General features: G+C 60.1%; 102 protein-coding genes, 2 tRNA genes and 1 pseudogene (2 of these 105 running past the window's edge). 45 read left to right on the plus strand and 60 right to left on the minus strand.

All coding sequences use genetic code 11. The features are described from left to right. The 7 genes in view from SSARUM_RS15435 to citC are tightly spaced (at most 25 nt apart) and all read right to left on the minus strand, a layout consistent with a single transcriptional unit that may run on beyond the window. Positions 1-199, minus strand: the 5' end (the start) of a protein-coding gene (locus SSARUM_RS15435) for an anion permease (RefSeq protein WP_004940821.1). It extends 1,265 nt beyond the left edge of the window; only the first 199 of its 1,464 coding nucleotides appear in the window; the start codon lies at positions 197-199; the stop codon falls past the left edge of the window. 25 nt (positions 200-224) lie between these two features. After that, a complete protein-coding gene (gene citG / locus SSARUM_RS15440; RefSeq protein ID WP_060430289.1) occupies positions 225-1,109 on the minus strand; it encodes a triphosphoribosyl-dephospho-CoA synthase CitG in 885 nt (294 codons plus the stop codon). After that, positions 1,090-1,638 (minus strand): citrate lyase holo-[acyl-carrier protein] synthase, encoded by a 549-nt coding sequence (gene citX / locus SSARUM_RS15445; protein WP_033635185.1) that lies wholly within the window; start codon positions 1,636-1,638, stop codon positions 1,090-1,092. The genes citG and citX overlap by 20 nt, the downstream gene beginning before the upstream one ends. Positions 1,639-1,641: 3 nt before the next feature. After that, on the minus strand, positions 1,642-3,147 hold the full coding sequence (gene citF / locus SSARUM_RS15450; RefSeq protein ID WP_028130661.1) for a citrate lyase subunit alpha: 1,506 nt from the start codon (positions 3,145-3,147) through the stop codon (positions 1,642-1,644). Next, positions 3,147-4,067: a citrate (pro-3S)-lyase subunit beta gene (citE, locus tag SSARUM_RS15455; protein WP_016927085.1), complete on the minus strand. Its 921-nt coding sequence runs from the start codon at positions 4,065-4,067 to the stop codon at positions 3,147-3,149. Before citE ends, citF begins: the two co-directional genes overlap by 1 nt. Further along, positions 4,051-4,359, minus strand: a complete 309-nt coding sequence (gene citD, locus SSARUM_RS15460) for a citrate lyase acyl carrier protein (RefSeq protein WP_019452464.1) — start codon at positions 4,357-4,359, stop codon at positions 4,051-4,053. The genes citE and citD overlap by 17 nt, the downstream gene beginning before the upstream one ends. After that, entirely contained in the window at positions 4,359-5,429 is a 1,071-nt protein-coding gene (citC, locus tag SSARUM_RS15465; protein ID WP_004940809.1) for a [citrate (pro-3S)-lyase] ligase, read from the minus strand. Before citC ends, citD begins: the two co-directional genes overlap by 1 nt. 313 nt (positions 5,430-5,742) lie before the next feature. Here citC and dpiA point away from each other — a divergent pair, with 313 nt between their 5' ends. The 3 genes from dpiA to SSARUM_RS15480 all read left to right on the plus strand — a co-directional run bounded on the left by dpiA (position 5,743) and on the right by SSARUM_RS15480 (position 9,811). Next, positions 5,743-6,429 (plus strand): two-component response regulator DpiA, encoded by a 687-nt coding sequence (gene dpiA, locus SSARUM_RS15470; protein ID WP_021505854.1) that lies wholly within the window; start codon positions 5,743-5,745, stop codon positions 6,427-6,429. A 102-nt stretch (positions 6,430-6,531) separates the two neighbouring features. Continuing rightward, the gene (locus SSARUM_RS15475) at positions 6,532-9,621 is read left to right on the plus strand and encodes a beta-galactosidase (protein WP_060430291.1); all 3,090 of its coding nucleotides are present in this window, start codon (positions 6,532-6,534) and stop codon (positions 9,619-9,621) included. Between the two features lie 114 nt (positions 9,622-9,735). Next, a tRNA-Asn gene (locus tag SSARUM_RS15480) sits at positions 9,736-9,811 on the plus strand. 96 nt (positions 9,812-9,907) lie between these two features. Here SSARUM_RS15480 and SSARUM_RS15485 read toward each other — a convergent pair. Further along, positions 9,908-10,740: pseudogene (locus SSARUM_RS15485) on the minus strand (oxidoreductase). 105 nt (positions 10,741-10,845) lie between these two features. On the opposite strand from SSARUM_RS15485, the gene SSARUM_RS15490 reads away from it, so the two are divergent. Continuing rightward, positions 10,846-11,766, plus strand: a complete 921-nt coding sequence (locus tag SSARUM_RS15490; RefSeq protein WP_060430293.1) for an AraC family transcriptional regulator — start codon at positions 10,846-10,848, stop codon at positions 11,764-11,766. Between the two features lie 149 nt (positions 11,767-11,915). On the opposite strand, the gene SSARUM_RS15495 is transcribed toward SSARUM_RS15490, so the two are convergent. Beyond that, positions 11,916-12,488, minus strand: coding sequence for a hypothetical protein (locus SSARUM_RS15495; protein ID WP_049213658.1), 573 nt, complete (start codon positions 12,486-12,488; stop codon positions 11,916-11,918). A gap of 129 nt (positions 12,489-12,617) precedes the next feature. Here SSARUM_RS15495 and SSARUM_RS15500 point away from each other — a divergent pair, with 129 nt between their 5' ends. Then, positions 12,618-13,508 carry a LysR substrate-binding domain-containing protein gene (locus SSARUM_RS15500; protein ID WP_049214166.1) on the plus strand — a complete coding sequence of 297 codons (891 nt, stop codon included), beginning with the start codon at positions 12,618-12,620 and terminating at the stop codon, positions 13,506-13,508. On the opposite strand, the gene SSARUM_RS15505 is transcribed toward SSARUM_RS15500, so the two are convergent. The 7 genes from SSARUM_RS15505 to SSARUM_RS15535 form a co-directional block, all read right to left on the minus strand. Further along, a complete protein-coding gene (locus tag SSARUM_RS15505) occupies positions 13,505-14,233 on the minus strand; it encodes a PA1136 family autoinducer-binding transcriptional regulator (protein ID WP_049211342.1) in 729 nt (242 codons plus the stop codon). The two genes, SSARUM_RS15500 and SSARUM_RS15505, sit on opposite strands and share 4 nt — an antisense overlap. Continuing rightward, complete coding sequence (hchA, locus tag SSARUM_RS15510) at positions 14,230-15,105, minus strand: glyoxalase III HchA (RefSeq protein ID WP_049211345.1); 876 nt, start codon at positions 15,103-15,105, stop codon at positions 14,230-14,232. The genes SSARUM_RS15505 and hchA overlap by 4 nt, the downstream gene beginning before the upstream one ends. 101 nt (positions 15,106-15,206) lie before the next feature. Then, on the minus strand, positions 15,207-15,974 hold the full coding sequence (locus SSARUM_RS15515) for an ABC transporter ATP-binding protein (protein WP_049211347.1): 768 nt from the start codon (positions 15,972-15,974) through the stop codon (positions 15,207-15,209). Further along, positions 15,961-16,950: a FecCD family ABC transporter permease gene (locus tag SSARUM_RS15520; RefSeq protein ID WP_223181971.1), complete on the minus strand. Its 990-nt coding sequence runs from the start codon at positions 16,948-16,950 to the stop codon at positions 15,961-15,963. Before SSARUM_RS15520 ends, SSARUM_RS15515 begins: the two co-directional genes overlap by 14 nt. Before the next feature lie 63 nt (positions 16,951-17,013). Then, positions 17,014-18,090 carry an ABC transporter substrate-binding protein gene (locus SSARUM_RS15525; protein ID WP_209007986.1) on the minus strand — a complete coding sequence of 359 codons (1,077 nt, stop codon included), beginning with the start codon at positions 18,088-18,090 and terminating at the stop codon, positions 17,014-17,016. A 46-nt stretch (positions 18,091-18,136) separates the two neighbouring features. Beyond that, positions 18,137-18,535, minus strand: coding sequence for a hypothetical protein (locus SSARUM_RS15530; RefSeq protein ID WP_223181972.1), 399 nt, complete (start codon positions 18,533-18,535; stop codon positions 18,137-18,139). A 16-nt stretch (positions 18,536-18,551) separates the two neighbouring features. Continuing rightward, the gene (locus SSARUM_RS15535) at positions 18,552-19,922 is read right to left on the minus strand and encodes an MFS transporter (protein ID WP_041035867.1); all 1,371 of its coding nucleotides are present in this window, start codon (positions 19,920-19,922) and stop codon (positions 18,552-18,554) included. A 334-nt stretch (positions 19,923-20,256) separates the two neighbouring features. Between SSARUM_RS15535 and amiA the strand changes: the two genes are divergently transcribed. Both amiA and SSARUM_RS15545 read left to right on the plus strand, forming a co-directional pair. Next, positions 20,257-21,087, plus strand: a complete 831-nt coding sequence (gene amiA / locus SSARUM_RS15540; RefSeq protein ID WP_049211354.1) for an N-acetylmuramoyl-L-alanine amidase AmiA — start codon at positions 20,257-20,259, stop codon at positions 21,085-21,087. 54 nt (positions 21,088-21,141) lie between these two features. Continuing rightward, positions 21,142-22,194, plus strand: a complete 1,053-nt coding sequence (locus tag SSARUM_RS15545) for a porin (RefSeq protein ID WP_049211357.1) — start codon at positions 21,142-21,144, stop codon at positions 22,192-22,194. A gap of 67 nt (positions 22,195-22,261) precedes the next feature. Here the strand turns inward: SSARUM_RS15545 and SSARUM_RS15550 are convergent, their stop codons facing one another. Then, entirely contained in the window at positions 22,262-23,092 is an 831-nt protein-coding gene (locus SSARUM_RS15550; RefSeq protein ID WP_043147674.1) for an alpha/beta fold hydrolase, read from the minus strand. A 220-nt stretch (positions 23,093-23,312) separates the two neighbouring features. Between SSARUM_RS15550 and SSARUM_RS15555 the strand changes: the two genes are divergently transcribed. From SSARUM_RS15555 to SSARUM_RS15575, 5 genes are all read left to right on the plus strand, one after another. After that, positions 23,313-24,716 carry a coniferyl aldehyde dehydrogenase gene (locus SSARUM_RS15555; protein ID WP_048321780.1) on the plus strand — a complete coding sequence of 468 codons (1,404 nt, stop codon included), beginning with the start codon at positions 23,313-23,315 and terminating at the stop codon, positions 24,714-24,716. Between the two features lie 259 nt (positions 24,717-24,975). Next, positions 24,976-27,171 carry a catalase/peroxidase HPI gene (gene katG, locus SSARUM_RS15560; protein WP_060430296.1) on the plus strand — a complete coding sequence of 732 codons (2,196 nt, stop codon included), beginning with the start codon at positions 24,976-24,978 and terminating at the stop codon, positions 27,169-27,171. Positions 27,172-27,800: 629 nt separating this feature from the next. Continuing rightward, on the plus strand, positions 27,801-28,598 hold the full coding sequence (locus SSARUM_RS15565; protein WP_080430332.1) for a VOC family protein: 798 nt from the start codon (positions 27,801-27,803) through the stop codon (positions 28,596-28,598). Between the two features lie 41 nt (positions 28,599-28,639). Then, entirely contained in the window at positions 28,640-29,929 is a 1,290-nt protein-coding gene (locus SSARUM_RS15570; RefSeq protein ID WP_060430300.1) for an alginate export family protein, read from the plus strand. A 501-nt stretch (positions 29,930-30,430) separates the two neighbouring features. Beyond that, a complete protein-coding gene (locus tag SSARUM_RS15575; RefSeq protein WP_060430302.1) occupies positions 30,431-31,813 on the plus strand; it encodes a serralysin family metalloprotease in 1,383 nt (460 codons plus the stop codon). A 116-nt stretch (positions 31,814-31,929) separates the two neighbouring features. On the opposite strand, the gene SSARUM_RS15580 is transcribed toward SSARUM_RS15575, so the two are convergent. From SSARUM_RS15580 to SSARUM_RS15605, 6 genes are all read right to left on the minus strand, one after another. After that, positions 31,930-32,982 carry an NAD(P)H-dependent flavin oxidoreductase gene (locus SSARUM_RS15580; protein ID WP_060430304.1) on the minus strand — a complete coding sequence of 351 codons (1,053 nt, stop codon included), beginning with the start codon at positions 32,980-32,982 and terminating at the stop codon, positions 31,930-31,932. Between the two features lie 96 nt (positions 32,983-33,078). Then, positions 33,079-34,689: an MFS transporter gene (locus SSARUM_RS15585; protein WP_060431620.1), complete on the minus strand. Its 1,611-nt coding sequence runs from the start codon at positions 34,687-34,689 to the stop codon at positions 33,079-33,081. Beyond that, positions 34,682-35,107 carry a DoxX family protein gene (locus SSARUM_RS15590; RefSeq protein ID WP_041035882.1) on the minus strand — a complete coding sequence of 142 codons (426 nt, stop codon included), beginning with the start codon at positions 35,105-35,107 and terminating at the stop codon, positions 34,682-34,684. Before SSARUM_RS15590 ends, SSARUM_RS15585 begins: the two co-directional genes overlap by 8 nt. A gap of 9 nt (positions 35,108-35,116) precedes the next feature. Continuing rightward, positions 35,117-35,947, minus strand: coding sequence for an alpha/beta fold hydrolase (locus SSARUM_RS15595; RefSeq protein WP_060425994.1), 831 nt, complete (start codon positions 35,945-35,947; stop codon positions 35,117-35,119). A 142-nt stretch (positions 35,948-36,089) separates the two neighbouring features. Next, positions 36,090-37,484, minus strand: coding sequence for an MFS transporter (locus SSARUM_RS15600; protein WP_172448254.1), 1,395 nt, complete (start codon positions 37,482-37,484; stop codon positions 36,090-36,092). A 174-nt stretch (positions 37,485-37,658) separates the two neighbouring features. Next, positions 37,659-38,849: a sugar transporter gene (locus tag SSARUM_RS15605; RefSeq protein WP_060421811.1), complete on the minus strand. Its 1,191-nt coding sequence runs from the start codon at positions 38,847-38,849 to the stop codon at positions 37,659-37,661. 268 nt (positions 38,850-39,117) lie between these two features. Here SSARUM_RS15605 and SSARUM_RS15610 point away from each other — a divergent pair, with 268 nt between their 5' ends. Then, on the plus strand, positions 39,118-39,804 hold the full coding sequence (locus SSARUM_RS15610) for an aspartyl/asparaginyl beta-hydroxylase domain-containing protein (RefSeq protein ID WP_049211376.1): 687 nt from the start codon (positions 39,118-39,120) through the stop codon (positions 39,802-39,804). A gap of 17 nt (positions 39,805-39,821) precedes the next feature. On the opposite strand, the gene SSARUM_RS15615 is transcribed toward SSARUM_RS15610, so the two are convergent. Further along, a complete protein-coding gene (locus SSARUM_RS15615) occupies positions 39,822-40,769 on the minus strand; it encodes an aromatic alcohol reductase (protein WP_060427759.1) in 948 nt (315 codons plus the stop codon). An 86-nt stretch (positions 40,770-40,855) separates the two neighbouring features. Between SSARUM_RS15615 and SSARUM_RS15620 the strand changes: the two genes are divergently transcribed. Further along, on the plus strand, positions 40,856-41,278 hold the full coding sequence (locus SSARUM_RS15620; RefSeq protein WP_048321785.1) for a winged helix-turn-helix transcriptional regulator: 423 nt from the start codon (positions 40,856-40,858) through the stop codon (positions 41,276-41,278). A gap of 30 nt (positions 41,279-41,308) precedes the next feature. On the opposite strand, the gene SSARUM_RS15625 is transcribed toward SSARUM_RS15620, so the two are convergent. The 5 genes from SSARUM_RS15625 to SSARUM_RS15645 all read right to left on the minus strand — a co-directional run bounded on the left by SSARUM_RS15625 (position 41,309) and on the right by SSARUM_RS15645 (position 46,349). Next, the gene (locus SSARUM_RS15625; RefSeq protein WP_033647952.1) at positions 41,309-42,025 is read right to left on the minus strand and encodes an ABC transporter ATP-binding protein; all 717 of its coding nucleotides are present in this window, start codon (positions 42,023-42,025) and stop codon (positions 41,309-41,311) included. Continuing rightward, positions 42,022-42,897 carry an ABC transporter ATP-binding protein gene (locus tag SSARUM_RS15630; RefSeq protein WP_033635209.1) on the minus strand — a complete coding sequence of 292 codons (876 nt, stop codon included), beginning with the start codon at positions 42,895-42,897 and terminating at the stop codon, positions 42,022-42,024. Before SSARUM_RS15630 ends, SSARUM_RS15625 begins: the two co-directional genes overlap by 4 nt. Then, positions 42,894-44,180, minus strand: a complete 1,287-nt coding sequence (gene livM / locus SSARUM_RS15635) for a high-affinity branched-chain amino acid ABC transporter permease LivM (RefSeq protein ID WP_033647953.1) — start codon at positions 44,178-44,180, stop codon at positions 42,894-42,896. The genes SSARUM_RS15630 and livM overlap by 4 nt, the downstream gene beginning before the upstream one ends. Before the next feature lie 10 nt (positions 44,181-44,190). Continuing rightward, complete coding sequence (locus tag SSARUM_RS15640; RefSeq protein ID WP_004928592.1) at positions 44,191-45,105, minus strand: ABC transporter permease subunit; 915 nt, start codon at positions 45,103-45,105, stop codon at positions 44,191-44,193. Positions 45,106-45,230: 125 nt separating this feature from the next. Next, a complete protein-coding gene (locus tag SSARUM_RS15645) occupies positions 45,231-46,349 on the minus strand; it encodes a branched-chain amino acid ABC transporter substrate-binding protein (RefSeq protein ID WP_033647954.1) in 1,119 nt (372 codons plus the stop codon). 454 nt (positions 46,350-46,803) lie between these two features. On the opposite strand from SSARUM_RS15645, the gene SSARUM_RS15650 reads away from it, so the two are divergent. Then, positions 46,804-46,879: transfer RNA gene (locus SSARUM_RS15650), tRNA-Asn, on the plus strand. A 73-nt stretch (positions 46,880-46,952) separates the two neighbouring features. On the opposite strand, the gene SSARUM_RS15655 is transcribed toward SSARUM_RS15650, so the two are convergent. The 3 genes from SSARUM_RS15655 to SSARUM_RS15665 form a co-directional block, all read right to left on the minus strand. Continuing rightward, positions 46,953-48,161 (minus strand): aldose 1-epimerase family protein, encoded by a 1,209-nt coding sequence (locus SSARUM_RS15655; RefSeq protein WP_033647955.1) that lies wholly within the window; start codon positions 48,159-48,161, stop codon positions 46,953-46,955. A 399-nt stretch (positions 48,162-48,560) separates the two neighbouring features. Continuing rightward, complete coding sequence (locus tag SSARUM_RS15660) at positions 48,561-48,863, minus strand: helix-turn-helix domain-containing protein (protein WP_033635213.1); 303 nt, start codon at positions 48,861-48,863, stop codon at positions 48,561-48,563. A gap of 4 nt (positions 48,864-48,867) precedes the next feature. Then, positions 48,868-49,221 carry a type II toxin-antitoxin system RelE/ParE family toxin gene (locus SSARUM_RS15665; RefSeq protein WP_033647956.1) on the minus strand — a complete coding sequence of 118 codons (354 nt, stop codon included), beginning with the start codon at positions 49,219-49,221 and terminating at the stop codon, positions 48,868-48,870. 439 nt (positions 49,222-49,660) lie between these two features. On the opposite strand from SSARUM_RS15665, the gene tcuC reads away from it, so the two are divergent. Then, positions 49,661-50,956, plus strand: coding sequence for an MFS transporter (gene tcuC / locus SSARUM_RS15670; protein ID WP_060430308.1), 1,296 nt, complete (start codon positions 49,661-49,663; stop codon positions 50,954-50,956). 27 nt (positions 50,957-50,983) lie between these two features. After that, positions 50,984-51,790 (plus strand): substrate-binding domain-containing protein, encoded by an 807-nt coding sequence (locus tag SSARUM_RS15675; RefSeq protein WP_049213249.1) that lies wholly within the window; start codon positions 50,984-50,986, stop codon positions 51,788-51,790. Here SSARUM_RS15675 and psrA read toward each other — a convergent pair. From psrA to SSARUM_RS15690, 3 genes are all read right to left on the minus strand, one after another. Further along, positions 51,765-52,664, minus strand: coding sequence for an L-proline-binding transcription factor PsrA (psrA, locus tag SSARUM_RS15680; protein WP_033647959.1), 900 nt, complete (start codon positions 52,662-52,664; stop codon positions 51,765-51,767). The genes SSARUM_RS15675 and psrA overlap by 26 nt on opposite strands. A 92-nt stretch (positions 52,665-52,756) precedes the next feature. Further along, a complete protein-coding gene (locus SSARUM_RS15685; protein WP_230203728.1) occupies positions 52,757-53,242 on the minus strand; it encodes a diacylglycerol kinase in 486 nt (161 codons plus the stop codon). A gap of 99 nt (positions 53,243-53,341) precedes the next feature. Continuing rightward, positions 53,342-54,466, minus strand: coding sequence for a hypothetical protein (locus SSARUM_RS15690; protein WP_033655214.1), 1,125 nt, complete (start codon positions 54,464-54,466; stop codon positions 53,342-53,344). 737 nt (positions 54,467-55,203) lie between these two features. On the opposite strand from SSARUM_RS15690, the gene SSARUM_RS15695 reads away from it, so the two are divergent. Genes SSARUM_RS15695 through spt form a run of 4 tightly spaced genes read left to right on the plus strand, consistent with a single transcriptional unit; the run spans position 55,204 to position 59,305 of the window. Beyond that, positions 55,204-56,943 carry a fatty acyl-AMP ligase gene (locus SSARUM_RS15695; RefSeq protein WP_072264895.1) on the plus strand — a complete coding sequence of 580 codons (1,740 nt, stop codon included), beginning with the start codon at positions 55,204-55,206 and terminating at the stop codon, positions 56,941-56,943. Continuing rightward, positions 56,940-57,854, plus strand: coding sequence for an NAD-dependent epimerase/dehydratase family protein (locus tag SSARUM_RS15700; RefSeq protein WP_060430312.1), 915 nt, complete (start codon positions 56,940-56,942; stop codon positions 57,852-57,854). The genes SSARUM_RS15695 and SSARUM_RS15700 overlap by 4 nt, the downstream gene beginning before the upstream one ends. A gap of 31 nt (positions 57,855-57,885) precedes the next feature. Then, positions 57,886-58,146, plus strand: coding sequence for an acyl carrier protein (locus tag SSARUM_RS15705; protein ID WP_015378483.1), 261 nt, complete (start codon positions 57,886-57,888; stop codon positions 58,144-58,146). Next, complete coding sequence (gene spt, locus SSARUM_RS15710; RefSeq protein WP_060430314.1) at positions 58,133-59,305, plus strand: serine palmitoyltransferase; 1,173 nt, start codon at positions 58,133-58,135, stop codon at positions 59,303-59,305. Before SSARUM_RS15705 ends, spt begins: the two co-directional genes overlap by 14 nt. A gap of 69 nt (positions 59,306-59,374) precedes the next feature. Here the strand turns inward: spt and SSARUM_RS15715 are convergent, their stop codons facing one another. Further along, a complete protein-coding gene (locus SSARUM_RS15715) occupies positions 59,375-60,106 on the minus strand; it encodes a nucleoside/nucleotide kinase family protein (RefSeq protein WP_041035915.1) in 732 nt (243 codons plus the stop codon). 372 nt (positions 60,107-60,478) lie between these two features. Here SSARUM_RS15715 and SSARUM_RS15720 point away from each other — a divergent pair, with 372 nt between their 5' ends. The 8 genes from SSARUM_RS15720 to SSARUM_RS15755 all read left to right on the plus strand — a co-directional run bounded on the left by SSARUM_RS15720 (position 60,479) and on the right by SSARUM_RS15755 (position 68,758). Next, positions 60,479-61,204, plus strand: a complete 726-nt coding sequence (locus SSARUM_RS15720; protein ID WP_049213236.1) for a nucleoside/nucleotide kinase family protein — start codon at positions 60,479-60,481, stop codon at positions 61,202-61,204. A gap of 30 nt (positions 61,205-61,234) precedes the next feature. Beyond that, positions 61,235-62,029, plus strand: a complete 795-nt coding sequence (locus SSARUM_RS15725; RefSeq protein WP_060430316.1) for a nucleoside/nucleotide kinase family protein — start codon at positions 61,235-61,237, stop codon at positions 62,027-62,029. Positions 62,030-62,101: 72 nt separating this feature from the next. After that, the gene (locus SSARUM_RS15730; protein ID WP_004935553.1) at positions 62,102-63,439 is read left to right on the plus strand and encodes a lipopolysaccharide biosynthesis protein; all 1,338 of its coding nucleotides are present in this window, start codon (positions 62,102-62,104) and stop codon (positions 63,437-63,439) included. Further along, positions 63,436-64,305, plus strand: a complete 870-nt coding sequence (locus SSARUM_RS15735; protein ID WP_048321794.1) for a hypothetical protein — start codon at positions 63,436-63,438, stop codon at positions 64,303-64,305. Before SSARUM_RS15730 ends, SSARUM_RS15735 begins: the two co-directional genes overlap by 4 nt. A gap of 20 nt (positions 64,306-64,325) precedes the next feature. Next, positions 64,326-64,892, plus strand: coding sequence for a YtfJ family protein (locus tag SSARUM_RS15740; protein WP_060430318.1), 567 nt, complete (start codon positions 64,326-64,328; stop codon positions 64,890-64,892). A 28-nt stretch (positions 64,893-64,920) separates the two neighbouring features. Continuing rightward, positions 64,921-65,991, plus strand: a complete 1,071-nt coding sequence (gene lptF / locus SSARUM_RS15745; protein ID WP_049195339.1) for an LPS export ABC transporter permease LptF — start codon at positions 64,921-64,923, stop codon at positions 65,989-65,991. Then, positions 65,988-67,067 carry an LPS export ABC transporter permease LptG gene (lptG, locus tag SSARUM_RS15750; protein WP_060430319.1) on the plus strand — a complete coding sequence of 360 codons (1,080 nt, stop codon included), beginning with the start codon at positions 65,988-65,990 and terminating at the stop codon, positions 67,065-67,067. Before lptF ends, lptG begins: the two co-directional genes overlap by 4 nt. Positions 67,068-67,552: 485 nt before the next feature. Then, a complete protein-coding gene (locus SSARUM_RS15755; protein WP_072264894.1) occupies positions 67,553-68,758 on the plus strand; it encodes a DUF4236 domain-containing protein in 1,206 nt (401 codons plus the stop codon). Between the two features lie 247 nt (positions 68,759-69,005). Here the strand turns inward: SSARUM_RS15755 and SSARUM_RS15760 are convergent, their stop codons facing one another. Further along, the gene (locus SSARUM_RS15760; RefSeq protein WP_060430321.1) at positions 69,006-70,001 is read right to left on the minus strand and encodes a PDDEXK family nuclease; all 996 of its coding nucleotides are present in this window, start codon (positions 69,999-70,001) and stop codon (positions 69,006-69,008) included. Between the two features lie 508 nt (positions 70,002-70,509). Beyond that, the gene (locus SSARUM_RS15765; protein ID WP_060430323.1) at positions 70,510-71,826 is read right to left on the minus strand and encodes a serine hydrolase domain-containing protein; all 1,317 of its coding nucleotides are present in this window, start codon (positions 71,824-71,826) and stop codon (positions 70,510-70,512) included. 106 nt (positions 71,827-71,932) lie between these two features. Here SSARUM_RS15765 and SSARUM_RS15770 point away from each other — a divergent pair, with 106 nt between their 5' ends. Beyond that, the gene (locus SSARUM_RS15770; protein ID WP_060430325.1) at positions 71,933-72,841 is read left to right on the plus strand and encodes a LysR family transcriptional regulator; all 909 of its coding nucleotides are present in this window, start codon (positions 71,933-71,935) and stop codon (positions 72,839-72,841) included. A 445-nt stretch (positions 72,842-73,286) separates the two neighbouring features. On the opposite strand, the gene SSARUM_RS15775 is transcribed toward SSARUM_RS15770, so the two are convergent. The 3 genes from SSARUM_RS15775 to SSARUM_RS15785 all read right to left on the minus strand — a co-directional run bounded on the left by SSARUM_RS15775 (position 73,287) and on the right by SSARUM_RS15785 (position 77,309). Beyond that, complete coding sequence (locus SSARUM_RS15775) at positions 73,287-74,324, minus strand: restriction endonuclease (RefSeq protein ID WP_060430327.1); 1,038 nt, start codon at positions 74,322-74,324, stop codon at positions 73,287-73,289. A gap of 228 nt (positions 74,325-74,552) precedes the next feature. Further along, the gene (locus tag SSARUM_RS15780) at positions 74,553-76,286 is read right to left on the minus strand and encodes an ATP-binding protein (RefSeq protein ID WP_060437426.1); all 1,734 of its coding nucleotides are present in this window, start codon (positions 76,284-76,286) and stop codon (positions 74,553-74,555) included. Between the two features lie 9 nt (positions 76,287-76,295). Next, complete coding sequence (locus SSARUM_RS15785) at positions 76,296-77,309, minus strand: SIR2 family protein (RefSeq protein WP_072264893.1); 1,014 nt, start codon at positions 77,307-77,309, stop codon at positions 76,296-76,298. Positions 77,310-77,569: 260 nt separating this feature from the next. On the opposite strand from SSARUM_RS15785, the gene SSARUM_RS15790 reads away from it, so the two are divergent. Beyond that, positions 77,570-78,574 carry a LacI family DNA-binding transcriptional regulator gene (locus SSARUM_RS15790; RefSeq protein WP_060420277.1) on the plus strand — a complete coding sequence of 335 codons (1,005 nt, stop codon included), beginning with the start codon at positions 77,570-77,572 and terminating at the stop codon, positions 78,572-78,574. Between the two features lie 6 nt (positions 78,575-78,580). Here SSARUM_RS15790 and araD read toward each other — a convergent pair whose 3' ends face one another. The 8 genes from araD to SSARUM_RS15830 form a co-directional block, all read right to left on the minus strand. Beyond that, a complete protein-coding gene (gene araD / locus SSARUM_RS15795; protein ID WP_033632583.1) occupies positions 78,581-79,273 on the minus strand; it encodes an L-ribulose-5-phosphate 4-epimerase in 693 nt (230 codons plus the stop codon). After that, a complete protein-coding gene (locus SSARUM_RS15800; RefSeq protein WP_060430329.1) occupies positions 79,267-80,136 on the minus strand; it encodes an L-ribulose-5-phosphate 3-epimerase in 870 nt (289 codons plus the stop codon). Before SSARUM_RS15800 ends, araD begins: the two co-directional genes overlap by 7 nt. Further along, the gene (locus SSARUM_RS15805; protein WP_043147710.1) at positions 80,123-81,610 is read right to left on the minus strand and encodes an FGGY-family carbohydrate kinase; all 1,488 of its coding nucleotides are present in this window, start codon (positions 81,608-81,610) and stop codon (positions 80,123-80,125) included. Before SSARUM_RS15805 ends, SSARUM_RS15800 begins: the two co-directional genes overlap by 14 nt. 8 nt (positions 81,611-81,618) lie before the next feature. Continuing rightward, positions 81,619-82,608 (minus strand): ABC transporter permease, encoded by a 990-nt coding sequence (locus SSARUM_RS15810; RefSeq protein ID WP_033647979.1) that lies wholly within the window; start codon positions 82,606-82,608, stop codon positions 81,619-81,621. Beyond that, complete coding sequence (locus SSARUM_RS15815; protein WP_033655112.1) at positions 82,605-84,095, minus strand: sugar ABC transporter ATP-binding protein; 1,491 nt, start codon at positions 84,093-84,095, stop codon at positions 82,605-82,607. Before SSARUM_RS15815 ends, SSARUM_RS15810 begins: the two co-directional genes overlap by 4 nt. 54 nt (positions 84,096-84,149) lie before the next feature. Then, positions 84,150-85,067 carry an ABC transporter substrate-binding protein gene (locus SSARUM_RS15820; RefSeq protein ID WP_015378502.1) on the minus strand — a complete coding sequence of 306 codons (918 nt, stop codon included), beginning with the start codon at positions 85,065-85,067 and terminating at the stop codon, positions 84,150-84,152. A gap of 143 nt (positions 85,068-85,210) precedes the next feature. After that, complete coding sequence (locus SSARUM_RS15825; RefSeq protein WP_043147711.1) at positions 85,211-86,278, minus strand: zinc-binding dehydrogenase; 1,068 nt, start codon at positions 86,276-86,278, stop codon at positions 85,211-85,213. 285 nt (positions 86,279-86,563) lie between these two features. Beyond that, positions 86,564-87,517 carry a LysR family transcriptional regulator gene (locus SSARUM_RS15830; protein WP_043147713.1) on the minus strand — a complete coding sequence of 318 codons (954 nt, stop codon included), beginning with the start codon at positions 87,515-87,517 and terminating at the stop codon, positions 86,564-86,566. Positions 87,518-87,655: 138 nt separating this feature from the next. Here SSARUM_RS15830 and SSARUM_RS15835 point away from each other — a divergent pair, with 138 nt between their 5' ends. Further along, positions 87,656-88,837, plus strand: coding sequence for a M20 aminoacylase family protein (locus tag SSARUM_RS15835; RefSeq protein WP_043147714.1), 1,182 nt, complete (start codon positions 87,656-87,658; stop codon positions 88,835-88,837). Between the two features lie 22 nt (positions 88,838-88,859). Next, positions 88,860-89,648 carry an ABC transporter substrate-binding protein gene (locus SSARUM_RS15840; protein ID WP_039565109.1) on the plus strand — a complete coding sequence of 263 codons (789 nt, stop codon included), beginning with the start codon at positions 88,860-88,862 and terminating at the stop codon, positions 89,646-89,648. A gap of 158 nt (positions 89,649-89,806) precedes the next feature. On the opposite strand, the gene tmaR is transcribed toward SSARUM_RS15840, so the two are convergent. From tmaR to SSARUM_RS15855, 3 genes are all read right to left on the minus strand, one after another. Further along, complete coding sequence (gene tmaR / locus SSARUM_RS15845) at positions 89,807-90,124, minus strand: PTS system regulator TmaR (protein WP_004935612.1); 318 nt, start codon at positions 90,122-90,124, stop codon at positions 89,807-89,809. Positions 90,125-90,285: 161 nt separating this feature from the next. Beyond that, a complete protein-coding gene (locus SSARUM_RS15850; protein ID WP_060425899.1) occupies positions 90,286-91,353 on the minus strand; it encodes an FUSC family protein in 1,068 nt (355 codons plus the stop codon). Between the two features lie 94 nt (positions 91,354-91,447). After that, positions 91,448-92,215: an N-acetylmuramoyl-L-alanine amidase gene (locus tag SSARUM_RS15855; protein WP_060425898.1), complete on the minus strand. Its 768-nt coding sequence runs from the start codon at positions 92,213-92,215 to the stop codon at positions 91,448-91,450. 175 nt (positions 92,216-92,390) lie between these two features. On the opposite strand from SSARUM_RS15855, the gene SSARUM_RS15860 reads away from it, so the two are divergent. Next, the gene (locus tag SSARUM_RS15860; RefSeq protein ID WP_004935623.1) at positions 92,391-93,137 is read left to right on the plus strand and encodes a S24 family peptidase; all 747 of its coding nucleotides are present in this window, start codon (positions 92,391-92,393) and stop codon (positions 93,135-93,137) included. 34 nt (positions 93,138-93,171) lie between these two features. Here SSARUM_RS15860 and SSARUM_RS15865 read toward each other — a convergent pair whose 3' ends face one another. Beyond that, entirely contained in the window at positions 93,172-94,281 is a 1,110-nt protein-coding gene (locus SSARUM_RS15865; RefSeq protein WP_048321809.1) for an SDR family oxidoreductase, read from the minus strand. A gap of 519 nt (positions 94,282-94,800) precedes the next feature. Between SSARUM_RS15865 and SSARUM_RS15870 the strand changes: the two genes are divergently transcribed. Then, positions 94,801-94,989 (plus strand): DNA polymerase III subunit theta, encoded by a 189-nt coding sequence (locus SSARUM_RS15870; RefSeq protein WP_033635247.1) that lies wholly within the window; start codon positions 94,801-94,803, stop codon positions 94,987-94,989. Positions 94,990-95,079: 90 nt separating this feature from the next. Beyond that, entirely contained in the window at positions 95,080-96,507 is a 1,428-nt protein-coding gene (sbcB, locus tag SSARUM_RS15875; RefSeq protein ID WP_039565104.1) for an exodeoxyribonuclease I, read from the plus strand. A gap of 70 nt (positions 96,508-96,577) precedes the next feature. Here the strand turns inward: sbcB and SSARUM_RS15880 are convergent, their stop codons facing one another. Both SSARUM_RS15880 and SSARUM_RS15885 read right to left on the minus strand, forming a co-directional pair. Beyond that, positions 96,578-97,945, minus strand: a complete 1,368-nt coding sequence (locus tag SSARUM_RS15880) for an APC family permease (protein ID WP_033647989.1) — start codon at positions 97,943-97,945, stop codon at positions 96,578-96,580. Positions 97,946-98,479: 534 nt separating this feature from the next. Beyond that, complete coding sequence (locus tag SSARUM_RS15885; protein WP_033647990.1) at positions 98,480-99,898, minus strand: glutamine synthetase family protein; 1,419 nt, start codon at positions 99,896-99,898, stop codon at positions 98,480-98,482. Between SSARUM_RS15885 and SSARUM_RS15890 the strand changes: the two genes are divergently transcribed. From SSARUM_RS15890 to SSARUM_RS15915, 6 genes are all read left to right on the plus strand, one after another. Further along, entirely contained in the window at positions 99,812-100,096 is a 285-nt protein-coding gene (locus SSARUM_RS15890; RefSeq protein WP_162091417.1) for a hypothetical protein, read from the plus strand. The two genes, SSARUM_RS15885 and SSARUM_RS15890, sit on opposite strands and share 87 nt — an antisense overlap. Positions 100,097-100,293: 197 nt before the next feature. Further along, positions 100,294-100,851 (plus strand): HTH-type transcriptional regulator PuuR, encoded by a 558-nt coding sequence (gene puuR, locus SSARUM_RS15895; RefSeq protein ID WP_016927000.1) that lies wholly within the window; start codon positions 100,294-100,296, stop codon positions 100,849-100,851. Positions 100,852-101,008: 157 nt separating this feature from the next. Then, complete coding sequence (locus SSARUM_RS15900; RefSeq protein ID WP_033647991.1) at positions 101,009-102,520, plus strand: sugar ABC transporter ATP-binding protein; 1,512 nt, start codon at positions 101,009-101,011, stop codon at positions 102,518-102,520. Then, a complete protein-coding gene (locus SSARUM_RS15905) occupies positions 102,517-103,512 on the plus strand; it encodes an ABC transporter permease (protein ID WP_033648150.1) in 996 nt (331 codons plus the stop codon). Before SSARUM_RS15900 ends, SSARUM_RS15905 begins: the two co-directional genes overlap by 4 nt. Positions 103,513-103,756: 244 nt before the next feature. Further along, the gene (locus SSARUM_RS15910) at positions 103,757-105,745 is read left to right on the plus strand and encodes a ligand-gated channel protein (RefSeq protein ID WP_039565099.1); all 1,989 of its coding nucleotides are present in this window, start codon (positions 103,757-103,759) and stop codon (positions 105,743-105,745) included. Positions 105,746-105,800: 55 nt separating this feature from the next. Beyond that, the gene (locus tag SSARUM_RS15915) at positions 105,801-106,748 is read left to right on the plus strand and encodes a siderophore ABC transporter substrate-binding protein (RefSeq protein WP_039565097.1); all 948 of its coding nucleotides are present in this window, start codon (positions 105,801-105,803) and stop codon (positions 106,746-106,748) included. A 33-nt stretch (positions 106,749-106,781) separates the two neighbouring features. On the opposite strand, the gene SSARUM_RS15920 is transcribed toward SSARUM_RS15915, so the two are convergent. Together SSARUM_RS15920 and SSARUM_RS15925 are read right to left on the minus strand one after the other, a co-directional pair. Then, positions 106,782-107,570, minus strand: coding sequence for an ABC transporter ATP-binding protein (locus SSARUM_RS15920; protein ID WP_033647994.1), 789 nt, complete (start codon positions 107,568-107,570; stop codon positions 106,782-106,784). Further along, positions 107,567-108,649 carry a FecCD family ABC transporter permease gene (locus tag SSARUM_RS15925; RefSeq protein ID WP_039565094.1) on the minus strand — a complete coding sequence of 361 codons (1,083 nt, stop codon included), beginning with the start codon at positions 108,647-108,649 and terminating at the stop codon, positions 107,567-107,569. Before SSARUM_RS15925 ends, SSARUM_RS15920 begins: the two co-directional genes overlap by 4 nt. 355 nt (positions 108,650-109,004) lie before the next feature. On the opposite strand from SSARUM_RS15925, the gene SSARUM_RS15930 reads away from it, so the two are divergent. Beyond that, on the plus strand, positions 109,005-110,105 hold the full coding sequence (locus SSARUM_RS15930) for a GGDEF domain-containing protein (RefSeq protein WP_039565091.1): 1,101 nt from the start codon (positions 109,005-109,007) through the stop codon (positions 110,103-110,105). Positions 110,106-110,150: 45 nt separating this feature from the next. On the opposite strand, the gene SSARUM_RS15935 is transcribed toward SSARUM_RS15930, so the two are convergent. From SSARUM_RS15935 to SSARUM_RS15945, 3 genes are all read right to left on the minus strand, one after another. Continuing rightward, entirely contained in the window at positions 110,151-111,629 is a 1,479-nt protein-coding gene (locus SSARUM_RS15935; protein WP_033635259.1) for an amino acid permease, read from the minus strand. Between the two features lie 218 nt (positions 111,630-111,847). Further along, positions 111,848-112,714: a DNA-binding transcriptional regulator YeiE gene (gene yieE, locus SSARUM_RS15940; RefSeq protein ID WP_060431622.1), complete on the minus strand. Its 867-nt coding sequence runs from the start codon at positions 112,712-112,714 to the stop codon at positions 111,848-111,850. A 106-nt stretch (positions 112,715-112,820) separates the two neighbouring features. Next, positions 112,821-113,018, minus strand: a complete 198-nt coding sequence (locus SSARUM_RS15945) for a hypothetical protein (RefSeq protein ID WP_033647996.1) — start codon at positions 113,016-113,018, stop codon at positions 112,821-112,823. A gap of 193 nt (positions 113,019-113,211) precedes the next feature. On the opposite strand from SSARUM_RS15945, the gene SSARUM_RS15950 reads away from it, so the two are divergent. After that, positions 113,212-114,285: a YeiH family putative sulfate export transporter gene (locus tag SSARUM_RS15950; RefSeq protein ID WP_140926768.1), complete on the plus strand. Its 1,074-nt coding sequence runs from the start codon at positions 113,212-113,214 to the stop codon at positions 114,283-114,285. 99 nt (positions 114,286-114,384) lie between these two features. After that, positions 114,385-114,622, plus strand: the 5' portion of a protein-coding gene (nfo, locus tag SSARUM_RS15955; RefSeq protein WP_033635262.1) for a deoxyribonuclease IV. It continues 602 nt past the right edge of the window; only the first 238 of its 840 coding nucleotides appear in the window; its start codon is at positions 114,385-114,387; its stop codon lies off the right edge, out of view.

The raw sequence follows: 114,622 nt of genomic DNA on the forward strand, positions 1-114,622 counted from the left end.
CACTGACGGTCACTGCGATAAAGCTGATGGCGGTGGCCGGGATCGGCTCCAGAATCATGCCGACGATCATCGCCACGAAGATGGCGAAGTAGTGCCAGGCCTGCGGCGGCATGCCGTCGGGCACCGGTATCAATAACAGGATCGCGAGCACCGCCAGCGGCGCTATCGCTTTCCAGATCTTTTCCTGGGTTTGGGACATGGGGACTCTCCTGAAGGCTTGGTTATTATTCTTGGGCACCCAGCTGCGCCAGCAGCCAGGTCACTATCAACAGGTCGGCGCTGCCGCCGGGGCTGAGGTTGCGGGCGATGCAGTCGGCATCGAAGCGCCGCAGGCGCGCCAGGCCCGCTTCCCCCGCCGAGCCGCCCTGCGCCAGCAGCAATGCCGCCCGGCGCCGCAGCCAGCGCAGCCCGTGCAGGCCGCCGCGCGAGGCGACGTTGGTGTCGTCGTTGTGGGCCATCAGCCACAGCAGGCTGTCCAGCAGCGCCCGCTGTTCGTCGCCATCGGCGGCCAGCCGTTGCCGATACAGCGGCAGCGCGCCGTCAATGACCAGCCGGAAACCGGCCTCCGCCTCGCCGCGTGCGCCGCTCAACCCATGCGCGGCGAACAGCCGCTGGCCGGCGGTCTGCCCTGCGTTGTTGCGCCGCAGCTCGCGATCCACCAGCCCCCGGCACATCGCCGCCACCTCGGCGCACAGCGCTTCGGCGCCGATGGCGCGGCCCTGCTGCTGCAGGCGGCCGAAGGCGGTGCACAGCAACCCGAGCGAGAACACACTGCCCTTGTGGGTGTTAATGCCGCCGGTGGCGCGGAACATCTGGTTTTCGCAGGCCAGGCCGAGCGGCCGCAGCCGCGCCAGCTGCTGCTCTGCCGGCAAAGCGGCATCCTCGCGCCCGCGTTGGATAAAGCGCGGCAGCCACACGCCGATGGCGCGGGCGCTGCGATAGAAGTGCCCGAGATCCATGTCGCGGTGGGCGCCGGTATTATGGCGATCCACCAGCCCCGGCTTGGGTGTGAGGTTGACCTCCACCAGCAGCGCGCGGAAAGCGGCGCGGGCGAAGTCGCAGGCCGGTTCGGCACGGTGGGCGGGCAGGTTAATCGGCAGAGATCGCATCGTTGAACATCCTTTCCATTTCATGCAGCAGCTGCTCGCTGCTGTGCCGCCGCTGGCGGGCGCAGATCTTGGCCGGTTGGCCGCACAGCAGGCAGCGCCGTTCCGGCAGGCCGATGTCGCGGCGCGACAAAATGCGCCCCTGCGTATCCAGCACGTCGATATCCCACAGCCGGCCGATCGGGCGGCTCACCTCCAGCTGCATGGCGCAGTCCTTCACCCGCTGAGCATCGGCGCGCAGCGCGACAAACCCTTCGCAACCGGTGGCGAGCGCCAGCGCCTCGGCCTGCGGGCTGGGCCAACCCTGTTCGGCGCACAGTCGCAGCAACGCCGCCCACCCCAGGTTGAAGATGCCGCGCGTCAGCGCGCTGTCCTTCACCGGGCCGGGCACCACCAGCGTCAGCACCAGCAGCGTGCACTCGTGCTGCGCCAGCCACGCCTGCTGCCGCGCCTGGCGGCATTCGCGGCTGGTGAGCAACTCCGGCAGGCTGACCGCGCGTTCGGCGGCCAGTTGGGGATCGACGGCGGCCATCGGCTACTCCGCCACCTGATGCACCACGTCGATCACCGAGCCGTCGCGGTAGCGCACCACCGCCACCACCTTGTCGGTAAAGGCGATCGGCTGCGGTTCGCCGGTCAGCTGCAGCGCACGGGCGCGCAGCCAGTCGATGCTCACCACCTCGAGGCCGGCCTCCCGCAGGCGCTGCGCCAGCTCCGGCCGCGCCGGATTGACGGCGATGCCGTGGTCGGTCACCAGAATGTCGATGCTGGAGCCCGGCGTGACGCAGGTAGTCACCTGCTCTACCAGCGTCGGGATGCGCCCGCGCACCAACGGCGCAACGATGATCGCCAGCCGCGCGGCGGCGGCGGTGTCGCAGTGGCCGCCGGACGCGCCGCGCAGCACGCCGTCGGAGCCGGTCAGCACGTTAACGTTGAAGCCGGTGTCGATTTCCAGCGCGCTCAGCACCACCACGTCGAGCCGATCGACCGACGCGCCCTTGGAGCTGAAGTTGGCGTACTGGTTGGCGCTGATTTCGATATGGCGCGGGTTGCGCGCCAGCGAGGTCGCCGCCGCCCGATCGAAGCTCTGCACGTCCAGCAGTTTGCCGATCAGCCCTTTCTCGTGCAGATCCACCATGGTCGAGGTGATGCCGCCGAGGGCGAACGCGGCGCGAATGCCGCGGGCGCGCATCTTGTCCTCCAGGAACCGGGTCACCGCCAGCGAGGCGCCGCCGGTGCCGGTTTGCAGCGAAAAGCCTTCGGTGAAGTAGCCGGAACCGGCGATCACCTCGGCGGCGCGGCGGGCGATCAGCAGCTCGCGCGGGTTCGAGGTCATGCGCGTGGCGTCGGCGCCGATCTTGTCGGCGTCGCCCACCCGCTCCAGCTGCACGATCAGATCCACCCGATCCTGCGCCAGGCTGGCGGGATGATGCGGATACGGCACCAGCTGCTCGGTCAGCAGCACCACGGTGCCCGCCGCCTCGGCGTCCACCCGCGCATAGCCGAGCGAGCCGCAGCAGGCTTCACCGCTGTAACCGTTGGCGTTGCCGAACTCATCGCAGGCCGGCACGCCAAGGAAGGCCACGTCTATCTTCAGCTCGCCGGATTCGATCAGGTTGACCCGGCCGCCGTGCGAGTGAATTTGCACCGGCTCCGCCAGCAGGCCGCGCGAAACCGCGTCCGCCAGCGGGCCGCGCAGCCCGGAGGTGTAAATGCGGCTCACCACGCCGTGGCGGATATGCTCAACCAGCGGCGCATGGCAGTCGGTCAGCGAGCTGGACGCCAGCGTCAGGTTGCGGAACCCCATCGCCGCCAGCGTCTCCATCACCTGATTGAGCGCCAGATCGCCGCCGCGAAACGCATGGTGGAAGGAGATGGTCATGCCGTCCTGCAGCCCGCTGCGGCGCACCGCTTCCTGCAAGGAGTCGCACAGCTTGAGATCGCGCGGTTTGCGCGCCTGCAGGTTGGCTTTGGAGACGTCCTGATAGCCCGGCAGATCCGCCGGGTTGGCGAAGGTCATCAATCGTTGTTGGCGGTTCATCATGCTTCCTCCCCGTGCTGCGCCGGTTCTTCCCGTAAGCCGGACAGCGCGGCGCGCTCCAGCACCAGCCGGGCGCGTTCAATCACCGGGCTGTCGACCATTTTTCCGTTGAGCGACACCACGCCGCGCCCTTCCCGCTCCGCCGCTTCGGCGGCGTCCACCACCCGCTGCGCGTGCGCCACCTCTTTGGCGGTCGGCGCGTACAGGTTGTGCAGCAGCTCAATCTGGCGCGGGTTGATCAGCGATTTGCCGTCGAAGCCGAGCTGTTTGATCAGCGCCGCTTCCTGCAGGAAGCCGGCCTCGTTATTGGCGTCGGAATAGACGGTGTCGAACGCCTGAATGCCGGCGGCGCGCGCCGCCTGCAGCAGCGAACAACGAGCGAACAGCAGCTCGATGCCCTCCGGCGAGCGTTCGGTGCGCAGGTTGCGCACGTAGTCCTCCGCCCCCAGCGCGATGCCGATAAGCCGCGGCGAAGCGTGCGCGATCGCTACCGCGTTGGTGATGCCCTGCGCCGATTCGATCGCCGCCAGCAGCCCGGTGCTGCCGACCGGCCGGCCGCAGGCCGCTTCGATGGCGGCGATCTCGCGTTCCATGTCGACAACGTCCTGCGCGCTGTCGGTCTTCGGCAGGCGCACGATGTCCGCGCCACCGCGCACCACCGCCTGCAAGTCCGCCAGGCCGTAGGCTGAGTCGAGCGCATTGACGCGCACGATGGTTTCCACCTCCTGGTACAGCGGGTGCTGCAGCGCGTGGTACACCAGCCGGCGCGCCGCGTCTTTTTCACGCAGGATCACCGAGTCTTCCAGATCGAACATCAGCGCATCGGCCTGGTAGATAAAGGCGTTGCTGACCATCGCCGCGTTGGCGCCGGGGACGAACAGCATGCTGCGGCGCAGCCGGGTTTTATTCAGCGTTTTCATCTTTCGCCTCCCACGGCAGTTGGCCACCCTCGCAGGCGCGCATCAGCGCGGTTTCCAGCCGGGCGCGCAGCACGCAGTCCAGCGCGCCTTTGTCATCGACGATCACCTGCACCGGCTCCACCTCATAACGCTGCAGCACCTCCAGCAGGGTGTGGCGGATCGCCGCGCCGAACTGTTTTTCCACGCTGCTGGCGATCAACAGATCGTGCTGCGGCCCCTCGGCGGGCGCGATGCGCACCATGACATCGCTGGATTCCAGCGTGCCGGCCATTGCTTCTCGGATAATTTTCATCATTCACCTGATTGTGCGGACTCAAAAGGATGCGGGGCCGCCTTGGCCCGGCGCTGCGTTTGCAGATCCTGCAGGTAGTACAGGGTGTCCGGCGGCACCAGCGGCGCGGCGGCGTGGAAGTCCCCCGCCGCCAGCAGCTTGCGCACCCAGGAGGCGGAGATCGCCGTGCCCTGATATTGCAAACGCTCGATTTCCACCAGCGCGATCGGCGGGCTGGGCAGCGCCGGCGTTTCCAGCCAGTAGCGCATGTCGCGGTTGTATTTCGCGGTCACCGCGCAGAACGGCTCGTTGCCGACGAAGCGGTGGGTAATGCCCAGCGCGGGCGCCAGATACTGGCGGAAGATCTTCAGATCGATTTCGGTGTAACAGTCGTCGGCCACGCCCTGATCCTTGATGAAGTAACAGGGGAAGGTGGCGCGCGAGATCACGTACTGCGAGCCTTCGTGTACCGTAAGGTTGGGGATATCGGCGGTGCCGGCCAGCACCAGCCGGCGGCGGTCTTCATAGCTGAAGCGCGAGGTGTTTTCCTTCACTAAAAACAGGTGCAGCCAGTCGCAGCGTTTGGCCGCCTGACGCACCAGATACTGATGCCCGCGGGTGAAGGGGTTGGCGTTCATCACAATGCTGCCGATGGTGTCGCCCGGCCGGCGCTGGCTCGCCAGTTGGGCGGCGTAACGCTTCAGGCGGCACGGGCTGTTTTCCATCAGCACCACGATGCCCGGCACGGTGGCGATCGGATAGAAACCGCACTGGCGGAACAGCGGTTCGTTCTGCACCTTGGTGTAGATAAACAGCTGGGTGTGGTGGCGCTCGTAGGCCAGGTTCACCAGCTCGGTCGCCAGCGCCAGCGCCAACCCTTCGCCGCGCATCAGTGGGCTGATGGCGACGCATTTGATAATATTGTCGGCGATGCCGCCGCAGGCGACCAATTTGTCGTGCTGGGTAACGGTAATAAATATTTCAACCGTGGTGTCGATATTCAGATCGTTACTGCGCAAGAAGGCGCTTATTTCCGAAATCGCTTTATGATCCGATCGCTTTACCCGATTAAATACGGCATCGCCTAACATAACACGCTCTCTGGGTTAACTGGCAAACAACAAATTAAATACAAAAACGCATTTTAATTAACATTAAGCAAGATAATTAAAACCTTAAAAACCATGAAGATAAACGCCGTTTCGCGTTCGATAAATCAATGGTAAACAGAAAAAAAACGCCGATTATTGACCTATTTCACAAACCGATTCCGGTTAATAAGTTATTTAATGTTCTTTATTTGCTTAATTAATCTTATGGTGTTTATTATTGAGATAATCTTTATTTGGCGCCGCAATTTACTTACATTCATTTAGCATCTTGATTGCAATAGCAGGTTTCATTATGGAATGGCTGAACATCCTGATCGTTGAAGACGAAACGCCGCTGGCGGAAATGCACGCGGAGTTTATCCGCCAGAACGGCGGCTGCCGCCAGATTTGGCTGGCCGGCACCCTGGCGCAGGCGCGCGCCATGACCGAGCGCTTCAAGCCGGACCTGATCCTGCTGGACAACTTTCTGCCCGACGGCCAGGGCATCACCCTACTGCGCGAACTGACGCTGAGCGGGTATCGCGGCGGCATCGTGTTCATCACCGCCGCCAGCGACATGGCCACCGTGGCCGAGGCGTTGCGTTACGGCGTATTCGACTACCTGATCAAACCGCTGGCCTATGACCGGCTGAGCCAGACCCTGCAGCGCTTCAGCCAGCGCCGCGAAGCGCTGAAAGACAAAGCGCGCCTCAACCAGCGCCGCATCGACGAGATGTTCAACACCTACGCCCGCGGCGAACAGCAGGCGGCGCTGCCCGCCGGCATCGACGAGCTGACGCTGGGCAAGGTCCGCGCGCTGTTTGCCGAACCCGCCGCGCGCCACACCGCTGAAAGCGTTGCGCAAAAAATGGGGCTCAGCCGCACCACCGCGCGCCGTTATCTGGAGTTTTGCACCGCCGCGCAGCAACTGCGCGCCGAGATCATTTACGGCAAGGTCGGCCGCCCACAGCGGATCTACCGCGCCGGCGAACCGCATTAACGGTTATTTGATCGCCCTTGCAAGGTTGCGTGTAACCGCTTTACTTTTTATGCGCCGGTCAGCATCTTGGTGAGCATCACCTAGCCGACTGGACGATCGCCGATGCCCGCTGCGCCCCTTGCTTCCCTGACCGAGATCCTCGCCCGCCGTGACTGGCAAAACCCGGCCTGCACCCACTCCCGCCGGCTGGACGCCCACCCGCCGTTCGCCAGCTGGCGCACGGTGGAAGACGCGCGCGACGATGCCCCCAGCGCCAGCCGCAGGTCGCTGAACGGCGAGTGGCGCTTCAGCTATTTCCCGCGCCCAGAGGCGGCGCCGGAAGGCTGGCTGCAGCAGGATTTACCGGACGCAGCCCCGCTGGCGGTGCCGGGCAACTGGCAGCTCGCCGGCTACGATACGCCGATCTATACCAACGTGCGCTACCCGTTCCCGGTCGATCCGCCGCGCGTGCCGGAAGACAACCCGACCGGCTGCTACTCGCGCACCTTCAGCGTCGATCCGGCCTGGCTGGCCGCCGGCCAGACGCGCGTCATCTTCGACGGCGTCAACTCGGCGTTCTATTTGTGGTGCAACGGCCACTGGGTGGGCTATTCGCAGGACAGCCGCCTGCCGGCGGAGTTCGATCTCAGCCCGTGGCTGCAGCCGGGAGAAAACCGGCTGGCGGTGATGGTGCTGCGCTGGTGCGACGGCAGCTATCTGGAAGATCAGGACATGTGGCGCATGAGCGGCATCTTCCGCGACGTCAGCCTGCTGCACAAACCCGCCGCGCACCTGAGCGATGTGCGCATCACCACGCCGCTGCATGACAGCTTTACCCGCGGCGAACTGGTGGTGACGGCGCGCGCCAGCCGGCCCGGCCCGCTGCAGGTGCAGGTTCAGCTGTGGCGCGATGGCGCGCGGGTGGCCGAACGCACCCAGCCGCTCGGCAGCGAGATCGTGGACGAGCGCGGCGCCTATGACGATCGCGTCACGCTGCGGCTGCCGGTAGAACGCCCGGCGCTGTGGAGCGCCGAAACGCCCGCGCTGTATCGCGCCACCGTCGCCCTGCTCTCGCCCGAGGGGGAGATTATCGAGGTGGAGGCCTATGACGTCGGCTTCCGCCAGGTGGACATCAGCGGCGGGTTGCTGAAGCTCAACGGGCAGCCGCTGCTGATCCGCGGCGTTAACCGCCACGAGCATCATCCGCGCCACGGCCAGGTGATGGACGAGGCGACGATGCGCCACGACATCCTGCTGATGAAGCAGCACAACTTCAACGCGGTGCGCTGCTCGCACTATCCCAACCACCCGCTGTGGTACCGGCTGTGCGACCGCTACGGGCTTTACGTGGTGGACGAAGCCAATATCGAGACCCACGGCATGCAGCCGATGAACCGCCTGGCTGACGATCCGCTGTGGCTGCCGGCGATGAGCGAGCGCGTTACCCGCATGGTGCAGCGCGATCGCAACCATCCCTGCATCATTATCTGGTCGCTGGGCAACGAGTCCGGCCACGGCGTGAACCACGACGCGTTGTACCGCTGGGTGAAAAGCCAGGATCCGACCCGCCCGGTGCAATATGAAGGCGGCGGCGCCGACACCGCCGCCACCGACATCATCTGCCCGATGTATGCGCGGGTGGATCAGGATCAGCCGTTCCCGGCGGTGCCCAAATGGGCGCTCGGCAAGTGGATCGGCCTGCCGGAGGAACAGCGGCCGCTGATCCTGTGTGAATACGCCCATGCGATGGGCAACAGCTTCGGCGGCTTTGAGCGTTACTGGCGCGCGTTCCACCATTACCCGCGCCTGCAAGGCGGCTTTGTCTGGGACTGGGTCGATCAGGCGCTGATCAAGCGCGACGTCCAGGGCGAAGAGTACTGGGCCTACGGCGGCGACTTCGGCGATACCCCCAACGATCGCCAGTTCTGCCTGAACGGGCTGGTGTTCGCGGATCGCACCCCGCACCCGGCGCTGTTCGAAGCGCAGCGGGCGCAGCAGCTGTTCCGCTTCGCCTTCGACGCCGCCTCGCTGACGCTGACCGTCACCAGCGATTACCTGTTCCGCCACACCGACAACGAGCAGCTCAACTGGCGGCTGGAGCTGGACGGCGTGGAGCGCGCCAGCGGCAGCTTCAATCTGGCGCTGGCGCCGCAGGGCAGCGCTAGCTTCACCCTGCTCGATCGCCTACCGATGCTGCATCAGCCCGGCGAGCTGTGGCTGAATGTGGAGGTGGTGCAGCCGCAGGCCACCGACTGGTCCGAAGCGCACCACCGCTGCGCCTGGGATCAGTGGCGGGTGCCGCGCGCGCTGCATCCCGCCCCGCAGCCGGCGCAGGGCGTGCCGCCCACGCTGATTGAGGACGATCAGGGGCTGACCCTCACCCACGGCGACCAGCGCTGGCGCTTCGAGCGCAGCAGCGGCCACCTGACGCAGTGGTGGCAGAATGAGCAGCCGCAGCTGCTGACGCCGCTGCGCGACGGTTTTGCGCGCGCGCCGATCGATAACGACATCGGCGTCAGCGAGGCGGACCATATCGATCCCAACGCCTGGGTCGAACGCTGGAAGCTGTCGGGCCTGTACCGGCTGGAGGAACGCTGCACGCGGCTGCAGGCCGATGCGCTGCAAAACGGCGTGCAGGTGGTGAGCGAACACCAGTTCGGCGTGGACGGGCAGATTTTGCTGATTAGCCGCAAGCAGTGGCTATTCGACGCGCTGGGCGCGGTGAACGTGAGCGTGGAAGTCGAGGTGGCCGATACTCTGCCGCCGCCGGCGCGCATCGGCCTGCACTGCCAACTGGCAACGGTGCAACCGCAGGCGGAATGGCTGGGCCTGGGCCCGCACGAGAACTACCCGGATCGCCGCCTGGCCGCGCAGCACGGGCGCTGGCGCCTGCCGCTGGCAGATCTGCACACGCCGTATATTTTCCCCGGCGAGAACGGCCTGCGCTGCGACACCCGCAGCCTGCGCTACGGCGGCTGGCGCATCGACGGCCGCTTCCACTTCTCGCTCAGCCGCTACGGCCTGCAACAGCTGATGGCCTGCAGCCACCAGCATCTGCTGCAGCCGGAAGCAGGCACCTGGCTGCATCTGGACGGCTTCCACATGGGGGTGGGCGGCGACGATTCCTGGAGCCCGAGCGTGCACCGGGATTACCTGCTCACCGCCGGCGTTTACCGCTATCAGTTGCGCCTGCAGCGGGCGCCCGAGAGCTAAATCTGCCAAAAAACTCAACGGGTTGCGCATTCTGTAAGCAAACAGTCACAGAATGTGTAATCCGCCTTTGACATGCCGACGGCGCCTCGCTATTATTCGCCCCGTTCAAACGATTCCTCTGTAGTTCAGTCGGTAGAACGGCGGACTGTTAATCCGTATGTCACTGGTTCGAGTCCAGTCAGAGGAGCCATATTTAGAGAAGCCCGCTCAGGGAAACCTGAGCGGGCTTTTTGCTGTTGGGCGGTCATCATCGATGATCCCCTGTACTCTCCCTACCCGAAACCGTTCAGCCATCCGTTGAACGGGTAAGTTTCTCCCACTGTTCAATTTCCTTGCCTAACGCCTCGAGCTTTTGCCGCACCAAACTTAATGCGTCACTGCCTAACAACAGATGCGTGGGTGGATTCCGGCTCTCGATCAATGCCAGCATGGCGTGAGCCCCTTCACGGGATCGCCCAGTTGCTTGCCGCTTTTTTCCTGACGCGCCTGACGAACAGGTTCAAATAACGCGTCATAGTCAGGGAGACAGCGAGGGCTGCGTACCATTGAACGCCCGGCCCAGTCCGTCCGAAACGAGCCCGGCGCCACGGCGGTCACGTGTAGGTTGAACGGGGCAAGCTCTTTACTTAAAGTTTCTGATATCCCTTCCAGTGCAAATTTGCTGCCGCAGTAATAGCTGATACCGGGCAAGGTAATGAAACTGCCCATTGAGGTGACATTGATAATGTGGCCGCGACGGCGCTGGCGCATGCCCGGTAGCACGGCTTTGATCATCGCCACCGCGCCAAACACATTGACGTCAAACTGGCGGCGCAGCTCTGCAAGCGGGGATTCTTCCAGAATGCCTTCATGGCCGTAACCGGCATTGTTCACCAGCACATCTATCGGGCCGACGGCGGACTCTATCTCTCCAACCACCTCATCAATACGTTCATCGTCCGTGACATCAAGCAGATAGCCAAAAGCGTGCTGCGTATCGAGCGCGGCGAAAGCCTGCAGTGCTTCGCTGTTGCGCACCGTTCCTACAACCCGATGCCCTACGGCGAGGGCTTCCCGCGCCAGCGCCTGGCCAAAGCCACTGCTGACGCCGGTGATTAAAATCGTTTTTGCAGATGCCATAAAAAGAACTCCCATGAACCATGAAGATTGCATGGTATTCTCTGCTCTGCCGCATTTTTAGGCCGTATTTTCTCTTTTTCTTGCCTGATTTTATGAGGTGGTGGGATGTCCGACATGATTACCCTGATGAATAGACTTGCGGTGCAAGAGGGATACAACCTCACTGCCCTGCCTGATGTGCGAATTTTGCGCTCCGATCGCCCGCTTGCCAGAACGCCGGTGCTTTACGATCCGGGGATCGTGATCGTCTGCCAGGGCAGCAAACGCGGCTATTTCGGTCAACAGACCTATTTATATGATGAGCAGCACTACCTGGCGGTTTCGGTGCCGGTGCCGTTTGTGATGGAAACCGACGCGTCAGCAGCACATCCGCTGCTGGCGATTTATATGCATCTGGATTTTCAGCTTGTCGCGGAACTGATGCTGCAGATTGAACAGCATGGCGCCCCGCATCCTCCCGTCGCGCCGCAAAGCATGATGTCGAGCCCCATGGACGGCGCGGTAAAAATGGCCGTACTTCGCTTACTTGACGTCCTGGCCAACCCGCTTGAGGCGGCAATCCTCGGCCCGGCGCGGGTGCGTGAGCTTTATTTTCGCGTGCTGACAGGCGCACAGGGCAACGCAATGCGTGCCGCGCTGGCCTTGCAGGGCCAGTTTGGCAAAATCGGTAAAGCGTTGCAGCACATCCATGCCGCTTACGCGGAGCCGTTAACGCTGACGCAGCTGGCGATGAGGGCCGGCATGAGCGTGCCGACCTTTCATAGCCATTTCAAGGCGATAACGCAGATGCCGCCGATGCAGTATGTGAAATCGGTACGCCTGCACCAGGCACGGATGCTGATGGTGCGCCAACAAATCACCGCCGCCGCCGCGAGTTACGCCGTTGGCTATGAAAGCCCATCGCAATTTAATCGCGAATTCAAACGTCTGTTTGGCCTGCCACCGGCAGAGGAGATAAAACGCATGCAGCGTCACTTCGCCATTCCGCCCGCGCAGCCTGCCTCGATATTTGTTTCGTCGCACTGAGGCTTGTTCGGTATGGCAAACGCTACCTTGAGGTAGGTAGCGTCCGTTTATGCCACAAAACCAACCGTCGGATCACCTACTCAACAATCTCCGCAAACACCAAAAAGCCCGCCCCGTCCCCAGGCAGGCCTTTGGCCCTCCGCACTGTCTCAGGCGCCATCCCGCTCCGCAACCCGCGCCATCAACGCCCCCAACAGCGCCAGATCGACCAGCAACGCCAGCGCGAAACAGCCTCCTCTCGCGCCCGGCGCGGCGTAGGTTTGAATCAGCAACGCGGCAACCAACACGGCCACGATGCTCACCACCGTCGTCAAACGGTGCGCCACGGTGAGCGCTCTTTTTTCCCCCACCGCCGTGCGGTAGGCCACGCCCTGCCCCAGGCCGCCGAGGGCGATGCCCGCCAGCAGGGCCGGCCAATCATGGCCGCCGAACAGCATCAGCAGCGTCAATAGCCACCCCGCCGCCGCCAGCAAAAAACCGTAGCGGAGCATAGACAGCGCAGGCCGGTTCCGCAGCGGCTGCCAGCGGGCCAGTGCGGCGCCGCCGAGAAACGCCAACGCCAATGCCGTTAGCAACATCAGCGTTGCGCCGAGGCCCAGCAGGCTTTCGGTCTTCAGCAGCAAGGCGCCCGCCGCCACCGGCACGCTGAGCGCCAGGGCACTCGCCGCCGTTCCCGTGTGTTCCATGGCGCCCAGGGCGCCGTTGTTGACATATATGCTCATCGTTAACTCCCGACATGGTGGAAATGATGAAATAAATTCATTTCCCTGTTCACATGTCAGTAGCCTATCTCTTGTATAATCGGTCAGACAAACTCATAGTTTTCAGCCTTAGATGAGAATAACTCAGCCATGAGAAAACCCCGTTTGCCGCCGCTGGGCGCGCTGCGCGCCTTCCACGCCGTGGCCGGCTGCCGCAGCTTCAAACTGGCCGCCGAGGAGCTGGGCGTCAGCGCGACGGCGGTCAGCCATCAGATCAAGCTGCTGGAGTCGGTGCTGGCATGCCGGGTGTGCGAGCGCAGCGCGCAGGGCGTCAGCCTGACCGAGATCGGCGAGATCCTGTATGCCGGCACCCAGCGCGCCTTTGCCGCGCTGGAGCAGTCCGTCGCCCAAATCACCCGCGCCCAACAGCCGCCGGCGCTGACCGTCACCACCACCTCCAATTTTCTCACCCACTGGCTGGTGCCGCGCCTGGCGGATTTCAAGGCGGAGTTTCCCGCCATCGATCTGCGCCTGCACACCAGCGTCGAGCGCGTCGATCTCAACCAGCGCACCGTGGACGTCGCCATCCGCTACCGTGAAACGCCGGAAAGCGATCTGCACTGCACCCTGCTGCATGAGGATCGCTTTATCGTGGTGGCCAGCCCGGCGCTGGCGCTGGAGCGCAGCGAGGATTTGCAGCGGGTAACGCTGTTTCACGTGGAACATCGGCAGGTGCCCGCCGACGCGCCGACCTGGGAAAACTGGCGGCGGCGCTACGGGCCGGAAGGGTTGAACGTGGAAGCCGGGCTGACCTTCAGCGACGAGACGCATGCGCTGCAGGCGGCGGTGGCGGGCCAGGGGGTGGTGATCGCCAGCCGGCTGCTGGCGCGCGATTTGTTGCAGCGCGGCGTGCTGGCCGCGCCGTTCGAGATGTCGTTACCCGGCGCCAACTATTACCTGGTAGCCACCGAAGAAACCGCGCAGCGCCCCGATATCATTGCGCTGCGCGAGTGGCTGCTGCGGCAAATGACAGCAGGCTAACGGCGCTCGGGGGCGATCTCCCCCAGGCGGATCGCCACGCCGATCGCCTGCGCGGTGGTGGCGGCGCCAAGGCGTTGGCGAATGCGCCGCAGGTGGTTTTCCACCGTGCGTTCAGACAGGCCGAGCATCGCAGCGATATCCGCCTGCCGCCGGCCGATGGCGGTCCAGCTCAGCACCTCGCGCTCGCGCGCCGACAGCCGGCTCTCTCCCTCGCCGGCCGCCGGTGCGAACAGCCGCCGCGCCGCCTGAAAGGCCGCCGTGCCCACCAGCGACAGCGCCAGCCGCGCCGGCGGCGAGGCGTCGATGCGATCGCCCCCCAGGCTGACGGCACCCTCCAAACCGGCCGGGCCGAACACCGGGATCTGCACGCCGTGCAGGCCGGCGCCGCGCGGCGTGCGTACAATCCGGTAGCGCTCGCCCTGCTGCGCCCGGTTCTTGGTCCAGAAAAACGGCTCGCTGACCCGCAGCATATGCCGGGTCACCGGGCAGTGCCGCACGTAGGTCAGCGCATCGACGGCCTCGCCGTCGCCGAACCAGTCGCCCTCGACCCAATAGATATGCTCGATCCCCGCCTCCGCCGCGGCGGAAGCGGAAAACAGCACAAAGCGATCGAAGCCGAACGGCGCGGCGAAGGCGCGAACCCGCCCCTGAATGGCGGACAAGGTTCGCTCGTGGTCCATCGCCAGCGCCGTCTGGAAAGCGCGCTGCGCGATCTCGTCGCTCATCGCACGGCGACGTCGGCCAGCAGCGTCTCCGCCGCCAGCTTGCCGAGGTTGTTGGAAGCCAGCGGGCTGTCGCCGGTCAGCAGGCGCCGATCTTTATGCACCTTGCCGGTAATGTCGGCGTTAACGATCTTAACGCCCCGCTCGCGCAGGCGTTCGCCCACCAGCCAGGGCATCGGGCCGGGGATGTAGCCAATGTCGATGTTGGCGCCGGTATCGAGCGAGTCCGGGAACACGCACATTTCATAGCCACGATAGAGGAAATCCTCTTTGCTCTCGTCGATGCCCGCCGCCAGCAAACCGGCCGGCCCGTGGCACAGCGAAATCACGTAGCGATCGTTGTCGTGCGCCCAGTGCAGGGTCTTTTTCACCTCTTCGCTGAACGGGATATCATTCAGCACGCCGTGGCCGCCGGGGATGAAAACGCCGAGGTAGTTGCCGCCATCCAGATCCTTCACCACCTCCGTCAGCTTTTTCGGCTGCTTGAGCTGGCTGCGGTACTTCTCGTAGGTGGCCTTGACCGCGTCGTCTTCCTGCGGGAACGCCCACATCTCCAGCTTCACCGGATCGCCGGACGGCGTGGCGATGTCGATCTCGAAACCGGCCAGATCCAGGTGATGCATCGGCAACAGCATCTCGACCGGGTGATTGCCGGTGGAGAAGAACTTGCCGTTTTGCATCAGCAGGTAGCGCTCCTGCGAGGCGATCATCAGCACCTTCCACTTGCCGCCGCGATAGGCGTTCGGGTAGCTGGCACCCGCGAAGTCGGTTTTGGACGAGGTGTACTGGCTGAGGGAGTAAGGTGATGGGAAGAACGCGTTGTCTTCCGCCACATCCGGGGTGGGATTACGATCGTTGGACACTGAATCAGTCATGATTATCTCCATATTCACCGTTGCGTTGCCCTTTCAGCTTAAATAACCGCCGGCGGGGCCGCAATGAGGGATATCCCTCAAGCAATCCTTGCAGCCGAAACTCAGGCGAGATTGCGTAGAGCGATAATAAAGGTTTCTTCGCTGGCGCCCTGGTGTTCATAGCGGCATTTTCTGACCGGCACCCGGAAATAGCGCTCCAGGATATCTTCCCGCAGCACAGCGCTTTTAACGCCAAACAGCGACTGCCGTTTTGCCATCAGTAAACACTTGTCGGAGATGCGTTCGGCGTAATTGAGGAAATGCGTATTCAGCACGATCGTCATCTGCCGCTCTTTGGCGAGGCGCCACAGCATCTCGATCATTTTGGCCTGATTGTAAAAATCCAGATTCGATTCCGGTTCGTCGAGGATCATGACGTCGGGATCTGCCACCAGCGCCTTGGCGAAATAACACATCTGCAGTTCACCGCCGCTGATCTGGTTGATATTTTTCTGCGCCAGCGGCGCGATCTCCAGCGCGTGCAACACCGCCTGCGCCCTGGTGAAATCTTGCCGACGCGGCCCGGCGAACCATCCCGCATGGCGGGCGCAGCCGAAAGTGACAAAATCGAGTACGCCATAGGAAAAATGTGGTGTTTTCGCCTGCGGCACGTAGGCCAGGCGCGCCTCTCGATTATCGACGCGGCCGATCTCGCACCTGCCGGCGCTGGGCCGACACAGGCCCGCAATATTTCTCAGCAGCGTCGTTTTGCCGGCGCCGTTCGGGCCCAGCACACTGAGGATCTCGCCGCGCTTAAGCTCGAAGCTGACGTTGTCGAAAATGGGCTCCCGCCCCTTGAAACCAAAGGCTAGCCGGCTAGCGGTGATCATATCGATTCCCCAGAATAAAAAGCACCGCGAAAAGCGGCGCGCCGATCAGCGCGGTCAGGATGCCGATTGGAATTTCCGTATAGGTGGCACCTCTCGCAATATTGTCGATAACCAGCAAAAACAACGCGCCGCCGATCGCCGATGCTGGGATCAGGCGGCCGTGGTTATATCCCAGCACGCTTCGCACCAAATGGGGGATCACCAAGCCAACCCACCCCACCACGCCGGCCAAACTCACCGAGGCGGAAACCAGCAGAGAGGCGGCGATCAGCAATAGGATCTTCAGCCGGGGCGGATTCAGGCCGGCAATGCGCGCCTCGTCGTCCCCCAGCGAGAGAATGTTCATGTTCCACCTGAGCCGGTAGATAGTCAGGTAACACGCCGCAAACAGCGGGATCAGCCAATAGACCTGCGCTTTCGCCACCGAAGCGAAGCTGCCCATCAGCCAGAAGACAATGGCAGGCAAGGTATCCTGCGGATCGGCGACATATTTGATGGCCGAGACAAACGCGATAAACACCGACGCGATAATCATGCCGGACAGGATCGTCGTCAGCGCATCCTGCCGGCGTTTCAGGCGGCAAATGCCAAGCACCAGCAACAAACTCACCACGCCGAAAAGAAACGACAGCAGGGAACTCAGGGCAAAAGGCAAACTCAATAAAATGCCCAGCGCGGCACCAAAGGCGGAGGCGGAAGACGTGCCCAGCACGTCCGGGCTGGCTAACGCGTTTTTCAGCACCGCCTGAAAGGTCGCGCCGGCGACTGCCAACCCGCCGCCCACCAGCATCACCGCCACCACCCGCGGCGCACGCAGGTTAAAAATCACCGAATAGTGGGCCTGGTTTTCCCCCGGCATGTTCCCCTGCCATAAAATCAGCAGCACGTCATGGGCCGACAAGGCGTAACGGCCGGCAAACAGTGATGCGACGGCAACCACACACAAGGCTAAAAACAGCCCTACCATGATCGCCATATATTTTCCTCTGCCCGGCATCCCCAAGCTCCTCCAACCCACTAACGCAATTCAACCGTGGTGCTAGCGCTGTGCCAGCACCTCATCCAACAAACGGTCCGGGATCGCATAGGAGAACATCGTCTGATAATAGCGGCGCGTCTCCTCCCGCAGCGTCTTGTCGCTAATGTCTTCAGGGGCATAGCGGTTGATCATAAACAGCGGCAGCAGTGACGTTTCCGCCGACAGGCCCCCCCAGTTATGAATGCCCATCGGCGTCGAGAAAACCTTGCCGTTTTTTACCGCCCTGAGCGTCTCCCAGGCCTGGCCGGGGATCCCCCCGTGCAGCAGCGCTTTAGCGCTGCCGAAAACCACGAAAATCACATCCGGGTCCCAGGCCATGATCTGCTCCATCGAAACGTTGATGTACCTGCCGGCATCCCCTTTCACCGGCAAATCCCCGGCGACGTTGTCCATGCCGGCCATTTTCAGGTAGGTGTCGCCGTAGGTATGCGGGCCGCTCACCTTCAGCTGCCTGCCGTCGCTTTCTTCGAGATACAACGCCCTGACGTGCTGCGCGCGGATGGCTGCGGCATAGGGGCGGATCTGCTTCAGGGTCTTTTCCCAGGCATCTTTGAATTTGTGCGTGCGCGGCAGGCCGAGCGTGTCGGCGAAGGTATTTTCCCAATACATCTGGGTGACCATCGGTTGGTACTTTGTCTTCCCGCCGGCATCCAGATCGACGGTCATCACGCCCGCCCTTTCCAGCCGATCGTCCTGGCTTTTGCCGTAGTAATAAATAATGTCGGGCCGTAGATTCATTAACGACTCCATGTTGACCCGGTAGTCCTTATTGATGAAGGCGGAGGTGATCCTGCCGATGTCAGGCTTCATGTCCTTCAACACATGCATATCGGCATGCATGAACGCCCAGGGCCCCACGCCGACGACGTGCCGGTAGGCCGCCTCGTTCGCCAGGATCACGCCGAAGGGGCAGTTGCCGGTGATGACGATCCGCTGATAGTGGCCAGGCAACTTTTGCACCGCTGCGCTCTGCGGCCGTTCGGCCGCCGCCGGCTGACTGCCGCTGGCGCAAGGCGCCGTCGGCAAGGCGAATATTGCCAGCAGCGCGGTGGCGATAAATTTCACTGTGACGCACATGGTGCCTCCTGTGCGCACGCTCGGCGGCGTGCGGCGATGGGCTGCGTTAGGCCGACGCGGCGATGCCGGCGGCCATGATGGTTATCCCGGCCACAAAGACGATTGCCGTGGTGGCGACCGCGCCGCCGCCGACCAACGCGGCGGTTTTTCCTGTGGAAAGGTCTTTTCGTTGCAGGAAAGAGAGCTGCGACAGGGGAATGATTTTTCCGCTGTCGGCGACCAGGTCTTTCGGTTCAACCTTCGCTACCGTCAACTCGCCGCCGCTGCCGTCCTTCAGACCATATTTCAACCGGTCGCCGACATAGACCGGCGGCTGCAGCAGGTAATATTGGCTATTGAGCCCCGTCTCTTTTTGTTGCAACGCCACGTCGTGGTAGGTCGTGCAGCCGGCAAGGGAAAACGCCGCCATGCCGATAACCAACGGTACTAATGGGATAAATCGCATGGGAAACCTCGTGCTTCTATTTACTGGTTTTTAACGTAACGGCGGACTTGAAGCGCATATAGCTCACGACCAGAGAAAGGAACGAGAATGCCGCCCCCGCCATTAAACTGATGTTCGTCGCTTGCGCACCCCGCATGTTGAAGAAAATCGCCACCAACGCCGAACCGACGATTTGCCCAATCAGCCGGGAACTGCCCAACAGGCCGCTGGCGATGCTGCTGTTTTCATGGGAGACCGACGTCATGATCAACAGGTTGTTCGGTGATTGAAACAGGCCGAAACCGATGCCGCACAGCGCCACGCGCCATACGATCGCCCCATTCGACGGATCGCTCGGCAGATTGGCCATCAGCAGCATGCCTGCCAGCAGACAGGCAAGGCCCGAGAGGGCAACAAGATTGGGATCGTACTTCTTGGCCAAATCGCCGGAAATTAGCGAAGACGCCATGGTGGCCAGCGGCCAGGCGGTCAGCAACAGACCGATTTCCACCACGTTTCTTTGCAGAACGTTGTGAAAATAAAAAGGCAGCGAAACATAGGCCAAAAGCTGGGTGCTGTAGGACAGCATCGACATCAGCAAAGACAATGACAGCGTCGGGTTATGCAGCATCGCGATCGGGATCAGCGCGGCGTCGGCCTTTCTTTTTTGATTGATGTACAGCAACCCGGCCAGCCCGGCGAATACCGCAAAGCTCAGCGCCGCCGCCGGCAGATGGTGAGTGGTCATGCTCATGGTGCTGAGCGAGAAAGCGATAAACAGCACAAACACCAACAGGGCGCCCCCGCTGTCGAACCCAACGCTGCGCCGCTCGCGGGAACCCAGGAATATCACGCTCAGCAGCAGCGACAGGCAGGCGATGGGAACATTAATGGTAAACAGCCAGTTCCAGCTCGTTTGAGAAAGTATCGCCGAGGCGATGGATGGCCCGGCGGCGGCGGAAACCGACACCACCATCACGTTTATGCCCAGGCCGCGCCCAAGCAGCCTTGCCGGGTATATCTCCTTGATCAGCGCCGCATTGACGCTGAGCACCGCCGCCGCGCCGAAGCCCTGTATCACCCTGAATGCCGTCAGCATCTCCAGCGTCGTGGACAGCGCGCAGCCCAGGGATGAAAAAGCGAACAGCACCACCCCGGCCATAAAGATTTTTTTATTGCCCACCGCGCGGCCCAGCGCCGCGAAGGGCATCAAAGAGGCCACGACGGCAAACTGGTAGGCATTAATAATCATGATGGAGGCCGATTCGGAAACGCCGAAATCTTTGGCGATCACCGGCAGCGCCACGTTGGCGATGGTACTGTCGAGCATGGCGATAACCGTGCTTAACGAGACGGCGAGAACGGCGAATATATTTAATGTCTCTTTTTCCTGGTGTTTAAAAGTCATGTTAACGCTCCAAAAACGTGAGTGACTTCATGCCGGCGGCAAAGACCCCGTTTTTTATCCGTTTTAGTAATTACGTTATAACATATCAATTAAAGAGGAAAATAAATCTCATTTGAAATATTAGATTAAATAGTGTGTCAAAATAAGAATTAACAAATACAAAACAAATTAATAGCAATACGAATATTCAATAAACAAAATAAATGCAGTATAAAAAACCAGTGAATTTAAGGAATGACATTAAAAGTAACAGCCGCTAACAGACAACCCCGCTGGCGCGTGAAATTGTTATGTTATAACAAAAACACCCTTTCCTTTTATGCTGGTTAACCTTATGGCTAAGACGGACCTTTTGAACACCCGGTTATCTCGCCGCAGAATGATGTTGGCAGGGCTGGCGGCCCTGGCGCTGAACGGCGCCGTTTCCCCGCTGGCTCACGCCCACGGCCTGCCGCGCCCCAAACCTCAGGGGGCGCGAAAAAGATTCCTGGTCATGTTGGATCCCGGTCATGGCGGCATCGACTCCGGTGCCATTGGCCACACCGGTTCGCTGGAAAAACATGTCGTTCTGGCGATCGCCAGAAATGTGCGTGCACAGCTCGATCGACACGGCATCGATGCCCGCCTGACGCGCGACAGCGACGTTTTTATTCCGCTTTACGATCGGGTGGAGATCGCGCACCGGCACGGTGCGGATCTTTTCATGTCCATCCACGCCGACGGTTTTACCTGCCCCAGCGCCTGTGGCGCTTCGGTCTTTGCGCTTTCCAATAAAGGCGCCAGCAGCGCGATGGCGAAATACTTATCGAACAGTGAAAACGCGGCGGACGATCTCGCCGGCCCTAACGTCATCAAGAAAGACCGCTATTTGCAGAAGATACTGTTTGATTTGGAGCAGACGGAAACGATCAAAGAAAGCCTGACGCTGGGCTCGCACCTGATTCAACATATTGCGCCCATTCATCATCTGCATGCCAAAAATACCGAACAGGCGGCCTTCGTGGTCTTAAAATCCCCGTATATTCCTTCCGTGTTGGTGGAAACCTCTTTCATCACCAACCCTGAGGAAGAAAGGCTGCTCGGCACCCCCGCATTCCGAAATAAAATTGCCACGGCGATCGCTCAGGGGATCGTCAGCTACTTTAAACGCGAAACGCACGCTTAAGCTTCGCCGAGGCGGCAAGCTCACGGGCTTGCCGCGCACAGGGACGGTGTCATCATGATAAAATGCAATCCGCGTTATTTTTCGGCGGGCATGCTTTTCCCCCTGCTGGCCCTATTACCACGCGGCGCCTTCGCCGTGTCGTTGACGGGGTCGCAGCAAAACAGCCTGAATTTCTACGGCACGATTATCGCCAGACGCTACAGCGGCCAAAACGCGCGCGACGACGGCGACCGCAGCTACCTCTATTTCGGCCTGATAGGCAAAAAAAAGATCGCGCCGCGCTGGCGGGCCTACGCCCACTGGGAATATACCGTCAGCTTCGCCGACGCGACTCGCAACAGCACCCGACTTGCCTATATTGGGGTGCAAAACGCAACCTTCGGCAGCCTCGATATCGGCCGCAATTGGGGCGTGCTCTATGATGTGACCGCCCTGACCGATCGCTCTCCGCTGTTTAGAGAGATGGCCTACAACTACATCGACAATTTTATGCGCGGCCGGGCGCGTAACCTGCTCACTTACCGCCGCCCCTTCAGCCTGTTTCAGCGGCGCGCCGCACTCGCGTTGCAATATCAGTTCAAAGACGGCGACGACCGGCAAACGCCGGGCAAACAAAACGGCAACGGATTCGGCCTCTCCTTCCGTTATGCGCTGACGCCGACGCTCAGCCTCATCGCCGCCGCCTCGGCGTCTCAAACCACGCAGCGGCAACAACGCGCCGCCGGCTATCGCCGGCGCATCGATACGCTGGCTGAAGGAGCTCTCTATGCGTCGAAAAAAATCTATCTTGCGGCCGTGTTCACCCAAAGCGACAACGCCATCAGCCCGCAACAAACCGCTAACCGCGGTTCGGCGTCAAGTTATGAAGCGCTCGCCAAATATCGGCTGACGGACCATATTCAACCCAACATCGGCTATACCCGTTTGATACAGACCCGGGCAGGCCGGAACATGGACTTATTGAACTATGAGGAGCTGGGGGTCACCTGGTTGCTCAACAGCAATATGCAGGTGTTTATTAACTATGAATTCAATAACCTTTCGCAGCACACGCCCGGCGTCGATGCGTCGGACAAGCTCGATATGGGCATCAGCTATCATTGGTGATCCGCTCTCCCGCAGCCAATAAAAAGCCCCGCCCGGTGAAGGGCGAGGCTCGCGACGCGTTGAGTCTTTAGCTGTTCACGAACGCCAGCAGATCGGCGTTGACCTGATCGGCATGGGTGGTCGGGATGCCGTGCGGCGCGCCCTTATAGGTATTGAGCGTGCCGTTTTGCACCAGCTTGGCCGACAGCACGCCGGAATCCTGATAAGGCACCACCTGATCGTCGTCGCCGTGGATCACCAGCACCGGAATGGCGATCTTCTTGAGATCTTCGGTGAAATCGGTCTGCGAGAAGGCGACGATGCCGTCGTAGTGCGCCTTGGCGCCGCCCATCATGCCCTGGCGCCACCAGTTCCAGATAATCGCCTCCGACGGTTTGGCGCCCGGGCGGTTATAGCCGTAGAACGGGCCGGCGGGCACGTCGTAATAGAACTGCGCCCGGTTGGCGGCCAGCTGCGCCTGGAAATCATCGAACACCGCTTTGGGGGTGCCCTGCGGATTGGCGTCGGTTTTCACCATCAGCGGCGGCACCGCGCTGATCAGCACCGCTTTGGATACCTTGTCCTCGCCGTGGCGCACGATATAGCGCACCACCTCGCCGCCGCCCGTCGAGTGGCCCACGTGCATCGCGCCCTGCACGCCCAGGTGTTTTACCACCGCGGCGACGTCATCGGCGTAGTGGTCCATGTCGTGCCCTTCCCACACCTGGCTGGAGCGGCCGTGGCCGCGGCGATCGTGCGCAACCACGCGGAACCCTTTGTTCACGAAGAACAGCATCTGGGCATCCCAGTCATCGCTGGACAGCGGCCAGCCGTGGTGAAAATAGATAACCTTGCCGTTTTTGGGGCCCCAATCCTTGTAGAAAATCTCGACGCCATCGCTGGTCGTTACGTAACCCATGTCGTTTCTCCCATTTACACTTTGGTTAAAAAAGAAGGTTTATACTGCGCGCGGCGCCGGGATCTCTGGCTCCCTCATCCCGGTTGGCCGACGATCTTGCGTTGATCGTTTAACGAGTATAGGTTTAAAGTTCACTTTAAGGTCAAACACGATTCGGCAAACCGCATTCCCGCTTTCACTCGGCATCAGGAGAATTCAAGTGCAGGGAGATGACATCCTCATGACGATGGAGCAACGGCTTGCCGCCCAGCGTCATGCCTTCCTGCGCGACGGCGCACCGACGATCGCTCAGCGCAAGGCCACCCTGCGCCGCCTGCGGAGCGCCATTTTGGCCCAGCGCGGCGCGCTGACGGCGGCCGTCAGCGCAGACTTCGGCCACCGTTCGCCTTACGAAACCGACATCCTGGAGATCCTGGTCACCGTGCAGGCGATCGATTACCTGCTGCGCAACCTGAAACGCTTCATGCAGCCGGAACGCCGCCACGTCGCCCTGCCGTACCAGGCCGGGCGCGCCTACGTGCAATACCAACCTAAAGGCGTGATTGGCGTCATGGCGCCGTGGAACTACCCGTTTTCGTTGACCTTCATCCCGCTGGCCACCGCCCTGGCCGCCGGCAACCGCGTGATGCTGAAACCTTCGGAGCTCACGCCGCGCACCAGCCAGCTTATCGAAACGATGCTGGCAGCGCTGTTTCCCGCCGATGAGGTCGCCGTGGTGACCGGCGGGCCGGACGTCGGGGCCGGATTCAGTGAGCTGGCGTTCGATCACCTGGTGTTCACCGGCAGCACGGCGATCGGCCGCCAGATCATGCAGGCGGCCGGTAAAAATCTGGTGCCCCTGACGCTCGAGCTGGGCGGCAAAAGCCCCGCCGTGGTGGCGCCCGGCGCGGTTAACGCCAGAACCGTTAACAGCCTGGCGTTCGGCAAGCTGTCGAACGCGGGCCAAACCTGCATCGCGCCCGATTTCCTGCTGATCCATCAGGACGATGTGGAAAACTTCATTGCGCTCTACGACGCGGCGGTCAAAGCGTTTTACCCCGACGGGCCGACGAGCCATGACTACGGCGCCATCATCAACGACAGGCACTACCACCGTTTGCAGGATCTGCTCACCGACGCCCAGGCGCGGGGCGCGCGGATCGTTCCGGTGGGCCACCGCCCGGACTCGGCAGCGGAAAGGCCGAAAACCCTCGCCCCCACGCTGATCGTCGGCGCCCCCGACGACAGCCGGATCATGCAAGAGGAAATCTTCGGGCCGCTGCTGCCGGTGCGCACCTACGCCGCCTTTGATGAAGCGATCGACGTTATCAACGCCGGGCCGCGCCCGCTGGCGCTGTACTACTTTGGCCCAGGCGGCCCCCTGCAGGACAGGCTGCTGGCGCGCACCACCTCCGGCAACGTCAGCGTCAACGCCACCCTGCTGCACTTTGCCCAGGACGATCTGCCGTTCGGCGGCATCGGCCCCAGCGGCATGGGGGCCTGTCACGGCATCGAAGGATTCCGAGCGCTGAGCCATGCCAAGGGCGTCTTTATCCAAAGCCGCTGGCGCTTCACCGATCTGCTGCGCGCGCCGTTCGGCAGGCTGGCGGACGCGGTACTCAAGGTGATGCTGCGGCGCCGATAGAGCGCCGCGCTGACTATCAATAACACAGCCAGGAATCGCCGCAAGCTATCACAGTATTCAATCATTCCTATTTTATCTCTCCGCCGCCGCTGACTAAGCTTAGCCATGAGTCGCCCTTTGCCCGTTAGCGGCCGGGGCGATGTGATTCCATTGAGTTCAGTTATTTAGCGCAACACCCGACGCAAGCCTTACCCGCATGCCTTGTTAACCGCTCCACGCCCGGCGGCTGGAGCACCCTTACGGAAGCAGAGAGCGCATTATGACAACTGAAAGCAAATGCCCGTTTTCGGGCGGCAAGCAGCCCGCACCGCAGAACGGCCCCACCAATCAGGATTGGTGGCCCAATCAGCTCAGCCTGAAACCGCTGCATCAGCACTCCCCCCTGTCCGATCCGATGGATAAAGACTTCAACTACGCCGACGCCTTCAACAGTCTCGAACTGGCGGCGGTCAAACAGGATCTGCACGCCCTAATGACCGACTCGCAGGAATGGTGGCCGGCGGACTTCGGCCACTACGGCGGCCTGTTCATCCGCATGGCCTGGCACAGCGCCGGCACCTACCGCATCGGCGACGGCCGCGGCGGCGCGGGCGAAGGCCAGCAGCGCTTCGCCCCGCTCAACAGCTGGCCGGACAACGTCAGCCTCGACAAGGCGCGCCGCCTGCTGTGGCCGATCAAACAGAAATACGGCCGCAACATCTCCTGGGCCGACCTGATTATCCTGACCGGCAACGTGGCGCTGGAATCGATGGGCTTCAAAACCTTCGGCTACGCCGGCGGCCGTGCCGACACCTGGGAGCCGGACGACGTCTACTGGGGCTCGGAGAAGATCTGGCTGGAGCTGAGCGGCGGGCCAAACAGCCGCTACTCGGGCGACCGCGACCTGGAGAACCCGCTGGCGGCGGTGCAGATGGGCCTGATCTACGTCAACCCGGAAGGCCCGGACGGCAACCCCGATCCGGTGGCCGCCGCGCGCGACATCCGTGAAACCTTCGCCCGCATGGCGATGAACGACGAAGAAACCGTGGCGTTGATCGCCGGCGGCCACACCTTCGGCAAGACCCACGGCGCCGGTCCGGCGTCTAACGTCGGCGCCGATCCGGAAGCGGCCGGGCTGGAGTCGCAGGGCCTCGGCTGGCACAGCACCTTCGGCACCGGCGTCGGCAAAGACGCCATCACCAGCGGCCTGGAAGTCACCTGGACCACCACCCCAACCCAGTGGAACCACGATTTCTTCCGCCATCTGTTCGAATACGAATGGGAACTGAGCCAAAGCCCGGCCGGCGCGCACCAGTGGGTGGCGAAAGACATCGGTGAAACCATTCCCGACGCCTTCGATCCGAACAAGAAACGCCGCCCGACCATGCTGACCACCGACCTGTCGCTGCGCTTCGATCCGGCCTACGAGAAGATTTCGCGCCGCTTCTATGAGCATCCGGAAGAGTTGGCCGACGCCTTCGCCCGCGCCTGGTTCAAGCTGACCCACCGCGATATGGGGCCGCGCCCTCGCTACCTCGGCCCGGAAGTGCCGCAGGAAGAGCTGATTTGGCAGGATCCGATCCCGGCGGTCGATCATCCGCTGATCGACGAGCAGGACATCGCCGCACTGAAAAACGCCGTGCTGGCATCCGGCCTGCCGGTGTCGGCACTGGTCTCCACCGCCTGGGCTTCCGCTTCGAGCTTCCGCGGTTCCGACAAACGCGGCGGCGCCAACGGCGCGCGCATTCGCCTGGCACCGCAAAAAGACTGGGCGGTCAACCAACCTGCGCAGCTCGCCGCGACGCTGGCCAAGCTGGAAAGCATCCAACGCGCCTTCAATGATGCGCAGGCCGGCGGCAAGCGCGTCTCGCTGGCGGATCTGATCGTACTGGCCGGCGCCGCAGGCGTGGAACAGGCGGCGAAGAACGCCGGTTTGGCCCTGACGGTGCCGTTCGCGCCGGGCCGCATGGACGCTTCGCAGGAGCAGACCGACGTGGACTCCTTCGAGGCGATGGAGCCGCTCGCCGACGGATTCCGCAACTTCCTGAAGGGCAAATACCGCGTGCCGGCCGAGACGCTGCTGGTCGACAAGGCGCAGCTGCTGACCCTGACCGCGCCGGAAATGACGGTGCTGGTCGGCGGGCTGCGGGTACTCGGTGCCAACGTCGGCGGCACACCGCACGGCGTATTCACCCAGCGGCCGCAGGCGCTGACCAACGACTTCTTCGTCAACCTGCTCGACATGGGCACCACCTGGCACCCGGTGGGTGAGGACGGCCTGTTCGAAGGGCGCGATCGCCGCAGCGGCGCGGTCAAATGGACCGGCACCCGCGTCGATCTGGTGTTCGGTTCACACGCGCAACTGCGCGCGCTGGCCGAAGTCTACGGCAGCGCCGACGCGCAGGAGAAGTTCGCCCACGACTTCGTCGCCGCCTGGAACAAAGTGATGAACCTCGATCGTTTCGATCTGGCGTAAACTCCCCGCAACGGCCTGCTTCGGCAGGCCGTTTTTCCTCCCGAGATCAACACCGCCTCCGCTCAACGCCGGCCGCAGCGCCCGTCGTTATATTTTATTTCCCGCTTATTCGTATTTACTCAACAAGTCATATAAAAATTTGATGGGCGGCAATTCTTTTAATGCTGTATTTATATTTAGACGGCAATGAAGACCGTAAAATCAGCTGGCTAATGCGATATATCCCATCCAGGAGAACACCGTTATGGATTATCCTCGATTCGCCTCAGCGCGCGGCGAGGCGGGCCTTATGACCCTCGCCGTTCCTTAGCGATAGCGGGCTAGCCGGCAAAGGCACCCCACCGTTTTTATGCCAATAAAAAGAGAGGTTCTGCACCTGCGCGATATTCGCTTAGGCGCCAGAATTTCGCCCTTATTTAATGTTTCACGACGCGCATTGCGTTTTTAGTTTTTATTTTTCAGCCGACGGGAAAGCTCATAGGAAATCACGCTTCACTCAGGAAAATAACCGCTACCTGGAGGTCATCATGCAACATATTATCGGTATTTCTTCTCGTCGGCTGAGGATATCAGCCCTTGCGCTGCTGCTCCCTGCCGTATCATGGGCGGCCGATACGGCGTCTCTCGCCGTGGGGCCGCAATATGACACCACCCATGTCTACGTCGAACGCGGCAAAATGGATGCCTTTGTCGACAGCATCCTGAAAACCTTCGGCGGCACCAGCACCGAACGCGTGCTGGTCAACGTCACGCCCACGCCGAGCGAAACCTACTCCCAGCTGATACTGACGCCGGCCGGCAGCTTCTCGGTGTTCGATTTCAAAACGCCGATCCCACACCCGTTCGGCGCCGAGCGCAACGGTTTTCTGGTCAGGGATATGGACGCCGCCATCCGCCAGGCCAGGGCCGCCGGTGCCGATGTGCAGGTTGCGCCTTTCGACGATCCGATTGGCCGCGACGCGGTGATCCAGTGGCCCGGCGGCGTCAACATGCAGCTCTATTGGCACACCAAGGCGCCCAACTACAAGCCGCTGCTGAGCGTGCCGGAAAACCGCCTGTATCTCTCCGCCTACCGCGTCGACGATTTCCTGAAAAGCTACCAGGCGTTCTCGCACGCCACGGTGGTGAGCGACGAACAGGTCAGCGATACGGCGATCGGCCGCAGCGACAGCGGCAAGATCCGCCAGATCGAACTGGACTCGCGCTTCGGCAAAACGCGCATTTTCGTCACCGACGGGCATCTGCCTTATCCGTTCGGCCATGAGCGCACCGGCTATGGCGTCGACGATCTGCCGGCCACGCTGGCCAAAGCGACGGCCAGCGGCGCGCAGGTGCTGTGGCGCTCGACGGCAGCGGAGCGCCGCACCTCGGCGCTGGTGCGTTTCCCCGGCGGCTACATCGCCGAAATCCACCAGACGGCTAAATAAACCCAAGGCGCGCTGCGGCGCGCTTTTTTCTTCGGATACCCATGATGAAACGCACGCTTCCCGCACTGTTGCTGTTCTCCTCGCTCCCCGCCCTGGCGGCGGAACCCGCCGCTTCCCCCTGGAAAAACATCCCGTTGGGCGATGCGGCCACCCTGTCTTTCGACGGTTCACTGCGCGAGCGCTATGAATGGACGGATCAACGCGATCTGAGCGGCGGACGCGACGACACCTTCATGCAGCGCCTGCTGATTGGCGCGCGCCTCGACTATGGCGACGACTTTGGCGCCTATGTCCAGTTGGGATCGTCACTGGCCACGCCGCGCGATCGCGGGCGCAAGCCGACCGATGAAGATCATGCCTATCTCGGCCAGGGCTATGTGGACTTAAAACTGCCCACCGCCTACGGCCTCGGCACCCTGCGGGTCGGCCGCCAGGAGATTGCGCTGGGTTCGCTGCACCTGATGGGCACCCGCGACGGCCCCAACGTGCGTCGTTCTTTCGACGCCATCCGCGCCAGCTGGGCCAAGGATAAAAACCGCCTCGACGCCTTTATCGGCCACCCCGTCACCCTCAAAACCGGCAGTTTCGACGACGATACCGACAACAGCCAAAAGGTGTGGGGGCTGTACGGCACCACGCCGCTGGCCGCGCTGGCTTCCGCGCTCGATCTCTACACCTTCGGCTTTGAGGATAACGATGCCCACTACGCGCAGCTCAGCGGGCAAGAGCGGCGCTATACCGTCGGCGCACGCATTTTCGGCGCGGCGCAGGGATTCGACTGGGACAATGAGGCCGCCTGGCAGTTCGGCAGCGCAGAACAGCGTGACATCCGCGCCTGGTCGGCGTCGGCGCACGCCGGGTATACGGTGAGCGACTGGCGCTGGCAACCGCGCTTCGGCGGCAAGATTGGCATCGCCAGCGGCGATAAAAACGGTCACGATGGGCAGCTCAATACTTTTAACGCCATGTACCCCAAGCTGCCCTACCTGACCGAGAACGGGCTGGTGGCGCCGGCTAACCTGATCGCCATCCACCCTTCGGTCACGATTACGCCGTGGCAAACCCTGTCCATCGATTTCAGCTGGGACGCGCTATGGCGGCAACGCCGCGAGGATGCCTTCTACCTCGGGCCGATGCGCCCGGTGAAAGGCAGCGAGCAAGGCTCGCGCTTTATCGGCAACCAGTATCAGGTCGAAACCACCTGGACGCTGCGCAGCGATCTCCAGTTCAAGGTAGCCTATGTCTACTTCGACGTCGGCCACAGCCTGCAGCAGCATGCCGGGCTGAAAAACATGAACTTCGTGCTGGCGCAGGGCACCTACTGCTTTTAAGTATCAGGCAAGTTAATCGGTGTACGCGAGTGTCCTTAATAATCCCGTACTCAATTAATGACGATCGCCAGCGTGTAGCCGCCTATATGCATTGCAGCGATGGCGGCTACTCGCCGCTATTCACAGATGAAAATTAATGAAAAGCAAAAAGATAAATCAGTTACGTAAACTCCACGAGCCAATTACAGAGTAATATTAAATAAAGATTTAATTCCACCTGGTTATTTAAGTGCGCCTTTTACACATATCTTATGTAAAAGATTCATATAAGAATAACTCATTAATAAAATAATTATGCCTATACTGCTTTCAGCCAACCATTGCGCGCCATTAATTCCTCACCGTGATTAATGATAAGGACATATCCCGCTTGAATGCAATATTCAAGCCAGATCAAGGAGGCAAACTAATGATAACCCACTAATTACCCCTATTTTCAAACCTGTGTACGAGCATATAGAGCGTTAGGTGCAATATTGTCAACGTCCAAAGGAGTTTGATATGTCATTAGCTACCGATAAAATCTCAGATTATTTAACCGATTATGAAAGAGTCGATCGCGAGGGAAGCAGCAAACCGTCATACGCCACAGAGGAGGTTTCAGATCTGTTGCTGAGGAGCCATTATTCCGCCAATGGCAAAGGCGTGACCGACCATGCGGCAGCATTAACCTACTCTTTCCCCGTGTATACCGACAGCGATAAGCCAGGATCCGCACAGCTTACCGCCGCCCAACAGGCCCAAACCAAGCTTTCATTGCAGTCCTGGTCGGACGTGGCCAATATCACCTTCACCGAGGTCAAAGGCACCGATGCCAAAAGCGCTGATATAAAGTTTGGTTTTTATAAGGCGGCCAGCGGGGGCAATTACACCTCCTATGAAAGTACGCAAAACGACCTGAAAAGCACCATCTGGATCAGCGGCAACAAAGGCTACGACGCTTCGAATCCGCAGACCAATAACTATGCCAGGGATACGCTCACCCATGAAATAGGGCATGCGCTCGGGCTCTCCCACCCCGGAAACTATGATGCCTCCAACGCGACTTACCCCACCTACACCAACTCGGCGAAGTATTATGAAGACGATCATCAATATTCTTTAATGAGCTATTTTAGTGAACAAAACACCGGCGCCGACTATAAAGGCGTTTGGCCATCGGGGCCGCAGCTGGATGATATTACCGCCATACAGAAACTGTACGGCGCGAATACCACCACGCGCACCGGCGATACCACCTATGGTTTCAACTCGAATACGGACAGAGACTTTTTGAGCGTTAAGACGTCCACGGACAAAATCGTGGCGGCTATCTGGGATGCCGGCGGCAATGACACGCTGGATTTTTCAGGCTACAACCAAGATCAACGAATCAACATTAACGAAGGCTCATTCTCAGATGTGGGCGGCTTGAAGGCGAATATCGCCATCGCCTACGGCGCGCAGATTGAAAATATCATCGGCGGCAGCGGCGCCGACATTTTAGTGGGCAACGCACTGAACAATACGCTAAAAGGCGGTGCAGGCAACGACATCATTTACGGTGCCGGCGGCGCCGATCAGCTCTGGGGCAATGCAGGCGCGGACACCTTTGTCTTCCGCGCAGTCGGCGACAGCCAAGCCGCCGCGCCGGACTGGATCCGTGATTTCCAAACGGCGGTGGATAAAATCGATCTGTCGTGGCTCAACCAGACGGTTAAGGCCGAGGGGGGCGAGTTGCACTTCGTCGATAATTTAAGCGGCTCGCTGTATGAAGCGGCGCTGAATTATGACTCGCAGCAGAATGTCACCGATCTGGCGATCAATCTCTCCGGCCATAACCAGCCTGATTTCCTGGTTAAAATCGTTGGGCATGTCGACGCTTCCGCCGATATTCTCGTCTAGCCAAGAAACCCGCAGTCCGGCGCGAACGCCGGACTGTTTATCTCTTCTTAGGCATCACCCTGGCGATTTTTTGCGCTACCCCCACACTGTCAGAGCAATAAATCGCGCAGACGAGCTCACACCGCCTCCAGCTCCGCCGCCAGGGTGGCGACCAGCTCCGCCGCCGGCATCGGCCGCGCCAGGCCCACGCCCTGCCCGGCCCACAGCGACATAAACTCTCCGCGCCCGGCCTTGGCCGCCGCCTGGCGGATATCGCCGGTGAGCGCGTTCTGCACCGGATAAGGCAGGATCTGCGCCTCTTCCGCGCGCATCTGCCGCATGAAATCATTGACGATGCCACGCGCCGGGCGGCCGCTGAAGGCGCGCGTCAGGCGCGTGCTGTCATCGCCGGCGTTGCTCAGCGCCGCCCGCCAGGCTTCGGCGATGCCCGACTCCGGGCTGCACAGGAACGCGGTGCCCAGCTGCGCCGCCTGCGCGCCCAGCAAGCGCGCCGCCGCGATGCCACGCCCGTTCATGATACCGCCCGCGGCGATCACCGGGATCTTCACCGCCGCCACCACCTGCGGCAGCAGGGCCACCAGGCCAATGCAGGATTGCTCGATATCGCCAAGGAAAGTCGGGCGGTGGCCGCCCGCCTCCGAGCCAGAGACGCAAACGAAGTCGGCGCCCGCCTCTTCCCAGGCGCGGGCTTCCGCCACCGTGGTGGCGGTGCCGATCACCCGCGACCCGGCTTTCTTGAACTGCGTGACCGTGGCGCGCGGCAGCACGCCGAAGGTGAAGCTGGCCACCGGCGGCGCCGCCTCCAGCAAGGCCGCGATCTGGTCACGGTTGTTTTCGGCGAATTGGGTGGGGATCGGCGGCTCGCTCAGCCCCAGCGCTTCGCGGAACGGCCGCAGCAGGTGCTGGGCGCGCTTGAGCTCGGCAAGATCTGGATGCTGCTCGTCGAGCAGAAACAGGTTGATGTTGAACGGCGCGGCGGTCTGCGCGCGGATCTGCTGCACCCGTTCGAGGATCACCGCCGGTGAAAACAGCGCCGCCGCGCACGAGCCCAGCGCCCCGGCGTTGCTCACCGCTACCGCCAACGCCGGCGGCGACGCGCCGTTCATCGGCCCCTGAACGATCGGATAGCGCAGCCCAAGCTCGCGGGCAAAAGCAGAAGGTGCCGTCATCAATGTGTCTCCCTGTGCTGACTACATTCGTCTTACGGCGGCCGCGCCGCCGAACCGACCAAAAGCATAGCACCTTCTCACCGCTTGGCCGTGCAGTTAATGCTTCACCTGATGCCGGTCGAGCGACAGGAAGTGATGCACCACCGGTTTCTCCGGCCCGATGTGGAAGCGCAGCGCCTCCTGCTGCAGATCGGCGTCGGCGTGCGACACCCGCTGGTGCTGGCGCAGGTGCTCCGCCCAGGACTCCACCAGGAACCACTCCATAATGCATTCCGGATCGCCGGTGTGCTCGGTGATGCCCCAGGCGTAAGCGCCGTCGCGGCGGCGCGCCCGCTCCAGCATCAGCAGCGTGTGCAAGAACTGCGGCCGATCCTGTTCGCGGATGCGATACTCCACCTGAATCATTACCGGGCCACGATCGTTCTCGACCGGCGTGTTGACCAACGGCTCCGGCCAATGGTTCGACGGCTGCAGATCGGCTTCGCCGGTCGGCAGCCGCAGGCGATGGAACAGCAGCCCCGCCGCCAACAGGCCGACGCCGCCGACCAGCAGCGTGGCGGCCACGCCCAGCTCCTGCGCCACCAGCCCCCACAGCAGGCTGCCCGCCGCCATTGCGCCGTTGAACACCATCAGGTAGATGGCCAGGCCGCGGCCGCGCACCCAGTTGGGCAGCACGCCCTGCGCCGCGCCGTTGAGCGTGGTCAGCGCGATAATCCAGCCTGCGCCCAGCACCAACAGCAGCACCACTGCCAGCCACTGCGGCGGCGCCAGCGACAGGGCCGCCATCACCCCGGCGGTCAGCACCGCCGCCAGCAACACCAGCCCGTCGGCATTCAGCCGCTGGCGCAGGCGCGGCAGCGCGATCGCCCCGAGGATCGCCCCGGCGCCTACCGCCCCCAGCAGCACGCCGTAAAAACCGGCGCTGCCGCCCAGCATGCGGCGCGCCACCAGTGGCAGCAGCGCCCAGACCGAGCTGGAGAAGGCGAAGAACACCGCCGCCCGCAGTAGCACCACGTGCAGTTCGCGGCTGGAACGGGCATAGCGCAGCCCGGCGCGGAAGGCGCCGAAGAAATGTTCCGACAGGCCGCTGTCCTCAGCCTTCGGCCGCTTCCACCACAGCAGCGCCGCGATCACCAGCACATAGCTCATCACGTCCGCACCGTAGGCCGCGCCGGCGCCGAAGCTGGCCAGCAGCAGGCCGCCGGCCGCCGGGCCGATGGAGCGGGCGATGTTGATGCCCAGCGAATTCAGCGCCACGGCGTTTTTCAGCTCGGTGCGCGGCACCAGCTCCGGCACGATCGCCTGCCAGGTCGGCCCCATCAGCGCCGCGCCGATGCCGCCGACAAAGGTCAGCGCCAGCAGGTATTCCACCGTCAACGCACCGGTCTGCGACAGCAGCAACAGGCTGCCGCTGACGCAGGCCAGCAGAATTTGCACGAAGATCAGAAAGCGCCGCCGATCGAGAATGTCCGACAGTACCCCGGCCGGGATCGCCAGCAGGAACACCGGCAGCGTGGCGGCGGTCTGCATCAGCGCCACCGCCGAGGGGTTGCTCGACAGATCGGTGATCAGCCACGAGCTGGCGACGTCGCGCATAAAGCTGCCGACGTTGCCGAGCACCGTGGCACCCCACAGCACCGCAAATAAGGGGATTTTCAGCGGCGCGAAGCCGCCCGCCGCCGCCTTGTTGTCCGTCTGTTCAGCCATCCGTTCGCTCCTTCAAATCGTTAAATGCCACCAGCAACAGCGCGCCGGCCAGCCCGAGGTGTTCAAAAAATCCATTCATCATCTGGCCGCGTTCCGCCCCGTCGAACTGCCAGAACGGATTGGCCATCAGCGTCGCCATCAGGGTGAAACCGGCCAGCGCCAACGCGCCGAGCCAGCGGTAAAAGCCGCTCAGGATCAGCGCCGACGCCGCCAGTTCCAGCAGCGTCACCAGCACGGCGAACAGCGCCGCCGGCTGCAGGCCGAAGTGGGTCATCTCGGCAACCGCGCCTTCGACGTTCAGCGCCTTGACCAATCCGCCCTGAATATAGGCGGCGCAAATGGCGAGCAGCAGCACCCAGCGCACCGCTGGCGCATGCAGCCGCTGCGCGCAGCGGGCGGCGATAGCAGTCAGGTTCATCGCGCCCCCTTAGAACGGCGAATTCTGGATAAAGGCCAGCAGATCGGCGTTGAAGCGATCGGGATCGACCTGCGCCAAGCCGTGAGCGCCGTCGGCGTAAACATTCAGCTCCGCCTGTTGCATAAGCTTAGCGGCTTTCAGCGCCGAGGCGCCGATCGGCACGATCCGATCGGCGTCGCCGTGTACCAACAGCGTCGGCCTGTCGATCGCCAGCAGATCGGCGGTGAAGTCCACTTCGGAGAATGCGCTCACGCCGTCGTACTGCCCTTTCATGCCGCCCTGCATGCCCATCAGCCAGAAGTGGTCGATTAGCCCCGCATTGCTCTCCACCTCGTCGCAGTGGAGACCGTAGAACGGCACCGCCAGATCTTTGAAGAACTGCGAGCGGTTGCCCGCCACGCCGCTGCGAATGCCGTCGAAGGCCGCCATCGGTGCGCCTTCCGGGTTGACCGGCGTTTGCAGCATCAGCGGCGGCACGGCGCCCACCAGCACCACCTTCGCCACCCGATCGCTGCCGTGGCGGCCGATGTAGCGCGCCACTTCGCCGCCGCCGATGGCGTGGCCGACCAGGATCAGATCGCGCAGATCCAGCGTTTCGATCAGCAGGGCCAGATCGTCGGCGTATTGGTTGATGTCGTTGCCGTGCCAGGTCTGATCCGAACGGCCGTGGCCGCGGCGATCGTGGGCGATCACGCGGAATCCGCTCTGGCCGAAAAACAGCAGTTGGTTGTCCCAGGCATCGGCGGACAGCGGCCAACCGTGGGAGAACAGGATCGGCTGGCCGCGGCCCCAATCCTTATAGAAAATGCGCGCGCCATCGGGCGCGGTGAGAATGCTCATGACGTGTTCCCCGCTAGGTATTGAATTGGATTTTGTACCGGGTAACAGTACGGCAGGCGCAAAGGCAGTGATAACGGAATAATTTTCGCATGATCGCGAGTTTTTTTGCTGAAGAGGCCGGCGTCGCCGCCGGCGCAAAACGTCAGATGTTTTCCAGATCGATGCCGCGCGTTTTCGGGCCGAACAGCCCGATCACCAGCATCACGATCAGCATGCTGGCGACGATAAACGCGATCACCCCCAGCGAGCCGCCGTACTGCAGGATAATGCCGATGATGATGCTGCTGAACACCGTCGACAGCCGGCTGAAGGAGTAGCAGAAACCGACGGCGCGGGCGCGAATATGGGTCGGGAAGATCTCGGATTGATACGAGTGGTAGCTGTAGGTCAGCCAGGCGTTGGACCAGGTGATGAAGAAGCCGCACAGGATCAGCCACAGCGGGTTGTTCTGCAGCGCGAACAGCGAGCCGAAGACCACCGTCACCAGGCAAGACAACACGATCTGCCACTTATTCTCCATCTTGTCGGCGTAGAAGCTGCACAGCAGCGAGCCCAGCGGGTAGGCCAGCGTGATGAAGAAAGCGTACAGCAGGCTGTGGGTGACCGATGCGCCCTTGCCCGACAGCAGCGCCGGCAGCCAGTTGCCGAAGCCGAAGAAGCCGATGGCCTGAAAGAAATTCATCACCACCAGCATCAGCGTGCGATCGCGATACTGCGGCGCCCAGATGTCGCGAAAGCGGCCGCGCAGCGGCGCCCCCTCAGCATCGTCCACCGGGCGCGACGGGAAGTCTACGGCCGTCACGCCGCAGCGCCGTTCCATATCCCGCATCACCTGCCGGGCCTGCGCATAGCGCCGCTGCTGAACCAGCCAGCGCGGCGACTCCGGCAGCCCCTTGCGCACCAGCCAGATCACCAGCGATGCCAGCGCGCCGGCGATCACCACGTAGCGCCAGCCGCTCAGGCCCCAAATGGTCTGCGGCACCAGCCACCAGGACATCAGCGCCACCGCCGGCACCGACAGGAACTGCACGAAGAACGCGAAGGCGAAAGCCCGGGTGCGCAGATGCGCAGGCACCCACTCCGTCAGATAGGTGTCGATGGTCACCAGCTCGATGCCGAGCCCGACGCCCACCAGAAAGCGCAGAAAGATCACCCACTCCGCCTGCTGTTGAAACGCCAGCAGCAGCGAGAAGGCGCCATACCAGATCAAGGCGAACATAAATGTGGCGCGGCGGCCGAAGCGATCGGCGTACGGGCTCAGCAGGCTGGCGCCGACGAACAGGCCAAGAAAGGTGGCGGAGGCGAAGGCCGCCTGGTCCGATACGCCGAAGACGCCCTGCGCGCCGGTGTGGAAAATGCCGTCGGCGATAAGGCCGGTGCTGATATAACCGGTCTGGAAAAGATCGTAGAGTTCGAAAAAGCCGCCCAGCGACAGCAGAATGATAAAGCGCCACAGGCCGGCCGACGCGGGCAAGGCGTCGATTCTGGCCGCCAAATCCCGCGCATGGATCGGCGACGCCGCTACAGAGTCACTCACCGTTAACCTCGCATTAACATTTTTGATGACTTTCTATGCTAGCGAAGCGGCGTCGGAGTTAAATTTTTAATTAGCAGACTATGAAAAAAAGTTAAGCATAAAACGCTGCAGCAACCTGTTTTATAGCAGGAAAATGCAACGCGGGATGCCGTAGCGGCATCCCGAATCGGTGGCTTAACGGCTGGGGTGCTGCTGCAGCCGTTCGCTGCGGTAGAAGCTCAGCAGGCACCAGCCGAGGGCGATCAGCGCCAGCGGCGCGGCGACGAAGCCGATGTTGCCCATGCCCAAATGCAGGCTTACCTGGTTGCCCAGCAGCGCGCCGCTGCCGATGCCGAAGTTGTACAGGCCGGAGAAGATCGCCATCGCCACGTCGGTGGCGTCCGGCGCCAGGCTCAGCACTTTGGCCTGCATCGACAGGCCGATGGCCATGATCGCCATGCCCCAGAAGATGCACAGCACCGTCAGGTGGCTTTCGCTGCCGGCGGCCGGCAACAACAGCAGCAGGCTCAAGGCCAGCAGCGCGATGGCGCCGATAAAGAAGCCGGAAGGAAAACGCTCGCTGTAGCGGCTGAACAGCAGGCTGCCGACGATGCCGGCGGCGCCGAACAGCAGCAGCATCAGCGTGGTGAAGTTCTCCGACAGCCCGGCCACGGTCTGGATAAACGGCTCGATGTAGCTGTAGGCGGTGAAGTGCGCCGTCACCACGATGACGGTCAGCATGTACAGCGCCAGCAGCGCCGGGCGTTTGAACAGCAGCGGCACGCTGGCCAGCGAACCGGAGTGCTCGCTTTTCAGCACCGGCAGCAGGCGCCACAGCAGCACCAGCGCCAGGGTGGCGCACACCGCGATGCCGATAAAGGTCATGCGCCAGCCGAGCAGCTGCCCCACCACCCGCCCGAGCGGCAGCCCGAGCACCATCGCCAGCGCGGTGCCGCCCGCCAGCAGGCTCAACGCCTGGGCTTTCTTGCCCGGCGGCGCCACGCGGATCGCCAGCGAAGCGGTGATCGACCAGAACACCGAGTGCGCCAGCGCCACGCCGGCGCGCGAGATGACCAGCGTGGTGAAGTTCCAGGCCACGGCGGTCAGCACGTGGCTGGCGATAAACAGCATGAACACGCCGATCAGCAGCTTGCGGCGCTCGATTTTGCTGGTCAGCAGCATGCACGCTAACGAGGCGGCGGCGACGATCCAGGCGTAGATGGTGATGATCAGGCCGACCTGTTCGGTTTGCATCGAGAAGCTGGCGGCAATGTCGCTCAACAGCCCGACCGGAATAAATTCGGTGGTGTTGAAGATAAAGGCCGAGACGGCGAGGATAACCACGCGCAACCAGGCGGTTGAGCGCGAAACGGGAGCGTGTTCCATGGTAAACAAAATCCGGACAGGTGCGGGCAAGTAGCGATATTTTAACCAACCGGCCCGCTAAATGCGATACGCGTCACACTTTAATTGTGTGGTTTTTTTCGCCGCATTTCGACACATTCGCAGACACACGGTTGCACAAATGCTGTGCTAATCTCTTGAAGCGTACCAATTTTTCCTGCCGCTCTTCCCCTCCGGCCGCCGCAGACGACGCGCCGCGCCGAAGAACCGCGCGCAGTGTCCATTTGGCGTTTTCTGAGGCGAGGTCATTATGTCCGCAATTTATGATTGGTCCGTGCTCGCATTGCGCAATGTTTACGATCGCCGCATTCAGGGCAAGCCGGTGCTCGACAGCGCCGCGCTGTTCCCCGACGCCGACCGTTTCACCGCCCAATGGCGGCAGATCCGCGAAGAGGCGCTGACCGTCGCCCACGATCTGCACAATATTCCCCGTTTTCACGAGATCATGATCCAACAGGAGTCGATCTCCGCTAACGACGCGCGCGACTGGCGCATGTTCATCATGAAGGCCTACGGCCAGCCGATCGCCCGCAACCTGGCGCGCTGCCCGACGCTGGCGGCGCTGATCTCCTCGTCGCCGGACGTGCTGTCCGCCTCGCTCTCTTTCCTGGCGCCCGGCAAGCAGGTGCCGCCCCACCGCGGACCGTTTCGCGGCATTCTGCGCGGCTATCTGGTGCTGGACATGCCCAAACGCGCCGACGGCGCGCCGGCGGCGGTGCTGAAAGTGGACGGCCGCGAATACCGGCTGCACGAGGGGGAGTTCATGCTGTGGGACGACACCTTCGAACACGAAGTGTGGAACGACAGCCCGCAGGTGCGCACCGTGCTGCTGCTGGACATCCGCCGCCGCGACATGCCCGGCGGGCTGCGGCTGCTCTCCAGCGCCATCATCGCCCTGGTGCGGCTGAACGTGCGCTGGATGCAGAAACAGTTCTGACTGCGGCGCTCAGGCGCTTAACCGTCCTGAGAGGTCGGGCATTGCTGCGCCAGCCACTGCTCGGTGGTGGTGGTGGCTATGCCCTGGCGCGCATTGAAGGTTTTCGCCTTATCCCAGGCCACGCCGTCGGGCCGGGCGAAAGCCAGCCGGTATTTGGCGCCGACGTCACGCGGATGGTTCCGCACCTCCTCCTGCAGCCGCTCTTTGTCCAACAGGACTCTGTTGACCTCTACGCCCCAGTGCGCCTGCATGACATCGGCAAGCTCGCGGTAGGTCAGCGTGTCCCCGGCGATATAGACCACCTGGTTGCGAAACGCGGGCCGATGGAAAAAAATCGCGGCCGTCAGCCGGCCAATGTCCTCGGGGGTGGTCAGCGTCACCGCGTAGCCCCAGTCGCCCAGCGCGCGCACCGTTTTGGTTGCCGCATCCACCACGCCAAAACCCGAGTCAAACAGGTAGCTGGTGAAAATACCCGTGGAAACAATCACCCACTCCGTCGCCTTCTGCGCACGCAGCAGATGGCGCACTTCGAGCTGTTCATCCCACACCTGTTGCCCGCTGCCTGTGCCGACAACATCGTAGTCCACGCCGAACTGCCACGGGAAGTAACGCACCACGCCCGCCTGCAAAACGGCCCAGGTGATCTTTATCTGCGTGCCCGCCCCGCCGACAAAGCCGCTGCAGTTGATCACCGCGTCAAAGCAACGCAGCAGCGCGCTCAGCTCATCCACGCTGTTTTGCTGCAGATCGCCTTCCACTACAGCGATACCGAGCCGCGCCAGCGCATCCCGCCGCGCCCGATGCGGGCCGGTGACGGCGCGAGCGGCCTCCGGCCGGAGGAGCACGCTGATTTTTAAAGCGTGGTGTAACCGGGCCTGCCGGCTCATCGCGCGCAATACCGGCAGCCCCAGTTCACCGGCGCCGAGTATGAGCACGGTATTGATGGATGGATTTGTGGATTTCATTCTTGCCTCCTGTCTTGACACTGCGTCATCCTGACAGCTGACAAAAACGGGTTCAATTAGGTACACGCGTGATACTGGAGATGAATATGACGAGCGATCGGGAAGCGCTGTTGCAATTTTCGCAGGCGTTCTGTGAAGAATTGAGCGACGACGATGAAGGGTTGAAGCGTGAGGTCCTCGCGCATGCAGGCAACCGTTGGTCGCTGGGGGTATTGCATATCCTGGGCACCCACGGGCCGCTGCGCCACGGCGAAATAGGCCGCCAATTAGCGGGCGTGACGCAGAGAATGCTGACGCGGACGCTGCGCCATCTCGAGCGGGACGGGTTGATATCGCGCTGCGATTATCAGGAAAAGCTGCCCCGCGTGGTTTACACCATCACCGACGCGGGGGAAGAGATGCTGCTCAACATGCTGCCGCTCTGGTCGTGGATTATCGCCTCCGCCGATGCCTTCAGGGCGGCCCGCTCGCACTACGATGATCAAGAACGTCACGCCACCGAGAGATGATTGCGGGCCTCCCTGCCCAAAGGGCGGCGCTCAGCCGCCGCCCAGATAGGCCTTTCTCACCTCCGGATCGTTCAACAGCTCCTGGCCGCTGCCGGTGAGGCGGATCTGGCCGTTGACCATCACATAGCCGCGATCGGACAGCTTCAGCGCGTGGTTGGCGTTCTGCTCCACCAGAAACAGCGTCATGCCGCTGCGGGTCAGCTCGCGCAGCACGCCGAAGATCTGCCGCACCACGATCGGCGCCAGCCCCAGGCTCGGCTCGTCCAACAGCAGCAGCTTCGGCCGGCTCATCAGCGCGCGGGCGATCGCCAGCATCTGCTGCTCGCCGCCGGACAGGGTCATCGCTCGCTGGTTGCGCCGTTCCTTGAGGCGCGGAAACAGCTCGAACATGCGCTGCAGATCCTCCGCCAGATAGCGGTTGCCGACGGTGATGGTGCCCATCAGCAGGTTCTCCTCCACGCTCATGTCCGGAAAGATGCGCCGCCCTTCCGGCGCTTGCGCGATGCCGCCGGCCGCCACGTAGTGCGTGGAGCGGCGGCTGATGTCCTCGCCGCCAAACAGGATCTGCCCACCGGCGATGCGCGGCTGGCCGAAGATAGACATCAACAGCGTGGATTTGCCCGCGCCGTTGGCGCCGATCAGCGCCACCGTCTCCCCGGCGTTGACCTGCAGCGACACCTTGCGCAGCGCCTGGATCGGCCCGTAAAACACGTCCACTTCGCGAAATTCCAGCATCGCTTCGCTCATCCCGCCAGCTCCTCTTCGTCCGCGCCCAGGTAGGCGGCGATCACCGCCTCGTTGTGCTGGATCTCCTGCGGCGTGCCGCGGGCGATCACGTCGCCATGATCGAGCACGATCACCCGATCGGAGATCTCCATCACCATGCCCATGTCATGCTCGATCAGCAGCACCGTGATGCCGTGATGCTGGCGCAGGAAACGGATGATGCGGCTCAGCGTGGCCGTTTCCACCGGGTTCAGCCCAGCGGCCGGCTCGTCGAGGCAGATCATCTCCGGCGCGGTGCACATGGCGCGCGCGATCTCCAGCCGCCGCTGCTGGCCGTAGGACATCTCCCCCGCCAGCCGGTTGGCGCAGTCCACCAGATCCACCACCTCCAGCCAGTAGAAGGCGTGATCCAGCGCGGCGCTCTCCGCCCGGCGGTAGCCCGGCGTGTTCAGCACCCCGGCGATCAGGTTGCGGTTGCTCTGCATGTGCTGCGCCACCAGCAGGTTCTCCACCACCGACATTTCGCGGAACAGGCGGATATTCTGGAAAGTGCGCGCCAGCCCGGCGCGGTTGACCAAATGAGTGCCGCCGAACATCTTGTAATAGAGGCGCGAGCCGAGCCGCTTCGGGCGTATCCAGTCGCCGGCGCGAAACTTCTGCCCCAGCACCTGGATCACGTCGGTCGGCCGCTTATGGGTATTGAGCAGGATCGCGCCGCCGCTGGCGCGGTAAAAGCCGGTCAGGCAGTTGAACACCGTGGTCTTGCCGGCGCCGTTGGGGCCGATCAGGGCGGTGATGGAGCCGCGCTCCACCTCCAGATTGACGTCGTTCAGCGCCTTGATGCCGCCAAAGCGCATCATCAGGTGCTCCACCCGCAAAATGGCGTCGCTCATGGCGCCACCCCCTTGCGCTCGGCGAAGCTGGCGCGGCTGATGCGCACCAGCCCACGCGGCCGCCAGATCATCATCGCCACCATCAGCACGCCGAACAGCAGCACCCGGTATTCGGCGAAGCTGCGCAGCAGCTCCGGCGCCACCGTCAGCACGAAGGCCGCCAGCACCACGCCGAGGGTGGAGCCCATGCCGCCCAGCACCACGATCGCCAGGATCAGCGCCGACTCGAAGAAGGTGAACGAGGTCGGGTTGACGAAGCCCTGATAGGTGGCGAAAAACACCCCCGCCAGCCCGGCGGTGGAGGCGCCCAGCATAAAGGCCGACAGCTTCACCAGCACGTGATTGAGCCCGAGAGAGCGGCAGGCGATCTCATCCTCGCGCAGCGCCTCCCAGGCGCGGCCGATCGGCATGCGCGTCAGCCGGTGCTTGATGTACAGCACCAGCAGCACCACCAAAAACAGCACCGCATAGATGAAAATGAACTTGAGGTTGGGGTTGTAATCGATGCCGAGAAACTCGTGGATCGGCACCCCGCCGTCTTTGGCGCGCCGGCCAAACTCCAGGCCGAACACCGTCGGCGCCGGCACCGAGACGCCGTTCGGCCCGCCGGTGAGCGACATCCAGTTGTTCAACACCAGCCGGATGATCTCGCCGAACCCCAGCGTGACGATCGCCAGGTAGTCGCCGTGCATACGCAGCACCGGAAAGCCCAGCAGCGCGCCGGCCAGCGCCGCCATCAGCGCCCCCAGCGGCAGCATCGCCCAAAACCCCAGCCCGAGGTACTGATAGCCCAGCGCCAGCCCGTAGGCGCCGATGGCGTAAAACGCCACGTACCCCAGATCGAGCAGCCCCGCCAGCCCGACCACGATATTCAGCCCCAGGCCGAGCAGCACATAGATCAGGCCGAGGATCGCCACCGTCAGCAGGTATTTGGTGGCGACGAACGGGAACAGCAGCGCGATCGCCGCCATCAGCGGCAGGAGCCAGCGCAGGTTGGATTTATAGCCCAGCGGCCGCACGTAAACGCCGTCGTTACCACCATCGAAGCGCGCCAGCACCCTGCGCCCCGGCGCGGTTTGCAGGAACAGGCTCAGCAGCAGCCGCCCGGCCATCACCGCGACGATAATCCACACCAGCCGGTGCGGTTCGAAGTTAAAGCTGTAGCCGTTCAGCACGATGCCGACGATCGGCCCGAACACGATCAGGGCGATCAGCCCGGCCAAGACGGCGTCCAGCAGGCTGCGTTTAACGTCCAGCCCGCCGTGGATCACGGATTGCGACATGGCGTTCTCCTTAAACCTTGGCGATCAGCGGCCGGCCAAGCAGGCCCTGCGGACGGAAGATCAGGATCGCCACCAGCAACCCGAAGGAGAACACGTCCTTGTAATCCGAGTTCACCATGCCGGCGAACTGCGCCTCCGCCACCCCGAGCAGCAATCCGCCCAGCATGGCACCCGGCAGCGAGCCGATGCCGCCCAGCACCGCGGCGGTGAAAGCCTTGATGCCGATGATAAAGCCGACGTAAAAATCGAAGGTGCCGTAGTTCATGGTGATCAGCACCCCGGCCAGCCCGGCCATGGCGGCGCCGATCACGAACACCAGCGAGATCACCCGATCGGTATTGATGCCGAGAATCGAAGCCATTTTGCGATCCTGCTGGGTGGCACGGCAGATGCGCCCCAGCCGGGTGCGCTGAATGATGTAGGTGAGGATCGCCATGCCGAGCAGCGACGCCACCAGAATAAACACCTTGGTGTAGGTGATCTGCACCACGCCGCCGTCGAACTCCAGGCGGAACACGCCGCTCAGCAGCGTCGGGATGCCCTGCTGGCGCGGCCCTTGGCTTATCTGCGCGTAGTTTTGCAGGATTAACGACATGCCGATGGCGGAGATCAGCGGCGCCAGGCGGGTGGAGTTGCGCAGCGGCTTATAGGCGATGCGCTCGATCACCCAGCCGTACACCCCGGTGATGACGATAGTGAACACCAGCGTGCCGAGGATCAGCAGCGGGAACGAGTGCAGCCCGAAGAACGACAGCAGCGCCAAACCGATGGCGCACAGGTAGGCGGAGATCATGTACACCTCGCCGTGGGCGAAGTTGATCATGCCGATGATGCCGTAAACCATGGTGTAGCCGATGGCGATCAGGCCATACACCGCACCGAGGGTCAGGCCGTTGATCAGCTGTTGCAGAAAGAATACATCCATAATGAGCAGTCTCGCCTGGTAAGGCCGCCAACGCAGTCCGACGCGGCCCAAAGGTCATCGCGGAACGGGCTCGCCAGAGCGGCGAGCCCGTCGGTCATAGGGTTACAACTTCAAGGTTCGGCCGTTTACAGCTGGTGATATTTGCCCTTGTCATCCCATTGGTAGACCACGTAGTCCGAGACCTTCAGGTCGCCCTTCTGGTCCCAGGCTTTTTTGCCCATCACGGTATCCACATCGTGCGACTTCAGCCATTCGGCGGCCTTGGCGCTGTCTTTGCCGCCGGTGGCGTTGAAGGCGGCGGCGATCGCCTGGATCGAGGCGTAGGAGTAGAGGGTGTACCCTTCCGGCTCAAAGCCGCTGGCGCGGAACTTGGCGATCACCGCTTTGCCTTCCGGGATCTGACGCGGATCGTTGCCGAAGGTCATCAGCACGCCGTTGGTGTACTGCGGCCCGCCGGCGGCGGTCACCAGTTCTTCGGTCACCACGCAGTCGCCGGAGAAGAACTTGGCGGTCACGCCCTGCTCGCGCATCTGGCGCACCAGCGGCCCAGCTTCCGGATGGCAGCCGCCGAAGTAGACCACGTCCGGCTTGACCGAGGCGATCTTGGTCACCAGCGCGTTGAAGTCTTTCTCGCCGCGCGACAGCCCCTCATACAGCACTTCCTTAACCCCGCGCTTGTTCATCGCCGCCTTCGCCGCGTCCGCCAGCCCCTGGCCATAGGTGTCTTTATCGTGGATCACCGCGATGCGCTTGGCCTTCAGGGTGTCCAGCATGTAGTTGGTGGCGATCACGCCCTGCTGATCGTCGCGCCCGCACATGCGGAACATGGTCTTCATGCCGCGCTCGGTGATCTGCGGGTTGGTAGAGCCGGGGGTGATGGCGATGATGCCGGCCTCGTCATACACCTCGGAGGCGGGCATGGTGGAAGAGGAGCAGAAGTGGCCGACCACCGCCGAGACCTTTTCCTGATCCACCAGCCGGTTGGCGACCGCGACCGCCTGTTTCGGTTCGCAGGCGTCATCCCCCTGCACCAGCTTGATTTTTTCCCCTTTGATGCCGCCGGCGGCGTTGATGTCCGCCGCCGCCTGCGAAGCCCCGCGCCAATACTGATCGCCATAGGTGGCGTTCGGCCCAGAGAACGGCCCGGCGACGCCGATGACGATATCGGCCTGCGCGGAAAACGCCGTACCTAAACAACCGATGAGCAAAGCAGCGAGCGGACTTTTTATCAATTTCGATGACATTGTTATCTTCCTCAGCACTGTTGTAGCGAAACGCCCGGGGGCGCGGATCAGTCACTTTATGTGTAGACGGGGAAAATAATTTTCTTGAGAGCGCAGTCGCATTCCCCAAAAATGGGTAAGCAAAAATCCAGCCATTGTGACGACGAATACATATTATTTGCTTATTCATCCTACATATCAGTTGCGGCGCGGCGTTTGACGGGGTTAACGGGGGATAAGCCGTACGGCTAAGAGGGAAGGTGCAGGATAGCGAGAGTGACCCTGCACCATCGCCGTGCAACGGCTTGTGCAAACGACGTCAAAACGATTTGGGATGCAAAAATCAGCGCATAGCGATGGAAAATGCCGAAAAACAGCGCAAGATGCTCATTCCCTCAGCAAACGCGCTTTTTTTGCAGTTTAGCGCTTTGACAAACCCCAGGCGCCCCGCTATTATTCGCCCCGTTCCAACAATTCCTCTGTAGTTCAGTCGGTAGAACGGCGGACTGTTAATCCGTATGTCACTGGTTCGAGTCCAGTCAGAGGAGCCATATTTAGAAAAGCCCGCTCAGGGAGACCCGAGCGGGCTTTTTGCTTTAACGCTAAATGCGTCGACAGGCAACGTTACTCTTTGGCTATCGGCGCGGCATTTTCATCAATTTTTACCTTACCCTGAATATCAGCAATCTTCCTCTCCAGATCCGCCACCTGCGCTTTGCTGTGCAGCAAGGTATAGGTCAGATCAAACTGCGCACTGGCGCCAGGCTGCAATTGCTTAACGCGTTTTTGTTCGCGCTCGATGGTGACCGGGTAGGCATAGCTGGTGCCCGGCTCAATCCCCGTCACATATCCCTGTTTTAACGTATCGGTATTCTTCCACAGCGTCAGGACGGGCAATTGGCGGGTATCGAACTGAATCGCCACCCCTTTGTCGCCCGCGTGATTGACCAGCGCCGCCAGTGTCTGATGATTCGGATCCGATAATGGCTTAATGTTAAAGACCATTTCATCGAACCCTTTGGTGGGGCCGGCATAGGTTCCCCAGGTCTTCAACCCGGCTTTGGCATAGTCGTTAAACGGGCTGATGCTGGCCATCGGCGCCAGGAAGCGGGCGCCATTTTCCAGAATCGGCGCGCCGAAATTGCTGTGGTAGATAATCTGGTAGTCGTGGGGATAATCCGCCCGGTTGGTTAACACATCATGCAGGCTGAAACTGTTGCTGCCGGGTACATAGCGCAGTTCGGTCAGGGTTTGCAGATCGGCTTTTTTGAATGTGCTCTCTTTGATCAGGCCGCGAATACGAATTTCATACGGCGCCGTATCCGCTACCTCAACCTCAACCAGTGAGGCCGGCGTATTGCCCGCTTTACCGTGCAAGGTGTAAATTTGCCCTCCGTCGGTCACCGGATGACCGGTCCACTCATAGCCGCAGCGCACCATCATCTCATTGAAACCTTCCAGCCAGCCGAGCCCATTGCGGCTTTCCAGGTTGATAAAGGCGGGGTTGACCACCTCTTTGACCGGAGAATCCCACCCCATTTTCGCGCCAAATCCTTCCGCCCGCAGGAGGTTCATGCCGCGCGTGGGACTCAGCGTGATGGTCAGGCCATCCTCGCTGCGGATAATCACGACTTTGCTGCCTTCTTGCTTGCCGCCGTGCAACACTTTCTGCTCAATGCTGAACGTTTTATCCTTAACCTTCAGCGCCTCGCTCGAAATCTTCCAGTTTCCTTTCTCCACACCATCTTCAGCGCTGGTCAGCACCCAACTCTGCGCCGCCGCCTGCCCTGAAATCAGAGCCGAAAACACCGCCATAACCCACGTTTTCTTCATTTCCCTTCCCCTTTAGCTGAATCGATTTTTTACTCACGAGAAAAATCTACTGTTAAGCAGGTTAAAGAAATGTGATGAACTTCACCGGGTGAATATTTGAATAAATAGTGCGATAAAAATACGAATTTGTTCGCAGTTTTAATGAAACACGTTGAGCTATTGCACGTTAAATGAGCGATTCGTCAACATAAGTCGTATCGTTTCAGCTTTGAGCAGAGGAGGGTTTATCGCGAAGGTACGGCGGGTGGCTTGTTAACGCTATCTGGCTCAAACGGCAGCGCCCATACAGCCAGCTCGCCTTGAGCCTCTTTGCTTTCACGACTGCCTCCTGATATCGGAGGCGCCATATTGCGAACAGCCCGCTCAGGGAAACCCGAGCGGGATTTTTGCCGTTAGCGCTTACAGCACAAATTCGTAGTGAGAGCCGTCCGGCAGTTCAACATCCAGGCGCAGCTTGCCGCCGGCCGCCTCAACATAGCGTTTGAGCGAAGACAGTTTCAGATCGCGGCCCGGTTTTTCCATCACGGCAACGGTCGGTTGCCGGATACCCAGCGCCTGCGCCATTTCAACCTGCGTTTTCTGCACCTTCTCGCGCAGCTCGGCAAGGTGGATGTTCAGCATGATGTCAGCCGCCAGCGCTTGCGCTTTGGCCACGACCTCGGGCTTTTCATCCGCAATAAGCTGTTCCAGCGTTCTGCCCATCGCGTCACTCCTTCTCGTTTAATGTGTTCAGCCAGTTCGTGAATTCCCGATCGGCAGCCTGGATCATCCGATCGTAAAAACGTTTTTCATTACCGGCTTTATTGCCCGCGCAAAGTACAATGCCGATACGGTACGGATCGAAGGCGAAGAATGCCCGCAACGGTTCGCCACGGCTCTGAATGCGCAGCTCTTTCATATTGCTGTAACGCGAACCTTTAACCGTATCGGCATAGGGTCTGGGCAGCCCCGGCCCCTTTTCCCGCAGGATCATCAATGCGGCAAGCACGCCAGCCCGATCGGCATCGTGGAGTGAGCTAAACCAGTTATCAAACGCATCCGTTGTTTTAATTTCCCACACGGGACCTTCCTGCAAATATAGATCAACAACTATATAGATGTAAAGCTATAGCAGAGAGGCGTCAGAATGGCATGCAAAAGCATTCGTGGTTACTGCAAGGCTGAACGTACATCCGGACATTTTGCAAACGCAGTGCGAGACATTCACCTTTTTACGAGCGGTAACGGACAATCGGTCAGAGGCACGGGGCGTTTCCCCGCCGCCCCTTTATGAACCCTGTCACAAAATGCGCATAACGTTTTCGGCGCTCTGCGCCGCGGGCGGCGAGCGATACGTTTGTTAACGCCACGTTACATCAGGTTAGGCAACATTGTTAACGGCGATTGATGCACCAAACGCATCGCGCCATGCGTTTATTGCGCTTATTTAGTTTATTTTCCTGAGCGAGTCTTCAGCAACAGGCGCGGCGTCAGGCGCCCATAACAAACTGGAGATAAAGATGCATTCCTCTACCTCACCCATGACCACCCGGGCCAGAACCGGCGCGATACTGCGCGTCACCTCCGGCAACTTTCTGGAACAGTTCGACTTCTTTCTGTTCGGCTTTTACGCCACCTACATCGCACACACCTTTTTCCCGGCCAGCAGCGAGTTCGCCTCGCTGATGATGACCTTCGCGGTATTCGGCGCAGGTTTTCTGATGCGCCCCATTGGCGCCATCGTGCTGGGCGCCTACATCGATAAAGTCGGCCGCCGCAAAGGGCTGATCGTCACCCTGTCGATCATGGCCGCGGGCACCTTCCTGATCGTATTGATCCCCTCTTACCAGAGCATCGGGCTTTGGGCGCCGCTGCTGGTGCTGTGCGGGCGCCTGCTGCAAGGCTTCTCGGCGGGCGCGGAGCTGGGCGGCGTGTCCGTCTATCTGGCCGAAATCGCCACGCCGGGCCGTAAGGGCTTCTATACCAGCTGGCAGTCCGGCAGCCAGCAGGTGGCGATCATGGTGGCGGCAGCGATGGGCTTCGCGCTCAATGCGGCGCTGGAAGAAAGCGCCATTCGCGAATGGGGCTGGCGCCTGCCTTTCCTGTTCGGCTGCCTGATCGTTCCCTTCATCTTCTTGCTGCGCCGCAAGCTGGAAGAGACGCAGGAATTTACCGCCCGCCGTCACCACCTGGCGATGCGCGACGTGTTTAAAACCCTGCTGAAAAACTGGCCGGTGGTGATGGCCGGCATGCTGATGGTCGCCATGACCACCACCGCGTTTTACCTGATCACCGTGTATGCGCCGACCTTCGGCAAAAAGGTGCTGTTGCTCAGCGCCTCCGACAGCTTGCTGGTCACTTTACTGGTCGCGATTTCCAACTTCATCTGGCTGCCCATCGGCGGTGCGCTGTCGGATCGCTTCGGCCGCAAGCCGGTGCTGGTCGCCATGACGCTGCTGGCGCTGGCCACCGCCTACCCGGCGCTGAGCCTGCTCGCCGCCGCCCCCAGCTTCAGCATGATGCTGGCCGTGCTGCTGTGGCTGTCCTTCATTTACGGCCTCTACAACGGCGCCATGATCCCGGCCTTAACCGAGATCATGCCAACGGAAGTGCGGGTGGCCGGGTTCTCGCTGGCCTACAGCCTGGCAACGGCGGTGTTCGGCGGCTTTACGCCGGTGATCTCCACCGCGTTGATCGAATACACCGGCGATAAGGCTTCACCGGGCTACTGGATGAGCTTCGCCGCGCTGTGCGCCTTGCTGGCGACGCTGTATCTGTATCGCCGCATCGCCATGCCGCTGCAAACCGCACGCTAACGCGCCATCGCCATAAGGAATCATGCCATGCAAAAACTCACTCGTTCGATCCTCGCCGCGCTGGTGTGCGCCTCCTTCAGCACCGCGGCGCTGGCCAAAGACGTGACCGTGATGATCTCCGGCGGCTTCAAGGCCGCGCTGGAGAAACTGGCCCCGGAATATGAAGCCCAAAGCGGCGACAAAATCATTCTGGTGTCCGGCCCTTCCATGGGGAAAACGCCGCAGGCGATCCCCGCGCGGCTGGCGCGCGGAGAGCAAGCCGATGTGGTGATCATGGTGGGCGACGCGCTGACCCAACTGGACAAAGGCGGCTGGATCCAGCCGGGTTCGCGCGTGGAGCTGGCCGATTCGCCGATCGGCATGGTGGTGAAACAGGGCGCGCCCAAGCCGGCGATAAAAACGGATGCCGAGCTGCGTAATGCCTTGCTGCAAGCCGACTCTTTCGCCTATTCCGACAGCGCCAGCGGCCGCTACGTCAGCGGCCAACTATTCAAAAAGCTGGGCATAGAGGAACAGGTGAAAGGAAAAGCGCACATGATTGAGCGCATTCCGGTGGCCTCTGAAGTGGCGCAGGGGAAATACGCGTTGGGCTTCCAGCAGGTCAGCGAATTGCTGCCCGTGGCGGGCGTCACCTTTATCGGCGAACTGCCGGAAAACGTGCAGTACATCACCCGCTTCGCCGGCGCGGTAATCGCCAAGGCGGAACATCGCCGCGAAGGCAAAGCGCTGCTGGAGTTCCTCGCCTCCTCTCAGGCACAGCCGACCATTCGCGCGACCGGCATGCGAAGCGTGCCGGCGCAGCAGCCGGTCAGGCAGAGTGATACCGTTCAGTAATCAGCTTTTCCAACTCGGCGGCGACGAAAGACTGCATGCGGCCGCCGCGCCGGATCAGGCCCACGGTGCGTTTCACCACCGGCTCGACCAGCGGCACCGACGTCAACACCGAATGCTCTGAAGCGGGCATCGACATGGCGGGCACGGCGGCAATGCCGATGCCCGCCTCAACCATGCCCAGCATGGTCGTCACATGGCGAGTTTCGCATACGCTGGGGCGCTCCGGCACGAGGTGTTCCAGGCGCTGATCGAGCAGATTGCGATTGCCGGAGGTTTTATCCAGCGACACGTAATCCTGCTGATAAAATTCCCGCCAGGTGAGGCTCTTTTTAGCGGCGAGCGGATGGTCGCGCCGGCAAGCGGCCACGTAAACGTCCCCCACCAACGGCACAAATTCAAGGTTAGGCTGCAGCCGCCCGGCAAAGCAGATGCCGAAGTCAGCCTGGCCGCCGGTGACCGCCTCAATCACATTGCCCGCGCTGCCGTCGATCAGCTTAACGCGCACGCGCGGATAGCGAAGCCGGAAACGGCGTATCACGTCGGGCATGAAATAGTAGGCCGCCGACGGCACCGTGGCGACGGTGACCAGCCCGGTACGCTCCTGGCTGACCTTATCGATATCGGCCAACACCGCTTCGACATTCATCAGCAGCTGATCCGAACGCTCGGCAAACGCCTGCCCGTACAGCGTCAGCGTCACGCGCCGGGTAGTACGATCGAACAGTTTGCTGCCCAGTGCGTTTTCCAGCTTCTCAATCCTGCGGCTCAGGGCCGACTGCGACAGGCAGATGGATTCTGCTGCCAGCCGAAAATTGCCGTACTCCACCAGCGCGCGGAAGGCATAAAGATCGTTGAGATCAAAATTCACGGGCATAGCGGCCGACTCTCCTTGCTGAACGCAAAACATCGATGATAACCGCTTATAGCGCCACGGCAACCGGCCTGGCAATTGAGCCACCCAAGCCCTTATCGCCCCAGCAGCACCATTCCCCAAATAATGATAGTCATCACCACCGCCACCAGCTGCGCAGCGCCGCCCAGATCTTTAGCGCGTTTGGATAACGGATGTAATTCCAGCGAAATGCGATCGACCACGGTTTCAATCGCCGTATTAAGCAGCTCAACCACCAATAGCAGAAAACTGCAGGCGATTAATAACAGCCGTTCTATATTTGTAATATCTAAACCAAATGTAACAACCAGTAAAATGGCGTTAATAACCAATAATTGGCGAAACGCATCTTCGGTAAGCACGGCGTCAATAAATCCGGCCCAGGAATTCCTTATGCTGTAGGTTAATCGGCATATTCCTTTTTTCTTTTCCACAGGCATGCAATCAGCTCTCGTCAATACTGCCACAATCACTCGCGAATAAATCACGCGGCGTGAATTTATCTCGAGTTTATTAATTAAAGGCCTTAACCGTTCTCTTCCCGGAGGCGATGCATTCACTCACGCGCCGTCACCCTGCCCCTGAAACGGCACCGCCCGAAAATGCCCCGGCGCGGTTATTATTCTGAGAACGTGAAAAGGCGATGCGTTATCAGCCGGTTAAAGCGTTTTCTCGTATAAGCGGTAGCGCTTATAGGGAACCGCGCCGATGCGTTCTAAAATCGTCCGCATGCCGGTATTGGTTTCCAGGATCCACGACATTTCCAGCGCGTCGATATTGCGCTTGGCAAAAGGCTCGCGCAGCGCCTCAATCAGCAGCAACGCAATAATCGGCCCGATGCGGCTGAATTGATATTCCTGGCGCACGCCCATCAACGGCACGCGCGCGGTGCGCACGCCGCTGACTTTCAGCCGCCACAAGAGCTTCGCCCAGCCGAACGGCAATAACCGCCCCTGCAGATCGGCAATCGCTTCGTTGATGTTCGGCAGACCGACGATAAAGGCGCAGGGGGCGCCATCCACCTCGGCGATATGGATCATATCGTCGGGCACCAGGAACTTCAGCTGATCCCCCATGGTGGCGAACTCGTGCTCGGTGAACGGGACAAACCCCCAGTTATGCTGCCATCCGGAGTTGAACACCTCGCGCAGCACCTGCATCTCCTCGCGAAAGCGCTTGCGGTTGAGGCGGCGAACGGTCACCTTTTTGCGCACCTGCTCCATCATCCGGGTTAACGACGGCGAAAAATGCAGGTCGGTTCTTTTCATCCAATAGGCAAGCAAATCAATCCCTTCGCTGTAGCCCTGCTGCGCTATTTGCGCCGCATAGTAGGGCTTCGCGTGCGTCATCAGGGCGGAAGGCGGCGTATCGAACCCTTCGACCAACAGGCCGCTTTCCTGATTGATATTGAGGCTGAACGGCCCGGTGATTTTGCGCGCGCCTTTCGACCTCAGCCACTCCTCCGCCACCGTGAATAAGGTGCTGAAAACGGCGGGATCGTCAACGGCGTCAATCATGCCGAAATGGCCGGTATCCTCGCCATGCAACTCCCGGTGCAGAGCATCGATTTGCGCCGTGATGCGCCCAACGACTTTGCCCTGTTTTTTGGCCACCCATGCCTGCCATTCAATATGGTCGGTGCCGGGATTCTTCTTTGACAGGTGCTCTTCGCGCTCTACATGCAGCGGCTCAATCCAGTTCGGATCATCGCGAAACAGTTGCGAGGGGAAAGCAATAAATTCTTTAAGTTCGCGTTTACTCAGAACTTTCTCAACACGGATCATAAATAGCCTTACGTTTTAATAAAATAATTAAATAAGCGCGCGACAACGCCTTTAGCATTTTTTATGCTGTTCTCATTTATTGGATTGTGTATTGCCTCCGGTTCAATGATAAGAAAAACCGAATATTACCCCCTGTGAAACAGCGCATTATTGCGCCCGACATTCACCCTGTGATGTCCGTAATTGATAAAAAAAGGAAACAGAAAGCGGCGCAGCCAGGCTACGCTAATGGTGCTCTTTTATTATTTTGTGCTGTTACGGCAAAAGAAACTCGCCGCTTTTAGTGTACCGACTTTAATCAGGAGGTGTGCCACCATCTTTACCACTTAATGCTCTTTTTAAGATTAGCCTTAAATGAATCGTTCACTTTTGGATTTCTTGCGGCATACTGTTTAGGAAGTGTTTAAGTTCCAAGATAGCCATGCATGAGGTCATAACCTATGAGCCGACAGTTATTTCCTGCCCGAAAGAGACAGGCTAAAGAACGGCGCAGCCCGGATATTACAATAGTCTCTCGTATATCGCCAGGGTGCCGCTCAAGGCTGATAACACGGGCTACTCACGCTCTGACCGGTTAATAACCGGCGTGCCCTCAAGCACGGCAATATACGCTGTTCGCGGAATGAAGATGGTTGAATAACAAACTTATTCAAAACCTATTCATAGTAAAACATCAATTACCTCGCCAAGAGTGATTTTCTCTTTTGGTGATTTTTAATCTATGGCTAAGTTTGTCTATGTCTGAAACAAGTTCCGTTCATTCTCTTCCCATGCGCTATGCGGACTTCCCCACCTTAGTGGACGCGTTGGATTACGCGGCACTGGGCAATACGGGAATGAATTTTTACGACCGTCGCAATCAACTCGTGACCGTTCTCGAATATCGCACGCTACAGCAAAAAGCGATCTCGGGCGCGCGGCGTTTATTGTCCCTGAAACTCAAGAAAGGCGATCGCGTGGCGCTGATCGCCGAAACCAGCGCGGGATTCGTCGAAGCCTTTTTCGCTTGCCAGTACGCCGGCCTGGTGGCGGTGCCGTTGGCGATCCCGATGGGCGTGGGCCAGCGCGACTCCTACACCGCCAAACTGAAAGGGCTGATCGCCAGCTGCAACCCCGCGGTGATCGTCAGCAGCGAAGAGTGGACGCCGCTGATCGCCTCAGCCACGGAAAACACCTCGGCGCTGCACATCCTCAGCGATGCGGATTTTAACGCCTTGCCGGAGCCGGAAATCGCGTTGCCCGCACCTTCGCCCGACGACATCGCCTATCTCCAATATACCTCGGGCAGCACCCGCTTTCCGCGCGGCGTGATCATTACCCAGCGGGCGGCGATGGCGAACCTGAACGCGATCAGCCGCGACGGGATCAAGCTGCGCGCGGGCGACCGCTGCGTTTCGTGGCTGCCCTTCTATCACGATATGGGCCTGGTCGGTTTCCTGCTAACGCCGGTGGCGACCCAGCTGTCCGTCGATTACCTGCGCACGCAAGATTTCGCCATGCGCCCGATGCAGTGGCTGAAACTGATCGCCAAAAATCGCGGCACGGTGTCCGTCGCCCCGCCGTTCGGCTACGATCTGTGCCTGCGCCGCAGCAACGCCAAAGAGCTGGTCGATCTGGATCTTTCCAGCTGGCGGGTCGCGGGCGTGGGCGCCGAGCCGATCCCGGCCGAGCTGCTCGGCCAGTTCGGCGAACACTTCAGCAGCATCAACTTCGACAGCAAAGCCTTCATGCCGTGCTACGGCCTGGCCGAGAACACCCTGGCGGTGAGTTTTTCCGATCCCTGCTCCGGCCCGCAAACCAACGCGGTCGACCGCGATATTTTGGAGTACGAGGGTAAAGCGGTCGCGCCCGGCAAGAAAACCCGCGCCGTCTCGACCTTCGTCAACTGCGGCCGAGCGCTGCCCGGCCACCGCATCGAGATCCGCAGCGAAACCGGGCAACCGCTGCCGGAACGCCAGGTCGGCCATATCACGATCTCCGGCCCCAGCCTGATGAACGGTTATTTCTCCGACGACGAGTCCCAGCAGCAAATTCAGGTGACCGGCTGGATGGATACCGGCGATCTGGGCTACCTGCTGGACGGCTATCTGTACGTCACCGGCCGCAAGAAGGATTTGATCATCATTCGCGGCCGCAATATCTGGCCGCAGGATATCGAGTACGTCGCGGAATCCGAACCGGAAATCCGTTCCGGCGATGCGATCGCCTTCGTAACCGAAGAGCACGACGAAGCGGCCAGGATCATTTTGCAAATCCAGTGCCGAGTCAGCTCGGAAGAACGCCGGGAACAAATCGTGCGTTCGCTGAGCGCCCGCATTCAAAGCGAGTTCGGCATCGCGGTGGACATCGAGCTGCTGCCGCCGCACAGCATTCCCCGCACGTCGTCGGGCAAACCCGCGCGCGCGGAGGCCAAAAAACGCTGGCTGAGCGCCTCGCTCTACCCGCACATGCCGCAGCTGGCCGGTTTCGCGCAATGAGCGGCACGGTGGCAGTGACGGGCGCGACCGGTTTTATCGGCCGGCACATCGTCCAGGAACTGCTGGCGCAAGGGTTTAACGTGCGCGCCCTGACGCGGCGCGCGGGAAAAGCCGCCGCCGACAACCTGCAGTGGATCCCCGGCGCGCTGGAGGATCGGCCCTCGCTCACCGAGCTGGTGCGCGGCGCGGAGTGCGTCGTGCACTGTGCGGGCCAGGTGCGCGGGCACGCGGAAGCGGTGTTCACCCGCTGCAACGTCACCGGCAGCCTGAACCTGATGCAGGCGGCCAAACAGAACGGCCGCTGCCGTCGCTTCTTGTTCATGTCGTCGCTGGCGGCCCGCCATCCGGCGCTGTCCTGGTACGCCCATTCAAAACAGGCCGCCGAGCAGCAACTCATCGCCGCCAGCGGCGAGATCGCGCTGGGGATTTTCCGCCCGACGGCGGTTTACGGGCCCGGCGATAAAGAGCTGAAACCGCTGTTCAACGGCCTGCTGCGCGGCGTGCTGCCCCGGCTGGGCGCGCCTGACGCCAGGCTCTCTTTTCTGCACGTGAGCGATTTGGCCAAGGCGGTCAGCCAATGGGTGCAGGCTGAACCTGCGCAGCCGAATATTTACGAACTGTGCGACGGCGTGGCCGAAGGCTATAACTGGCTGCGCCTGCGGGACATCGGCGCCGCCGTGCGGCACGGGCCGGTGCGCCTGGTGGGCATTCCGCTGCCGCTGCTGAAAGCCCTGGCGGATATCAGCGTGGTGTGGAACCGCCTGGTCAAACAAGAGCCGATGCTGACGCGCAGCAAAATACGCGAATTAACCCATCACGACTGGTCCGCCAGTAATCACGCGCTGTCGCAACAGATTAATTGGTTTCCACAGGTAAGTTTGGAGCGCGCGCTGCGCGAAGGGCTGTTTTAATTATTCCAAATAGAGGTGTGTCAACGTTCTTATGCTAAATCGCGATGCTGTAATGGATTATATCCTGACGTGTTTGCAAGGTATCGTCGAAGGCGGAGTGGAAATAAAACCTGATAGCGATCTCGTCAATGATCTTGGCCTGGAATCCATCAGAGTCCTGGATCTGCTGATGATGCTGGAAGATGAATTAGATATCTCCATTCCTATCAATATATTGCTTGATGTCAGAACGCCTGAGCAACTGCTTGACGCGCTGCGCCCTTATCTGGAGAAAAACCATGGGACTGTATGATAAGTTTGCGCGCCTCGCCAATGACCGCGAACAATTTCAAACGTCCGGTCTGAATCCGTTCGGCACCTGTATCGACGAAGTCTATTCCGCCACCCAGGGCCGCATCGGCGATCAAAAGATTGTCCTCGCCGGCACCAATAATTACCTTGGCCTGACGTTCGATGCGCAGGCGATCGCCGCCGGTCAGGCGGCCCTGGCCGCGCTCGGCACCGGCACCACCGGCTCGCGCATGGCGAACGGCAGCTACGGATCGCACCTGACGCTGGAACGGGAGCTGGCGGAATTCTTCGATCGCCCCAGCGCCATCGTGTTCTCCACCGGCTACACCGCCAACCTGGGCGTCATCAGCACGCTGGCGGGACCGGGCGCCGTGGTGTTGATCGACGCGGACAGCCACGCGAGCATTTACGACGCCTGCGCCCTCGGCGGCGCGGAGATTATTCGCTTCCGCCACAATGACGCCGCCGATCTGGAGCGCCGCATGCTGCGCCTGGGCGAGCGTGCGCGCGAGGCGATCATTATCGTGGAAGGCATCTACAGCATGCTGGGCGACGTCGCCCCGCTGGTGGAAATCGTCGACATCAAGCGGCGGCTCGGCGGGTATCTGCTGGTCGACGAAGCGCACTCCTTCGGCGTGATGGGCGAGCACGGCCGCGGCCTGGCCGAAGCGCTGGGCGTCGAGCAAGACGTGGATATCGTCCTGGGCACCTTCAGCAAAAGCCTGGCTTCGATCGGCGGTTTCGCCGTCGGCGGCAAGGGGATGGACGTGCTGCGCTACAGCAGCCGGCCGTATATCTTTACCGCGTCGCCGTCGCCGTCGAGCATCGCGTCGGTGCGCACGGCGCTGCAAAAAATCGCGCTCCATCCCGAACTGCGGGAAAAGCTGTGGAGCAACGCGCACCGCCTGTACCACGGCCTCGCCGAGCTGGGGTATACCCTGGGGCCGCGCATCAGCCCGGTGGTGCCGGTGATGATCGGTTCGAAGGAAGAAGGGCTGCGTTTCTGGCGCGAGCTGATCGCCCACGGCGTGTATGTAAACCTGGTGCTGCCACCGGCCGCGCCGGCGGGCGTCACCCTGCTGCGCTGCAGCGTCAATGCCGCGCACAGCGATGAAGAGATCGACACCATCGTGCGCGCCTTTGCGGCGCTGAAAAAATAAAGCCTTCCCTCTCGGCCGCGGCGGCGGTGCCGAAAATGGCATCGCCGCCCTGCCGAACCGATGCGCGCCTCAGTGCGCAGCCGTTGATACTTCATCAGCGGAATAGCGATAACCCTGCGCCGCCATAAATTCCGCGATGGCTTTTTCCGCCGCCGAAAGCACCTCCTCGATCGGCCGATCGGCATCGAGATCCACGATGTCGGCGCCTTCGAACGTCAATAACGGCGTGACGGCGATCTTCTTCTCCAGCGCCGCTTTGCGGTGATCGGGTTTGCGCGCGCAGGCCACCGCCAGACTGACATTCAGCTTGAGCACCAGATCCGGTTTTTGCCCCGCCATCCATTGGAACGCCGCCCGCTCGCGCGCCGCCAGCCAACGGACGAAACGGCTCCCTTCAACGTCGACGGGAAAAACCGTGCCGTCGTAAGCGCCAGGGATTTGCGCCTGCGGAAAACGGTCGGTCAACACGATGAACCCTTGCCGACGATACGCCAGCATGCGGCGAAAACGCAGCAGCCGCCGCCCCACAAAAGCGATGATCACCGCCGACGGCAGCAGGCCAATCCGGGATTTTTTCGTTTTGACTTTTTTGGTATTGCTCTCGATTGCCTTGCCCACCGAGCGCCCGAGCAGCGGCAATTTCGCCGCCGCGCGGCCGACGTTGCCCGCCTGTTTGCCCAGATGCACCTGCACCGCCGGGCCATAATGTTTCATATACGCGATCAGATGTTCACAAACGGTGGACTTACCCGATCCGTCGCTGCCGATAACCGCAATCAGCGGCGGAAATTTTGCACTCATAATAAGACTCTCTTTCAATACACCAGAAACGGCGTGCCATATTTGAAGCGAACTACCGCTTATCATTGCCGTGGCGGCCGCGTGGAAAAAATTTTCCGTAACGCGACGCCAAAAAGCACAAAACATTAAGCGAAAATTGAAAACCTCTGCTCTTTTTTCGCCGTTAGCCCGGCCGGAAATTAACATAAAAAGCGAAACCGGCGCACGCACCAACAATTAGCACAAAATAACAAGAACGAACGCCATAAATATCAATTCAAATAACGAACAGGAATAGCAATCTCATTATTTTATCGCAGCAAAGCACAATAAATATCTTGAACCCAAGGCGTATTGGAATACAATAGTTTTTTTCGCATTGGATCAATTATTGTGAGTCAGCAGATAAGACCTTCATCTGATCGCTCGCCCGTGCGCGTAATAGCGATAACCGGCTGTGACGGCTCGGGAAAATCCACGTTAGCCGCCAGCCTGGTCAACGCCTTATCGCCACAAGAACCTGCCGAACTGCTTTATCTCGGCCAGTCTTCCGGGCGCATCGGCGAATGGATCAGTTCGCTGCCGATTATTGGCGCCCCCTTCGGGCGTTATTTGCTGAAGAAGTCGGAGCGCGTGCATGAGCGCCCTTCCACGCCGCCGGATAATGCCACGGCGCTGGTGATTTTTTTACTCTCCTATTGGCGCGTTTATAAATTCCGTCGCATGCTGAAGAAAAGCCGCAGCGGCGCATTGCTGATCACCGATCGTTATCCGCAGGCCGAAGTGGCGGGGTTTCGTTTCGATGGCCCGCAGCTGGCGAAAACCGCCGGCGGCAATCGCTGGATCCGCTGGCTGAGAAAGCGCGAACAAAACCTCTACCAATGGATGGCGTCTTATCAGCCCTTATTATTAATTCGGCTGGATATTGACGAACAAACGGCCTATTCACGCAAACCCGATCACTCGCTGGCGGCATTGCGTGAAAAAATCGCCGTCATCCCGCACCTGACGTTTAACGGCGCTAACATATTGGATTTAGACGGCCGCGAGCCGGCCAACCGTATTTTCGACGAGTCTCTGCGCGCCGTTAAAATATCGCTGAGGGCCGCCAATGCCTAACCGCCAAATAACCTTTTCGTACCGAAACAGATGAAAAAAAATAAACTCACCGCCGAACAGAATACCTCTTCCTCCTGCATCACCGGGCTGATTGCCGTGGTGGGCAGCGACGGCACCGGCAAGTCCACGCTGACCGCCGATCTGGTCAAGAACCTGCAGCAACATCGCCCCACGGAGCGGCGCTATTTGGGGCTGATCTCCGGCGAAGACGGCGACAAAATCAAGAAATTGCCGTTCATCGGCGTGTGGCTGGAACGGCGCCTGGCGGCCAAATCCGATAAAACCCAGCGCATGAGCAACAGGCCGCCGGCGCTGTGGGCGGCGCTGATCATGTACGGCTTTTCGCTGTGGCGCGCCTCCAACCTGCGCAAGGTGCGGCGGCTGGCGCAGAGCGGCGTGCTGGTGATCAGCGATCGCTACCCGCAGGCGGAAATTTCAGGTTTTTACTACGACGGGCCCGGCATCGGCGTGGAACGCGCAAAAGGCTGGCTATTGAGCCACCTGGCGGCGCGCGAACGCCGTTTATATCAACGCATGGCCGTCTATCGGCCGGAGCTGATCATTCGCCTCGATATCGACGTCGATACGGCGTTTTCCCGCAAGCCCGATCACAGCTATGAAGAGCTGAAAGACAAGATTTCCGCCATGGTACGCCTGCAGTACAACGGCGCGCGCATCATCGAGCTGGACGCCAGAGCGCCTTACGACGAGGTGCTGAGCAACGCGCTCAACGCCATTTCCGCCGTGGTGAACCCCGCGAAGCGCCCACAGAGCGACATCGGGCAACCCGGCGAAAACGCCGGCGAAGAAACTCAGGTTTATTAAACGCATACAGGGCAAGCGCATGACAGCGGAACACAAGATGCAGCAAAACAACGATAACGGCTGGTTTGGGTTATGAAACGGTGGTTTTCCGATGGCGCATTTCGCTCCATTTTACGTAATGCCGCCTACTTAGGCTCCGGCAGCGTGGCCAGCGCGCTGCTCGGCCTGCTGGCGCTCTCCTGCGCCGGTAAAGGCATGTCGCCTGAAATGTTCGGCGTGCTGGTGGTGATCCAGGCCTATACCAAAGCGGTCAGCGATTTCATCAAATTCCAGACCTGGCAGTTTGTGGTGCAATTCGGCACCCCGGCGCTGGAGCATCAAAACACCGGGCGCTTCCGCGACGTCGTCGCCTTCTCCTTCGGGCTGGATATCGCCAGCGGCGTCATCGCCGTGCTGGGCGGCATGATCATGCTGCCGTTCTTGTCTCACGCCCTGGGGCTGGACAGCGAAAGCTTCTGGCTCGCCATGCTGTACTGCACCCTGATCCCGTCGATGACCTCGTCCACGCCGACCGGCGTGCTGCGCGCCTTCAACCGCTTCGATCTCATCGCCATTCAGCAGGCGATCAAGCCGTTCCTGCAGGCGGTGGGCAGCGTCATCTCCTATTATTTCGATCTGGGATTCCCCGGCTTTATCGTCACCTGGTACGCCTCTAACCTGATCGGCGGCACGCTGTTCTGGTGGTTCACCGCACGCGAGCTGCGCCGCCGCGATATCCACGGCGCGCTGAGGCCGCGCCTGTTCAACGTCGCGCGCCGCATCGAGGGCGCCTGGAACTTCGTCTGGACCACCAACATCGCCCACACCATCTGGGCCGCACGCAACTCCTGCACCACCGTGCTGGTGGGCGTGGTGCTCGGGCCGGCCGCCGCCGGGCTGTTCAAGATCGCCATGACCTTCTTCGATGCGACGGGCACCCCGGCCAAGCTGCTGGAGAAAAGCTTCTATCCGGAGATCATGCGCCTGGATCCGCGCACCAAGACCCCGTGGCTGCTGGGCCTGCGCTCCTCGCTGCTGGCCGGCGGCATCGGCCTGGCCGTCGCGGTGTTGATGCTGCTGGTGGGTAAACCGCTCATTTCCGCGGTGTTCGGGCAGCAATACCTGGAAGCCTATGACCTGATTCAAATCATGCTGGGCGCGATCATCGTCTCCATGATGGGCTTCCCGCAGGAATCCTTACTGTTTATGGCAGGCAAGCAGCGCGCTTTCCTGATCGCGCAGGCGACGGCCTCGGCGGCCTACATTGCGCTGCTGGTGTCGATGGCGTATGCCTTCGGCGTGCAGGGCGCCGCCTTCGCTTATTTACTGGGGCAATGTTTAGACGTTCTGTTATCCCTGATACCGACGATCGGCGCCTACCGCAATCGCTTTATGTTGGGGCTGAATGTGCCCAAAGAGAGTAATCAATGACCGCTACCGATAATTGGAAGAAGTTCTCCGCCGAAACCACCCAGGCGCTGTTTGTCGCGGTGGAAGAAGACGACCTGGTTGAGGCGAATATCAGCCTGCCACAGCAGATTGATTTGCAGTGTTCCCCCGAGAGCATCCGGGACAACTACGCGCTGTGCCTGCAGTTTTGGGAAGACGGCTTTTCCCGCCGCGAGCTGCTGCAACTGGTGAACGGTTTCCTGCAAGACCCGCAGTTGGCGGCGCCCACCCGCATGCGCTACAAATATATCCGCGCCCGCTATAAGCACCTGCGCTTCGCCCAGCAGCTGTACGGCGCGCCCCACCGCGCCAACCGCCTGTTCCACACCACCACCGTGGTGCTCGGTCATTTTCAGGATGCGTTTCGCAACGGCAACCAGAAGAACCTGACGCTGTACGGCAACCTGCTGCGGCTGCTGCTCAGCAAGCCGGTGTGGTCATACGTGCGCTATGCGCTGCGCCACACCCGGCTGGAAAGCGCACAGGGCTTTATCACCTACCGCCAGGAGCAAATGCGCCAGCTGCAGACGCTGATCGCCAGCCCGGCGCTGACCGGGCACCAGTTCCACAACGTGCGCAAAATCGTCAGCCGCCAGGTGTCGTTTTACGACACGCTGAGATCGATCGATCCCGACAACCGCGAGGCCCGGCAGATCTCGCGCTTCCTGGCGGCGATTAACGGCCTGATGGGCGACCGGCACGACGTGATGGTGGCGGACAAACTGGCCGGCGGCGATATCTACGATCGGCCGGCGATCCTGGATATCGATATTCGCCAGCGCCTGGAGCTGCTGCTGGCGCGCTTTCCGCTGTCGTTTTCCCCGCCGGCCGTCGCGGCGGGCAGATAAGCGCGTTGCAAGGAGCCATGATGACGTTGCGTCGCTTGCTGATCTTCACGCTGCTGCTGTCGCCGCTGGCGGCATCCGCGCATAACTTCGTGCAGGGCCGGCCGGTGGCGCCGATCGCCATCGCCGATCGCGGCGAACTGCTGCTGCGCAACGGCGATTTCAGCTACCGGCCATGGAACAGCGCAAAACTGGTGGGCAAGGTGCGGGTGATCCAATACATCGCCGGGCGCACCTCCGCCAAGAAGAAGAACTCGCTGCTGATCAACGCCGTCAAGGACGCGAACCTGCCGGGCGATCGCTTCCAGCCCACCACCATCGTCAACACCGACGACGCGATACCGGGCTCCGGCTTTTTCGTGCGCGGCAAGATCGAGAAAAACAAGCGGAATTACCCCTGGGCGCAGTTCATCGTCGACAGCGACGGGCTGGGGCGCATGGCCTGGCGGCTGCCGGAGGAGAGCTCCACCATCGTGGTGCTGGACCAGGCCGGGCGCGTGCAGTGGGCAAAGGACGGCGCACTCACCCCGCAGGAAGTTGACCAGGTGATCGCCCTGCTGCGCGCGCTGATCGCGCAGGAGACGCCATGAAGCGCACGCCGCCGGGAGCCGATGACGCATGTCTTTGATCGAACGCTACATCACGGTTGAGATCCGCCGCCTGGTGATGATGATCGCCGGGTTTCTGATCTTCATGTTCGCCAGCTACTCCGCCCAGCGCTACCTGACCGACGCCGCCAACGGCACGCTGGCGCTGCGGGTGGTGGCCGACGTGGTGTTCTATAAATCGCTGATCGCGCTGGAGATGATATTGCCCGTCGCACTGTATGTCTCGGTGGCGGTGGCGCTGAGCCAGCTGTACAGCGATGCGGAGATCACCGCCATGCTGGCCGCCGGCGCCAGCCCGCTGCGGCTGTACAAGGCGGTGCTGATACTGGCAGTGCCGCTGGCGATAGCGGTCACGCTGCTGTCGCTGTATGGCAGGCCCTGGGCGTACGCCAATATTTATCAGCTGCAGCAAGAGTCGCAGTCGGTGCTGGACGTGAGCCACCTGCAGGCCGACAAATTCAACGTTAGCGGCAACGGCCGCATGATCCTCGCCAACCACGTCGACAAAACGGCCAACCACCTAACGGATGCCCTGATTTATGTGCGCGGCGGCCATCATACCAACCTGTACCGCGCGCAGTCGGTGGAGGTGCTCGACGCCTCCCCCGCCAGCCCCGCCGTGCGGCTGAAAACCGGCACCGCCTATGTGCTGGATCGCCAGGGCACCGACGACAACGGGCAGAATTACGACAACTTCGACATCGCGCTCAAGCCGTTCGTGCCCAGCGCCGAGAGCCGACACAAATCGGCCTCGCCGGCGGAGCTGGCGCGCTCCGCCGATCCGGGCGACGCCGCCGAACTGCAATGGCGCGAAAGCCGCGGGCTGACCACCGTGCTGATGGTGCTGTTGGCGATCCCCTTTAGCCGCATCAAGCCGCGGCAGGGGCGCTACGCCGCGCTGCTGCCCCTGACGGTGCTGTTTACCGCGATTTTCTATGGCGGCAACATTTGCCGCACGCTGGTGGCCAACGGCTCTCTGCCGACGATCCCCGGCGTTTGGCTGGTGCCGCTGGCGATGGCTGCCGGCATCGCCCTGCTGCTGGCGCGCGACTTATCCCTGCTGCGGAAACCCTCCCGATGACTATTTTTAGCCGTTACCTGATCCGCAACGTGTTCATCGGCTTCGCCGCCGCGGCCGGGCTGCTCATTCCGCTGTTCACCACCTTTACGCTGATCAACGAGCTGGAGGACGTGACCCCGGGCGGCTACCGCTGGCAGCAGGCGCTGCTGGTGACCGTGCTGACCCTGCCGCGCAGCCTGGTCGATCTGGGGCCGTTTATCGCGCTGCTCGGCGGCATCGTCGGGCTGGGGCAGCTATCTAAAACCCTGGAGCTGACCGCGATCCGCGCCGCCGGGATGTCGATATTCCGCATCGCGCTGGTGATGCTCGCCGCCGGGCTGCTGATGAACCTGTCGCTCGGCGCCCTCGATGAATGGGCGGCCTCGCCGTTGCAGCAACGCGCGCTGCAGATGAAGAACAACGCCCTGGCGCAGTCGAACGCTAACGACGTCACCGTGAACCCGCTGTGGGCGCGGCGCGGCAATGAGTTTGTGACGGTCAAAACCGTCGATGAGAACGACCAGCCCCACGGCATTGAGATCTTCCGTTATCAGGCCAACCGCGCGCTGGAATCTTACATTTACGCCGACAGCGCCAGCACCGCCGCCGACGGCAGCTGGCTGCTGCACAACGTGATGCTGAAAAGCTGGCAAGGCAGAAAAGAGACGATTGCGCGGCAAGATAGCCTGCTCTGGCGCTCGCTGTTCGCCGTGCCGAGCCTGAAAGAGCTGACCCTGCCGGCGGGCAGCTTCTCGCTCCAACAGTTGGAGCGCTATATCGATTACCTGCAGGGCTCGGGGCAGCCCAGCACCGAATACCGCCTGGCGCTGTGGAAAAAACTCGGCCAGCCCCTGCTGGTGCTGGCGATGATTTTGCTGGCCATCCCGTTTACCTTCACCGCTCCACGCGCCCCCGGCATGGGCAGCCGGTTAGCGCTTGGCGTGATCGTCGGGCTGCTGACCTACATCGCTTACCAGATCGTCCTCAACCTGGGGTTGCTGTTCGCCCTCAACGCGCCCTTCACCGCCCTCGCCCCGCCGCTTTTGATCCTGGCGCTGGCGTTAGTGCTGGTTTATCGGTTTGATCGGCGGGGTTAGGGGTGAGAACAGTGGGATGATGGGAAGGGTTGCAGGTGATTTACTCGTCCGCAAGCGGCGTTAACTCAGCGCCTGAGTTCACACGCTAGATTTTGGTGGGTATTGGCAAATATGGGCGAAAATGGAAGCGAGCAGTCTCCAATCGGCCACATTGTGAGATTAATGGGAAATGTAGCTCGAGATCACCTTTCATAATTAGCATCCAAATATTTTTCGTGCTGAACATTAGAATTAACGGCTATAACAGTACTATCCGCAAGTTAACTTTGAGCATCATCACCATAATTTATATGGATATCTATCTCATGGGGTGCGAAAATCACTTACGATGAAATCAGCTCAATGCTGTATTTTTTGAAGCGATAATCAATTCCTATAAGTTAGTATTGGAATGGGCTAATGGTTAGGCTTCTGTATCGATTTAATGTTCATACGAAGAAAATTTCAGACTTTAGTGCGTATTATTACTATACAGGGATTACCTTATGTCTCTTCGTTTCAGACAAACCTTTACTCTTTTCCCCGGCGTTCGCCTCAATATTGGTAAGCGTGGAATCAGCGCGAGCATCGGTGTACCGGGCGCGACAGTCAATGTTGGGCAAAAAGGGATTAGAGCAACCGTAGGACTACCGGGTTCTGGTTTATCGTATACAACACCTACTTTTTCCTACGGCACTAAGCACTCAGTTACCCATCCACTGAATCCGTCTGCTACAGAAACTCATCTTGAAATGCCGGAGACAACGCCAGGTAACGTTCCATCAAATGCCAAAATTTATATGCCTCATGCTGGCATGAATGAAATTTCCAGCGCTTCTGTTGAAGTTCTGACAAGCGCATCTCTTTTACCTTTGCGAGACCTGCTCGCCAAAGCACGTGAGCAAAGAGCTGAGGTAAAAGCTGATTTACAAGAGGCCATTGCTGAAGAGTCAAAACAAAAAAGCGAATTGGCTCGACGTAAATCAAGCCTATTCCGCTTGTTCTACAAGCGTCGTATAGCAGAACTTGAGATCAAACTTCCCCAAACCCAAGCAGAAATATCTCGCCTCGTATCTTGGGAAGACAGTACAAAAATCGCTATCACTTTCGAAAGCAGCGATGCCTCACAGAGAACTTATGACGCAATGGTTCGTGCATTCGACGTGTTAAAATCGAGCGTCAAAAAATGGGATATTACTGCTGATAAAGCTGTAGACCAGTTTGCCGAAAGGACGTTAGCCACACGCTCTGTTAATCGTCATCCGGTTACCTTCGATTTTAGTTCAACCGATCTCATTCAGTTTACAGGACGAGCGATGCGGTTTGAAAATGCCAATGGTGACGATATTTTGCTTTATCCCGGTGTTGCAGTCATACCGCGAGCTGATGGGGCATTTGCTCTAATTGACTTACGAGAATTACAAATTAGTGCAGAACCTCGCGGATTCCATGAAGAGGATGGCGTTCCAAATGATGCCAGTATAGCTGGGCATACATGGGCTAAAACGAACAAGAATGGCTCACCAGACCGCAGATTCAAAGACAACTATCAAATCCCTATTTGTATTTATGGGAATATTACTTTCCACTCTCAAACGGGTGTAACTGAAGAATATATGGTCTCGAATGCCGATGCCGCCCAAGCCTTTGCAGAGGCAGTGAAACGCTATCAGCTCTCGCTCACTGAAACTGAGTCGCTAGTTAGAGTGTAACGCTATATTTTTTATGCTGATACGAGGGTGCTCCCCCCAAAGAACCTCAACCACCCTCCTCGCCCAGCAGTTGCTGATCCCGGCGCTGGTATCGGTTTGATCGGCAGGGTTAGGGATAGCGCTGGTGTAAAGGCGGTCTTGGCAAGGTTTGCGAGCAACGGAGATAATACGAAGCGGAGCAATGCCATCGCATATAGTGGCAAGGTTCCGCTTTCACAACTGAGACCGTCTGCTTGGCCGCCTGGTATCACTCTTGCTGGTGCATCTCAATGTTATAGCCAAGACTGGCAAACTTATTTATCAGCTTTTGAATAGAGCCAATACTCCATTGATTGGTAATTAGTACTATCTCACCGGAGGCAAGCTCAACGGTTTCATCATGGAAGCGCTTACGCCGTGACGCAATCACATCCTGTTCAACCTTAATCAGACTGCGATGGATATCATCACCAAAAACAGAGGCTATCGCTTGCATATCATCCGGGTTAGCATCTATGATCCAGTCGTTCATCAGTTCATATGCCAAATTTCTTTTATTATAAACCCCTCCCTTATAGATAAATTTCGAATAATCCTTCTCTCCTTTTTCTATGGCATCCCTGGCCTCCGTTTCTTTACGCTTCTGTCTAACCAAGAAATCTTTTGCTTCGGGCAGCGGTATTATCTGTTCAAAATTTACCAGTACCTTACCAAGATGCATATAAGGGCTTAACTTGAAACAGCTGACATTTAGCCCACTATTGTTCAACCACAGTACCGTATTAGTCACTTCCGTAGAGAAATCTGCCGAGATTAGTACAATCCTTACCTGAGTATTGAAGTCAGCAATCTCGCTTTCCTCTCGCTCACAAAACTTGAGTATCTCCTGCTCCGCATTCTTAGCAAGACCTGCTGCGCTATCAAGACGTTTTTGGTAGCATTCTGCAGCATCATTAAACGTCATTTGCGAAATCATAGCGGCATATCTTACCGCCTGAAGTTCCATATGCGCACCTTGCTCATCCCGCTTCAGCTCAACGACAACCAGATTAAACGCCTTGTCGATGCAGAGTAAATCAATTCTACGTTGACTATTTTCCCAATTGTTAAACTCTTCCTGGATTACCAGGCAATCAGGCAAAAAATCGCTCATATTCTTGGCTATCGCTGACTGGATATCCCTGCGTTCAAGGATCGACTCTCGCATAAATGTAGTTTTAGCAACCTTTTTGAATTCCTTTTCTTCCAAAGTGAACAACCCCATGACACCCTCTTAATTAGCTATGTAATAGTTGAAAGTTAAAATCAATATCTCATGAGTTTAATCTATCACGACGGAGGAAATTTTTCTCGTGCAAAACCAACCGGTAAGCCCTCTGATATTGATGCGAGATAAAGAAAGTTTATTATTATTGAAATCATCAACATCATTTAATGCGGACGCATCTAGCCAATATCCTGCTCCGCATTAATAACCGCTCCCTTACTTATTCTGCTCTCGGTGGATTTTATCTTTATGTTTCATCCCTAATACGGATGCCCCTAAATCCCGCGCTTTGATGGTCTTTATGATAAAGAAACACTTGAAAGCCTGAGGAGCATGGCCGCACATTATTATTGAATGTTGGCAGTCCCCATATCAACCAGTCCATAACTAAGTCATGCCGGCTACGAGCGAGGTCGCTAGTGTCCGAAGCGAGAAACCGCCTGCGCATTCTCACTATCACCAGCAGTCACTCAGCTCATACTATTCAGTCGAAAAGATGGCGGTCTTACCAGCTTTGACGCAGTCCCTTCGCTATCGCGCTAAACATCAGCGATGCCTCCAGCGGTTGCGCGCTGAAGGACGGCTCCGCCTGCGGCCAGGTAGACCACTGGACGATCACCAGATTCTCAGCCTGATTCACCATAATCATCTGGCCGAAGATCCCCAGCGCCCACAGGGAATGTTTCAGGGAGGCCTGCGGAGCGGGTTCTACATTAGTCGCATTCACCGGCACTTCGTTGTTCCACCACTGGTAGCCGTAGATGCCGTTAGGATGCGCTGCTGATACCGAACCCGCCGCCCGAGTCCAGTTGGACGACTGGGCTACCCAATCAGCCGGCAAGATCTGTTTGCCGTTCGGCAACGTCCCGTTATGCAGAATAAATTCGCCGAAGCGCCCCCAGTCTTCCAGCGTGGCGTTAAAGCCGTGCGCGCCCACGTCGTGCTGGCCTTTGGCGTAAGCATGCCACACGCCGTCGCTCGCCATGCCGTACGGCTGCCAGATGCTTTGCTGCAGATAGGCCGCCAGCGGCATGCCGGTGGCGCGTTCCAATACGTCGCCCAGCAGCCACGCGCCGCCGGAGGAGTAAGACCAGTTCTGCCCGGCCGGATGCGCGCGGTGCAAACCGGCCACCAGCTTGCGCACGCAGGCGTAGGTGCCGGGCCTGGCTTCACACTCGGTCAGCTGCGCGAAGTCCGATTTCGGGTTGGTGTAATCCTCATTCCACGCCACGCCGGAGGTGTGGGTGATCAGCTGCCTGAGGGTCACGCCGTCCCACGCGGTGCCTTTCAGATCGGGTTCGTATTGCGTGATGAGATCGTCGAGCGAGCGGATCTTGCCCTGTTTAATCGCCACGCCCACCAGCGTGGCGACCACGGATTTGCCCACCGAGCGCGACGTCCACAGGGTAGAGTCGGTATTACCCTGCCCCAGATATTTCCAGGCGATTTTGCCGTCTTTCAATACCAGCATACCGCTGACGTTCTGGCGCTGCAGGTAATCCTGCAGGCTGTAGATTTTGCCATTCACCCGATAGCTGGCGTCGGTTAACGGTTTAGCGGCGGCCAGCAGCGGCACGGCGTTGCCGTGGTGAAACACATCCCCCGCATAGTTGCGGTAGTCGTTACGAAAACCGATCACCCGGTCGCTCTGGCTCCAGGTGAGCATCTTGTGCGTGTCAGGCAATTGCGCATCGAAAGGCGCGGGACAGACGCTGAGTTCGGTACCCGCACAGGCGGCCAGCGCGGCGGGTGCCAACAGACTGCTGCAGAGACTGATGACCATGCCCGCCAGCAGGCTGCGGTTAAACACTTTGCTTTTCATATTTTTCTCGCTTAGCTCAGGAAGGCGTTCAGCTTAAAAAAACGCGGCCTATAATAAAAAACGCATGATGGGGGAAAATCCCCCGTAAAATCGACGGGAGAACCGCGTGCCGAGCCTGATTTATTCCTTTGCCCAACTGGAAGCCTTCACCGCCGTGGCCGAGCACGGCAGCCTGGCGAAAGCCGCGCTCAAACTGGGCAAAGACCGCACGACGCTGCGCGATTTGATTGATTTTCTCGAGGATGGCTTGGGCTATGCGCTGTTCCTGCGCGAGGGGCGCAGCCTGCACCTGACGCCAGAGGGCGAACAGCTGCAGCGCCAGGCGCACCTGCTGATGCGGCAGGTGAAAGCGTTTGAGGCATTTGCCAAAGACGTGCCGAAGAGCGCGGCGCAGGAAATCTCGCTGGTCTACGATCCCTTTACCCCCCGCGCGCTGCTGCAGGCGCTGATTGCTACCATGGCCCAACGCGACACGCGCCTGAGCCTGATTAACGCCTCGCGCGAAGAAGCGGAAAGGCTGCTGGCAAACGACCAGGCCGATCTGGGCATCTGCCAGGCGCGCCACCGCAGCGTGGGCGACACCATGGAGTGGCGCGCCTTAGGGGCGATAGAGATGGATTTTTACGCCGCCAAAACGCTTTTCCCTGGCGCGGAACAGCCGCTTTCGCTACTGGATCTCTCGCTCACGCCGCAGGTGATCATGCACCCGGATTCTGACGAACCGGTGGCGCGGCGCCTGCAAATTTCAGGGCACACTATCTTCACCAACGAACTGGAGATGCTGCGCGCCCTGCTTGAACAGGGCTGCGGCTGGGGATTCCTGCCGACGCACATGTATGCCGAACGGTGGAAAAACGTCAACACGCTGCGCACCGAAGTGGGCAGCCAGGGGATCAGCCAAACCATGGTGACCATCTGGAAACCGGGCAATGACCGGCGGGTGCTGATTGATGAGACGTTGGCGCTGTTGCCGGGGTTGTGGCGGGAGATTGGGGAAATGAAAAGTCGCTGTTAGATTAGCGGTGTTGTTACCGGTAGTCGATCTCAAAATTCATCGTCCGCGTTGCTTTTTCGATCGTTCTTAAAAGCGGGAATTGCGGTTTACCCCCAGTGAGCTCTTCACCGCCCCCTCCCAGCCGCTTTTGATCTTGGCGCTGGTTTATTGGTTTGATCGGCGTGGTTAAAACATGTGTTTATCGGTGGATTGGTCTTAGTTTAAAGAGTCCAATCGAAGAGCTGTGCGGAGAGATAGGTAGGACGGCTTAGGGTAAAGGGTAGACATTCATAATACCTGCTCGTGTTTGTGTTCAAATACATAAATTATCTTATAAATAATTCAAAAACATCAATCAAACCGATGGTACTCCAGTTGTTTTAACTGGAGCCCTGGCCGTTAACCCTCTTAACTATTTGTATATAAACATTTATAACATGATAACCTTTAGTCCCTTTATTGTGATTTATCTGGGAAGTGTCAGCAAAAAGTTATCCGCAATTTCAAATAAACAATCGGTTGGATCGTCACCACGCTCCTTCATTTTAAGCATCTCACATACTTTTTCATCGTTGAGGATGAGCATTAGTTTTCCGTGTTCTCGCATGGCTCCTTGAGTCATTACCACTGCATTTTCCTCAGCGCCACTCCTTGTCATAATAATTGCCATACGTCTGAGGCCTTTTTCCAAAAGATATTTCTCAGTAGTGAGTATCTGACCTTGCTTTATTTTACCTGAATAATTTTTGAACTCGAAAAGCACATAACGGCTATCAAGATGCTCAATAACAAACTTCCAAAATTCAGTAATTGGCCTCACTCGACAAATATAGTCATAACGGTTTAAACCATCGTCAGTTCTTTTTTGTGAGTGCCAACCTTGAAGATCGTTATGGAATAAATACTTGAGAATCTCCTCACATTTTCGTTCATACTGACTCCAAGATGCTTTTCCTTTTTTTATACTCTGTAGCTCATTGCAAAGTTTCGTCCCTTTACTATCTCGCTGCTCAAATCGCCCACTTTCTAGAAGCCCAATGTCTCTAATTATTAACCTATTATCTTTACGGTAAAGGGAAGGTGTCAGAGTCTCATTTAGATTGACTTCCAACAATGCATCCAATTCCTCCGCGAGTTCAGGATGTGGACCACACAGTGCCCTTAAGTCCGCTTGATCCAAAAAAGTAATACTAAATCTATTTTCAAGGGCCTCTCGTAATTCAGGAGAGAGAACACAAGAGACAACCAACATTCCCTTTTCAACCCCTGCGGCCACACCATTATTCGCTATACGATTCGCAGCCACATCAATAAGTGATGGTTGAGCACGTGCTGTACGATAGTATTTAACTTCAATAGCCCAGCTTTGATTTTCAAAATCTGCAAGCAAGTCAAATCCTTCGCTTCCTCTGAGGTTATTCTTATTTACCCTAAAAAAGTTGACCTCCAGGATACGACATACAAGATTTTCGAATAGCTGCCAAGTTGGTTTAATTTTATTCATGTCGTTACATCCTTTTTTAATATTAGAAACTACAACAAGACAGAGACATCTCGAGCATCCTATCTGAGTTGATGCTATATAATGGTTAAAAAATAAAATAAACAGTGCATTATATCATCATTTAAAACACAACATCATATAGCAGAACCAATTAATAAATTTGACAAAATAAACGATGATTTAGCCAAGTTATATAATCCTGCTAAAGATGTAAAAATAACTATAGATTCATTGAATGCTTTGCTTACGCCAATTTTCAAGGGCAACTGATAAACGGTGCTCCTTGACTGGCTTTTGCCATTCATCCCAAAAATTAACCGTACCGCTATTTGGCTTGTTTTTCGGTTCATCAATCCTAATCCTACTAGGAAGCAAGCTAGCATCGCCAACAACCAAAGCCTCACCGGTATCTAAAGTAGGAAGTATATCGCTAAATCCCCCAAGACTATCTGGTAGTAATCTCTTAATAACCCCTTGATCTTCAGAGTTGGTCAACCTCATGGATACGAAATTGCTACATTGGCTAAGCATTGTCTTATTCACTTCTGAAGGTCTCTGGCTTATTACCACAAGGCTAACCCCATATTTACGCCCTTCTTTTGCAATTCGCTCAAAAATATCTAGGGAAATGTCATCCGCTGAATCTGCCATATTGCGCTGGGGCATGTATAGATGGGCTTCATCGCATAGGAGAGCAATTGGATGACGCAACGTTGATGGAGTCCATTGCTGAATTGAAAAGGTGACACGAGCGACCAGAGAAACAATCAATGGCAAAACATCCGATGGAACTTCTGAAAAATCTATAATTTTTATTCCAGCCTTGCCATTCTCCTCAGCACTACCGAGTACGGCATTAGCAAAACTGTCAAGCCAGCAGAAATCCAGAATATCATTACCACCATTAAACATGAAACCTAAACGCCTATCGTAGATTTTATTTTCTAGGCGGGAAATCATGCGAGCAAGTTTACCGAAGAAATCACCTTGTTTTTCCGTACCAGGCTTAGCACCAGGAACCATTTCAACATTAATTTCATTCAAACGTTTCATGAGACTACTAAGCTCGAACGGAACTGGGCTGTCTATGGTGAAATGTTTCAAAATGTCTTGCTGTCCAATATCTTCTAAATATTTTTGCTTCGCTAGGTTGATTTCTCTAGCCATAATCATGGCTTGGTTAGGTGCATTCTGGTCACTGCGGTCAACAAACATTGATACAAGCGCTTCATACGAAAGCAACCAATATGGCAAGTAAAGGATTCCATCACTAATAGTTCTTTTTACCTCAACATCAGCCGGACCAGCAACCTTAAAATGCTGAATTCCCTTGCCAACTAAAGGAGCATACTCACCATGAAGATCAAATACAATTGCATTTGCCGTCGTAAGACCAGACATCTGTTCAATAATTTTAGCTGTCGTCCAAGACTTGCCGGAACCTGTACTGCCTCCGATGAATGCATGCCGTTGGAAAAATTTATTTCCATTGAGATAAGCAACAGCCTGTTCGTCAAGCGTATATTTACCAAGTGTTAGGGCATTTCCGTCTGCAGATACGTTAGACAGAATACGCATGAAACTCGTTAGATTTTCTCCCTCCAGTGAGAAACAATTAGCATCTATTTCTGGAACACTTTCAAGAGTACGACGGAATACGTTTTCCTTCGTACCATCACGATCCAACATCGTACCAATCAAAGCGATACGACATAAATTTAGTTCGGAATTTTTATCATTGACACCATTATTAATAATATCTTCGATACCTCGCTTACGCGTCACCTGTGTTATAAGGCCGATGAGGTGTTGCCCTGGCCGACTACTTTGGAGAACTGCGAGATGGTTAACTTGCAATCTTTTCAGCTGATCAATATTTTCCACATCTACGATAACATTTGTCGTATCAACGGAAGTAACACTTCCAAGTGCGTCTTCATCTTTAAAATTGAAAATAGACATACCTTCTTCCTACATGATTAGTGACAGATAACCTTCAAGGCTCCAGAGGTTCTTTTCAACAGTCACAGGTGCCTTAGCCAAAGAAGAGTAGATTATAGATTGATCATCGGTATCTCCTCGCTCTATTGCAAGGTAATTTTGCGCATTACTTTCGATAATTAGTTTTTTTGCAGCATCAGAAAGGGTATAGGTAATAATAGTTATGGGAACTTTATTTCTAAGGCATTTCGCTATTAGTTTTGGTTGAATATGCTCGTCATTAAATCCGTAACCGACACACAAATACGAACAGGCAGAATTTATGGCTTCATCCGCATTTTTGATGATGGAACGAAATGGCTCTAAGTGAGTTTTTTGATATTTTTGCGTACCGGGTGTAACTATTTGCGGCTCGTGACTCTCTGGAACATCATGAATATTTGACAAAGCAATAGTATCTTTTACTGGTGACTGAAACCAGTCGACAGAACCATGTACTTTCCAAATATTAACTCGACGACTAACACTTATTTCACTTGGTGTAGCCAACTGACGAAAAAAACCATATGTAAACCCAGTAAAATGATGAATTCGCCCTTGCTCACAGGCATATTCAGCCAAACGATCATAATTTGTTGTTACTATATTTATTACTCTAAGACTACTTTTGAACATATGTTCAAGTAAGCGACTCAGTGGAAACATTGCATTATTCTGTAGACTTAAATTGAAAATATTAATATCTTCAAAATTAATGAGCCCCCATGTCGATTTAATAATTCTAGCGGTGAGAATTTCAGAAACAACAACTTTATGCAATGCAGATTCTAGGTCTACTCCATCCTGTAATACTTGACAAAAGTGTTCCCAAGCAATAATTTCGTCCTTAGACAAACCAGTAAGATCAGTTTCAGCAACCAAATGCTTTGCAAGCCCTGACATTCCAGACATTCCGTATGCAGCTGAAGCACCACTGCCTAATATAATAACGGGAGCTTTGCCGTAAAAATCTTGTGCTTGTTTCTGATAGTTGAATTCGGTCATTTTAATTTCTTAGAGGTTATGATGAAACCAAGTTAGCGCTGACGCACCTATTTTTCAATAGATTTCTACCTCCCTCCGCCTTAGCACAGCTTATAAAAACACATCTGATCAATTAATTCATAACTAATAATTAAATTATTAGTTATTAGCAAATTTATTCCCTCCTCCTTATCCAGTGAAACTAAGCTTTCCCCCCTAGCACCGCCCCCGCCCTTTCCCTACAATAAGGGATCTGTTGAGGCATAACGCAAGGAAAGACGGTGTCGAAAGCCAATCCCAATGCCACTATCGTGGATATCGCCCGCCGCGCCAGGGTGACCAATATCACCGTTTCCCGCGCCTTCAATAAGCCCGAGCTGGTCAAGCCGGAAACCCGCGAGCGCATTCACGCCATCGCCAAAGAGCTGAACTATGTGCCCAATGCCTTCGCGCAGGGGCTGAAAAGCAGCAGCAGCCAGATTATCGGCATCGTCACCAGCAGCATGTACAACCCGTTCTATTCCGGCCTGATCAAGACCGTGTCGCGCATTGCGCGTCAGCAGGGCTACCAGATCATGCTGTTCGACACCGACGGCAGCGAAGAGGCGGAAATGCGCGCCATTCAGGCGCTGTTCGGCTACAAGGCGCGCGGCATCCTGCTGTCGGCGGTGCGCGACGACAAGCGCTACCGCCCCGCCTATCTCGAGCTGGCCGAGGTGTACGGCGTGCCGCTGATCCTGATCGACCGCGATCTTTACGATCAGCAGCTGAGCGGCGTGTTCCTCGATAACCGCGAGATCGGCGTGCTGGCCGGGCGCTATCTGGCGGAGCAGCCGGAGAAGAAACTTTTGATCATCGGCGGCCCGGCGGATTCGGAAATTACGCTAACGCGCACCGCCGGCATCGTCGCGGCATTGCAGGGCAGCGGCCGTGAGATTCACATCATCAACGGCGACTACGATTTCACCTCGCAAGAGAGCGAGGTGCGCGCCTATCTGGCGCAGCCGGAGAACCGCCCGGATTATATCATTGGCCTGAATGGCATCATCACGCTGGGCGCCATCGCCATCTGCCACGAGATGGGGCTTTATGAACAGGTGAAGTTCTTCTCGATCGACGAACCGCCGCGCGCCGGCGCTTACGGCCTGCACATTCCGGGGGTGTATCACGATACGCAGAAACTGGGGGAGATCGCCGCGGAGCTGCTGTTCAGCGCCATTCACAGCCCGCGCGGCGAGCTGCCGGTGCGCAGAGAGTTCTTCACCGGCTCGCTGTTGAATCGCTGACGGGCGCTATTGCCCGTAGTAGGCGTGTTTGCCGTGCTTGCGCAGGAAATGTTTGTCCAATAGCTCTGGCTGCATCGGGGCGATGGCCGGCGCCAGCTGGCGCGTCGCCATCGCCATGATCGCCACCTCTTCCAGCACCACCGCGTTGTGTACCGCATCCGCCGCGTCCTTGCCCCAGGCGAACGGGCCGTGGGAATAAACCAACACCCCCGGCACCTGCTGCGGATCGCGCCCCGCCTGGTTGAAGGTCTCGATAATCACCTTGCCGGTTTCCCCCTCGTAATCCCCGGCGATCTCCGCCTCGCTCATCGGCCGGGTACAGGGAATGTCGCCGTAAAAGTAGTCGGCGTGGGTGGTGCCCAGCGCCGGGATCGGTTGCCCGGCCTGCGCCCAGATGGTGGCGTTGCGGCTGTGGGTGTGCACCACGCCGCCGATATCGGCGAAGGCGCGGTACAGCGCCAGGTGGGTGGCGGTGTCGGATGAGGGCTTACGGTGCCCTTCGCGCACCTTGCCCTCCAGATCCACCACCACCAGATCCTCCAGCGTCATCGCCTCGTAGGCGATGCCCGAAGGCTTGATTACCACCAGCCCGCTCTGGCGATCGATCGCCGAGACGTTGCCCCAGGTAAAGGTCACCAGCCCGTATGCCGGCAGGCTGAGGTTGGCGGCCAGCACCTGCCGCTTGAGTTCGTTCAGCATGCGATGCCTCCATCAATCATCTGTTGTTCGATCCAGGCCTTGGCCTGGGCGATGCGTTGCTTATCCTGCCCATCTTCACGCGCCCACATCTCCAGCAGGTAGGGGCCGCGATAGCCGAGCGCATTGAGCACGGCAAAGGCGTGGGCGAAATCCACGCAGCCTTCGCCGAACGGCACGTCGCGGAACTGCCCGGCGCTGCCCGGCCCCACCGCCACGGTGTCTTTGAGGTGCACGGCGGTGATGCTGCCGATGCCCAGCGCCAGCTCGGCGGCGACGTCGTTGCCCCAGGCGCTGAGGTTGCCGAGATCGGGATACACCGTGAACCACGGGCTGTTGACGTGGCGGGCGATGTCGCGCCATTTGCTGATGCTGTTGATGAACGGCGTGTCCATCACCTCCACCGACAGCATCACCTGCGCCCTGGCGGCCTGCGCCGCCGCCCACTGCACGCCCTCGATAAAACGCTCGCGGCTGTGGCGATCGGCGGGTTCGTAATAGACGTCGTAGCCCGCCAGCTGGATGCTGCGGATGCCGAGATCCGTCGCCAGTTCCAGCGCCTTGCTCATCAGCACTCGCGCCCGCTCGCGGGTGGCAGCGTCATGGCTGCCGAACGGATCGCGCCGGTGCGCCGACAGGCACAGGCTCGGCACCGTCACCCCGCTGTCGAGCCGCGCCTGGATAAACGCCAGCCGCTGGCGGCGATCCCAGTCCAGCCGCTGCTGGCGCGCCGGCTGTTCGTCGATCGACATCTCCACAAATTCAAAGCCCAGCTCGGCGGCGGTGGCCAGCCGCTGCGGCCAGCTCAGATCGGCAGGCAGCGCCTTTTCATACAGCCCCAGACAGGCGGCGTTAGTCGTTTGCATCAGTCACCTCACTCAAAGCCTGAGCGACCGCCAGATAGCGCGCCTGCTGGGCGCGCAGGCGCCGATGGGCGGCGGTCGCGGGATAATAACAGCGCAGTTTGGGCGGCGCGGCGGCGATCGCTTCGGCGAACCCGGCGTACTCCCCGGCGCCGACGGCGGCGCACAGGGCGGCGGCGCGGCAGCCGCTTTGGCGGGTTTCCACCACCTCAAGCGGCAGGTTGCCGGCGTCGGCGTACATCTGCATCCACACCTCGGACTGCGTCGGCCCGCCGGTCATGCGCACCCGCTCGATGCGTGGGTTCAGCTGCACCATGCGCTCCTGATGGATCAGGTGCGAGAACACGATGCCCTGGTAGATCGCCTGCACCACGTCTGCCATCTCGTGGTGGGCGCTCAGGCCAATCAGCCCGCCCGGCGTGTTGCCGCCGAGGTTGGAGCCGTACAGATAAGGCAGGAACAGCAGTCCGCTCGGCTGCTCGCGGCGCTCGGCCACCCAGGCGTTGAACTGGGCGTAGCGCTGCCGGTCGTCGGCGCAAAACTGGCGCAGGAACCAGGCCAGGTTGCCGGCCGAGGTCGGGCTGCCTTCGTGCACGAAATAGCGGCCGTCGATGCAGTAGCGCCCCCAGGCGTAGGGGTAATCGGCGGGAATGATGCACTCGGTCACGCAGGTGGCGATCGACCAGGTGCCCGCCACCGCGCTGAGCGTGCGATCGTCGGCCACGCCGGAGCTGAGCGCCGCGCCCACCACGTCGAACAGGCCGCCGTATACCGCGGTGCCCGCACGCAGGCCGCACTGCGCCGCCGCCGCGGCCGTCACCCGCCCGGCCAGCTGCGCCGAACCGATCGTTGGCGCAGTCTTCTCCTGTGCCTCTTCGATGCCGAAGGCCGCCATCAGCGCCGGATCGTAAGCGCCGCTGTGCTGGTTAAACAGGTTGCTGCCGGAGATGTTGGTCACCTCGGCCGCCGCCTCGCCGGTGAGGCGAAAGCGCAGGTAGTCGTGCGCCATCAGGATGCGATCGACGGCAGCGTACTGCGCCGGTTGCCGCTGCTTCAGCCAGCGCAGCAGCAGCGCCGGGTGGCTGGGCCACAGCGGCTGCAGGCTGCGCGGGTAGGTCTGCGCGTCCACGCCGGCGCGGCGCAGCTCAGCCGCGGTGGCCGCCGCGCGGTTGTCCGAAGAGAGGATGCCGTTGCCGACCGGTTTGCCGTGGCGATCGATGGCGTACAGCCCTTTGCCGTGCGCCGAAAAGCTGACGCCGCGCACCTGCCCGGCATCCAACCCCGCCGCGTGCAGCGTCTGGCGGATCGCCGCGCAGACGTCATCCCACAGCGCGTCCATATTGCGTTCGCTGAAGCCCGGCTGGGCGGCAATCGCCGCGCCGTCGCGCTCGGCGATCGCCAGCTCTTCGCCGTTTGCCCGGTACAGCCCGGCCTTGATCACCGTGCCGCCGACGTCTATGCCAAGAAAGACTGCCATCGCGCCTCCTATTTGCGCCGCACGGAGCTGAGGTAGATGGCGGCCAGGATAATGCCACCCTTCACCACGTTCTGGATATATGGCGACACGTTCATCAGATTGAGGCCGTTGTTGAGCACCCCGAGCATCATCGCCCCCACCAGCGTGCCGACGATGGCGCCGCGCCCGCCGGAGATCGCCGCCCCGCCCAGCACCACCGCGGCGATGGCGTCCAGCTCGAAGCCTTCGCCGGCGTTGGGCTGCCCGCTCATCAGGCGCGAGGTCAGCACCAGCCCGGCCAGCGCGGCGGTCAGGCCGCTGATCACGTACACCAGCATCTTGTAGCGCGGCACGCGGATGCCGCTCAGCCGCGCCGCCTCTTCGTTGCCGCCCATCGCATAGACGTAGCGGCCGAACGGCAGCTGATTGAGCATCAGCCAGGCCAGCACGTACACGCCGAGCATGATCAGGATCGGCACCTGAATGCCCAGCACCGTGCCGCGGCCGAAGAACGCGAACACGTCGGGCAGGCCGGAGATCGGGTAGCCGCCGGTATAGAGCAGCGCCAGGCCGCGGGCGATGCCCATCGACGCCAGGGTGACGATGATCGGCGGCATGCGCAGATAGGCGATGCAGGCGCCGTTGGCCAGGCCGAACAGCGCGCCGACCGCCAGCGCCGCCACCATCGCCAGCGGGATCGGCACCGCCGCCAGCATCAGCCCGGCGGCGACCGAGCCGGCCAGCGCCATCACCGGCCCCACCGAGAGATCGATGCCGCCGGTCAGGATGGCGCAGGTCATGCCCACCGCGATGATGGCGTTGATCGACACCTGGCGCGCCACGTTGGTCAGGTTGTTGACGCTGAGGAAGCTGTCGTTCAGCAGGCTCATCAATACGAACAGGACAGCGAAGCCGATAAACGGCAAGACCGCCGGGTGATGCAGCAGTTTTTCCCAGCGCTTGCCGAGGCTGGGGCCGGCGGCGCGGCGCGCCACGGCGGGTTGTTCAATTCCGATCATAAGGCACTCCCGGTCGCGTGAAGCATAATGTGGTTGGATTCGATGTCGTCGCCGGTCAGCTCGGCGACGATGTGGCCGCCGCGAAACACCAGCACGCGGTCACACACGCCGATGATCTCCGGCAGTTCGGAGGAAATCATGATGATGGAGATGCCCTGCTGGGTCAGTTGCTGCATCAGCTGGTAGATCTCGGCCTTGGCACCCACGTCGATGCCGCGCGTCGGTTCGTCGAAGATCAGGATGTTGCAGTCGTTGTTGAGCCAGCGGGCGATCACCACCTTCTGCTGGTTGCCGCCGCTCAGGGTGCTGACGGCGGTCTCAGCGTCCGGGGTTTTCACCCCCACGGCGCGGATCAGCCGCTGCACCACGTCGCGATCCTTACGGGCGCTGACGAAGATCTTGCCACGCCGGTGGTGCCGGTTGAGGGTGATGTTCTGCGCCACCGAAAACGGCAGCACCAGGCCCTCGGTTTTGCGGCTCTCCGGCAGCAGGCCAATGCCCTGCGCCAGCGCCTGCGCCGGGGAGCGCAGCGCCGCCGGTTGGCCGCCGAGGCTGACGCGTTTGCGGTGGCAGCGGCTGGCGCCGATCAGCGCCGAGACGGTCTCGGTGCGCCCGGAGCCCACCAGCCCGGCGAAGCCGAGGATCTCGCCCTTGTGCAGGTGGAAGCGGTCGGTCGCGCCGTGCTTCTCGCGCTGGATCTCCGCCTCCAGCAGCACCGTCGCGGTATCGACCGGGTGCTGTTTCACCGGGAAGGCGTTCTCGATTTTGCGCCCGACCATCAGCCGCACCAGCTCTTCCACGTTGGTGTCGCCGGTAGCCAGCGTTTCGATGTAGGCGCCGTCGCGCAGCACGGTGATGCGATCGCAGATGGTGAAGATCTCGTCCAGGTGGTGCGAGATAAACACCATGCCGACGCCCAGCAGCCGCAGATCGTTCATCACGCTGAACAGGTGCTCGGCCTCGCCCGGCGTCAGCGTGGCGGTCGGCTCATCCAGCACCAGCACCCGCGCCTCCAGCGACAGTGCCTTGGCGATCTCAACGAACTGCTGCTGCGCCACGCTCAGCTGCTCCACCGGGCAATCGAGATCGATAGCCACCGTCAGCCGCTTGAAAATGGCCTCGGCCTTGCGCCGCATCGCCCGGCGATCCAGCAGGCCCCAGCGGTTCCTGATCTCCCGGTTGAGGAAGATGTTGTCGATGGCGCTCATGTAGGGAATCAACGAGAATTCCTGAAAAATAATGCCGACGCCGGCCTCGATCGCCTGGCGATAGTTGTTAAAGCGGCGCTGCTCGCCGTCGATAAAAATATCGCCCTCGTCCGGCTGATAGATGCCGCACATGATTTTCACCAGCGTCGATTTGCCGGCGCCGTTTTCGCCCAGCAGGGCGTGCACTTCGCCGCGTTGAATGGCCAGATCGATGCCGTCCAGCGCCTTCACGCCGGGAAAGCTCTTCTTTATTCGCTTCAGTTCCAGTAAAGGTGTCACCGCATTGCCCTCCGCGCCGAACGCCCCGCCGCAGCGGGGCAAACCTGGCCGCTGTTACCAGCTAAAGCCGGCCGCATTGCTGCGGTCGATCAGCTTCACTTTCACCGGCACGGTTTTCGGCACCGTGGCGCCCCAGTAGCGGGCCAGCGCAATGCCGAGCGCGATGCGCAGCTGGTCGCGCGGGAACTGCGCCGAGGTGGCGATAAACGGCGAGTTCGGCTTGAGGATCTCTTTGATGGCTTCCGGCTGGCCGTCGACGCTCACCAGCTTGACCTTGGCGCCGTTGCTTTCGATCGCCGCCAGGGCGCCGAGCGCGCCGACGTCGTTGACGCTGAAGATGCCCGCCAGATCCGGCGCCGACTGCAGCATGTTTTCGGTCACGGTCAGCGCGGTGTCGCGCTCCTGCTTGCCGTTTTGCTTGGTGACAATCTTGATGTCGGGGTATTTCTTCATCGCCGCTTCAAAGCCGCGCACGCGCTCCAGGATCGGCACCACCGGGATGCCGTCGAGGATCGCCACCTTGCCTTTGCCGCCCAGCGCTTTCGCCAGGTATTCACCCGCCTGGAAGCCGGCGTCGTAGTTTTCCGAGCCGACGAACGAATCCAGCGGCCCTTCCGCCTGCGCGTCGATCGCCACCACCACCGCGCCGGCCTTATGGGCGGAGATCACCGCCGACTGCACCCCCACCGAATCGGTCGGGTTGATCAGCAGAATGTCTACCTTCTTCTGCAGCATGTCTTCCACGTCGCCGATCTGTTTGGCGACGTCATGGCGCGCATCGGCCACGTATACCTTGGCGCCGATATCCGCCGCCGCCTGATCCAGCGCCTGCTTCATGGTGACGAAGTAGTCGTTGTTCATTTCCTGGAACGACATACCGATAGTGATTTGCTTGGCCAGCGCCCCATGGCTGGCCGCCAACATTCCACCGGCGACGATAAAAGGCAGGGTCTTTTTGAATAATGAAAACATAGCCAATTCTCCTGTAGGGAAGCTTCTTGTTGTGGTTATCAGAGCAACAGCATGTCTTTACGTTTGGCCGACCGGCCGGCTCCTCATTGCGAGCGGGCCGGCGGTCGTGACTGCAACAGCGGTACAGCGGTACAGCGGGAGGGTCAGGGAACCAGGATCACCTTGATGGAGTCGGTCGAGTCCGCCAGGGCGAAGGCTTCGTCCCAGTCGTTCAATGCATAGCTGTGGGTAACCACGCCATTGGAGGTCACCAGCCCGCGCTCGAACAGATCGATGGCGATTTCGTAGCTGTAGGGCGCCAGGTGCGCGCCGCGAATGTCCAGCTCTTTGCGATCGCCGATGATCGACCAATCGACGGTGGTTTCCTTGCCGAACACGCTGAACTCCACGAAGCGGCCCAGCTTGCGGATCATCTGCAGCCCCTGGGTGACGCCGATCGGCGCGCCGGTGGCCTCGATGTAGACGTCGCAGCCGTAGCCGCCGGTCAGCGATTTGACGACTTGGTCGGCGTCTTCCTTCAGCGGGTTGATCACCACGTCGGCGCCAAATTCCTTCGCCAGCGCCAGCCGCTCGTCGATGGCGTCGATCACGATCAGTTTCTTCGGCGTCTTCAGGCGCGCCACCTGCACCATGCACAGCCCGAGCGGCCCGGCGCCGGCCAGCACCACCACGTCGTCCAACTGGATGTCGCCGCGCGCCACGGTGTGAATGGCGCAGGCCATCGGCTCAATCAATACCGCGTCTTCATGGCTCAGGCTTTCCGGGATCTTGTGCACGATGGCGTTCTCGGAAAAGCGCATGTACTCCGCCATGCCGCCCTCCGCCACGTCTTTTTGGAAACCGTAAATGTTATGCGTCTCACACATCCAGTAACTGCCGGATTTGCAGTAGCGGCACTCCCAGCACGGCACGATCTGCTCGGCGATCACCCGCTCGCCGAGCTGGTATTTGCCTTCCGCGCCCTCGCCCAGCGCGGCGATGCGGCCGTAGAACTCATGCCCCGGCACCACCGGCGGTTTGACCCACGGGTTCTCCCCCCAAAACATCTGCGCGCCGTTCTTGCACTTGCAGTCGCCGGCGCAGATGCCGCAGCCTTCCACCTTGATCACCAGCTCGCGCGCCTTCGGCAACGGCGTGGGCACCTGTTCGAAACGATAGTCCTGCGGGCCGTGGCAAACGACCGCGCGCATTTTTTCCGGCAACTGGCTCATCTCTTCCTCCAATACACTTGTTAAACGCTTGAATTTTCTTAATGTTGACGTTGTCATTTTTATCCAACAAAAAACAACAAACGTTATAAAGTGATAAATTTCAATAAATTAATCATCAAACACCCAGGAAAACTAAAAATGACAACGTGAACATAGAGCGACATATAACCAAAGCTGCAAAAATAATTATTTGAGCGAAATCACATATCGTTAACATTGCGGCTAAAAATGCTACAAATGCGGATCGCGATCCCATTTACGGGATCGGCGATCCGGGGAGATCCGCTACATCAGCAGGCGCACGCGATCGTAGATCTGACGATCTTCCGGCCGCGACGATCGCGCCTGCTGGCGCAGGGTGCGCACCAGCGTGTCGATAAACGCATGGGCGGCGGCGCTCAGAATGCTGTTGCGCCGGGTGACGATATTCAGCTGCGCCGGCCGGCAGCTCTCCCGCAGCGCCAGCGGCTGCACGCGGGAGGCGAACTGCGGCAGCGCGACGATCGGCCGCGGGCACCAGGTGCACATCTCGGCGGACTCCACCAACGCCTGCAGCATGCCGAACGAATGCGCCTGGATAATGCGCTGGCGCGGCAGGCGCGCGCCGTGGCGGTGAAACACCTCGTCGAGCAGCGCATCGAAACTTTCCGAGGTATAGCTCATCACCCAATCCTGCTCCAGCAGCTGATGCAGCGAGGTACTGTGCGCCAGCGGGTGGCCGCGCCGCACCATGTACACCGTTTCATACTCCAGCAGCGGCTCGCAGTGGAACTCCTGCGGCGCCGACGACGCCGGCAGCGGCGTGATGGCAAAGTCCATCGTGCCCTCGCGCAGCTGCGACTGGGCATTGGCCATCAGGCTTTCCGACAGTTCCAGCCGCACCGCCGGCACCTTGCTGCGAAACGCCATCACCGCCGGCGGCAGCACCGTCAGCATCAGCCAGGGGGTGATCGCCGCCTTGACCAGATCCGCCGTTCGCCCGCGCAGCGCCGCCATTTCCCCTTGCGCTTGCTCCAGCTGGTTCAGCACCAGCCGGGCGTGCGCCAGCAGGGTTTTGCCGTAGGGGGTAAAGCCCAGCCCGGTTGGGGTGCGGATCAGCAGCGGCAGCGCCTGTTCCTGCTCCAGTTCGCGCAGCGCGCGGGTCACCGCCGCCTGCGACAGCCCCAGATGCCGCGCCGCCGCGCGAATGCTGCCGCTGTCGGCGCTGGCCACCAGCGCCTGCAGTTGGTGTAGTTTCATGTTCACCTCCTGACAATCATCGGTTGTCAGCATAACCGAACGGCGGCTACCCGGCAAAAACGGAGTTTGCTAGTCTCGATGCCTATCCCTCTGCCCCATTCCCCGCCCGTTGGCCGGGATCCTTTGCCGGAGACCGTGATGAGCCCTTCACTCGTACTGCCTGAGATCGCCGCCGTTCATGATGAGATGGTCGCGCTTCGCCGCCACATTCACGCCCACCCGGAGCTGGGCTTCCAAGAGTTCGCGACGTCGGATCTGGTGGCGCAGCGGCTGGCGGAATGGGGTTACCGCGTCACGCGCGGCGTAGGACAAACCGGCGTTGTCGCCACATTACAGCGCGGGCCAGGAAAATCGCTCGGCATCCGCGCCGATATGGATGCCCTGCCGATTGCCGAAACGACCGGTTTGCCGCACGCCAGCACCCATTCTGGGGTGATGCACGCCTGCGGCCACGACGGGCATACCGCCATGCTGCTGGCGGCGGCGCGCTGTCTGGCGCGGCAGCCGAACTTCAGCGGCACGCTGCACCTGATCTTTCAGCCGGCGGAAGAAGGCGGCGGCGGCGCCAGAGTGATGATTGAAGACGGCCTGTTTGAGCGCTTCCCCTGCGACGCGGTGTTCGCCATGCACAACGTGCCCGGCTTCCCCACCGGCCAACTGGGCTTCGCCAGCGGCCCCTTGATGTGCTCGGCCGATACGGTGCACATCACCCTGCACGGCCACGGCGGCCACGGCGCGGTGCCGCAGAGCACCGTCGATCCGGTGGTGGCCTGCGCGGCCATCGTCATGAGCCTGCAAACCATCGTGGCGCGCAATATCGATCCGCAGGAAACGGCGATCGTCACCGTGGGAGCGATGCAGGCCGGCCAGGCCGCCAACGTAATCCCGGCGACCGCCACCCTGACGCTCAGCGTGCGCGCGCTGACGGCGGTGGTGCGCGCGCGGCTGGAACAACGCATCACCGAGCTGGTCACGGCGCAGGCCGCCAGCTTCGGCGCCCGCGCGGAGATCGACTACCGGCACGGCTACCCGGTGCTGGTGAACCACCCGGCAGAAACCGAGCTGGCGCGCGCGGTGGCGCTGGACTGGGCCGGAGAGAGCCAGGTTATCCCCACGCTGCGGCCGTTCACCGCCAGCGAAGATTTCGCCTTTATGCTGGAGAAATGCCCAGGCAGCTACATCTCGATCGGCAACGGCCCCGCCACGCCGGGCAATTCCCTGCACAACCCCGGCTATGACTTCAATGACGACAACCTGTCGGTAGGCGCCACCTACTGGGTCAAATTGGTCGAGCGCTTTTTGGCTCGCCCCACAGTTTAATCGCCAACGCTGAGGAAATGACATGAAAACCATCAAAGGGCTGTTGTTGTTGCTGCCGCTGGCCGCGAGCTTTCCCGCGCTGAGCGGCGAATTCAGCGGCAAGGTGATCAAGCTGGGCATCGATCCCACCTTTCCGCCGCTGGAATATAAAAACCCGCAGGGCAAGCTGACCGGCTTCGGCGTCGATATCGCCCAGGCGCTGTGCGACCAGATGCAGGCCAAATGCGTGTGGGTGGAAAGCAGCTGGGACGGCATGATCCCCGGCCTGCAGGCGAAGAAGTTCGACGCCATCGCCTCGTCGATGACCATCACGCCGCAGCGCCAGCAGCAGATCGCCTTCTCCAGCAAGGTCTCCAACGCCCCGGCACGGCTGGTGGCGCATAAGGGCAGCAGCCTGCAGCCTACCGCTGCCTCGCTGAAGGGCAAATCGGTCGGCGTGCAGCAAGGTTCCAGCCAGGAGGCCTACGCCAACGCGCTGTGGCGCCCGGCCGGCGTTAACGTGGTCGCCTACCAAAGCCAGCAGGAGGTGAACGAAGATCTGGCCAACGGCCGGCTGGATGCGTCGCTGCTGGCCAGCGTCAGCGCCAGCGAGTTCTTCAAAACGCCCGGCGGCAAAGATTTCGCCTTTATCGGCGCCGAACTGAACGACAGCAAATACTTCGGCGTCGGCGACGGCATCGGGGTGCGCAAAGAGGATACCGCGCTGCTGAACGCCTTCAACACCGCGCTGCAGGCGATCCGCGCCAACGGCACTTACAAGAAAATCAACGACAAGTATTTCGACTTCGACATGTACGGTGCGGAGCAGTAACCAGCGTTCCCCGGCGGTCACCTGCAGATCCTGCAGGATGGGGAGGCGCCTTCGGCCGCCGGGGAACGCCCCAACGGAAACGGCAGTGTCGGCAAGAACGGAAAATCGGGCGGGATAAGGATGCGAGCCAGGCAGGACGCCCGGCCCGCTAAAGCGGGTTACTTCACTTCGCCCATCGCTTTCAGCTTTTTGGACAGCTCGCGGCGCTCTTTGGACAGATCGGCATTTTTGATGATGTAGTCATCAACGCGATCTTCGTAGTCGCTGCGCATGTTGGCGATGATGCCCTGAATGTCTTCAATGCTCATGCCGGGCTTGATGTACTCACTCAGGTTGTCGAGCAGCAGCACGCGCTTCTGGTTATCACGAATTTTCTTTTCGTTGTCGACGATCTCGCGTTGCAGTTTGTTTTTGCGGCGGAACATACGCACAAACTCCAGCACGTCCTGGAAACTCGGCTTATTTGCATTATCCATCTTTATACCCTTGCTTTAGTAATACACAGATTCATTTGCTTACGGCCACATGGCACCAAGATACAGGTTTGTGGCGGTCCGGCACAACAGTGATTGCCTTATCTTACCCACTTTGCCCCGGCGGCCAAAACCCAAAGCGCCGCCTTCATGATCTGACCCCCTTATTCGCGCCCGGCGGCGGTGCAGACCAGGAGCAGATCCCCCAGCTCTTCCAACTGCTGCGCCAGCTCCATGCTGAGCCAGACATAGCCGTAAATCGGCGCTTCGCCGTGCTGGCCGAGGCTGACCTCCTGCATCAGCGTTTTCAGCTCGTCGGCAATCTCCGCCAGCTGCCCCACCGCCGCCTGCCGCTGTTCCTGCGGCCCTTCGCGCATCAGCACCGCCAGCGATTCCAGCGAACTCAGCGTCAGCAGTTGGGTGCTGCGCAGCGTGCGGGCGTTCAACATGATGAAGTGCGTTTCGCGCGAGGCCCAGTAGGCGTCGGCCATCAGCTCCAGCGTGCATACCAGATTGCGGCTGAGGGTTTGCACCGCCTCGAACACCGCTTTGGGGATGCGGGTTTCCTTACTGGCGGGCACGATCAGGCTGCGCAGCTTCACCACCTGATTCAACAGATCCTTGAGCTGCGGCTCCAGCCGCGGCCGCTCGATAACGTTCGGCGAAAAATACGCGCCGTAGATGCGGGTGGCGGTTTGCAGGCAGTCCGCCATCTGCATGCGCCACAGAATATAGGCGCGCTGTGGGTAGATGCTGGTGAACAGCAGCGCCAGCAGCGAGCCGAAGATCACGTCGCCGCTGCGCCACAGCGCGGTGTGCATGTCGCCGGCGCCCGCGCCGCACACCACCGCCAGCGTGATCCCCACCAACAGCGCCATATACGGCCGCTTGCCGAGCGTCAGGTAACCGCAGACGAACATCACCACGCCGCACCAAGCCAGCATCAGCGGCAGCGAATAGAGTTCCAGATACAGGGCAATCAGGCCGGACGTGGCGCCGAATACCGTGCCGGCAATGCGTTGCAGCGCCCGCTGCAGCACGTTGCCCCAAAACGAGATCGGCCCCATCACCACCACCAGGGTGATCAGCGGCCAGGTGCCTTCAGGCACCGCCAGCAGGCGGATCAGCAGAAAGGTCAGAATAAACGCCAGCCCGATGCGCACGCCGTGAACGATGCGATAGTGCCGATAGGTCAGCAATTCAAGGGAAGAGATTTTTCGATCGAGGCGCACGATGCCTCCGATAAAGACCAGCCAGGCCGCTATTTTAGCGGAGGAAGCCCGGCAAGGAAAAGGCGAATGAGGCGTCCCCCATTCGCGGTCAGGCTCAGGCGGCGTACTTGTCGACCAACGCGCGCAGAGCGGCGGCGGTTTCGACATCCATCACGCCGTCATACTTCTGCTGGCGGAAGTGCAGTTGGAATGCGCGCACCAGCTGGCGATAGCCTTCTGCGGTGTTCGCCGCCGAGGTGTCGTAGCCGTATTGGGCGAACAGTTTACGTAGCTCGGCCTGCGCCGGCAGGCCCTGGCGGCAGTATTCCTGCTGGCGCTGCTGCTTGGTCGCTTCGTCATACCAGGCGCCGACGCCGGCCTGATACAGCTGCTGCCACGGGAACTGCGGGCCCGGATCGCTCTTGCGGCCCGGCGCGATGTCGGAGTGCGCCACCACGTTCACCGGCGAGATGTCCGGATAACGCTGCAGGATATTCTGCGCCAGCTGGGTGACCGCCTCGATCTGCTGCGGGTTGAACGGCGGGAAGGTGATGTTTCCACCGTCGCCGCTCGCCAGATTGACGATCTCGATGCCGATCGAGGTGTCGTTGATATTGCTGCGGGTGCCCCACTGGCTGGCGCCAGCATGCCAGGCGCGCTCGTTCTCGTCCACCAGGTTGAAAATGCGCACGCCGCTGAAGCCGGCGGCCTGATAGGTGGCTTCGGTCGGATCCGGCACCAGATAGTGTGCGCTGACCGATTTTCCGGTCAACGACTTCACCGAGTCGGCGAAGTTTTGCGCCGTGTAGTGCAGCACCAGAAAACGCACGCGGTGGCCGAAGCTGGCGACCGATCGGTAGCTATTGTAATCAATCTTGTACATCGTAAAGTCCCTCTCTCGCTTGATTTCACTGAGCGGCCCCTCATCATGACAGGCCGCCCCGCACAGGTGAACCTTTGGCTCACCCTTTTGTTTTAGCTAATTGCTAAATTATGCGCAAGCGTTTTTTAGCAAAACCGTTATTTACCTTTTTGCTAAAGAGTGCGATCATGGCACGATGGAAACTAAAGAAATCAGGCGCAACAATCTGCGCGAATTGATGGCCCGCTACGCCCGGCAAGGCGTCAACCAGAATGAATTCGCCACGCTGGTTGAGTCTTCCGCGCCGACGCTGAGCCAAATCATCGGGGAAAAATCCTCTCGCAATCTTGGCGACAATCTGGCCAGGCGGATCGAGGCCCGGCTGAATTTGCCCAAGGGCTGGTTCGACGTGTTTCACGAAAAGCAGCTGGTACGCCCGTTTGACAACGTGGCAGCGGAGTCGGACTTCCAGCCCGCCCGTTTGAAACCGGTGGTATGGGAAGATACCGAACAAGACAAGGAAGAGTTTGTGGAGATCCCGCTGCTGGATATCGATTTTTCCGCCGGCGACGGCTGCTACGAAATCGTCGATCGCGAGGAGTTTTCGCTGATCTTCCGCCGTTACTATCTGCACAAGATGGGGGTGGCGGTCAACGCCGCGCGCATTATCCGCATCTCCGGCTCCAGCATGGAACCGCGTCTGCAGGACGGCGACGTGGTCGGCATCAACACCGACGATACGCGCATCCGCGAAGGCAAGACCTACGCCATCCGCCACGGCAATTTGCTGCGGGTGAAGGTGCTGATCGAGCAGCCGGACGGCGGCGTCGTCATCCGCTCCCTCAACCGGGAAGAGTACCAGGACGAGCATCTCAGCTATCAGCAGCGCAAGGAGCAACTGGTGGTGCTCGGCCGCGTCTTCTGGTCCTCTTCGTCCTGGTAGCGGAGCAACCTCGGGCGCCCGTTGCGCCCGGCGGTTATTTGAAGTCCACCACCATCTGCTGCTGGATAGACAGCCCGCGGGTCGACTGCACGCAGCCGGCGATATAGTCGGTAAAGCGCGGCGGCTTCGGCATGCCCAGCTTGAGGATCTTTTCGTTGCTGAAACGCACGTTGAGCATGGCGAACGATCCGTACAGGCGCATCGCCTTGAGCATCAGCCGCTCGTTGCACGGGCCGAAAATGTCTTTCAGCTGGCGGCGCATTTTCACCAGCGCGTCATAGGTCACCTGCGCATACTCATCGCCCACCGGCGCCTTTTCCAGCGCCGCCGCCATGGCGCGGTCGATTTCGGCAAAGCTGACGCTGCTCTCCTCACCGGCGGAGATGTGATAAACGTCGTTCTCCAACGTTTCGCTGTTCATCAGCATCACCAGCGCATCCGCGCAGTAGTCCGCCGGGATCACATCGATATTGTCCTGCAGCGAGCACATGAATTTGCGCAGCATCAGCGCCATGCCGAACACCCAGAAAATGCTGCTGGAAGGCTGGCAGCCCAGGCGGGTGTGCCCCACCACGATCGACGGACGAGCGATGGTCAGCGGCAGTTGCGGGCAGCGCTGGCGCATCAGCTGTTCGATGGTGGATTTGGAACGGGTGTATTCCACCAGATGCTCGGCGTCTTCCTCAAACTCGCCGCTCTCCGCCACCAGCGAACCCGGCTCCGGCGAACAGGACATGGCGGTACCGACGTGCAGGAAACGTTTTAATCCCGGCACCTGCGCCATTCTTTCGGCAAAGGCCAGAGTGCCTTCTACGTTTACCTTCCAAATGAGCGGGTTATTACCAAATGAAGCAACGGCCGCGCAGTTAATAACGTGCGTGACTTTGTTAATACGTGCGTCAGTTAAAAAGTCGGCCGGCTCGGAAAGGTCGCCCAACAATATATTTTCTATCGTAATTTTAGACAGCAGGTTCGCGTCGATATTAAACTTTTCCATATTCGCACGAATACGGGCCAGCCCTTGTTGCGCATCATCGGCACGCACCAACAAAAGATAATTAACAGACTGATTTTCAATCAATAACTTCTCGAGAACCGCACCACCCAAAAAGCCGGTAGCGCCGGTCAACAGTAGCGTTTTCATAATTGTCATCCACATTGGTATTGAATGTGGGAGATTGTATCTGCGGGTATTTAAACAAATATTAAATAGAATTACGGCGCCAGAAATCACTTCTCTTAATATTATCTTAAGGAATCTTTTGATACATCCAACGTGGATTTAGTAACAAAAGAATCTCATCTATTTTATGATTAATCTCTGCCGTTTAAATACCATTGATGTAGCGCCTGATTTAATTTAGCGGTCAATGTTATTTCTCTTATCGTCCGTGGAGGACTTATGACCTATAACCAAAAAATCTGGTTGGGGGTTTTGCTGCTGTGCGCCCTGTTTTGGGGGGCGGTGATAAGCGGCGCCTGTTCGCTGTATAACCGGGCGGGTCGCTTCCAGGCTCACCACACGGAGAGCGAGCTCGCCGCTCGCCACAGCCAGCCCCCTTGCACGCAACCCAGCTCACAGGCATCAAGCGCCCCCCGGAATGGGTAGGGACAAGACCCGCTAACGATCCTATTATGCCCTAAGGTTAACAGGGAGATAACGATGGCTCGAAAGCTGGATAGCTTACCGCAGGCACAACGCGAAAAAATAGAAACCGATTTGCTGGCCATCAGCGTGATCTACAATGAGCGCTACGGCATCGCCTCGACCCAGGCGGAAACGGAACGACAGATCCCCGACCACCTGCTCCCCTACTTTCATCAACGGCTGGATTACTATCGCCGTGCGTAATTGCGCGCATTTCGCTAACCGTCGCTTGGCATCGCTCCCTACGCCGTTACAATAGGAGCATATTGTATCCGCCACTAAAGAGACGCGATTTTGAGCAGCAAGGCAACGGCCACATTTTATATTCACGATTACGAAACCTTCGGCAAAAGCCCGTCGCTGGACCGCCCGGCGCAGTTTGCCGGCGTGCGCACCGATATGGATTTCAACATTATCGAAGAGCCGCTGGTCATCTACTGCGCCCCGGCCGACGACTACCTGCCGGAACCCGAGGCGGTGATGATCACCGGCATCACGCCGCAGGTGGCGCGCGCCAAAGGCGTTAACGAAGCCGAATTCACCCGCCAAATCCACCAGGCCTTCAGCGTGGCCGGCACCTGCATTCTCGGTTACAACAACATCCGTTTCGATGACGAAGTGAGCCGCAATATCTTCTATCGCAACTTCTACGATCCCTATGCCTACAGCTGGCAAAACGGCAACTCGCGCTGGGATCTGCTGGATGTGATGCGCGCCTGCTACGCCCTGCGCCCGGACGGCATCGTCTGGCCGGAAAACGAAGACGGCTTCCCCAGCTTCCGCCTGGAGCATCTCACGCGCGCCAACGGCGTCGAGCACACGCAGGCTCACGACGCAATGTCGGACGTTTACGCCACCATCACCATGGCCAAGCTGGTCAAGCAGGCGCAGCCGCGGCTGTTCGATTTCCTGTTGCAGCACCGCAACAAGCACAAGCTGAACGCCCTGATCGACGTCGCCGAAATGACGCCGCTGGTGCACGTCTCCGGCATGTTTGGCGCGGCGCGCGGCAACACCAGCTGGGTGTCGCCGTTGGCCTGGCACCCGGACAACAAAAACGCGGTGATCATGTGCGATCTCGCCGGCGATATGACGCCGCTGCTGACGCTGAGCGCTGAGCAGCTGCGTGAACGGCTGTACACCCGCCGCGACGACCTGGCGCCGGATCAGGCGCCGGTGCCGATCAAGCTGGTGCACATCAACAAATGCCCGGTGCTGGCGCCGGCCAAAACCCTGCTGCCGGAGAACGCCGAGCGGCTGGGCATCGATCGCCAGGCCTGCCTGCAAAACCTGCAGCTGCTGAAACAGCACCCGGAAGTGCGCGAGAAAGTGGTGGCGCTGTTCGCCGAAGCCGAGCCGTTCAAAGGCTCCGACGACGTCGACGCCCGGCTGTATGACGGCTTCTTCAGCGACGCCGACAAGGCGGCGATGAGGATTATCCAGCAGACCAAGCCGCAGAACCTGCCGGCGCTGGATCTGGCCTTCAGCGACGGCCGCATGAAAGAGCTGCTGTTCCGCTTCCGCGCGCGCAACTACCCGAATACGCTGGACGATGCCGAACAGCGCCGCTGGCTGCAGCACCGCCAAGAAGCGCTGAGCGCGGAGCGCGTGCAGAGTTACCTGCTGCAGCTCGAATCGCTGTATAACCTGCACGAAGGCGACAAAGAGAAAACCGCCCTGCTGAAAGCGCTGTTCGATTACGGCAAAGAGTTGGTGGGGTAAACCCGCAGCAAGCAGAAAAGGAAAAGGCCGCAAATGCGGCCTTTTTTGTGGCTGAGGAGACGGCTCGCGCTTAGGCGGCGTCTTCGCTCGCTTGCGGCACCGGCAGACGGAAGCTGCGGGTGACGAAGGCCAGGTAGATCAGACCGATGGCCGCCCAGACCAGGCCCAGCGTCATCGAGCTGGCTTCCAGGTTGATCCACAGCGCGCCGACGGTCAATGCGCCCAGCACCGGCAGGATCAGGTAGTTGAACGTGTCTTTCACGGTGCGGTTCATCTTGTCGCGAATATAGAACTGCGAGATCACCGACAGGTTGACGAAGGTGAAGGCCACCAGCGCACCGAAGTTGATCAGCGCGGTCGCGGTCACCAGGTCAAACGACACGGCGGACAGCGCGATGGCGCCAACCAGCAGCACGTTCAGCGCCGGTGTACGCCACTTCGGATGTACATAGCCGAAGAAACGAGTCGGGAACACGCCGTCGCGGCCCATCACGTACATCAGACGCGAAACGCCCGCGTGCGCCGCCATGCCTGACGCCAATACCGTCACGCAGGAGAACACCAGGATCACCGACTGGAAGAATTTGCCCGCCACGTACAGCATGATTTCAGGCTGCGACGCGTCAGGATCCTTGAAGCGCGAGATGTCCGGGAAGTACAGCTGCACAAAGTAAGACACCACGATAAAGATGATGCCGCCGATCAGCGCCGTCAGGAAGATGGCTTTCGGGATCACTTTTTCCGCGTCTTTGGTCTCTTCAGACAGCGAGCTGATGCCGTCGAAGCCCAGGAACGAGAAGCACAGGATGGTCGCGCCGGTAATCATCGGCACCACGTGCGCGTTATCGGACCAGAATGGGCGACTGCTGACCAGCGTACCGGCGCCTTCGCCGTGGTAAACGCCGTTGATCACCAGGCCGAGGAACACGATCATGATCGCCACCTGCACCACCACGATGATGGAGTTCAGGTTAGCCACCAGCTTGATGCCGCGCAGGTTGAAAATCGTCATCAAGCCGACCAGCACCGCCACGAAAATCCAGGACGGAACGCCCGGGAAGATCGCTTCCAGGTAAATCTTGGCCAGCAAAATGTTGATCATCGGCATGAACAGGTAGTCCAGCAGCGATGACCAGCCCACCATAAAGCCGACGTGTGGGCTGATGGCTTTCTGGGCGTAAGTGTAGGCGGAACCGGCGGAAGGGAACTTCTTCACCAGCTTGCCGTAGCTCAGGGCGGTAAACAGGATCGCCAGCAGAGCGAAGGCGTACGCGGTCGCGACGTGACCATCGGTCAGGCCGGATACGATGCCGAAGGTATCGAAGATGGTCATTGGCTGCAGATAAGCCAGGCCCATCATCACTACCGGAACCAAAGTCAGGGTTTTACGCAGCTGAGTGCGCTGAGCCGGAGCGGCGTTGAGGGTGTTATCGGACATTGTTCAGCCCCCCCTTACCTTGAGCCTTGCGGATGGCGGACACGCCAAGACTTAAGGTTGCGGGGAAACTTCGCAACGAGCGACTTAATTCTAAAAGAAGGGGATTGTAAGCTGGATAACGGGTCGAGGTAACCTCGGCTGCTCCATAGTCGCTGCGGCCACAGCGGAAACCGGCGGGCACCGGTGCTAAAGTGAAAAATTGCCCCATCTTTCTAATCCTCATGAGTCACGACCATAAAGTTTTGTTTGATCGTGCACGAAACTATTTATCTATCCGGATCGGTGTCCGGCCTCGCTTGGTGTATGAAACGCTACGTTGGTAAAACTTAATGCAAAAAAAATAACCGACGCGTTAAAACGTCGGCTATCTGCATTTGAGATATTTTGCACCAGAATGCCTCCGGATGACAAGATCCGGAAGCCCTCAAATACAAATTCTTTTTGTCGATCGAACGGAAAACCGGCCCGGCAGGCGAATTAATCCACTACCGGCAGGCCGGTCGGCCGCACATACCTCTTACTTTATACGCCCATTCAGGCATTTTTCAACATCCAGTCAATCTCGGTTTCCGTCACTCGCCGCTCGAACTGCAGCAGTTCGTCGGTCTTGCAGGCGTGATAAACCTGGGTGAAACGCTCGCCCAGATAGTGGGTCAGCGCGTGCTGATGCTCAAACTCGTACAGCGCGTCGCTCTGGCGGATCGGCAGCGGTAGCCCCTCCTGCTCCAGCCCGTTGCCGGTCACCGGCTCAGGCAGCGGCAGCGCGTTGTCCAGCCCGTACAGCATGCCGGCCAGGATCGCCGCCATCACCAGATATGGATTGGCGTCGGCGCCGGCCACGCGATACTCCACCCGATGGTTCTCCGGTTCGCCGCAGGGAATGCGCAGCGCCACGGTGCGGTTGTTGTGGCCCCAGGCGGCCTGGATCGGCACATACATCCCCGGCTGGAAACGCCGGTAGGCGTTGACGTTCGGCGCCAGCAGCGCCATCGACGCCGGCATCAGGGTGATCATCCCGGCCAGCGCCTGTTTCAGCAGTGGCGAATCCTCGCCTTCGTCGTCGGCGAACAGGTTGTTGCCCGCGCCGTCCTGCATGCTGACATGCACGTGCATGCCGCTGCCGGCATGATCCTCGTAGGGCTTGGCCATAAAGGTGGCGTGCATGTCGTGGTTCTCGGCCACCAGCCGCACCAGCCGTTTCAGCGCCAGCGCGTGGTCGCAGGCCAGCAAAATATCGTCGGTATGACGCAGGTTGACCTCGAACTGCCCCGGCGACGCCTCCGCCACCGCGCCGTCCGCCGGCAGCCCCTGCAGCTTCGCCAGCGCGTCAATGTCGTTCAGCACCTCGGCGAAATGGTTCAGGTTATCGACGGAGTACACCTGGCTTTGGGTGTTGCGCTCCTGGGTGCCGGGCGCGCACGGCGGCTGCAGATCGCCCTCCGCGTCGCGCTGCCGATCGATGAGATAAAACTCCAGCTCTACCGCTGCCACCGGGAACAAGCCGCGCTGTCGCAGCGCCTGCCACACGCGGTTCAACACATTGCGGGGTTCAACGTCAAAGGGAGTGCCATCTTCATCCAGCATGGTCAGCAGCACCTGGCCGATATGCTGCGGATCGGCGGCCGACGGCGTCAGCGAGCCGGGTACCGGCAGGCAAATGCGGTCCGGCTCGCCGAGGTCTTGCCCAAGGCCGGTCTCCTCCACCACGTTGCCGAGGATGTCCATGGCGAACACCGACGCGGGGAAGTAGCTGCCTTTTTCCAGTTTTTTCAACCCTGAGACGGGTATGCGTTTGCCGCGGAAGGAACCATTGAGATCGGTGAGAAGGATATCGACATACTGCGTGGCGGGATGGCGTTCCAAATAATGAGCAACCTCATTTTGGAACGCGCTACTTCGCCTCTCTTCATGATGCTGTGCAAAATGTTCAACTGCTGCGCTATTGGTTTGCATATGTCACCCGCCATTATGCTCTTAAGGCGCGTTGGCGCCCGTCCGCCGTTCGATTCAACACATGATTGGATTTCTCGCCAGGCTGCGCCGCTGCCGGGCGCTCAAAATAACATCCACACCATGAAACATAGTCTTAACAGAATAGGTTTGCAAATGTTACAATCCTGTTTGATTATTCGCCGCCGGCTGCTAAATTGATAAAATATTGACCGAAAAGGCCTTGCCGCCATTTTTACGTCAACTATTTCGTCCAACGCACCGAGAGTGAACATGGGCAATATATTTTCCAAACCTGCCCTAACTACCGATATCATGCAGCATCGTTATCGCCCAGACAGGCGCCCGATAGCGATATTCATGTCTGCCTGTCGCCCCTACCAGAAGGAAGTACCGCTATGAGCGAAGCCAGCTTGGCACCGGGCAAACGCCTGTCGCAGATCCGTCAGCAATTGGGTTTGTCGCAGCGCCGGGTCGCCGAACTGTCCGGGTTAACCCACAGTGCGATCAGCACCATCGAACAGGACAAGGTCAGCCCGGCCATCAGCACGCTGCAAAAGCTGCTGAAGGTGTATGGCCTGTCGCTGTCTGAATTCTTTGCCGAACCGGAAGCCGTCGACGAGCCGCGCGTGGTGATCGACGCCGAGGATCTGATTGAGATCGGCAGCCAGGGGGTGTCGATGAAGCTGGTGCACAACGGCAGCCCGACGCGTAACCTGGCGATGATGCTGGAAACCTACCAGCCCGGCACCACCACCGGTGAAAAGATCAAGCACCAGGGCGAAGAGATCGGCACCCTGCTGGAGGGCGAGATCGTGCTGACCATCAACGGCCAGAGCTACTGCCTGACCGCCGGCCAGAGTTACGCCATCAACACCGGCATTCCGCACAGCTTCAGCAATACCTCGGCGCGCATCTGCCGCATCGTCAGCGCACACACCCCCACCACCTTCTGAGCGCTTCTCGCACCGGCGCAGCCTGACGCGGGTTGCGCCCCTACCCGCCAACGCGTTTTCCACCGCCGTTATGCCATTTTGTTGGTTGCCAACGGCGTAATCTGTGTTACAACAGAGCATAACAGCCATCTAAACATCTAAACGGCCTTAATACCCTATGTCAACCGCAACGCCTTCACGCCTCGAGATGCGCAATATCTCGATCGCCTTCGCCGGCTTCAATGCGCTGCAGGACGTGGACTTCACGCTGCAGGGCGGTTCAATCCATGCGCTGGTCGGCGCCAACGGCGCGGGCAAGTCGACGCTGATGGCGATCCTCTCCGGCGCCCACGATCATTATCGCGGCGAGATCCTGATCGACGGCCAGGCGGTGGCGATCCACTCCCCGCTGCAGGCGCGCCGCCACGGCATTCACGTGGTGCAGCAAGAGGTCGACGTCGCGCTGATCCCCACGCTGTCGGTGGCGGAAAACATCATGCTGGACTGGCTGAACGAACCGGGCCATTGGCTGAACTGGGCGGAACTGCACCGCCGCGCCGCGCAGCTGCTGCAGCAATGGGCGCTGCCGCTCAACCCGCGCAGGCGGCTGGCGGACTGCACGCTGGCGGAAAAACAGCAGGTGCTGCTGGCGCGCGCGCTGTCGCACCGCTGCCGTTTTCTGGTGCTCGACGAACCGACCGCCCCGCTCGATCGCGCCGAGAGCGAGCGCCTGTTTAACGTGGTTCGCCGCCTGCAATCCGAAGGCATCGGCATCGTATTTATTTCCCACCGCATCCACGAACTGAGCGACATTTGCGATCGGCTGACGGTGCTGCGCGACGGCCGTCGCGTCAGCGAAGACGCCATGCGCGGGCTGAGCGGCGAACAGATCGTCGAGAAGATGCTCGGCCATCGGCTGGACGATATTTTCCCGCCGCCGCGCCCGCCGCACGCCGAGCGAACGCTGCTGCAGGTGCAAGGCTTGCGCGATCGCCACAAGCTGCGCGACGTTTCGCTGCGGCTGCATGAGGGCGAAATTCTCGGCATCGCCGGGCTGGCGGGAGCCGGCAAAACCGAGCTGTGCAAAGCGCTGTTCGGCGCCAGCGCCGTGCAGCTTGAGCGCGGCGAACTGCGCGGGCAGCCCTGGGCGCCGCGTGCGCCGCATCTCTCGGTCGAACAGGGGCTGGCGCTGGTGCCGGAGGAACGCCGCAAAGAAGGCATTTTCATCGATGAGGCGATCCCGATGAACCTGAGCGTCAGCGCCGACGACAGCTTCTCGCGCTGGAGCCTGTTCAGCCGGCGACAAGAGCTGCGCTGGGCGCGCGAGATCATGCAGCGCCTGAACATTCGCGCCTCGGGCCCGCAACAGCGGCTGGCGCGCCTGTCCGGCGGCAATCAACAAAAAGTGGCGATCGGCAAATGGCTGCGCGGCGACGCCGAGGTGCTGATCTTCGATGAACCGACCAAGGGCGTGGACATCAAGGCCAAGCAGGAGCTGTTCAGCCTGATCGACGGCCTGGCGCGCGCCGGCAAGGGCGTGGTTTACGCCTCCGGCGAGTTCGCCGAACTGGTTGGCCTGTGCGATCGCATCTGCGTGCTGTGGGACGGCCGCATCGTGGCGGAGTTGAACGCCGCCGACATCGACGAAGAAACCTTATTGCTCTATTCCACCGGAGGAACCCCTGCGTGAGTAAAGAATTAGCCCTGCGGCCTGCGCTGCCCTGGCGCCAACAGCTGTTCGATTTCCTCTACAAATGGGGCATGCTGCTGACCGTGGCGGCGCTGATTGCCCTGTTCGGCCTGGCGTCGGACAACTTCCTCGATGCCAACAACATCATCAATATCCTGCGTTCGATCGCCATCGTGACGGTGATCGCCATCGGCGTCTCTATCTCGCTGTCGGTCGGCGGTTTCGATCTGTCGGTCGGCTCGACCGCCTCGCTGGCCAACGCGCTGGTAATTTCGCTGTTCGTCTGGCACGGGTTCGGCACCACCGGCGCCATCGTGGTAACGCTGCTGCTGTGCACGCTGGTCGGCCTGTTCAACGCCCTACTGATCGTGGTGTTTAGAATTCCCGATATGCTGGCGACGCTGGCCAGCCTGTTCGTGATCCAGGGCGTGGCGATGACCTACAGCTACGGCGGATCCATCACCCAAAACATGGTGCTGCCGAATGGCGACATGGCGGAAGGCCTGATCCCGGAGGTGTTTTCCGCCCTCGGCCAGGTGCCGGTGATCGTGCTGATCATGCTGGCGGTCACCGTGGCGGTGCAGCTGTTCCTGTCGTTGACCAAGCATGGCCGCCGCATGTATGCCATCGGCGGCAACCCCGAGGCGGCGCGCCTTTCGGGCATCCGCACCGTGCGTTACAGGGTTGCCGCTTATGTCATTTCCTCTTGGCTGGCGGCGCTTGGCGGCATCTTGCTGGCGTCACGTATCGGCTCTTCGCAGGTCAACGCCGGCGGCGGCTATCTGATGGACGCGGTGGCGGCGGCCTATATCGGCTTCTCGCTGGCCGGGGCCGGCAAACCTAATGCGCTCGGCACTCTGATCGGCGCGGTGATCCTCGGCGTGCTGCAAAACGGGCTGGTGATGCTGTCGGTGCCCTACTACGCCATGGACATTATCAAAGGCCTGGTGCTGGCGCTGGCGCTGGCCATCACCTACATCCAAAAACGCTGATCCTCCCCGGCGCACGCCCGCTGCGCCGCTTTTCCCTTTAATTCATCCGGTTAACCTTTCCCGCCAGCAAAACCAGCATACAAATGATATGGATTATCATTAGCGTTTACATTCAGAAAAAAATCCTTACAATAGCCTCACGCAACGTTGACGAAGCTAAGCATTTCTCAGCGAAAGACGAACAATTTCATTAGAAATTCAATTGGTTAATTACTTTCACTTCAATCCAGGAAAGGTTTACCTCATGGAAACGCCACGTTACAGCAAGCTCGCCGCTCTGGTGATCGCCTCACTCAGCGCCACCGCCGCGCTGGCCGCGCCGCAGGACGACACCCAGGACACCATGGTCGTCACCGCCTCCGGCTTCCAGCAAAAAATTCAGGACTCCGCCGCTTCCATCTCGGTGATCCCGCGCCAGCAGATCGAAGACAAGGCCTATCGCGACGTGACCGACGCGCTGAAAGACGTGCCGGGCGTGGTGATCACCGGCGGCGCCAGCAGCAGTGACATCAGCATCCGCGGCATGTCCTCCAAGTACACCCTGATCCTGGTGGACGGCAAGCGCGTCGACACCCGCGGCACCCGTCCGAACAGCGACAACGCCGGCATCGAACAGGGCTGGCTGCCGCCGATGGAAGCCATCGAGCGCATCGAAGTGGTGCGCGGGCCGATGTCTTCGCTGTACGGCTCCGACGCCATGGGCGGCGTGATCAACGTCATCACTCGCAAGACCTCCCGCACCGAGTGGAAAGGCTCGCTGCACGGCGACGCCACCATTCAGGAAAACCGCGATTCCGGCGATCTGTTCCAGACCAACGCCTACGCCTCCGGCCCGCTGGTTGAAGGGCTGCTCGGCCTGCGGGTCAACGGCCTGCTGTCGCGCCGCGCGGAAGATAAAATCGTCAACGGTTACAACGAACAGCGCATGCGCAGCGGCACCGCGGTGTTCACCCTGACGCCGGACGAGAAAAACGAATTCGACTTCGAAATCGGCCGTTCGCTGCAAGATCGCAACAGCACGCCGGGCAAATCGGTGGTGGCGGAGCGCTGCAGCAAAGGCAAATGCTCGCCTACGTCCCGCAGCGAAAGCCTGTATACGCGCACCAACTACTCGCTGACCCACAACGGCTATTATGACTTCGGCAACTCCACCAGCTACGTGCAGCGCGAAGAAACCGGTAACCCGGGCCGTAACATGAAGGCCTACAACACCATCTTCAACACCCAGAACCAGTTCGAGCTGGGTTCCCACATGCTGAACCTCGGCGGCCAATACCGCTATGAAAAACTGGGCGACGGCGGCAACCAGCTTGAGTCGGCTCAAGGTCTCAGCAAGCTGACGCGCTGGAGCTGGGCATTGTTCGCTGAAGACGAATGGGCGCTGACCAACGACTTCAGCCTGACCAGCGGCATCCGCATGGATCAGGATGAAAACTTCGGCAGCCACTGGACCCCGCGCATGTACGGCGTCTGGCACCTGACCGAACAGTGGACGCTGAAAGGCGGCGTCTCCGCCGGTTACAAATCGCCGGATCTGCGCCAATCCTCCCCTAACTGGGGGCAGGTCACCGGCGGCGGCGTGCGTAAAGGCATCATCGTCGGTAACCCGGATTTGCAGCCAGAGAAGAGCCTGAGCGAAGAAATCGGCCTGATGTGGGATAGCCTGAAAGGCGTTAACGCCGGCGTGACGGTCTTCAACACCGACTTTAAAGACAAAATCACCGAAGTGCGCCGCTGCGAAGACACGCCGGATTGCACCATCGGCGGCACGTCCTACGACTTTATCAGCGATCGCGTCAACGTCGACAAAGCCAATATGCGCGGCGTAGAAGCCACCTTCGGCTGGCAGATCAACAAAGACTGGAAGTGGAACACCAACTACACCTACACCGCTTCCGAACAGAAGAGCGGCGAGTTCCAGGGCAAGGCGCTCAACCAGATGCCGAAGCACATGCTGAACACCGTGCTGGACTGGCGCGCCACGCAGGACCTCAGCCTGTGGTCGCGCGTTAACTTCCGCAGCCGCACCTCTGACTACCTGAGCCGCACCTCGATGGCCAAGAGCACGCCGTCCTACACCTTCGTCGATGCAGGCCTGAGCTACCAGGCGGCGAAAAACCTGCAGCTGACCGGCGGGGTCTACAACATCCTCGACAAGACCGTGGATTACGACCACTACAACACCACGCTGGACGGCCGCCGTTACACCGTCGGCATGACCTATAACTTCTGATGCCCCCGGGCGCGCGCTGCGCGCCCTTTTCATTCCATCACCGTGAGGAAGCCCCATGAGATTACGCCGCTCCCCCCTGATGATCGCCCTGCTGGCAACGATGGCGCTGGCGGGTTGCCACAGCAAAACCGACGCGCCGGTGGCTCCGGCCACCGTCAACGTCCAGCACCTGAACGGCAGCACCGAGGTGAAAAAGCACCCGCAGCGCATCGTGGTGCTGGATTACGCCTCGCTGGAAACGCTGCAGCTGTTGGGCGTCGAGCCGCTGGCGCTGCCCGGCAACCGCAAGAACTTGCCGGATAGCCTGAAGCGCTATCAGGACGACAAATACCTCAATGCCGGCACCCTGTTCGAGCCGGATATGGCCGTGCTGCGCGCCGCCAAGCCGGATCTGATCCTGATCGCCGGCCGGGCGTCCAAAGCCTATGACGAGCTGAACGCGCTGGCGCCGACGCTGAACATGTCCGTCGATCCGCAGGATCAGCTGGGCAGCCTGAAACAGCGCACGCTGCAGCTGGGCGAGCTGTTCGATAAGCAGCAACAGGCACAGGCGGCGGTCGATAAGCTGGATGCGCAGATCGCGGCGGTCAAACCGCAGGCCGCTCAGGCCGGGCGCGGGCTGGTGGTGCTGTTCTCCGGCGGCAAGATCAGCGCCTACGCCCCCAAGAGCCGTTTCAGCTTCGTCTATGACGCCCTCGGCTTCGCGTCTGCGCTGCAGTCCGACGAAAAAGACGTGCGCGGCAACAAGCTGACGCCTGAGCAGGTGGCCAAACTGAATCCGGACTGGCTGTTCGTCATCGACAGAGACGCCGCGACCGGGCGGCCGAACGCGGTGGCGCCGCAGAAGATCCTCACCGGCACCGCGCTGAAGAAAACCACGGCGGTGAAAAAAGGCCAGGTGGTTTACCTGCCGGCGGCCGAGGTGTATCTGTCCGGCGGCATCGTCACCGCCCAGCACGTCGTCGAACGCGTGAGCGAGGCGCTGAACCACGCAGCACGATAAAGAAAGCCCGGCGATGCCGGGCTTTTTCTTGGATTAAATCGTCGGCTGGTTCACCAGACCGTCTATCAGCACCTGCGGCGTGCCCTGCGAACAGCGCTCGATACGCCCGCGCACGCCGTAGACTCGCGCCAGGCTCTGCGGCGTAATCACCTGATCCGGCGCGCCGTCGGCGATCAGATCGCCATCCTGCAGCATCAGCACGTGGTCGCCGTGGCGCAGCGCGATGTTGATGTCGTGCACCACCACCACCGTCACGATGTTGCGCTTGCGGGTTTCGCGGCGCACCAAATCCATCACGTGGAATTGATAGTTGAGATCGAGCGCGCTCAGCGGTTCATCCAGCAGCAGCAGCGAGGGCTGACGGATCAGCGACTGCGCCAACCCCACCAGCTGTTTCTGGCCGCCGGACAGCTGATCGAGATAGCTCAGCGCCAGGTGGGCGATGCCCAACTGCTCCAGCAAAGCCATCACTTCCGCTTCGCTGCCGGCGTTGCTGCGGCCGCCCGAGGCGCGCTGCGCCACGATGATCGACTCCAGCACGTGCAGATGCACCCCGGCGGGCAGCGACTGCGGCAAATACACCACTTTCTCCGCCCGACGGGCGAACGGCATCTGCATCAGATCGCCGTCGTCCAGCCACAGCTTGCCCTGCGCCGGGTTCAGCCCGGCCAGCGAGCGCAGCAGCGTCGATTTGCCGCTGCCGTTCGGCCCCAGCAGCACGGTGATTTGCCCGCGCGGCAGCATCGGCACCGAGAGATCGTCGATCACCTGGCGCTTCGGGTAGCCCGCCGAGAAGTGTTCTATTCGCAGGCCCTGGCTCATACGTTCCCCCGGTGGCGCAGAATAATGCTCAGGAAGAACGGCACCCCGACCAGCGACGTGACGATGCCCACCGGAATGATCACCCCGGGCACCAGATTTTTCGACGCCACCGAGGCCATCGACAGCACCAGCGCGCCAATCAGCGCGCTGGCCGGCAGATAGAAACGGTGATCTTCGCCGAAGATCATGCGGGCGATGTGCGGCGCCACCAGGCCGATAAAGCCGATCGGCCCGACGAACGCCACCGCCAGCGCCGAAAGGATGCTGATGCGCAGCAGCGTGGTCAGCCGCAGACGGCGCACGTCGATGCCGAAGCTCACCGCCCGGTCTTCACCCAGGCGCAGCGCGGTCAGTTTCCACGAGCTCATCATCGACAGCGGCAGCAGCACGGCGAACACGCCGAACAGAATGCCCAGCTTGTCCCACGAGGCGCGCGCCAGGCTGCCCATGGTCCAGAACACCAGCCCCTGCAGCGTGTCCTCGCTGGCGATGAACTGCATCATCGACACCAGCGCGTTGAAGGTAAACACCAGCGCGATGCCGAACAGCACCACGCCGGAGGTGGCGACCCGCGTCCAGCGCGTGATGCCGTCGAGCATCAGCGCGGCGAACAGCGCGAAGATAAAGGCGTTGGCGGAGATGAACCACTGATCGGGAATGCCCGGAATGCCGATGCCGAGCACGATCGCCAGCGCGGCACCAAAGGCCGCGGCGGAAGACACACCGAGGGTAAAGGGGCTGGCCAGCGGGTTATTCAGGATGGTCTGCATTTCCGCCCCGGCCAGGCCGAGCGCAAACCCCACCACCACCGCCATCAGCGCGTAAGGCAAGCGGATGTCCCAGACGATCACCCGCGTGCCGGCATCGGCCGCCGCGGGGTCAAGCAGCGTTTGCCATAAGGACGACAGCGACAGCCCGGACGGCCCCATGGTGAAATCCAGCAGCAGCGAGCCCAGGATCGCCAGTGCCAATACGCCCATCATCAACAGGCGATGGCGAAGAATATGCTGATAACGCCCCATCACGCCGGCGTTGGGTTTCCCCTTGGCGTCAGTCATGGGATCGGTGGATACGCTCATTCGTTAAGATACCTGTTACAACCATCATGACAGCGGCGCGAAAGCGTCCGCCGTAAACCGCGCGGCGACAGCCTGCGCGCAGCCGTCAACAATAAAGCAAACGATAATACTTATCAATCATATCAATAGGTGAAAACGGCGTTATCGAAATGTAATAAATTGTTTTTCCACGCCATTCTTCAATCCATCGCGTTTACCCCCGCTGCGGCCAGCAGGTTCATTATTCTGAAAGTTATTCCTGATCCGACCAGACTCTGACAAATAACGAAAAAACCACATAGAATCCAAAATCACAGCACCGAGCGTGCAAAAAACTTCAGGCCGCCGCAAGAGCGGCCTTATTGACGAGGCTGTAATGAGAAGTCCATCTCCGGCGGTAACGCCCAAACGCCCGGCGCTGCTGAACTGGCTGTTGCACAGCCCGCTGCACGCCGATGACGAGCCGTTTAAACGCCAGCTGCGGCTCACGCTGACGCCCTCTCCTCTCACTCCCTGGCTGAATGCCGTGGGGCCGGCGGCGCTGTTGGTGGGGTACGCCTGGCTGAACCAGCGGCTGGTCGGTATCGTTCTGCTGCTGCTGTTGCTGCTGCTGACCGCCGGGCGCGCCTGGCTGGCGCAGAGGCGCCAACCCGCCTGGCCGGACGCCATGCTGGTGACGGTGTTGCTGTGGATGCTGCTGGTCGGCGCCAGCGCCGCGCTGGCGATGCTGTCGGGCCGCTTTGTGCTGATCCTGTTCGCCGGTCTGACGATCACCGCTCTGGCCTGCTGGCTGATGCAGCGCCATGCCGCCGCGCCGCGTTTCGCGCTGCTTGAGGTGATCGCGCTGACGCTGCCCTACCTGCTGGCGGCGCCGCTGTCGCGCGTGCAAAACCTGTTCGTCCTGGCGGATCTCACGCCGCTGTGGCTGGTGCTGGCCCATGGCATGATCGCGCGCTACCACCGCCAGCGGGTACAGCACGTCACGCTGGCGTGGGAGAAGCAGCAGGCGTCCCACCGCGATCGCCTGACCGGCTTCCTCAACCGCGCGGGCGGTGAGGCGGTGATGCGCAACATCTGCCGCCCTGGTACGACACAGCCAATCTCTCACCTGTTCATTCTTGAATTCGGCCCGCTGGCGGCGCTTTACCAAAGCCACGGCGTGCAGATCGGCGACGACGTGCTGCGCACCGTCGGCGAGCGCCTCAAGACGCTGATCCGCCCCAGCGACTACGTCTGCCGCTACACCGGCGGCCTGTTTTTGATACTGGTGCACGATCTGCCCTACGGCGCGGAAAGCGAGTTCCTGGCGCGCATTGTGCCGCCGCTGGAAGCGCCCTACGATTTTGGCGCGTTCGGCGAGGTGAACATGCAACTCAACGCCGGCATTTTGGCGCTGACGCAGGATTATGCGACGGTGGAAGATTTGATGAGTTCGGCGCAGCAGGCACTGGCGGAAGCCAAAGGCGGGAAAAAGTAAAACCACACGCGGCGGGAGCTCCCGCCGCGTGTCACTCACCGAAGATTACTTCACGTCCATCTTCGGGAATTCCATTTCGCTGTACTTCACGACGCGGGTGCCGCGCGACAGCTTGTAACCGAACCAAATCAGCAGGAACAGCGGAATGCCAATGTAGGTGGCGGTCACGCCGTACCAGTCAATCTTGTCTTGCAGGAAGGCCTGGTAGTTCTGGCCCAGGGTAATGATCAGGCACAGCACGAAGGCGAAGATCGGCCCCAGCGGGAAGAACCCGGAACGGTATGGCAAGTCGTTCAGATCGCGCCCCTGCAGCATGTAACCGCGACGGAAACGGTAGTGGCTGATGGCGATGCCCAACCAGGCGATGAAACCGGTCATGCCCGAGGTATTCAGCAGCCACAGGTAAACCGACTGGTTGCCGAACATCGAGGTCAGGAAGCACAGCCCGGCCACCACGCAGGTCGCATACAGCGCGTTGCGCGGCACGCCGCCTTTCGACAGCTTGGCGAAGATGCGCGGCGCCTTGCCTTCCGACGCCAGGGTGTACAGCATGCGGGTAGAGGCGTACATGCCCGAGTTACCGGCGGACAGCACCGCCGTCAGGATCACCGCGTTCATCACCGCCGCCGCCGACAGCAGGCCGGCATGCTGGAACACCAGGGTGAACGGGCTGACACTGATGTCTTTCACGTCATTGCGCAGCAGGCTCGGATCGGTGTACGGAATGATCAGGCTGATGATCAGAATGGCGAAGATATAGAACAGCAGAATACGCCAGAACACCTGACGCACCGCGCGCGGGATGTTTTTACCCGGATTCTCCGATTCGCCGGCCGCGATGCCGATGAGCTCGGTGCCCTGGAACGAGAAGCCGACGATCATCGCCACGCCAATCATCGCCGAGAAGCCGCCGGCGAACGGCGCGTCCCCTATCGTCCAGTTCTGCCAGCCGGCGTGCTCGCCGCCTTTCAGAATGCCGACGATCATCAGCACGCCGACGGCGATGAAGATAATCACGGTGCTGACCTTGATCAGCGCGAACCAGTATTCCGCCTCGCCGAACCCTTTCACCGAAATGTAGTTCAGCAGGAACATCAGGCCGAGGAACAGCGCGCTCCAGATCCAGCCGGGGGTGTCCGGGAACCAGTAGCTCATCACCAATTGCGAAGCCACCAGGTCAACGGCGATGGTCACCGCCCAGTTGTACCAGTAGTTCCAGCCCAGCGCGAAGCCGAAGCCTTCTTCCACGTATTTGGCGCCGTAGGTGGAGAATGAACCGGAAACCGGCATAAAGGCCGCCAGTTCGCCCAGGCTGGTCATCAGGAAGTACACCATCAAACCGATCAGAGCGTAAGACAATAGCGCCCCGCCGGGGCCTGCCTGAGAAACCGTGGCGCCCGAGGCGACAAACAGGCCGGTGCCGATGGAGCCGCCGATGGCGATCATGGTCAAATGCCGGGCTTTCAGCTCGCGGCGCAATCCGGGTGCTTGCTGCCCCGATGTTTTTATATCCTGCTGAGCCATTCGTACCCTATCTGCTCTTTGAAAAAATGAGGGCGGATTGTAACAAATACCCGCCGGTGAACTAGCAACATTGCACTGATATAAGATAGCTTCATAATTCAGAGGCAATTATTAGCCGCGGCCCTTATGGCCTTACTTACTCTCATTAATGTGAGCGCGCGCAGGTTTTTATGCTTTCTTCGGCCTGCGCGGCAGCAGAGGGCGTGACGCGCTGTCGATTACAGCGCGCAATAGCTGAGAAAACGCTGCAAGGCGTTGGAAATGTGCTTTTGCCGATGGCGGATCAGGTACAGGGTGCGCCGCAGCGGCGGCAGCGGCACCGGCAGTTCCACCAGCGCGCCGCTGGCCAGCTGTTCCGCCACCACCCGCCGCGACAGGCAGCTGATGCCGATGCCGTGCTGCACCGCGTGCTTGATCGCCTCCGAGTTGCCGAGCTCCATCACCAGTTGAAAATGCGGCAGGTGCGCCAACAGCAGATGATCCAGCACCTCGCGGGTGCCCGAACCGCGCTCGCGCAGGATCCAAGGGGCATTGGCCAGCGCCTCCAGCGTTGGCGGCTGACGGGTCAGCGGGTTGTCCGGCGCGGCGAACACCACCAGCTCGTCCTCCAGCCACGGCTGCGTCACCAGCTCCGGCATATGGCAAGGCCCTTCGATCAACCCCAGATCGACGCGGAAATCCGCCACCGCCACGATCACGTCCTGGCTGTTGCCGACGTTCAGCTCCAGCGGCGTGGCCGGAAAGTCCCGGCGGTAACGGGCGATCATCTCCGGCAGCATGTAGTTGCCGATGGTGCTGCTGGCGGCGATGCGCAGCGCCCCGCCGTCATGGCGAAACAGCTGCTCGATCTCCCCCGCCTGCTCCAGCAGCGCCAGCGCCTTGGGATACAGCAACCGGCCGTGCTCGTTGATCACCAGCCGTTTGCCGACGCGATCGAACAGCTGCACGCCCAGCTGCCCCTCCAGATCCGCCAGCGCCGCGCTGACCGCCGACTGCGACAGCGCCAGCACCACCGAGGCCTGAGTGGTCGAACCGCTTTTCAGCACTTCGGTGAAGACTTCCAGTTGACGCAACGTGATATGCATAGCCGTCCCGGTAATGAAAAAGGGTTCTGCCAGAGAACCGCAAAATGATGTCAACATGCTGTGGGGAGCCCGGCGAGGCTACCCCGTTTGCGGCCAATTCGGCGCGCTACTTGCCCAAGGCGACCAGCTGCGCCGCCGCGGCCAGCGCCGCCTCGCGCGGCGTGCCGGCTTCGTCCCGCTGTATCAATTGCAGCATCGCCACGAGATGGTCGCGGTCGATCGCCTTGTTTTCTTCAATCAACCGCCGCACCGCGCGGCCCACTTCCCGGTCTATCTGCTCTCTGCGTTGATCGTCGGTATCCATCGCCTGCTCCTGTTCAGTTGGAAAGTTGACGGCGGTTCGCCGCTCCTCCTCACCCTAGCCGCAATGCGGCTGTATGCCAATGCCTGACGCCATACCACTTATTCAGATAGGTTATAAATATATAATCAATTTCTCTTTTATTCAGCCCAAACGTACTCTTGGCAGCAAGAAACAGACTGAAGGACTGACTTTTATGGCGACTGATACCACTCATACTTACCCCGAGCGACGCTTTCCGCTGTTCGGCCTGCCGCGGCTGGTGCCGGGGCTGGCGCTGACCGGCGCGCTCACCGCGCTGGCCGTCTGGGCCGGCGACATTCCCTGGGTGGCGGAGCTGGGCCTGGGGGCGCTGACGCTGGCGATCCTGTTCGGCATTCTGGTGGGCAACACGCTGTATCCCCGCTGGCAAACCGTTTGTCACGGCGGCGTACAGCTGGCCAAACAACGCCTGCTGCGTTTGGGCATTATCCTTTACGGCTTTCGCCTGACCTTTCAGCAAATCGCCAACGTGGGCGCCAGCGGCATCATCATCGATGCGCTGACCCTGACCACCACCTTCCTGCTGGCCTGCTGGCTCGGCAAGAAAGTGTTCGGCATCGACAGCCAGACCGCGATGCTGATCGGCGCCGGCAGCAGCATTTGCGGCGCGGCGGCGGTGATGGCCACCGAGCCGGTGCTGAAGGCCGACTCCAGTAAAGTGGCGGTGGCGGTCTCGACCGTGGTGGTGTTCGGCACCCTGGCGATCTTCGCCTACCCATGGCTGTATCAGTTGAACGAACACTTCCAGTGGCTGCCGTTCAGCCAGGAAACCTTCGGCATCTATGCCGGCTCCACCATCCACGAAGTGGCTCAGGTGGTTGCGGCCGGGCACGCCATCGGGCCTGACGCCGAAAATGCAGCGGTGATCGCCAAGATGATCCGCGTGATGATGCTGGCGCCGTTCCTGCTGCTGCTGTCGGGCTACATCAGCCGCGGCGGCGCAGGCAAGGCGGAAAAATCCGCGATTACCATTCCGTGGTTCGCCGTGCTGTTTATCGCCGTCGCCGGGCTGAACTCCTTCAACCTGCTGCCGGCCATGCTGGTGCAGCACCTGATCACCGCCGACACCTGGATGCTGGCGATGGCGATGGCGGCGCTGGGATTGACCACCCACATCAGCGCCGTGCGCCAGGCCGGGATGAAACCGATTCTGTTGGCCACGCTGCTGTTCGTCTGGCTGCTGGTCGGCGGCGGCGCGATAAACCAGCTGGTGCAACACTGGCTCTAATCACTCCCTTCTGCCCCTTCTGCGGCTCGCTTCGGCGGGCCGCATTTATTCCGCCCGCCATCAATGCCATAATGTCACCGATAACACAGGAGAATGAAGATGAAGTTTGTCGGTGCACATGTCAGCGCGTCAGGCGGCGTGGATCAGGCGGTTATCCGCGCGCACGAATTGGAGGCGACCGCGTTCGCTCTGTTCACCAAAAATCAGCGTCAATGGAAGGCCGCGCCGCTGGCCGCGGACGTGATCGATAAGTTCAAGAGCGCCTGCGCCCAGTACGGCTTCGGGCCGGGGCAGATCCTGCCGCACGACAGCTACCTGATCAACCTGGGCCACCCGG

This window comes from Serratia sarumanii (assembly GCF_029962605.1).
Lineage (GTDB): Bacteria > Pseudomonadota > Gammaproteobacteria > Enterobacterales > Enterobacteriaceae > Serratia > Serratia sarumanii.

Excerpts from the sequence above, each read along its gene's own strand:
- SSARUM_RS15915 (WP_039565097.1), top strand. The coding sequence starts at position 105,801 with ATGAGATTACGCCGCTCCCCCCTGATGATCGCCCTGCTGGCAACGATG.
- spt (WP_060430314.1), top strand. The coding sequence starts at position 58,133 with ATGGGACTGTATGATAAGTTTGCGCGCCTCGCCAATGACCGCGAACAA.
- SSARUM_RS15785 (WP_072264893.1), bottom strand. The coding sequence starts at position 77,309 with ATGACCGAATTCAACTATCAGAAACAAGCACAAGATTTTTACGGCAAA.
- SSARUM_RS15645 (WP_033647954.1), bottom strand. The coding sequence starts at position 46,349 with ATGTCATCGAAATTGATAAAAAGTCCGCTCGCTGCTTTGCTCATCGGT.
- SSARUM_RS15820 (WP_015378502.1), bottom strand. The coding sequence starts at position 85,067 with ATGTTTTCATTATTCAAAAAGACCCTGCCTTTTATCGTCGCCGGTGGA.
- SSARUM_RS15780 (WP_060437426.1), bottom strand. The coding sequence starts at position 76,286 with ATGTCTATTTTCAATTTTAAAGATGAAGACGCACTTGGAAGTGTTACT.
- SSARUM_RS15870 (WP_033635247.1), top strand. The coding sequence starts at position 94,801 with ATGGCTCGAAAGCTGGATAGCTTACCGCAGGCACAACGCGAAAAAATA.
- SSARUM_RS15500 (WP_049214166.1), top strand. The coding sequence starts at position 12,618 with ATGAGAAAACCCCGTTTGCCGCCGCTGGGCGCGCTGCGCGCCTTCCAC.
- SSARUM_RS15735 (WP_048321794.1), top strand. The coding sequence starts at position 63,436 with ATGACCGCTACCGATAATTGGAAGAAGTTCTCCGCCGAAACCACCCAG.
- SSARUM_RS15930 (WP_039565091.1), top strand. The coding sequence starts at position 109,005 with ATGAGAAGTCCATCTCCGGCGGTAACGCCCAAACGCCCGGCGCTGCTG.
- SSARUM_RS15860 (WP_004935623.1), top strand. The coding sequence starts at position 92,391 with ATGGAAACTAAAGAAATCAGGCGCAACAATCTGCGCGAATTGATGGCC.
- SSARUM_RS15690 (WP_033655214.1), bottom strand. The coding sequence starts at position 54,466 with ATGATCCGTGTTGAGAAAGTTCTGAGTAAACGCGAACTTAAAGAATTT.
- livM (WP_033647953.1), bottom strand. The coding sequence starts at position 44,180 with ATGTCGCAATCCGTGATCCACGGCGGGCTGGACGTTAAACGCAGCCTG.
- SSARUM_RS15950 (WP_140926768.1), top strand. The coding sequence starts at position 113,212 with ATGGCGACTGATACCACTCATACTTACCCCGAGCGACGCTTTCCGCTG.
- lptF (WP_049195339.1), top strand. The coding sequence starts at position 64,921 with ATGTCTTTGATCGAACGCTACATCACGGTTGAGATCCGCCGCCTGGTG.
- SSARUM_RS15730 (WP_004935553.1), top strand. The coding sequence starts at position 62,102 with ATGAAACGGTGGTTTTCCGATGGCGCATTTCGCTCCATTTTACGTAAT.
- SSARUM_RS15535 (WP_041035867.1), bottom strand. The coding sequence starts at position 19,922 with ATGACTTTTAAACACCAGGAAAAAGAGACATTAAATATATTCGCCGTT.
- citE (WP_016927085.1), bottom strand. The coding sequence starts at position 4,067 with ATGAAAACGCTGAATAAAACCCGGCTGCGCCGCAGCATGCTGTTCGTC.
- SSARUM_RS15520 (WP_223181971.1), bottom strand. The coding sequence starts at position 16,950 with ATGGCGATCATGGTAGGGCTGTTTTTAGCCTTGTGTGTGGTTGCCGTC.
- SSARUM_RS15825 (WP_043147711.1), bottom strand. The coding sequence starts at position 86,278 with ATGAGCCAGTTGCCGGAAAAAATGCGCGCGGTCGTTTGCCACGGCCCG.
- SSARUM_RS15855 (WP_060425898.1), bottom strand. The coding sequence starts at position 92,215 with ATGTACAAGATTGATTACAATAGCTACCGATCGGTCGCCAGCTTCGGC.
- SSARUM_RS15935 (WP_033635259.1), bottom strand. The coding sequence starts at position 111,629 with ATGGCTCAGCAGGATATAAAAACATCGGGGCAGCAAGCACCCGGATTG.
- SSARUM_RS15495 (WP_049213658.1), bottom strand. The coding sequence starts at position 12,488 with ATGAGCATATATGTCAACAACGGCGCCCTGGGCGCCATGGAACACACG.
- SSARUM_RS15655 (WP_033647955.1), bottom strand. The coding sequence starts at position 48,161 with ATGAAGAAAACGTGGGTTATGGCGGTGTTTTCGGCTCTGATTTCAGGG.
- SSARUM_RS15490 (WP_060430293.1), top strand. The coding sequence starts at position 10,846 with ATGTCCGACATGATTACCCTGATGAATAGACTTGCGGTGCAAGAGGGA.
- SSARUM_RS15885 (WP_033647990.1), bottom strand. The coding sequence starts at position 99,898 with ATGCAAACCAATAGCGCAGCAGTTGAACATTTTGCACAGCATCATGAA.
- SSARUM_RS15505 (WP_049211342.1), bottom strand. The coding sequence starts at position 14,233 with ATGAGCGACGAGATCGCGCAGCGCGCTTTCCAGACGGCGCTGGCGATG.
- SSARUM_RS15835 (WP_043147714.1), top strand. The coding sequence starts at position 87,656 with ATGAGCCCTTCACTCGTACTGCCTGAGATCGCCGCCGTTCATGATGAG.
- katG (WP_060430296.1), top strand. The coding sequence starts at position 24,976 with ATGACAACTGAAAGCAAATGCCCGTTTTCGGGCGGCAAGCAGCCCGCA.
- SSARUM_RS15660 (WP_033635213.1), bottom strand. The coding sequence starts at position 48,863 with ATGGGCAGAACGCTGGAACAGCTTATTGCGGATGAAAAGCCCGAGGTC.
- citC (WP_004940809.1), bottom strand. The coding sequence starts at position 5,429 with ATGTTAGGCGATGCCGTATTTAATCGGGTAAAGCGATCGGATCATAAA.
- SSARUM_RS15555 (WP_048321780.1), top strand. The coding sequence starts at position 23,313 with ATGACGATGGAGCAACGGCTTGCCGCCCAGCGTCATGCCTTCCTGCGC.
- SSARUM_RS15585 (WP_060431620.1), bottom strand. The coding sequence starts at position 34,689 with ATGGCTGAACAGACGGACAACAAGGCGGCGGCGGGCGGCTTCGCGCCG.
- SSARUM_RS15900 (WP_033647991.1), top strand. The coding sequence starts at position 101,009 with ATGTCAACCGCAACGCCTTCACGCCTCGAGATGCGCAATATCTCGATC.
- SSARUM_RS15880 (WP_033647989.1), bottom strand. The coding sequence starts at position 97,945 with ATGTCCGATAACACCCTCAACGCCGCTCCGGCTCAGCGCACTCAGCTG.
- SSARUM_RS15765 (WP_060430323.1), bottom strand. The coding sequence starts at position 71,826 with ATGAAAAGCAAAGTGTTTAACCGCAGCCTGCTGGCGGGCATGGTCATC.
- SSARUM_RS15760 (WP_060430321.1), bottom strand. The coding sequence starts at position 70,001 with ATGGGGTTGTTCACTTTGGAAGAAAAGGAATTCAAAAAGGTTGCTAAA.
- SSARUM_RS15715 (WP_041035915.1), bottom strand. The coding sequence starts at position 60,106 with ATGAGTGCAAAATTTCCGCCGCTGATTGCGGTTATCGGCAGCGACGGA.
- citX (WP_033635185.1), bottom strand. The coding sequence starts at position 1,638 with ATGGCCGCCGTCGATCCCCAACTGGCCGCCGAACGCGCGGTCAGCCTG.
- SSARUM_RS15625 (WP_033647952.1), bottom strand. The coding sequence starts at position 42,025 with ATGAGCGAAGCGATGCTGGAATTTCGCGAAGTGGACGTGTTTTACGGG.
- SSARUM_RS15575 (WP_060430302.1), top strand. The coding sequence starts at position 30,431 with ATGTCATTAGCTACCGATAAAATCTCAGATTATTTAACCGATTATGAA.
- SSARUM_RS15530 (WP_223181972.1), bottom strand. The coding sequence starts at position 18,535 with ATGCGATTTATCCCATTAGTACCGTTGGTTATCGGCATGGCGGCGTTT.
- dpiA (WP_021505854.1), top strand. The coding sequence starts at position 5,743 with ATGGAATGGCTGAACATCCTGATCGTTGAAGACGAAACGCCGCTGGCG.
- SSARUM_RS15475 (WP_060430291.1), top strand. The coding sequence starts at position 6,532 with ATGCCCGCTGCGCCCCTTGCTTCCCTGACCGAGATCCTCGCCCGCCGT.
- citF (WP_028130661.1), bottom strand. The coding sequence starts at position 3,147 with ATGAACCGCCAACAACGATTGATGACCTTCGCCAACCCGGCGGATCTG.
- psrA (WP_033647959.1), bottom strand. The coding sequence starts at position 52,664 with ATGCCCGTGAATTTTGATCTCAACGATCTTTATGCCTTCCGCGCGCTG.
- SSARUM_RS15865 (WP_048321809.1), bottom strand. The coding sequence starts at position 94,281 with ATGAAAACGCTACTGTTGACCGGCGCTACCGGCTTTTTGGGTGGTGCG.
- SSARUM_RS15800 (WP_060430329.1), bottom strand. The coding sequence starts at position 80,136 with ATGCAAACGACTAACGCCGCCTGTCTGGGGCTGTATGAAAAGGCGCTG.
- SSARUM_RS15550 (WP_043147674.1), bottom strand. The coding sequence starts at position 23,092 with ATGGGTTACGTAACGACCAGCGATGGCGTCGAGATTTTCTACAAGGAT.
- SSARUM_RS15615 (WP_060427759.1), bottom strand. The coding sequence starts at position 40,769 with ATGAAATCCACAAATCCATCCATCAATACCGTGCTCATACTCGGCGCC.
- SSARUM_RS15695 (WP_072264895.1), top strand. The coding sequence starts at position 55,204 with ATGTCTGAAACAAGTTCCGTTCATTCTCTTCCCATGCGCTATGCGGAC.
- SSARUM_RS15630 (WP_033635209.1), bottom strand. The coding sequence starts at position 42,897 with ATGAGCGACGCCATTTTGCGGGTGGAGCACCTGATGATGCGCTTTGGC.
- SSARUM_RS15945 (WP_033647996.1), bottom strand. The coding sequence starts at position 113,018 with ATGGATACCGACGATCAACGCAGAGAGCAGATAGACCGGGAAGTGGGC.
- SSARUM_RS15755 (WP_072264894.1), top strand. The coding sequence starts at position 67,553 with ATGTCTCTTCGTTTCAGACAAACCTTTACTCTTTTCCCCGGCGTTCGC.
- SSARUM_RS15545 (WP_049211357.1), top strand. The coding sequence starts at position 21,142 with ATGATAAAATGCAATCCGCGTTATTTTTCGGCGGGCATGCTTTTCCCC.
- tcuC (WP_060430308.1), top strand. The coding sequence starts at position 49,661 with ATGCATTCCTCTACCTCACCCATGACCACCCGGGCCAGAACCGGCGCG.
- SSARUM_RS15580 (WP_060430304.1), bottom strand. The coding sequence starts at position 32,982 with ATGACGGCACCTTCTGCTTTTGCCCGCGAGCTTGGGCTGCGCTATCCG.
- SSARUM_RS15840 (WP_039565109.1), top strand. The coding sequence starts at position 88,860 with ATGAAAACCATCAAAGGGCTGTTGTTGTTGCTGCCGCTGGCCGCGAGC.
- SSARUM_RS15805 (WP_043147710.1), bottom strand. The coding sequence starts at position 81,610 with ATGGCAGTCTTTCTTGGCATAGACGTCGGCGGCACGGTGATCAAGGCC.
- SSARUM_RS15610 (WP_049211376.1), top strand. The coding sequence starts at position 39,118 with ATGTCCGCAATTTATGATTGGTCCGTGCTCGCATTGCGCAATGTTTAC.
- SSARUM_RS15620 (WP_048321785.1), top strand. The coding sequence starts at position 40,856 with ATGACGAGCGATCGGGAAGCGCTGTTGCAATTTTCGCAGGCGTTCTGT.
- SSARUM_RS15775 (WP_060430327.1), bottom strand. The coding sequence starts at position 74,324 with ATGAATAAAATTAAACCAACTTGGCAGCTATTCGAAAATCTTGTATGT.
- amiA (WP_049211354.1), top strand. The coding sequence starts at position 20,257 with ATGGCTAAGACGGACCTTTTGAACACCCGGTTATCTCGCCGCAGAATG.
- SSARUM_RS15570 (WP_060430300.1), top strand. The coding sequence starts at position 28,640 with ATGATGAAACGCACGCTTCCCGCACTGTTGCTGTTCTCCTCGCTCCCC.
- SSARUM_RS15590 (WP_041035882.1), bottom strand. The coding sequence starts at position 35,107 with ATGAACCTGACTGCTATCGCCGCCCGCTGCGCGCAGCGGCTGCATGCG.
- hchA (WP_049211345.1), bottom strand. The coding sequence starts at position 15,105 with ATGACTGATTCAGTGTCCAACGATCGTAATCCCACCCCGGATGTGGCG.
- yieE (WP_060431622.1), bottom strand. The coding sequence starts at position 112,714 with ATGCATATCACGTTGCGTCAACTGGAAGTCTTCACCGAAGTGCTGAAA.
- SSARUM_RS15675 (WP_049213249.1), top strand. The coding sequence starts at position 50,984 with ATGCAAAAACTCACTCGTTCGATCCTCGCCGCGCTGGTGTGCGCCTCC.
- SSARUM_RS15605 (WP_060421811.1), bottom strand. The coding sequence starts at position 38,849 with ATGGAACACGCTCCCGTTTCGCGCTCAACCGCCTGGTTGCGCGTGGTT.
- tmaR (WP_004935612.1), bottom strand. The coding sequence starts at position 90,124 with ATGGATAATGCAAATAAGCCGAGTTTCCAGGACGTGCTGGAGTTTGTG.
- puuR (WP_016927000.1), top strand. The coding sequence starts at position 100,294 with ATGAGCGAAGCCAGCTTGGCACCGGGCAAACGCCTGTCGCAGATCCGT.
- SSARUM_RS15920 (WP_033647994.1), bottom strand. The coding sequence starts at position 107,570 with ATGAGCCAGGGCCTGCGAATAGAACACTTCTCGGCGGGCTACCCGAAG.
- SSARUM_RS15890 (WP_162091417.1), top strand. The coding sequence starts at position 99,812 with ATGAGCAACCTCATTTTGGAACGCGCTACTTCGCCTCTCTTCATGATG.
- araD (WP_033632583.1), bottom strand. The coding sequence starts at position 79,273 with ATGCTGAACGAACTCAAGCGGCAGGTGCTGGCCGCCAACCTCAGCCTG.
- SSARUM_RS15525 (WP_209007986.1), bottom strand. The coding sequence starts at position 18,090 with ATGTGCGTCACAGTGAAATTTATCGCCACCGCGCTGCTGGCAATATTC.
- SSARUM_RS15595 (WP_060425994.1), bottom strand. The coding sequence starts at position 35,947 with ATGAGCATTCTCACCGCGCCCGATGGCGCGCGCATTTTCTATAAGGAT.
- SSARUM_RS15700 (WP_060430312.1), top strand. The coding sequence starts at position 56,940 with ATGAGCGGCACGGTGGCAGTGACGGGCGCGACCGGTTTTATCGGCCGG.
- citD (WP_019452464.1), bottom strand. The coding sequence starts at position 4,359 with ATGAAAATTATCCGAGAAGCAATGGCCGGCACGCTGGAATCCAGCGAT.
- citG (WP_060430289.1), bottom strand. The coding sequence starts at position 1,109 with ATGCGATCTCTGCCGATTAACCTGCCCGCCCACCGTGCCGAACCGGCC.
- lptG (WP_060430319.1), top strand. The coding sequence starts at position 65,988 with ATGACTATTTTTAGCCGTTACCTGATCCGCAACGTGTTCATCGGCTTC.
- SSARUM_RS15740 (WP_060430318.1), top strand. The coding sequence starts at position 64,326 with ATGACGTTGCGTCGCTTGCTGATCTTCACGCTGCTGCTGTCGCCGCTG.
- SSARUM_RS15640 (WP_004928592.1), bottom strand. The coding sequence starts at position 45,105 with ATGGATGTATTCTTTCTGCAACAGCTGATCAACGGCCTGACCCTCGGT.
- SSARUM_RS15515 (WP_049211347.1), bottom strand. The coding sequence starts at position 15,974 with ATGATCACCGCTAGCCGGCTAGCCTTTGGTTTCAAGGGGCGGGAGCCC.
- SSARUM_RS15725 (WP_060430316.1), top strand. The coding sequence starts at position 61,235 with ATGAAAAAAAATAAACTCACCGCCGAACAGAATACCTCTTCCTCCTGC.
- SSARUM_RS15810 (WP_033647979.1), bottom strand. The coding sequence starts at position 82,608 with ATGATCGGAATTGAACAACCCGCCGTGGCGCGCCGCGCCGCCGGCCCC.
- SSARUM_RS15910 (WP_039565099.1), top strand. The coding sequence starts at position 103,757 with ATGGAAACGCCACGTTACAGCAAGCTCGCCGCTCTGGTGATCGCCTCA.
- SSARUM_RS15705 (WP_015378483.1), top strand. The coding sequence starts at position 57,886 with ATGCTAAATCGCGATGCTGTAATGGATTATATCCTGACGTGTTTGCAA.
- SSARUM_RS15925 (WP_039565094.1), bottom strand. The coding sequence starts at position 108,649 with ATGAGCGTATCCACCGATCCCATGACTGACGCCAAGGGGAAACCCAAC.
- SSARUM_RS15830 (WP_043147713.1), bottom strand. The coding sequence starts at position 87,517 with ATGAAACTACACCAACTGCAGGCGCTGGTGGCCAGCGCCGACAGCGGC.